Here is a 115343-nt window from a genome sequence, read left to right on the forward strand (position 1 = left end):
CGTAAAGGTCTAGAGATGATTGGGATTATTGATAGTCACTCACCTGGCGTACTGCGTGACATTCAACGTTCCTTGGAATCTGGAGAGATGACGTTAGCTGAAGGTGGAGGGATAGCTTATCGGGGGACTACGATCATCCTAGGTGCGGAGATTGAAATCCGTGAGCCTGAGCGAAAAGAATGTCACGTACTCGCCTTCATGCCCGACGTGGAGCGTATGATAGACTTCAGTGCTTGGATGAGTCGCCATATGCGCAATGTGAACCTTAGTTCTCAGCGCCTGTATGCTCCGGCTAGGGAGCTTCAGGATGAGATTTACGGGCGGGGAGGCATTCTTATCCCCGCACATATTTTCACGCCTCACAAGGGCTTGTACGGCTGTGCTGCAGAGCGTATGGCGGACATCTTTGATCTGGACCGCATAGCTGCTGTTGAGCTTGGGCTGAGTGCAGATTCCGAAATGGCTGGATATCTCACTGAACTGGATAATTTCACGTTTCTAACCAACTCAGATGCGCATTCACTGGGTAAGTTAGGGCGCGAATATAATGTGATGGAGCTGGCACGACCTTCGTTCGCTGAACTGCGGCTCGCACTGGAACGTAAAGATGGACGGAAGGTAAGTGCTAATTTCGGACTTAATCCTCGGCTTGGCAAATACCACCGGAGCTATTGCGGGGGCTGTGGCAGTATTATTGACGAAGCTTATGTCACATCGGAACGTTGTCAATATTGTGGCAGTCTTAAATTGGTGAGGGGCGTATTCGACCGGATCCTTGATATCGCTGACCGCCAGACACCTGTTGTACCCGCAAACCGTCCACCCTATCACTATCAGGTTCCACTTGAATTTATACCGGGTCTTGGGAAGGCTAAAATGAACGCTTTGCTGCAAGCTTTTGGCACTGAGATGAACATTTTGCATGGTTGTGGTGAAGCGGAAATTGCTAGCGTAGTAGGAGTGGATTTGGCATCTATGATCGTTCAGGCTCGCTCAGGTATATTGGAACTATCAGCAGGCGGTGGGGGAACATACGGTAAAGTCGTACAACCTGGAAAGTAGAGTTTTTTGTACTAAGGACAAGTCATATCACGGGGCGTTTTCTCATATGGTGTAACATGTAACCGGAAAGGGGAACGTCTCGATGCGTAATTTAAGGCTGATGATGAAGGAACAGACGCCTCTGTATATTTTTGTCGGCGTATTATTTCTGGTAGGTGTTGTATTTGGGGCTCTTATCGTTAGTGCGCTTACGATGGATCAGCAACAGGAGTTGGGCGATTATCTGGGGAATTTCTTTGTAACGGTTGATCAGCAGGGTCTACCAGCAGCACCTGATTCGTATTGGAGTATAGCAGCTTTAAACCTAAAATGGATTGGGCTGATCTGGATCCTTGGATTATCAGTCATTGGGTTGCCGGGAATCTTGATTCTTGATTTTCTTAAAGGAGTATTGATCGGCTTTACGGTCGGGTGTCTAGTAAGCCAATATTCATGGCACGGGATGCTGTTCGCACTTGTCTCTGTGGCTCCACATAATTTGGTACTGATTCCTGTGTTGTTAGTAAGCAGTGCAGCGGCGATCGCCTTTTCCTTGCAGATGATTCGTAGCCGAGTATTAGGTCAACGACGGACACCAGTGATTCGCCCGTTTACTATGTACACCATATTGTCACTTGTGATGGCTCTGTTGATTCTGGGCATTTCTAGTTTTGAGACCTATGTTACGCCCATCATGATGCGCTGGGTTACGCCCTCACTTGTACAAGCAGTGACGACCTTGGGCTTGCAGTAAAAGCGTTTGACTTCTCAAAGCGACACCCCCTATAATGGAAGAAGTGGTTTGAAGACCGGTGAGGTAATTTTCCAAGGGGGAGGGAGACAATGGAAGCCCGGATAGACAAAATTAAGCAACAGTTACAATCCCAAGGATACAAGCTTACACCCCAACGGGAAGCGACCTTAAGAGTGCTGCTGGAGAATGAGGAAGATCATCTTAGTGCAGAAGATGTTTTTATGCTTGTGAAAGAGAAAGCTCCCGAGATCGGTCTTGCGACTGTATATCGTACCCTGGAACTTCTTAGCGAGCTTCATGTCGTAGAAAAGATTAACTTCGGTGACGGTGTCGCCCGTTATGATCTGCGAACAGATACTGCGAAGCACCATCATCATCATTTAATTTGTGTGCAATGCGGTAGTATGGATGAGATCCGTGAGGATTGGCTAGGTCCGCTAGAAGAGCGACTGGAGAAAGAATTTAATTTCACAGTGCTTGATCATAGACTTGATTTTCATGGGATATGCTATCGGTGTAGCGATAAGAATAATTCAAACGGAAATCCGTCCTAAGTCATCTTATAATGAAATTCACTTCATAAGCTCTCTCCGGTTTTTTACCGGAGGGAGCTTTTTAATGATTGGTCTATTGGAGATATACATATCAGTCCCTTTTGGTGCATAAGGTGAAGGACGAGCAGATCTTAACTGTATGTTAGAGGGAGGCGTCCATATGATCATTTCTGTGCCCAAAACAGTTCGCAAGCTGTATTTTATGATCATGTTTGTGGCTCTAAGCTATTTGCTCTACAGTGCTATGAGCTGGCTTGGTGAATGGATTAGTCCGATAGAGAATTATGGAATTCCTGAAGGCACCGCTGTTCGGGCATTTGATCATGCCGATCGTGGTGATGATGGTCTGGATACAAGACAGCGCTTGCGCTTCTATTACTGGTACGGAGAATGAAAGCTTCGTGGAAAGCAGGAACAGGCAAGAAGAATGTCGAAGAAAGCTAAGGTGGATTCATGCAGCGTATACTAAATGTACACATCTGCAGAACCCTCATGCTGAATGTGCTGCAGGAAGTCACTATGAGTAGCTGCGCCAGGACAGGAGCGTGAAATAATGAAGTCACACTTGCAGCCTTTTTTACATTATTTGTCTGGAGATAAAGGCTTGTCCCCGAATACACTGGAATCTTACGGTAGGGATGTATCGCAGTTTCTGGAGTTCGCTGAAGAACGGGGGGCAAAGCAGCCTGAGGAGATCCGAAGATCTCATGTGATGTTATATCTTGGCTCTTTACGCGGAGCTGGACGAGCAACTGCAACGTTGAACAGGAATGCAGTGTCCCTCCGTGCTTTTTTTCATTATTTGCTGAAGGAACGTTTGATTGAGCAGGATCCAACACTGGACATGGAGACCCTGAAGCCTGATAAGAAACCTCCTATGGTGCTTACCATTTCGGAAATTGAGCAGTTATTGGCAGCACCGGATGTAAGTACCCCACAAGGGATGCGTGATAGGGCTATGCTGGAATTGCTCTATGCAACAGGCATTAAGGTCTCTGAATTAATCTCACTCAACGTGGATGATGTGCATACGGATATGAAATTTGCACGCTGTACAGGAACTTCAGGCAAGGAACGGGTGGTTCCCATTGGGACCATTGCTGCAGAGAGTGTAGCGGCTTACACTTCACTTATGCGGGACAAGCTGATTCGTGATCATCAGGAGGAACAAGCCATGTTCCTGAATAGTCTGGGTGGGAGATTAACCCGGCAAGGCTTTTGGAAAATCATAAAAAAATATGCGCGGGAAGCAAACATTGAGCAGGATATTACTCCGCATACGCTTAGGCATTCCTTTGCAGCCCATTTACTGGAAGGTGGAGCAGATTTACGTTCCGTACAACAAATGCTGGGCCATGCCGATATTTCGACGACTCAGATTTATAACGGTATAGCCCGTAAGAATATGAAGGAAGTATATGAGAGCCACCATCCTAGAGCTCGTTAATTCTGCTTCAAAGATGCTTTTTGTGAGTAAGATGGTTATGATGGAATCATACTGAAAGGATAGACTGGGGAATGATCCGCAGGTTATCTTTTAGCAGAAACGGATACCTTATATGCGGTACATTGTATCGCTAGCTTCGGAAGCGTATGTCTTCTGGAAGACGGTACAGCCGTTTCTTCTTGTTGGTACGAAAGTATATCTATATTAAAGAAGGAGTGAAGACAACAATGTCCTCATTTAAACGAATTGGTTTTATTGTTCTAGATAGTGTTGGTATCGGTGAAGCACCAGATGCTGCGAATTTCGGTGATGCTGGGTCGCATACGCTTGGTCATATATTGGATCGTGTTCCTGGTTTGAAGCTTCCTAATCTCCAGAAGCTCGGGTTAGCTAATATTGCTCCGCTGCCGCCGTTAGAGCCTGTAGCTTCTCCAACAGGATACTACGGCAAAATGCAGGAAGTATCTGTAGGCAAGGATACGATGACCGGACATTGGGAGCTAATGGGGTTGAAGATTGAGGTTCCTTTTAATACGTACCCTGACGGTTTTCCGGCAGAATTGATTGAAAAGTTCGAAGCGGCAACTGGGCGTAAGGTGATCGGAAATAAACCGGCTTCCGGTACGGAAATTCTAGTTGAATATGGCGAAGAGCAGATGAAGACCGGAGCTTGGATTGTCTATACCTCAGCGGACAGTGTGTTCCAGCTTGCAGCACATGAAGATATCATTCCACTCGAAGAGCTGTACAGCGCTTGTAAAATAGCCCGTGAGCTGACGATGGCTCCAGAATTCTCGGTTGGTCGCGTGATTGCTCGTCCATATGTTGGCGAGCCAGGGAATTTCGTTCGGACGCCAAACCGGCATGACTATGCTGTGAAGCCGCCAGAACCAACGGTAATGAACGCGCTGGCTGATATCGGTAAGGATGTTATCGCGGTTGGTAAGATCAACGATATCTTTACAGGAGAAGGGGTTACGGCTTCTTATCCAACGAAGAGCAATGAACATGGAATCGAAGTTACTATTGAGCAGCTTCGTCAACCGTTTGACGGTTTCCTGTTTACGAATCTGGTGGATTTTGATTCTTTATATGGACATCGCCGTGATCCAGAAGGATACGGCCGTGCACTGGAAGTGTTCGATCAGGCGCTGCCTGAAATTCTATCTACGCTCGGTGAAGATGATCTATTGATTATTTCTGCAGACCATGGTAACGATCCGATCCATAGCGGAACTGACCATACCCGTGAATATGTGCCGCTCTTAATCTATAGCCCACGGTTTAAACATCCAGAAAGTTTGGGCATTCGTGAAACCTTCTCTGATGTAGCAGCAACCATCGCTGATAACTTTGGTGCGAAGGCGCCGCAGTATGGGACAAGCTTTTTAGCGAAACTGAAATAAAAGGATTGTGGGTTGCTCCACAACATCAATGAAGGAGGATCGTCCATGAGCACGTTAACTCAAAAAGAAATTCAAGAAGCAGCCATTTATATAAAAGATAAATGTCCGGTGGCTCCGGAAATTGGATTGATCCTTGGTTCCGGCCTCGGTGTGCTGGCAGACCTTATTACCGATGGAGTAAGCATTCCATATGATGAGATTCCTCACTTTCCTATGTCTACTGTAGAAGGACATGAGGGCGAGCTGTTGATTGGTATGATCGAAGGGCGCCGTGTAGTGATGATGAAGGGCCGCTTTCATATGTATGAAGGTTATGGACCGGAGGTAACGGCATTCCCTGTACGGGTTATGAAAGAGCTTGGCATAGCCAGTTTACTAGTAACAAATGCTGCTGGTGGAGTGAACACAGATTTCAAGCCAGGCGACCTTATGCTTCTTACAGATCATCTTAATATGACTGGACGGAATCCTTTAATAGGACCAAATGATCCTGCACTTGGTGTGCGCTTCCCGGATATGTCGACTGCCTACAGTCGCCGCCTGATCCAGGTAGCGAAGGAAACGGCAGCTCAGCAGAATTTCGAGTTCAAAGAAGGCGTATATGCAGGTCTGCTGGGACCTTGCTACGAAACGCCTGCTGAAATCGTAATGCTTCGTACGCTTGGCGCCGACGCTGTGGGCATGTCAACTGTATCGGAGACCATTGTTGCCCGTCACGCGGGTATCGAGGTATTGGGCATCTCCTGTATTACTAACATGGCTGCGGGAATCCTGGATCAACCTCTTAATCATGAAGAGGTGATGGAAACTGCAGAACGTGTGCGTGAGCGTTTCCTGAAGCTGGTCTTAGGCTTTATACCGCAAATGTAATTTCGGGTACTGTATTTTGAATTACTGGGAGGTCATATCTATGACACAAGTGATTAAACTTAAGCCATTGACGCATGATCAGGTAGTGAAGGTAGTTAATTTGACTAAACCAAAATATATCGGACTTGCTCGCGCAAATGTCCGTGAATGGCAGGTGTAAGATGAGAGCTGTCGATATTATTCAGAAAAAAAGAGATGGTGGAGAGCTGAGTCGTGAGGAAATTTCTTTTCTAATTCAGGGCTATAGTAAAGGTGAAGTTCCTGATTATCAACTTTCCGCTTGGGCCATGGCAGTTTATTTTCAAGGTATGAACGCACGGGAGACCGGTGATCTAACGATGGAAATGGCGATGTCCGGTGATCAAGTGGATCTGAGCCCAATCGCAGGCATTAAGGTTGATAAGCACTCCACAGGTGGAGTGGGCGATAAAACAACCGTAGTACTGGCACCGTTGGTAGCTTCTGCTGGAGTACCGGTAGCGAAGATGTCCGGCCGCGGACTTGGGCACACTGGAGGCACGCTCGATAAGCTGGAGTCAATCAGCGGTTTCTCTATCGAGATGGCTCGTGAGCGTTTCTTTGACCAAGTAGGGGAAATCGGAGCTGCCGTGATCGGCCAGTCGGGCAACATTACACCCGCAGACAAAAAGCTGTATGCTCTTCGGGATGTAACCGCAACTGTTGAATCCATCCCTCTTATCGCAAGCTCAGTGATGAGCAAGAAGATTGCAGCAGGTGCAGACGCCATTGTGCTGGATGTCAAAACCGGCAGCGGTGCTTTTATGAAGACGCTTGATGATTCTATTGCGCTTGCTCAAGCCATGGTTGACATCGGCACACATCTGGGTCGCAACACAGTCGCTATCATCAGCGACATGGATCAACCACTCGGATACGGAATTGGCAATGCGCTCGAGATCAAGGAAGGAATCGAGACCTTAAAGGGTCACGGACCGAAGGATCTGCAGGAGGTCTGTCTTATTCTGGGTAGCCAGATGCTTGTACTTGGTGGCAAAGCCAAGGACGAAGCAGAGGCCCGCTCGATTCTTATGACACATATTGAAGATGGCACAGCGCTGGAGAAATTCAAACAGATCGTGAGTGCACAAGGTGGAGATGTTTCGCAAATCGATGATCCGGAGAAACTCCCTGCTGCCAAACGATTCATTGAAGTGAAAGCGAAAACTAAGGGTTTCATTGAGGGGATTCAAGCAGAAGAAATCGGCATTGCTGCTATGCTGCTTGGTGCAGGACGTGAAACTAAGGAATCTGTAATAGATTTGGCTGTAGGTATTCAACTCTCTAAAAAAGTTGGAGATGCTGTAGAGATTGGGGATACACTTGCAGTATTGCATATCAATGATGCCAGTGATAAGAAAGTAGAGGAAGCTGAGGGCAAGGTGCTGGAAGCTTACCGTATTACTTCTGAATCGGTTCCTCCGTTACCACTGGTATTCGCACTTGTTACGAAGGATGGGGTAACACGGTACTAGCCAAGGTAATATAATTATTGTCATGATGAAGGCCGCAAACAGACATCAGAGCAGCGATCTCCCAGTACGGGACGATCGCTGCTCTGCGTTTTTATTCCTTCGCGTAACATTTACAAAAGATTATCGATTTTTTTAAAAATCTGGGAAGCCCCGTTACTTGTATTACTCATTACTACTACAGTCTCACCACTAGCCGGATAAATAGCCGATCGGAAGGAAACACCGGGATCGTAGCCCATAATGTGGAACTTCAACACTTCTCCTTCTCGGAGGCTGATCCATACACCATAACCATAATATCCTTCACCATCCACATGCATGTGGGGAGTAAGCAACAATGATGTGAGTGCTGGACTCAATAGTGTATGGTTCATTAGTCCGTTCCAGAATAGCTGCATGTCGGGAGCGGTTACAAATGCTCCACCATCAGCGCCTCCTTTTACCGGGATTGAATAGATGTTGGTTCTCCAGCTGCCGTTCTCTTCCTCTATGTATCCAAGTGCACAGTTGGCAGGTAGGGCATCTAATGTAAAATAACCGGATTGCTCCATCCCGCAAGGCTTAAAGATGTGAAGCTCCACATAATCGGAAAAGGACATTCCGCTCAATTCCTCCACCAGAAGGCCTAGCACGATATAGCCCGCATTGTTGTAGTGGAAACGTTCGCCAGGGGTCCACATCATGGGGAGGTTTCGGAACATCGATACAAAGTCTTCAAGATGCCGTAAAGTGTACATAGGCTGTGCTTTCCACAGTTCTTCGAAATCATCCATGATTGTCTCATCAAAATAGTCTGGAATACCAGAACTGTGCGTGAGCAGCTGATGTACGGTGATCTCAGGACTAAAGAGAGGGAAATCTACCTTTTGCAGATAATCTAATAGTCTACTTTCGAAAGAAATCAATCCCTGTTGGACAAGTTGGCAGACGGCAATGGCCGTAAAGATTTTACATCCGGAAGCAATCCCGAACCGAGTATGAACATTGTTTTCGCGCTTATCCGATTTATTGGCATAACCGTAACAGCTGCTGGTGATTTCTTTACCATGTTGTTTTACCTGTACGACACCAGAGAAATTATTCTGTTTAGCTTCTGCTTCAATACAATCCGCAAGGTGATTCATCTGTATATACACTCCTCTATAGCAAGTTAGGTTCTTAAATAGCATTCGTTAAAACCTTTCATTTTCCTTTAAAAGGGCTTGAGCGAATACGAAAAAAATGGAAATACTTAAAATTTGAAATAATATTTAATCTCCCCTATAATAAAAATGCTCTGCAACTGCTGCTGGGCTTTTTTTAATTGATAACTTCTTTACTTCTTGTGATAAATAATTGTGGTTATTTGCTTAATAATGGAATAATTTTCACCCTTTCTGACGAAACTGAAACACAGTACCTGTGATATGAAGGTTAACGTTCAGGAGGGGAACCATTGTGAGAAAAATGCGTTTTGCTGTGCTTGTGCTCTGTATCGTTGTGTCGGTTCTAGGGCCGGTGTCAGGTGCTTATGCTGAGGAAAAAAGCAAGGATACTGGCAGTAATACTGCCGCTGTAGATCTTGCGCCTGGTGCGCGTTCCGCGATTTTGATGGATGCAGGCACCGGCACTATTATTTATGAAAAGAACAGCCATGATAAGCTGCCTCCCGCAAGTATTACGAAGATTATGACGATGCTGCTTACGGTGGAAGCGCTGGATGAAGGAAGGCTGCAACTGACGGACAAGGTGCGCACGAGTGAATATGCCGCATCGATGGGCGGATCGCAAATTTTCCTGGAGCCTGGTGAAGAAATGACGGTGGACGAGATGCTGAAAGGCATCGCTATGGCCTCCGGTAATGATGCATCTGTGGCGATGGCAGAGAAAATAGCTGGTTCGGAGAGTGCTTTTGTCGATCTGATGAATAAACGTGCAGAGGAGCTGGGTCTAAAAGATACCCATTTTGCCAATTGCAACGGTCTTCCAGCCGCCAATCACTATTCCTCAGCTTACGATATTGCGGTCATCAGTCGGGAACTTTTGAAGCATGATCAAATTATCAAATATACCGGTTCCTATCAGGATTACTTACGTAAGGATTCAACCAAACCGTTCTGGTTGGTGAACACGAACAAGCTGGTGCGTTTCTACACTGGCGCTGATGGACTGAAGACAGGGTATACAGCTGAGGCTAAATTCTGTCTGTCCGCTACAGCAGCAAGAGATGGATTACGTGCTGTCGCTGTTGTGCTAGGCGAGCCGAACACGAAGACACGCAATAGTGAAGTGTCTGGCATGTTCGATTACCTGTTCTCGCAGTATAAAGTACACACGATCCACAAAGAAGGGGATGCTATTGGCACCCTGAAGATTGAAAAGGGTGTAAAATCCGAGCTGCCGATAACGGCGAAAGAGACTTACAGTGTTCTTTTGAAAAAAGGTGTGGCTCAAGAAGGCATTCGCCACGAACTAGTATTGCCGGAAAGCGTGAAGGCTCCAGTGGCTGAAGGTCAATCTGTGGGCAAGCTGGTTGTGTACCAAGGAACCCAAGTGATAAAGGAATATGAATTAAAAGCAGGGGAAGCTGTGCCGAAAGCAGGCTGGTGGAAGCTCTTTAAGCGCACAACTGGCTCGATGTTCGGCGTAGATTAAAAACAGTTTTTTTGTAGATTACCCCCATGTACTCTGTAGATTCATAGGGGTTTTCTTCTAGTTTTGTCGTGAGGCAGGATTCCTGATTTGCCGCGTAGAAAACCTTGTCCTGAAGGGAATAGGTACTGTCTTTCAAGGTCAGTTTTCAAAGCAACGAAGAGGAGAGTGGCAAACATGAATTCTCATGTGGAGATGGAGCATCACAGGGGTGTGTTGATTGTCCGATTATCAGGGGAGCTGGATCATCACGCAGCCGATTTTGTAAGAATGGATCTGGATGAAGCGATTATGCGTGGTCAGGTGTCGCATTTGGTTCTTAGTCTTAAGCATCTGCAGTTTATGGACAGTTCAGGCCTAGGCGTGATTCTGGGAAGGTATAAACTGATCCACAGTAAAGGTGGAAAAATGGTTGTGTGTGATGCAACGGCACCTGTGAAGCGGCTGCTGGAAATGTCAGGCCTGTTCAAAATCATGCCCCTATATGACGACGAGAGTACTGCACTCTCGGATTTGGAGGTTGCGTTATGACAAATAGTAAGGCTGGTAACTTCATGAATGTGCAGTTCGCTGCACGCTCGGAGAACGAATCGTTCGCACGTGTAGTCGTAGCGGCGTTCGTTTCCCGGCTTGATCCTACGATGGACGAGCTGAATGATCTGAAGACAGTCGTGTCGGAAGCGGTCACCAACTGTATTATTCATGGGTATGATAGTGATCCGGAAGGTATTGTGACCATTTCGGCATCACTGGACAACGAAACGGTACATCTAACCATTGAGGATCAAGGACGGGGCATTGAGGACTTGGAGCTGGCGCAACAGCCGCTGTATACCTCTAAGCCAGAGCTGGAGCGGTCGGGCATGGGCTTTACTATTATGGAGAATTTCATGGATGAATTTGAAGTCACTAGTGAACCGGGACACGGTACTTCTATCTCAATGAAGAAAACCATCGTCTCGAAAAAAGCTTTATACAATTAGGGGTTGGAGCCATGGATGCAGAGTCAAAAAAAGCTCCGCCGACCTATTTGGACGATGCGGAGGTCAAACGTCTTATCGCGCTCAGTCAGGCCGGAGATAGTCTTGCCCGCGACACGCTTGTAAGCTGTAATATCCGACTGGTCTGGTCGGTAGTGCAACGGTTTATGAACCGCGGGTATGAGCCTGACGATTTGTTCCAGATCGGTTGCATTGGACTCCTGAAGTCCGTTGATAAATTTGACCTCAGCTATGAGGTCAAGTTCTCCACTTATGCGGTGCCGATGATTATCGGTGAGATTCAGCGTTTCCTTCGTGACGATGGCACCTTAAAGGTCAGTCGTTCCCTTAAGGAAATGGCGAATAAAGTTCGTAAGATGAAGGATGAAATGTCTAAGACGCTTGATCGTCTGCCTACGATTGGTGAAGTTGCAGAAGCTCTAGGGGTTACGCCCGAAGAAGTGGTATTCGCGCAAGAAGCCAATAAGCCACCGACCTCAATCCATGAGACGGTGTTCGAGAATGATGGAGATCCGATCACGCTGATTGATCAAATTGCTGACGAATCACAGGAGCGTTGGTTCGACAAGCTGGCATTAAATGAAGCTATCGGAGGCCTCAGTGAACGTGAGCGTCTAATTGTCTATCTTCGCTACTATCGTGATCAAACGCAGTCGGAGGTTGCCAGTCGTCTAGGGATCTCTCAAGTACAGGTATCCCGGCTGGAGAAGAAAATATTGCAGAATATCCGTGAGCAGATTGCTCAGTAGGATAAAGATATTTATGTAAAGACGCTTGTAAAATAGCGAACTAGAACAAAAAGCCGCCCCGAAAAGGGGGGGCTTTTTATGTGGAGGTGATCTCAATATGCATTCACTCGGGGACGAGAATGTGATCACATGGTCTATGGATATGGAAGAGAATCTGCTGACGATGTCGAATATTTTAGAGGAATGGGTTGGTTGCACAAGTAAGACTGTACCGCTCAGCCCTATTTTTTTGCGGGAACTTGTGTATGTAGTGGATCTTGATCGATATGATGCCTACATGGAAAGATTAACTGCTGGTCATATCAGTAGTCTTGAATATCGGATGCAGCTACCTGCTGCTGGACTGAAGTGGGTTCAAAGTATCGGCACTCCAATTCTAAATAAGGAGAACAAGGTCTGCCGAATAGATGGAGTTATGCTGGACATTACTGATCAAAAAACAGCGCAAATTCAATTACTAAGCACCTTTTCCTTATATCAACAGATGTTCTCTAACCTTGATGTGGCGATTTGGTCATACGATTATGTAGCAAAGAAAGTGTTGTTTATATCGGATGCTGTTCTCAATATTACCGGTTATTCCGTTGAACAGGCGAAAGAGGATGATTTTTGGTTCCGTATTGCTCATAAGGAAGAAAACCCTTTGATTCAAGAGATCATATCTTCGGTTGGACAAGGGATTCCGCAACTAAGTGAGTATCGAATCATCCACGCAAGTGGTGAGCCTCGATGGTTACAGGTCAGAATTATACCCAGTCTGGATGAATCCCAAGCGGTGGTTCGGCTTGACGGGATCTTGGCAGATATCACGGAAAGAAAGTTAATGAAGGAGGCTTTACTCAAAAGTGAACAACGCTATAAATCCTTATTCGAATATAACTCAGATGTCGTATGCGAGGTGAATTTGCAAGGTAATATTTTGTCTATCAACTCTGCGGCAGAGCAAATTACTGGAGAAGCTCTAAGTATGCTCGGAGATAACTTGTCGATCAGGAATCTGTTTGGTGTAGAGAATATATCAAAGATGTCGGATTCTTTTGAAAAAACAATACTGGGATCTGCTCAGCACTATGTTGTAACATCTTCCCGTGAGGATGGATCAGAGAGTCACTGGATTATGAAGAATATCCCGATTTATGTGAATAGTCGTATTGTGGGTGCTTTTGTGGTTGCTAAAGATATAACATCAACAGTAGAAGTAGAACATAGGCTGGCACAGCGTGAAGCAGAGTACAGACTTATTATTAATAACATGAAGGATATGATGGGGGTTCTGGATCAGAAAGGGAATTTTATTGTAGCCTCTCCCTCCTGTGAGACCCTAATCGGCATTCCTGTAGGTTTAATCAAGGACACTACCATCCTAGAGTATATCGATCCAGATGAGCAAGATAGCTTGCGTGAACAAATATCAAATATTTTTCGGACAAAAGCAAGTAAGATGTTTTACAATCGTTTTATTCACACAAAAGGTTATATCTTAAATTTAGAATGTCTTGCTACTCCCGTTCTAGGTGAGGATGGAGAGGTAATGAGTATCGTAATTGTAGCAAGAGACATTACTAAGAGAGTCCAAATGGAAAAAGAATTAAGGGAGAGCGAGGAATTCAATCAGCAGCTGATCAAGATGTCGCCTGAAGCGGTCGTTCTGCATAGCGATTATAAGTTTGTTTATGTAAACTTCTCCTGTCTTGGATTATTTGGAGTTAGCGATGAGAGTCAATTGATCGGTAAAAATATTTTCAATTGGGCGCATCCGAAGTATCTGCCGCTGGCGAAAGAACGCATGCGCGAGATCTATAAAGAACCCTATAAGATCTTAGCTCCTATTGAACAAAAGGTCGTACGTTCAGATGGAACGATTATCGATGTAGAGGTAACAGCTAGCTCCATTTTGTACAAGGGAAGAGTCGCATGTATCTCTATATTTAGGGATATAAGTGATCGAAAAAAAGCAGATGCGGACAGAGAACATACAGAGCAGATTATTCGAGAGAGTGAGGAACGGTATTTTCGCCTGCAAACGAGTCTCGATCAGTTCTCCCAAGATCTTTTTGGTGTGATGAAGATTAGTCATATGGAACAGCGGTTACTTAGAGAAGTCAGAGAAACTCTGCAGATAACAAATATAAAATTTATCGCAGTTGAATCTAACCATGATAAATTATGTGAAATTATCGAGACGGAGCAAGGGTATTCACTCAAGATCGGGGAGTCCAGAGGAAAAAGCTACTTGCTATCGATTAACGAGAAGACGCTTTTACTAGAAATCGGTTCTATTCGAGTGTGGCTGGAGACGATTACCCGGTATGTCAGTGTTCTCTTTGATCACTTTTTGCTTATCGAAGATTTAACGAAGGATCTTGAGCTGGCTGCTTCTATGCAGGTGGCCCCTACATGGCTTCTCCGCTTTATGTTTAATTTATCCGAGAATGAGCGAAAAAGACTTGCTCAGGACTTACACGACTCAGCGCTTCAAGAACAGATTATCTGGTATCGTAAGCTGGATCTTCTTTTAGGTGAAAAGTCCATCAATAGGGAACTTAGAGAACAGCTAGAACAGATTGCAGAAGGATTACTGGATGTCATCTATCAGCTGCGGATTATTTGTAACGAGCTTAGACCTCCTGCATTAATCAATGAGGGTCTTATCTCCTCACTGGAGACGTTGTTTGAATTTACGCAACTACGTACCAACTATCAGATTTATTTCGAATCTGAAGCATTTACACATAAGTTAGATGATGAAGTGCTTATAGGACTTTACCGTATTGTGCAAGAGCTTCTAGCTAATGCAGCAAAGCATTCTTTTGCGACAGAAGTCTACATCACCTTAGCCAGTGAAGGGGGGCATATTCATTTGGATTATGAAGATAACGGAATTGGAATGAGCCTTTTTGGAGAGGATTCTCTTACAAGTATGGGGATTTACGGGATGAAAGAAAGGGTTCGAAGTATGGATGGGACGATAGTATTCCACTCGCCAGAGAAAAAGGGATTATCGGTCAATATATCTATACCTGCAGAGTAATCATGCGGCATAACAATTGGATAGAGGGGTAATCAGAGGCATGATTCGAATATTGTTAGTGGATGATCATCCATCTGTTATGGAAGGGACTAGAATGATATTAGAGCAAGAGGGGGATATGAAGGTTACTCTAGCTAATTCAGCGTCTGAGGTGCTTGAAATGATGAGTAGTCATTCCTTTGACGTAATGTTATTTGATCTTCATATCGCGGATGTGAATGGGATTGATTTGGCGAAGCAAGTATTAACAATGAACGCAGATGCGATTATCATAATTTATACCGGATATGAATTTACCAACAAATTTAACCTGATGATCGAATCGGGGATATTTGGGTTTATCTCCAAAACGACCAATAGAGAGCAGTTGATTACAGCGGTACGCTGTGCATTAAGAGGAGAAGTCATTCTACCGCGGACCTTAGTCAAGCAGTTAAGAAAAGTACCGCCTAAAGGATTAGAAATCAATGATGAACAAGCGGTCTCCATGATTAGCAAAAGGGAACATGAAATGCTAACGGAAATCGCAAAAGGAAAAAGTAATAAAGAAATAGCGGAGATTGTGCTGATGAGTCAGCGATCTCTCGAATATAGTTTAACGAATTTGTTCCAAAAGCTAGATGTGAAGTCTAGAATTGAAGCAGCTATAAAAGCTAAACGCCTCGGAATATTGAAGGAATCAGATTTTACTAATTCATTGTGAAAATACGTTACAACCCTATAGATTTAAATCCCGTTCACTGGATGGTGAGACGGGATTTTTTGTTTTGCGCTTCTTTGCGGGGATGCGCAATAATTTTGCGTGATCACGCCATTTTTTTTCGGTTACCATATTCTGCTTACAGTTTATGATGAAATAGTTCCTAAGAATTACTAAAAATTGACTAACGTAATGAGGTGCAGAAGGGTGAAATGGTTTTATAATTTGAGAACAGCAGTGAAGCTAATCTCAGCATTTGTGTTAGTATCAGTCATATTATGCTTTGTAGGATTCTACGGAATAAGCAATTTGAGTAAGATGAATGAGTCCATCGAGGATATGTATAATAATCGCTTAACACCGATTGCCTATCTCGGTGAAGCAAATGAACTATTTTTAACGAATAGAATAAACATTCGAGATATTAATACGATGGCCAAAACCGAGGTGGAGAAAAAAGAGTATCGAGATAAAATACATAAGAATGTCCAAAGCATTGAAGATATCATGAATAAATATAGTAAGACAAAGTTGAGAGAAGAAGAATTAAAGAAGATGAAGACTTATCCTGAGATCTGGCAAAGCTATATCACCAGCGTGGATCATGCGATTGAAGTGGATAAAAAAAATATTAGTAATGAAGAGTATACGAATTATTTGCTAACAGGAGATTTACAGCTGGCTACTACGGAGGTGACGGATTTCCTGCAAGGTTTAATTGATATCAATATGAAGCAGGCTCAGGGATCCAGTGATAGCGCTAATAAACTATATCAATCCTCTCGGTTGATTACCTTTAGTGTTACGATTATTGCACTTCTGATCAGCGTGGGTTTTGGTTATTTAATCTCTCAAATTATCGCACGGCCTCTAAATCAAGTGATGCGCCTGTTAGGTAAAGTAGCCAATGGAGACTTAAGCGAAACATCGAATTTGAATTCCAAGGATGAGATCGGAAAACTCGCAAATTCAGTGAATGAAATGGTTTTGAACTTAAGGCGCACTGTAGGGGGGATTTTGTCCTCTGCGGAAAGTGTCTCGGCTGCTGCGCAACAGATATCAGCCAGTACAGAGGAAGTGGCTAGCAGCAGTATGAGTCAAGCCACTGCAGCACAAACGATGAATGAGCTGTTTCGGGAATTGTCTGAAGCGATTAATTCAGTAGCCCAGAGTGCAGAGCATGCTTCAGAGCTGTCAGATCAAACCATGCGTATCGCTCAGGACGGTGGTACAGTGGTTACCGACTCCATACAAGGGATGACGTTACTTAATAACCAAATGTCCAGACTAGAAGAAGGCTCTGATAAAATTGGAGAGATTATAGCAGTCATTGATGATATTGCAAAACAGACAAATTTACTGTCCTTAAACGCAGCTATAGAAGCGGCTCGTGCAGGTGAACAAGGCCGAGGTTTTGCCGTTGTTGCAGATGAGGTAAGGAAGTTAGCAGAGCGGAGCAGTGAGGCTACGAAACAAGTCACGAACATAATTAAAGAAATGCAGAAAAATACACACCAAAGTGTGAATGCGGTAGTCGAAGGCGTAGCTTTTTCACAAAAAAATGGGGAAGCCTTTGATCATATTCTCTCTATGGTGAACGATACCGCTCATAAAGTAACAGAAATCGCTGCTGCTAGTGAAGAACAGGCCGCGCAATCATCAGAGGTGTTGTACTCGATCGAGAGTATATCGGCAGCAACGGAAGAAATGGCGGCAAGTAGTAGTGAAACGGCAACAACGGCTAATGCATTAGCACAGCTTGCTGAGGAACTGAATGCTCTAGTATCTATTTTTAAAGTTAAATAAACCGTGTCATGGGGATCATCATTGATAGGAGAGGAGAAGTAGTGCAAAAGTTAAAGGTGCTCGTTGTAGCTACTTCAGTAATGATGCGTAGACAGATCTCGAACCTTATTGCCGAGGATTCAATTATCGAGGTCATTGGAGCAGCTCGAAATGCATCCGAAGCGGTTAGCATGGTTCAAGAACTCAGGCCTGATGTCGTGACGATTGATATAGAAGTGCCGGAATTGAATAGTTTAGTAGTACTTTCTAGCATTATGTCACAGCGCCCAACGCCTATCCTTATCCTGAGCTCAGGGACGAAGGATGGTATAACAGCAACAATCACAGGTCTACAGAACGGAGCAGTGGATTTCATATCCAAGCCTACTCAGTCCCATGGACCTGATTTATCCCAAATAAGAGACGAGCTAATATTCAAAATTAAACAAGTTGCCCAAATCCCATTGAGAACCCTCATCCTTAACAATATAACGGTCTCCAAAGTGATTGCAGGACAACAGGTAGATGATAGCTCTAATACAGGATGTATGGAAGAAGTGGATCAAATCGTGGCTATAGGATGTGGAGTAGGTGGCCCGAAGGCGCTTGAAATCGTAATTAGCTCGCTTCCGGCGAACTTCCCATACCCCTTGCTAATCGTTCAGCATATGCCGTCCAAGTACACGAAAGTATTGGCGGAACGATTGAATCGGTTCTCAAGTGTAAGGGTGCTTGAGGCGAAAGATGATCAGTTAGTACTCGGCGGAACAGCATATATCGCACCAGGTAATTGTCATATGACTGTAGTTCAGCAAGGGCAAGCATGTAAAATCAAACTTCACAGGAAAGCTCTAGTAAACGGGAACCGTCCATCCATTGATGTATTGTTCAAATCGATCTCTGGATTAAAAAGCTTGAAGCAGCACTTGATCCTGATGACCGGAATGGGAAACGATGGGGCGAGAGGGATGTTCTACGCCAGACAAGCTGGCGCTCGATCTACTCTTGTAGAATCACAAGAGACTTCGATTGTAAATGAAATGCCTGAAGCGGCGTTGGCGCTAGGGTGTGTGGATCATGTGGTTCCTTCGCATTTGTTAGCCTCGAAGATTATGGAGGTTACAGGGGAGCTAGCAAACAAATTCGATAAATAAATCATTCCAGTAGGCGTTGGTAGGGGGAAACTCCACCAACGCTTTTTTTATATAAACCTAGGTATCATCCCGAGTGAAGACAAATTCTATGGATCTATTTCATGTTGACACTATCAAATGATAACGATTATCATTTGAGTTGTGAACGGCTTTATTTGTATTGGATGAAATCACTGCCTTCGAAGATCCATAGAAAGAGGAGAAATTAGATACTTCATCTTATACAAAGGGCGAAGAAGGAGAGGCTTCCGATGACTTTAAATATATTGAATATGGAGATCCATGATCTTTTTGATCAATTTACAGAACAGATAGAAGGGCGTGTTGTACAGAACCAATGGGAACAACGGCTTACTATACCTTCACATATTGGTAAGGGAAGCGTCACTCGTACGCGTATTCGTCCAGGTATGGAGATCATGTATACGGACATAACGTACGAACAAGATATGAAGCTCCACATTCAAGAAGCTTGTCCGTTATTCGAACTAAGCTATAACATAAGCGGAGAAATCTATTGCGAATGGAACGGTAAGGAAAGTCATACGGATAAACAAACGGGCAATGTCCTTTTTCTAGAAGATGTTCAGGTGTATGAAGAGAAAAAGGCAGGTGTCCCCAATCAATTGTTAGAAATACGGCTAGCTCCTAGCGAACTGCTATATTATGCCGGAGATCTATCGGAGAGACACCAAATGGAGACATGGCTTACACATCATCGAGGAAATATTGATCGTTTTCCTGATACTGCAGCGATCCGAAAATGTGTCTCTGAAATGATACATTGTACTTATCATGGAACATTGAGACGATTATATATGGAGAGTAAAGCGCTTGAATTTATCGCTATGTTTGGCGAGTCTGATAGTTACGGTTCTTTGAGCGGAAACATGACGCTCCGGCTTGATGATATTACAAATCTGAAGCGGGTACATGAGTTGGTGCAAATCCATTTCGAACAACCGCTATCTATACGTGAGTTGGCTAAACGGGTAGGCATTAACGAATTCAAGCTAAAAAAGGGCTTCCGTGAGTTATTTGGCATGACGATCTTCGAGCTTGTACGTATAAAGCGGATGGAGAAAGCGCTTTGGTATATGGAGGTAGAAGGTTTGAATATAGGAAAAACAGCCGTTTCGGTCGGATATAGTAATGTCAGCAATTTCACGACAACCTTTCGTAAGCATTATGGCTGCAATCCAAGCGAATACTTAAAACGTATCGAACAACAGACTTTGGAGCGAAATAGGATCTAGAAGGATTTGTACTTACAGATGGCTTCAAGCAGTAGAACATAGGGTTCGGAACCGAACGCTATATTCTGCCTGCTTGAGGTTTTTTTGTTTGCTCCCTTATCAAGGAGTAAACCTCCCTTAACAGGTAGAGAAAAAGACCGTACTAAATGATAATCATTACCATAGATTTCATGAAGAGGTGGTAATACAATGCAACAAGTTGATTCGCGCCGATGGTATGCACTAGGAGTTATTTTACTTCCAACATTACTTATTTCATTAAATACTTACATGATTCAAGTCGCCCTTCCATTAATGCAAAATGACTTGAATGCAAGCTTCTCTGAAGCACAGCTTATCGTCACCGGATTTTCGCTAGGATTAGCTGTGGCGTTGATTATTAGTGGAAAGCTTGGGGATATATACGGCAGAAGACGAATGCTGATTATCGGAGTGAGTGGATTTACGATTATGGCAGTGTTGGGTGGTTTGACCTCAGATCCGGCGCTTCTGATTGTTATTCGCATCGTGCAAGGTATGGCAGCTGCGCTTATCCAGCCTCAGGTCTTGTCTACACTTCAGGTCAGCTATCTGCCCAAGGAAAAGGGGCTTGTTTTCGGTATTTATGGTGCAATGATTGGCATTGGATTCGCTTTCGGATTCATTCTCGGAGGAACTATTGTGAATTGGAATCCGTTCGATCTCGGTTGGCGAACGGTATTTTTTTTCAATGTGCCATTCGGACTTCTCGTCCTGCTGTTAATGCCGATTGTTCCTGAAACACGGGCCGAGCAGACGCACAGTATTGATTGGACGGGAAGCATCCTACTGCTGACCGGTTTGTTCCTGCTGATCTATCCGTTATCAGAGGGACAAAAACAAGGGTGGCCATTGTGGATCTCAGGCTGTCTAATTATAGCTTTATTCATGTTGTTTACTTTTATCTGGGTTGAAAATCGGAAAGGAAAGCAGGGGAATTGTCCATTAGTCGATTTGTATATTTTCAGACATCGAACATTTAGTGTAGGTCTGGCGACCGTGCTTGTCCTTTACCTAGGCATGTTCTCCTTCTTTTTTGTTTTAAGCTACTATATGCAATTTGGCGTGCACTATAATGTTCAAGATACGAGTTTGGTTTTTTTGGCTATAGGTATAGGCTTTTTTCTGACTTCCCTGATATCGTCTCGAATGGTCAGAAGATGGAGGATGAGTGTACTCAAAATAGGTGCACTGATGATGGGATGCTCTAGTTTATTGCTTATATGGGAGCTAAATGTGGATGCGACGCATCTGCTGGGCGTACGAAATATTTTAATATTATTGATATATGGCTTCGGTCTCGGCATGGCAACTACACCACTAGTCAACGTCACGCTTAGTTCAGTACCTGCAAGGATTACGGGCACAGGATCAGGTTTGATCACTACATTTATGTATTTAGCAAATTCGTTAGGGGTGGCTCTAATCGGTATTTTGTTCTCCTCTTCACTAAAGCATTCTCTTTTGGAAGCAGATTTAGCGGATTATGTAAGGGCGTTTTCGATCTCCTTAACGGCTATTGGAGGACTTGCTTTTACTGGTTTCGTTTGTCTTTGTTTCATGCGAGAGAGGAAATGATAGAAGAGGTATCCTATTTTTTGTGCTGTGAGCAATCTAACAAACGAACTCCATTCTTAGCTTTATAGTAATAGCGAGTGATTGAATTCCATTTAATGTTAATCCACTCCAAGCTATGAAGAGGAAGGTGCGAGCATGCCCATTCTAGAGGTAGAGAGTCTCTCTAAAGAATATAAAGGCAAGGGCAAAATGAATGTATTTCAGGCGCTAAACGGGATAAACCTGAGTGTGGATAGCGGTGAGCTTGTAGCGATTATGGGACCTTCGGGGAGCGGTAAAACGACGCTGTTAAACATCCTTAGCGGGATCGACACGGAATATAGTGGGGTAGTCCGGATTGCAGGGACTAGTATAAGCGAGATGTCTAAGAATGAGCTTGCACTGTTTCGCCGGCAGAGAATGGGGTTCGTTTTTCAAGATTACAATCTGCTGGATAGCCTGACCCTACGGGAAAATATAATGGTGCCCATGGTGCTGGATGACCAAGAGGTGGAAGACATCAATAGCAGGACGGATGAGACGTTGTCTCTATTTGATCTGGGTGAGGTGAAGGACAAATATCCGTATATGGTTTCAGGAGGACAGCAACAACGAGCCGCGATTAGCAGAGCGATCATTAATGGTCCGGAGGTGATTTTTGCTGATGAGCCAACTGGGAATTTGGATTCCAAATCCTCAAGTACAGTGATGAAGACCTTCGCTAAGCTGAATGCTTTGAAAGGAGCAACGATTGTGATGGTCACACATGATCCTTTTGCGGCCAGCTATTGTAATCGCGTGCTTTTTATCAAGGATGGGAAGATGCTATTAGAGATTACTAGGGAAAATAAAGAGCGGAGAGCATTTTTTGATAGGATTCTGGAGAATCTGGCCTTCATTGGAGGGGGAGAAGATGACCTTTAGGAGAATGGCTTTTCAGATTTTCAAGGCGAACCTTAGAAGGTATTTGTTATTTTTCCTATGCAGCAGCTTTACGATTATGGTCTTTTTCGCCTTTTACTCCCTGTATACGAACCCTGATTTTAATGACCCCTATCAAGTGAACGGGATGGTGTCCGGTAATTTATATGCTCCTTTCTTGGTTATGAGAGTGTTTGCTGTTCTATTTATTGTATATGCTCAAATGGCCTTTTTGAAATTTAGAAAAAGCGACTTCGGTCTATTAATGGTTCTTGGAATGACGAGTCACAATATCCGTAAAATCATTTTGTTAGAAAATAGCATGATTGCATTAGCTTCGATTCTCACGGGTTTAGGTGCAGGGACGGTTTTCTCAGGTCTTTTTTTCTTCATCATCTCGTTGTTTGTTGATATTGGGAACAGTGCTTTTTCACTTACGCTGGATAGTTATCTGTATACAATTAAATTCTTTGGGGTTATTTACATAGCTGTGATTGGAATCCATTTATTATTAACGCTAAGATACAACATTGTACGCCTTCTACAAGAATCCAGAACCGCAGAGCGTAGCTTTCTTCATGGGAAGTTCACTGGGGTCTTCGGAGTCATCCTACTAGGGATCTCCGTTTTTGATATGATCATTCATTACAACCCTGATGATGCCCGTATGATGTTAATCAATCTTGGAGTAAGTATGGTGGGTGTCTATTTGCTGCTGTCAGGTCTTTGTGACTGGATGAAGCTCATTTTTTTGAGATCAACGAAAGCTTATCATAAGCATTTAATGTTTAGCTCTGATTTGAACTATACTCTTGGGCGCTCCAAAATAGTGCTTTCTCTCATCACCTTCCTCGTCTTCATCACGGTTTTTCTAAGTGGCATTATCTTTTATATTACCTGGAATGCTGAGGCTATTCCTGTTAAAAACAATCCATATGATATTGCCTATTCAGAAGTATTCGGGAAAAATAGCATCTCACCAAAGACATTAAGCGAGATCACGGATCATGGCGCCACACCGCTGCTTTCACACCAAAAGCTGGAGTATATCGACTTGTTCAATTTCAAAGTATTTTTGGACCAGAATATAAACACATTGATCGGCAGTGATTATCATGTGGAGAAAGATCACTTTCTTAATCTGGCTATAGTTGCACAAGGAGAAGAGTGGAAGAATCAAAGACCGGAAATGCCCACCTTTGATCTGAAGCTTTCTTCCGGGAAGCATACGCTGTACTCACAAGGTATCCTATTTAACATGGTATTTAATCCTGTGCCAAATCTCATGAATGGTCTTCATGTCATTGTAAACGAAGAGGATTATATGGCGCTGAAAGCGGAAAATAAAAATGCGATCGGTAATCTTCAGCTCCTGAATTTTAAGGATTGGAAAAAAACTGCGGATATAGATGCTAAGCTTAATTCCGCTTTAGCCAAATATAACAAAGACAATACAGAGTCCTGGTATGGCAATGAGCGGCAAGAGGCCCTCGTATTCTCCACGAAATCTAGAATAAGTGAGTATTTACAGTTGAAGGAGTCTGGTAGATTTGGAATCTTCGTCATTACCTTCGTGGGTCTAATATTTTTTGGTGCCTCTTGTATAGTGCTGCATTTCAGTATCCAGACCGATTTAGAGCGAGAGAAGATCAAATTCGGGAAGTTGAATAAGATTGGAATTACTTCTAAGGAAGTAGCGCAAATGATAGGCGGTCCTTTTAAAGTGTTGTTTTTTCTCCCTTATATACTAGGAATTGCGCTGGCTACTGTGTATATTATTAGTTCTTCACGATTTGAAATGTCCGTAGCTCTGGGGCCGTTTTGGTTTTGTTTGTTAGTAGGAGGGGCCTATCTTTTATTTCAAGTGCTCTTTTATTATCTATATACCAGAATATACACTCGCAAGATGCTGGCTCATATCCAACTACTCAAAATTCCCTTAACAGAACAAGATTCGACACCCATTTACATTGAAATATGATAGTGTATATTATACAAAACTGTAGGGGGATTCCGTTTGAAGAATATTTTATCCAGAATTGCAGTGGCATTGTTGATCTTGACCCTAATTGCTATTGTCACTTGCTTTTATATTGGTGAATTCACCTATGCGTATTTATTGATTTTGGTACTGTTTTTCGTCTTTGCGGGTATGGGCCAGCTCTACAAGCTTAAGAATGATGAGTATATGTACAAAAAATTAAACAAAAGCGATCAGTACGAGAATTACACTAGATGATATTCATTGCATAACCCAAACACCCCACTTTAGGCGATATCTAATAAGTGGGGTGTTTCTTTGTGTCTCTACTCTTATTTCTTACCGTTGGCTCAAATTATCTATTGATGGATCGGGCCATTCTAATATAAGTGTGCCTTTTTCCTCTAATAGCAATGCTATAATCCATAATATTCTCAGGATTAGCCGTTTTATAACCTGCATCGCCAATATGATGCATGTCTGTTCCAGTCATTTTGCACATGAGGGCGATTTGTTTTATCGTGTCAGAGTCAGCATCTTCTTGAGAGGTGCCTATGGCCGTCAGGGTTAAAGCTCCAAGACTATGTGCATATGTAACTAACTCTTTAATGTATTCCATGGTAATACCTGGAACTGTTCCTGGTGCAGGCATTAATATAATATTGGCACCTGCTTCAACAAATTCCTTGATATCAGCTTTGGTGATTATATTTTCACCCGCTTCCTTGAGTGATCCAGATGCATGCATTTTGCCAGCAACTAGAATTATTTCATTTCCCAAAATAGCATTTATCCCTTTCAAGGAACTTGTAATTGCCTTATTAGAAACTCCCGTACCAGGATTACCCGTTAAAATAATCATATCTGCTCCTAGTTCATAAGCAGTTTTAGCCGTATCCGTAGTAGCAAGTCTCCCTTGTGATATCGCTGTGAATCCACCTATAATTTCTTGATCATGATCTACCGGCTCTAAATTAATCCCGATCAACCTTCCAGTCAATCTTTTAATCTCTTTAATTATATTTTGTTTTTCAACATTTGGGATTCCATTAAATATAGGCTCATAAACGTCGAACATATTTAACAGTAAAATATCTGCACCAAAGGCTGAAGCAAGTTCCGCATTACTAACCGCATGCAGTGTAGGATTATACAATCCAATGATTTCAGATACTAAGACTCTACCTTCACTAGCAACAATAGAATCTAATATATCTATTTTTTTCATTTCTACAAAATCTGAAGCGTTACAATCTAATATACGTTTTGTCATAATATTCCCTCCAATAATTAATAATAAAATAGGCAATAGCAGAAAAGGATATCCTTCTCAGCTATTGCCCATGGAATGGTAACACGCTGTATACTTAAATATGTAGTTGAACTGAATTATAATTTCACTTGTTAAAATTGTCAATTATAGATATATGCCTCAATATAGATGAAACGAATATTCTGATAAAAACACAAAAGACCCACAAGAAGATCACTTTTTTCAAAGTGTCTTTCTTGTGAGTCACAGTTCAGGGAGCTAAGTGGTGTTTCTTTGTGTCCTATTCTTATTTCTTACCTTTACGCTCAAGAATCATATTAACGAACAGATCGATTTGCGCAGTAATGGCAATAGGATCATAGCGATAGTAGGTATCGAAATCGTTGTAGAATAGATGACCGTTCTTCGCAGCAGCGAGTCCGTTCCAGACTGGCGATTCTTTTAACTCCTTCAACTTATCGCCTTTTTTATCAGGATCATAAGTAGTTAGGAACATGTAGTCAGCAGCATATTCTGGCAATAGCTCTATGGATAGCTGCAGTGTTTGGTTGTCGTTGCTGTTCTTAGCAGGCATTTTCAGCTTAAGTGCATTATAAAGGGCTTGTCCACCACGGCCCGCATTGTTACCGAAGGTCCATAGCTCACCTTTATCTGTCAGCTCATAGATTCCGAATGTATCATTTTCATTCACGACATCTTTAAGCTTTTCGCGGCCTTCAGCAGCCTTTTTCTCAAAGTCAGCAATGAATTGTTCAGCTTTGTCAGGTGCTCCTACAATATCTCCGAATAGTTTTACGGTTTCATAGATGTTCGTAGCAGTTCCGTAAGGGATATGAATGGTTGGCGCAATTTTGGATAAAGCATCGTAGTTGTCATCGTACATAACGACAATTAGATCAGGTGCAAGCTCTAAAGCTTTCTCAGCGTTGACTGGAGCACCGACATCTTGTGTATTTTTGAGTAAATCTTTTAAGAAGGGGTTGTCAAAAGTACTAGGTTCGACACCTATAACGTTAGCTCCAACAGAAAGCAATTCCCCGCCATAATAATCTGTAACGATACGCTGAGGTTTAACTGGGATTTGCACAGTACCTTTAGTAGTTTCATAGCTACGCGTTTCAGCAGCAGAAGCATCAGGAGCAGCCGTTGCCTCTGCACTCGGAGCTGTTGTTGCTTCGGTTGTAGCTGTTGGGGTATTAGATGAAGCATTATTCGTTCCCCCGCAGGCGGTCACAAATACGGCCAATAACATTGTGAGTGCCAGGATGGGGAAGAGGGTCTTTCTTTTAAACATGGTAAACCTCCCTATATATACGTGCTAACTAATAATAATGAGAATCATTATCATTATTATTTTCAATTTGAACTTTATCAAATCCAAGAATTCCTGTCAATGCAATAAATTAAATAGCATCAATTAAATCTATCTATTGCCAAACCTAGGAAATGTAATTTACAATAGGCTAATGATAATGAGAATCAATTTCACAGAAATAGGGTGGCATTCATGAATCAACAGATAACTACCAGGATAGGAGCCGATAAAGGAGTAGTTAAACGAGAATTTCGTTCACGTCCTTGGGCGGCAACATTAATCTTGGTTGGCGGTCTGGCGTTATTATTATTAGGTATCGCTGTTTCCGTCTCCTTCGGCGCAGCGGATATTAAGCTGTCTGTAGTATGGTCAGCTGTGTTTCACTTTGATCCGGAGATCATGGATCATCAGATTATTAGAGAATTAAGATTACCACGTGTACTTGGCGGGGCAATGATAGGGGCCAGCTTTGCAGTTGCAGGTGCCATTATGCAAGGGATGACGCGAAATCCATTAGCGGATTCAGGTCTGATGGGTATCAACTCAGGCGCAGGATTTGCGCTCGCACTGTGTTTTGCTTTTTTTCCAAATTTATCGTTTATGTATTTGATTCTATATTCATTCGTGGGTGCCGGAGTAGGTGCTGGCGTAGTATACGGAATTGGATCACTTGCTAAGGGAGGATTAACTCCTGCTCGTTTGGTGCTGGCGGGTGCTGCTTTTAGTGCACTTTTGTCGGCGCTGAGTGAAGGGGTAGCTTTATATTTTCACATTGGTCAAGATTTAGCTTTCTGGTACGCGGGAGGCGTGGCTGGAACGAAATGGATCCAACTCAAAATCATGTTCCCTTGGATAGGGGCGGCTTTAATTGGTGCAATGGTAATCTCTCGATCGATCACGATGCTTAGTTTAGGTGACGATGTTGCGAAAGGTCTAGGTCAGCGTACAGGGCTTGTGAAGTTGGCAGGTGCATTAATTGTTTTGATTTTGGCCGGATCATCGGTTGCCGTAGTTGGTGCAGTAGGTTTCATTGGACTTATTATTCCGCATCTGACACGATTTTTTGTGGGTGTCGATTACAGATGGATCATTCCTTGTTCAGCGATCCTTGGCAGTTTACTTGCTGTATTTGCAGATTTAACGGCGCGGATGATTAATCCACCTAATGAAACGCCACTTGGCGCTATTATTGCACTAATCGGTGTTCCTTTCTTCCTTTATCTTGCACGTAAAGAAAGGAGGGAGCTGTAATGATGGAAAAGACTACATTCGGTACCGTCGAAGCCGCCAAAAACAAACGGGGCTTAATTATAATGATTTCGTTGGCTGTTCTAATTGTGATTGCTTTTATTATTAGTATGAATACAGGTTACATACGTTTGACTCCTATGGAGTTGATTAATACATTGTTCGGTAAAGGAACCGCTAAGCAGGAGTTAATCTTGTTTCAATTTCGGCTGCCACGTATTGTGATCTCCGTTCTAATTGGGGCAGGTCTGGCTGTATCCGGTGCTGTGATGCAGGGCGTCTTTCGTAATGCTTTGGCGGACCCTGGTATCTTAGGGATTAATGCTGGTGCAGGAATCATGGTTATGCTGTTAATTTCTTTTTACCCTACGGCAACCGCGGCTCCAGTGTATCTGCTGCCAATGGTAGCGTTCGTCGGTGCGGGGGTAACAGCGGCCTTAATCTATGCTCTAGCTTATAAGCGCCACCAAGGAATATCGCCTATGCGCCTACTGTTGACTGGTGTCGCTGTGGCAGCTGGGATGAGTGCAGCTATGATCGTGCTTACGCTAAGGCTTGATCCAGAAAAATACCAATTCGTCGCTACTTGGCTGGCAGGCAGCATTTGGGGAACAAGCTGGAAGTTTGTACTGTCTCTCCTACCGTGGATTCTTATCCTGGTGCCTTATGTCATCTATAAGGCAAGGGTGATGAACGTACTGAATCTAGGGGAGCAGACCGCTGTGGGACTTGGTGCTGCAGTAACGAAGGAACAATTTCGGCTTCTTGCGGCTGCGGTAGGGTTAGCAGCGGCGAGTGTCGCTGTCAGCGGTGGGATTGGTTTTGTGGGATTGGTTGGACCCCATTTGGCGAGACGGCTAGTTGGACCGAAACATCAGCTTATGCTACCAACCTCGGCACTGCTTGGGTCACTGCTCGTTATTACAGCGGATACCATTGGACGCTGGATCCTTCAGCCGTCTGAGATTCCTACGGGTATCGTTGTAGCTGTCATTGGAGCACCATACTTTTTGTATTTGTTAGCCCGTACGAAATCTTGATGAAAGTAGGCTGATCTCTCACCAGAAGGAGCGAGTTATTAATATGTTGCGTCGTTTTTTTGCTTACTATAGGCCCTATAAGGGATTGTTTATTCTTGATTTTTCTTGTGCTATTGCTGCTGCACTACTAGAACTAGTCTTTCCATTAGCCGTTAACCGGGTAGTAGATGACCTGCTGCCAACAGGCAATTGGAAATGGATACTCTATTCCTGCCTCGGCTTGCTGGGGATCTATATTGTCAGCGCCTTTATGCATTTTGTCGTCACTTATTGGGGGCATAAGCTGGGGATTAATATCGAGTCGGATATGAGAAAAAAACTGTTTGACCGAGTTCAAAAGTTATCTTTCAATTTCTTTGACAACAATAAGACCGGCCATCTAGTGTCCCGGATGACAAATGATTTGATGGACATCGGTGAGATTGCCCACCACGGGCCAGAGGATCTCTTTATAGCAGTAATGACGCTGCTCGGTGTGTTCGGCATTATGCTCAGTATCAATTGGCAATTAGCTATCCTGACGTTTGTGATCGTTCCGCTTATGATTTATTTATCTATGTACTTCAGCCGGAAAATGTCTAAAGCCTTTCACATCATGTTCGCGGACATTGCCGATTATAACGCACGTGTGGAGAATAATGTGAGCGGGATCCGCGTTGTGCAAGCTTTTGCTAACGAGAACCATGAAATCTCCCGCTTTGCGGTGAATAATGAGCGCTTCCGTATTACGAAGCTGATGACCTATCGGATTATGGCATGGAACTCATCTTTTAGTTTTGTTTTAATGAAACTAGTCTCTTTATTCGTTCTACTGTGTGGAACATATTTTGTGATTCAGAAGCAAATGACTTACGGTGAATTCATTGCCTTCGTGATGTTGTCCAATGTGTTCTTAGGACCATTGCAACAGATCAACTCGGTCATTGAGACGTATCCAAAAGGTATTGCAGGCTTCAAGCGTTATCTCGAACTGCTGGAGATGGAGCCGGATGTCGCTGATGCTAAAGACGCCAAGCCAGTTCATGATCTTACGGGGAATATAACCTTTCATGATGTGGCTTTCGCCTACAGCGATAAAGAAAAGGTTCTCCGCAATGTGAATCTATCGATTCCAGCAGGAGAGACTGTTGCTCTGGTCGGTCCATCTGGTGCGGGTAAGACAACGCTTTGTAGTCTACTGCCTCGTTTCTATGATGTAACTGGAGGTAGCATTACCATTGATGGAATGGATATTCGCTCCATGACACTGGAGTCTCTTCGTTCCCATATCGGGATTGTACAGCAAGATGTATTTCTGTTTGACGGAACCATCCGTGAGAATATCGCTTACGGGCGGTTGGGAGCCTCCGATGAAGAAATCTGGGAGGCAGCACGGCGCGCTCAACTGGAAGAGCTGATCAAATCCCAGCCTGCTGGGTTAGACACTATGATCGGGGAGCGGGGCGTTAAGCTCTCCGGAGGTCAGAAGCAGCGGCTATCCATTGCCCGGATGTTCCTGAAGAATCCAACGATTCTCATTCTGGACGAAGCCACATCGGCGCTGGATACCGAGACGGAGTCCGCTATTCAGGAGGCACTTGCAGAGTTGTCACAAGGGCGTACAACGCTTGTCATTGCTCATCGATTGGCAACGATCAAGAATGCCGACCGTATCGTTGTCGTTGCGGAAGGCGGTATCGCTGAACAAGGTAGACATGAAGAACTGCTACAGACAACCGGAATTTACAGTCGACTGCATGAAGCTCAGTTTGGGGCGTAAGAAGCTCAGGACATAAATAGAATATACCTTTGGAGGGACATAATGAACAATCAACTGGAATTATACGATGTAACTATTATTGGCGGCGGACCTGCTGGGATGTATACAGCTTTTTATAGTGGAATGAGAGACCTCAAGACGAAGTTGATCGAAGCGAAGGATGAGCTCGGAGGAAGAATGCTTATTTATCCTGAAAAAATGATCTGGGACGTAGGCGGCGTAACGCCGACTCTCTGTCATCAGCTGATCGGTCAGCTCAAGGAGCAGGCGCAGACCTTTGAACCAACCATTGTGCTGGGACAGCAAATCATGAATCAAGAGAGACAGGAAGATGGGACGTATATCTTAACCTCGTCAACTGGGGAACAACACTGGACACGAACCGTCATTTTGGCAATTGGCTACGGAATTCTACAGATGGCTAAGCTCGAAATTGAAGGTGCGGATCGCTATGAGGTGACGAATCTTCATTATACCGTTCAGGAGCTGGAGCCATTCCGGGGCAAAAGAGTACTAATCTCCGGTGGAGGCGACTCCGCAGTAGATTGGGCGAATGAACTGGAGTCCATCGCAGCAAGTGTAACGATTGTACATCGCCGTGAAAAGTTTGGTGGTCATGAGAAAAATATTGTGCGGATGAAGGAATCCTCAGTCAATGTCCGCGTGCCCTATGCAGTAAGCCAATTACACAGCAGTAATGGGGAAACGATAGATCAGGTGACGATTAACCACATAGAAACAGGTGAAACAGAGCAATTTGAAGTGGATGCAGTTATCGTAAACCATGGTCTTAAGAGCGATTTTGGACCGTTAAAAGAGTGGGGCATAGATATGGGCGATTGGTGTGCGAATGTATCTGATAAGCTGGAGACCAATCTTCCAGGCATATTTGCAGCTGGTGACTTTGTGGATTATACGAGTAAGGTACGTTTAATTGCTGGTGCTTTCACGGATGCAGTTCTAGCGCTTAATAGCGCTAAGCTGTACATAGACCCAACCGCGACAAAAGTCGCTTATGTATCTTCTCATAATGAACGGTTCAAGGAGAAGAATAAAGCACTTGGAGTCGTTGACGACCATTAAGGATAAAGGTTTCTCAAACCATAGAATCTGAATTTTTATATTAAGCGTGTAAGGTATCTTATCCATTTCGAGCGGAGAGAAACCTTATGCGCTTGTTTTATATTTCATAGGTTTTAGAGCCTAGCAGTCTGGAAGGGAGCAGGAATGAAGCTATCTAATAATAATAGTAGCTCTTAAAACAGGTGAAATTCTTTTTCTAGTTGCAGGTACGACTTATCAAATTGATGCGCCACACAGGCAGATAGAATTCAATCCTTGCTGTACCAGCTACATTTGCGGGTTGTAGAGGCTGAAAAAGCAGACATTATGGATAGTTCATATTTCAGAAACACCTTTACATGCTTATAAGTTATCTTTGTAGTAGGATTGATGCACAGCAATAAAGGGATGTCCGCTGAGCCTCTATGGCTTTGGACATCCCTTTTTATTTATGCATTATTTATTATTTATTAGCCAATCGGCAAGCTCTTCGGTCTGGGTTAATACCGCGATAGGGTCATAGTACCAGGAACGTTCTTCTTTCCATACATAGAGGTGTCCATCTTTGACAGCAGGAAGGTTACCCCAGAATGAATCTGCGTTGTAATCCGCTTCTGTAAGGTTATTGGAGGTTAAGATAATATAATCTCCGGCATACTTAGCGAGCGCTTCTTTAGAAATTTCCGCCCATTGCTTCTCCATAATCTCAGCTGCTACAGCTGTAGGAGGCTTACGACCTAGTGCCTGATAGATGGGTTGTCCACCTCTGCCAAAGTTATCGCCATAGACCCAGATGGATTTACCACCATCTTCCATGATGGAGAAGGTTGCATCTGTCGGCAGGACCTTGTCTACTTTTGCTTTAGCTTCGGCTATCCGTTTATCATAATCTGCAAGCCAATTCTTTGCTTCTTGTTCCTTTCCAAGGAGTTCTCCGAAATAGGTTAATTCTGCATGAGCATCTTTTAGATCCCCGTAAGGGACAATGATGGTAGGAGCAATTTTGCTAAGTGTTTCGTAGCTTTCTGCTTGTCCCGAAATAATCAAGTCAGGATTTAATGCGATGATTTTTTCAGGTGACATTTTACCGTACGCTCCTGTGTCTGTAACACCGGTAAGAGCCTCCTTATAATACATATTTTCTAGGGTCAAACCTGGAGCTCCGACCGGGATGGTATCAAGTGCTATTAGACTTCCCAAGTATTCCTCAGCGACAATTCGTTTAGGATGAACAGGGATTTCAACATCACCTTTTACGGTACTTACTGTCTTGACAGTAGGGGTTTCAGCACTTTCTGCTTCTTGACTAGTTTCGCTTGGTGTTTGGGTTGCTGCTGTTGTATTGTTGGTACTGGTACTACCTGTATTCTCCACCGTAGTATTGGAATTTCCACAAGCTGAAATGATTAGAATTAACGTCAGCATGAGGGGAAATAGAAGCCAATGTTTCTGTTTCGAAGTATTCTTGTGTAGATTATGCAATTTGTTGTTCCTCCTATGGTAATTGATTATCATTCTCAATAAGAACTTTACAATCTTCTATGGTTATTTACTATGGACGAATATGATCTTTGCTTGTGCATATTTATGATGTCATCACACGAAGCAATTCTTGAAGCTGTGCTTGAGAAGACAATGGATCAAATCCATAGAACATGTCACCCTTGTTCAGGACATACACCCGGTTGTTACGGACTGCATCTAACTGCTTCCAATCACGAGAACGCAGAAGGCGAGAGAGGCGTTGTCTTCCCTCAGAAGATGATGGGATGCTAGTGATAATAATATAGTCTGCAGGATAGGATCCGATTTCCTCAATAGATGAGACTAGATACCCGGAATCCATTATTCCGTTCTCCATAATGATAGATGGTGGCTTGAATCCAAGATCTCCGTACAAAATCTGGCAACCCCTACCGTAACTGCTACTGAAGCAATACGCTGCTCGGGAACTAAGCTCCCAAACGATAGCCGTTCCTCTTTCTGAACCTATCGAATGATTCAATTGCTTGTTGGCAACATGGCAGAGCCTATCATAATGACTTAACCATTCTTCTGCTCGCTGTCGCCGATTGACTACATGAGCGATCAAACCAAATTGCTCTCGCCAGCTCATTTGCATAAAGGGGAGTTCAATGACCGGAGCAACTGGAGTCAGGATTTTATTCTCAGGAATATTGTAGCCGATAATGACATCTGGCTCTGCTGAAGCTATCGAATCAAATAGGAGGGAAGAGTTACCTTCGCTCATCGTTAGTACTTTGGAGGCTGGCACTTGCTCCAAGCTCCGCTGCCAATCGGAATAAACGCCGAGTTGAGGCATAATTTCCAGTACCCGTAGGATAGCCGTATGATTGTAGTTCAAGGCTACAATTTTTTTGTTCTTGTTCTGATAGGCCGTGGGTGAAAGACCGACAAGCTGTTTGAATTTACGGCTCAGATAAGTCCCTTCTTCATAACCAACCTCGTGCGCCAGAGTTGTTAGATTGGGCGAACTGGTGAGGATTCGTTGCTGTGCTCTGCGGATTCTTAATAATGTAATATAAGCGCTGAAAGTTTGACCCATGATTTTACGGAAGGTACGTGAGAAGTGTTCAGGGCTTACCCTAGCTAACTTAGCCATCTGCTCCCGAGTGATATCTTCGTTGTAATGAGCTTCTATGTATTCAAACACATATTCAAGCCAGCTTCCTGATGTCTCCTTAGCTGTTGCCAGTTCATGATGAAGATCCACGATGAATTGAGCGAATAGTTGCTGGACCTTAAAAGGTTTCCGATTATCTGGATTTATCCAAGCACTGTAAAGCTCACCGGACAGTGTCATCAATTGTGTGGTAGCGTGGTGTAAAGAGGAGCTGCCATTTAGAAAAAAGTCCTCTTGTTTTCTTTTGGACATAGTGGCGTATTCTATCCATACCCCCTGTAACTGTAGCTCAGTTTCCAGCTTTAAATCCGAAGCTACGTCAAAGGTAATGATACTTCCGGATTTAAGGCTATAAAGCTCGCCATCTATCGTAAGCTGACCTTTACCTTCCCAGACAATCATAATACTGGAATTCGTTGCTGGGATGCTATCGGTTGCGTAGTGGGAAAGACTTGTTAGGCTACTGATCATAACAGGCATATAAAAAGGATGGGAATGATGTGGCATCCCGCCGGATTGGATGGGCATGTTAAAAATCGCTCCCTTTTTCAGTGATAATCATTCTCAATTATATTATACCAGTCTTTCTTTCTATTGACTATAATGGCGCTTATGATAGTGTTTAGAATAATCCGCTAACCGAATATTGCTAACGAATTAGAAAGTATATATTGGGGGCCCCCGCAAAGTACCTGAGTACGGATCGAAGCAAAGCCCCACTTTGTGGGGATATTTTAGGCATGAAAGGAATGGGGATTACATGACAACTTGGAATTTACAAGGAACCGTAAGTCATTTGTTGATATGTAATGGAAGCAGCTGCAAGAAACACAAAGGTGAAGAGGTAGCTGAAGCGATAGAAGATGAGATTGAGAAGCAAGGTGCACAGAGTCTTATTCATACGACTGTAACCCGTTGCAATGGTAGATGTTCAGATTCCTGCGTCGTGATCGCATACCCTGAAGGCGTGTGGTATAAAGAGATCACACCTAAATTAGCAAAATCGCTAGTACGGAAGCATTTACAAGGCGAGAAACTTGAAGATCATCTGCTGTATACATATGATGGTCAGTTGATTGCTGCAGATGACAAAGGAGCTAAAGGGAAGAAGAAAAAATAGCTTTCCACTAACGAAGCTTCACAGCAAGGGGAATTCATAGTGGAATAGATTGAAATACCGTCAAAGGTGGCGGTATTTTTTTGTCTTTTCAAGATGGCAACGTCGTTTCTTTTTGTTGAGCAGAGGATTATGATTGAATGAAAGGAAGATTTAGGGGAAGTAGTTGTTTGCGGAATCTTTTTGTGAATTTCATGAGAAAATTTCTCATACATATATGATGCTTGAGGCTTATCACTGTCCAGTGGTAAAGAAGCCCGTAAATGTTGGAGGATACTTAAGGCTTGCGACTGAAGATTATATTACTATAATTGCAGAATTCATGGCAGGCTTCTCAGAGGATGCTTTTGGCAGACCTGTTCAACCTGAAACGATGCTGCCAGTGGCCAAAGAAGCTGCTAGCTCAGGCAGGTTTGCGGATGCCAAAAACCCGGTTTCCAACAAAGTATATCAATCGATTGGTTTTCTGGATGCGGGCAGAATTGCGGATATCAAATTTGACTTGCGCCCCTAACGTTGACTATGCTATTAAAAAGTGAATAAAATAACACTTCATATAAGGTGGCGCATGGGGGAGAGGGTTCAATGGAGAGGCTACAGGTGTGGCCGGGGAAGTTTAAAAAGTTTTTTCTGAACAATAAATTTGTGGTAACCTTACTTATTTTATTGTTAACTGGGGTAACTATCCTGGTGTTCTCAAAGATACCGTTTATTTTTACGCCTTTATCTGTATTGCTGCACACAATAGCTGCACCATTGTTACTGTCGGGTATCGCTTATTACTTGCTGAATCCGCTAGTAGACCTAATGGGAAAAAGATTCAGGATGAAACGTGTGTATGCAATCATCATTCTTTATCTGTTAATTGCGGGTATTATTACGTTGATTCTGGTGATGGTGATTCCGATTCTTCGAACGCAATTATCTGGTTTGATTGACGAATTTCCAAGGTATAGTGACTTGATCCAGGAACGATTTATGAATCTGACGGGTAGTGAATTCTTTGGTCAAGTTCAAGATAGTATAGGAACCAACCTAAGTGAAATTACCAGTAAAATTACGGCTTGGGGCACTTCTTTTCTGAATAATGCGCTAACAGGCGTAGGGAGCTTCGTCGGAGCCGTTACGGAGATTGTGCTGGCGGTGGTGACGACACCGTTTATTCTATTCTACTTGCTTCGTGATGGAAAAAGATTGCCAGATTACATTTTGAAATTTGTACCTACCGCGCTGCAGCCGCAGACTCGGATGGTAATGTCGGAAATGAACGCCCAGGTATCTTCCTATATTCGAGGACAAATTATAGTAAGCTGCTGCATTGGTGCGCTGCTCTATATTGGCTATTTGATTATTGGTCTAGAGTATTCACTTGTCCTTGCCATTGCCGCTGCTTGTACAGCAGTTGTTCCCTATTTGGGTCCGGCAATTGCTATTACACCAGCCTTAATTGTGGCCATGGTCACTTCACCATTTATGCTGCTAAAGATGATCATCGTCTGGACGGCTGTACAGCTGATTGAAGGGAAGTTTATCTCTCCACAGATTATGGGCAAGTCGCTGAAGATTCATCCGATCACTATCATTTTTGTGATTATTTTTGCAGGTAAAATGTTCGGCGTTCTTGGTATTATTCTTGCAGTTCCTGGTTACGCGGTACTCAAGGTCGTATTTACACATATTTTTCAATGGTTCCGGTTCCAGTCCGGATTGTATAAGCAGATTGAAGAGAATAAGGAATAGTGTGGAAGGGTGAAATGTAATGGTAGGACCGATAGCGGTTACCTCTTACGGTAAGCTTCAAGGACGAGGGGAGGGTCGCGTGAACGTTTGGCGTGGAATCCCTTTTGCCGCTCCGCCAGTTGGAGAGCTTCGATTTCGTGCGCCGCAGCCACCAGAAGCTTGGAGCGGAATTAGAGATGCTTTTGAATTTGGTCCAGTTAGCCATCAGCCAGCGGATACGAGAGGGACTCGATTTGGTGTCAAGACACCGCTTCATTCAGAGGATTGCTTGTATCTAAATATTTGGACACCAGCGGCTTATGATGAGCCGCTGCCTGTTATGGTCTGGATTCACGGTGGTACGTTTGTGACCGGGGCTGGAAGTCAGCCGCAATTTGACGGCACAAGCTTTGCTGAGCACGGCAAAGTTATCTTAGTGACAATCAACTATCGGCTGGGTCCGTTTGGATTCATGCATATGTCTCCTTTTGGTCAAGAATTTGCTTCTAACCAGGGTTTATTGGACCAAATCGCTGCATTAGAATGGGTAAAGCTGAATATTGCTGCTTTTGGAGGGGACCCGCAGCGAGTAACCGTATTAGGAGAGTCCGCAGGGAGTATGAGTATCGCAGCTCTTTTGGCGATGCCAGCAGCAAAGGGATTGTTCGCACGTGCGATCATGCAAAGTGGGGCGGCTCAGACGCTTCCCTCAGAGCAGGGAAAGTACATTGCGGCAGCTCTGCTAGCTGAATTAGGGATTGCTCCAGATGGAGATACCAGCCTTCTTCATACCTTTTCCTCTGAACAAATTATTGAAGCAGCCGCACGAATGACAAAGAAATTAACTGGAGGTTCAATCGGCATGTTATTTCAGCCGGTCGTTGACGGGAATACGATTCCCGTAGAACCAGCACAGGCTGTGAAAGATGGAGTGGCATGTGATATTCCATTGCTGATTGGAACCAATCGTGATGAAGGCAACTTGTTCTTCAGGGCAGAAGCACCAGAGGCAGATTTTGACGAATCCCTTAAGGCGCTGGAGCAGATGATGGGGACAGGAAGTCTGAAGGAGATTGCCAGCCACTATTCTTCCACCTGGGAGGGGCAAGCCGAGATTCTAACAGATCTATATTTCTGGGGAACGTCGGTCACCTTGGCGGAAAGTCAATTGAATTATGCACCTGTATGGATGTACCGTTTTGACGGGACGATCCCAGGTCATCCGATGTTAAACAAAGCTGTGCATAGTGCTGAGATTGTCTATGTTTTTAATAATCTCTCTCATCTAACACATCTTAGGGCAGATATTCATCCGGATATGCAGAAGCTGGCAGAAGTTATGCATGATGCCTGGATTGCTTTTGCTCATCGAGGAAATCCAGCTACTACTGAAGTGTTATGGCCAAGATACAACTTGGAAGAACGTGCTACGTTGATCTTTGATGAAGATACGCAAGTAGTTTATGATCCTGAGTCAGAGAAACGCAAAAGAATTGCCACTATGCTAGCTTAAAAAGCTTGAGAGGCTGAACGTTGATGCGGGTAGAAGGGTTTAATCATGTAACTGTGAATGTTAGTAATCTAGCGAATTCTTTAGATTTCTATATAGGAATTCTGGGTCTTCAGCTAATCCACAAAGGGAATACAGATGCCTATCTGGAATGGGGAAGCGCATGGATTTGCCTTATTGAAAAGCCTGAATTTACTGAATCTATAGGTAGTGTAATTGGGATAGATCACATTGCCTTCAGCATAGCGGAAGAACATTTCGAGGAAGCTGTTCAGGTAATGCAAGCCCACGAAGTACGATTGATTAGAGGCCCTGTTAAACGGGGACTAGGCTGGACGGTTAACTTTCTAGACCCAGACGGGATACAGCTAGAGCTGCATACCTCCAATCTAAGAGAACGAATGAGCGTTTGGAATAACAAACAAGAATAAACAGAAAGGGGAGCTTCTCAGCCAATATGGCTAATGAGCTCCCCTTTTTTCTATCGACCTAAATACTCCTTAATCCCTAGAACTACTGCTTCGGCTATTCTATTCTGTACATCCACCGTAAAGAGTAATGCTTCGTCTTTGGTATTACTTAAGTAACCACATTCTAATAAAATGGCTGGCATTTTAGTTTCTCTTGTTACATGATAATTCGCTTGACGAACCCCTCGATCCTGAAGACCTGTAGCAACAGTAAGATATTTATGAACGGTTTGCGCGAATAATAAACTATCTTTACGTGTGTAATAGGTCTCTGTACCACTAGGATTGCTCTTACTGCCCACCGGGATACTATTGGCATGAACAGAGATGAACAAATCTGCGTTTACCTTATTGGCGAGGTTAGATCTGTCCTGTAGGGTCGGGTATGTATCATCACTTCGAGTGAGCACAACCTCGATATTTGGCTCTTTCTTTAGTAATTCTGCAATTTTCAGTGCTATTGGCAAGGTGAAATCCTTCTCTTTGCGGTTACTACCAGTTCCAGGATCTTTCCCACCATGCCCTGCATCAATAACGATTATCTTCTTATCTGTGTTGCCGGTAGAAGGTGGAGGAGTGGTGACCGGTACTTCCGGTACAGTGGTTGCAGGAGGCGTGGTGCTTGTCCCATTTAGATCCACTATAATAAGTCCATCGTTAGCATTCGTTACACTGTAGTTATTCGCGCTGTTCAGATCAATAACGATCCGGATCGTAGATGGTGAACTACTGAATAATGAATAACGAATTGTGGAGACGTTAGGATATTCGGTAATCGTCAACTGTCCACTTTGGTTCTTTCCGACAGAAAGGTTCTGATGAAAGCTGTCTCCAAAGCTGGTGTTCGGTAAATCTACGACAATTCGGTCTTTATCTGTCATGGTGAATACATTAGGTGTTACACTACCGTTCACCGCAACGATTAGTTTGTTATCAACAAAGCTAAGATTTGTAACTGCAGCCGTTGAGGAATTTCCATCGGTTGCTGTGTTACCATTAGATCCATTATCAGAGGGTGCGGTTATAGATGTGTCTGGAACTGTAATTTCTGGATCACTTCCGCCAATCTCTGGTACTGGAGAAGTTAAGTATACCGTTTTCGTCACATTATCCCAACCGACAGTAGTTCCTGTCTGTTCTCCAACGAATCTTAAAGGGACGAGGGTCGTGTTGCCACTGAGAAAAGGAGGGTTGTCCAGTTTTACCTGTTTCCCCGAAGCCTCTGCCATCGCATTATTCACGATAAGCTTTAATGTCGTTCCTTTTTGCTCAATGGTTGCAGTCTTAGTCACATTATCCCATTTCACAGTGTAACCAAGCTGTTCCGTAATGAGGCGAAGTGGAACCATCACGCTTCCATTTACAATTTGAACCTGTGCTTCTTTTGAAATCTTAAGATCATTGCCGTCTAGATTGATGTGTGTCTCTGCAGAGCCGGCATAACCAGTTCCTGGATGAACTAGCACCAACAAAAGCAGCAGTAACGCCAAAAAACCAAACTTCTTCATCTGCAATCCCTACCATCCCCGTTTCTTGGTTTCTAGCAATTCTTACTTTTTCTTCCTTTAATGCAGATTCAGCGTATATAAATCTTAAACGACAATAGTTTCCAAAAGTTGCGCTCCTTTAGAATGAAAAAGGAAAAAATTCGGTAGAAAAAGCGAAAAAGAGCTTTCCCAAACATTTGGGTTAGCTCTCTTTCCCTAGGATTATTTTATTTCAAAGAAGTATAACCCGTTTTTTCTACCAATTCCTGACCCTGAGCAGATTGCATCCAATCTAGAAAGGGCTGAATATTGGGGTTGTTACTTCCAGCAGTCACAGCATAAAATTCTGTAGCCAAAGGGTACTGTCCACTGCGAATACTCTCCTTGTCCGGTTTTACACCATCGATGGCCAGCAAGGCAATTTCCCCACTTTGATTCATTTCTGAGGCGTAAAATAAGAAGCTGTAACCGAGTGCATTTTTATAATTGCGATAGCTGGAGGTTTGTTTAATGATTCCGCTCATAATATCCGCCACGTCTTCCTTAGGTGGGGTCATGAGTCTAGTGTCTCCCATAAACTTTTGCAGCATCGTCTGGCTCCCACTATCCTCTGGCCGTTGAAAAGCGCGAATACGGTTATTAGCTCCGCCTACATCTTTCCAATTGGTGATCTTGCCTGCGTAGATCTCTTTAAGCTGGGGGTGGATAGTCCAGTTACTTCGTTTCGTTTATTCACAAAAAATACGAAAGCCTCGCGGCCGATGGGGGTGAGCTTCAGATCCACACCTTTTCGCTTCGCATGTTTCTGTTGGGCAAGAGAAGGAGCAGCGACAAAAATAATATCCGTCTCGCCTTCAATTAGTCTTTTGTAAGCTTCCGGTGTGCTACTGCAAATTACTTGACTTGTTTGAAAATCATATGGATTATAACTGCCCGCAGGATAAGCAGATTGCACGAAAGCTGAATACAGTGGGTAAAGTGCAGTTGCGCCATCCAATTTTGGTAAGTCGTTATCGATACGATATGTAGAAGGTTTATCCAAATTCACCGCTTTGGTATTCTCAGCAAAAGGTTCGTATTGTACCAGATTAACTTCTCGATCATCGACTATGGCAATGCTGTTGATATATGCTTGCTTGATCTCATATCCTGCGGTTACGAACACACTAAGTCCGAGGATGGATAACAATACAATATTGCTTGTTCTTCGGGACAACAGATTAAATATAAGGAGTACAACATAAATGGCTATCACAACAGATAAAATCGCCAGAAGTGGAGTATAAAACATTAGGCCTCCGTAAAGCGCAGTAATTATCGAACCTATGAATCCTAAAAAAGCTATTACTCCGACAGCAAAAAAGGAGAACAATAACTTCGTCCAGAATGACTCCTTCATCCAAAATGATTCTTTCATAACAACCTCCTCAGAAAAATTCCTAAACTATGGAAAAATGAACATAATTTCATTATACAGATTTTTTTGGATGAGACAGTAGAACAATAACGAAAAAAATATGTAATAAAAAGCTGTAATACATGAAAAATTTATGTATATTTTCATAAAGTACTGGACGAATGGCAAGAAGAGGTTTATTCTGAGATTGTGAAAAAAACAACGGAATACAAGATTCTCGGGGTAGGGTGAAATTCCCAACCGGCGGTAATGTTCAAAGCGAACTGAGCCCGCGACTCACTTGTTCTGCTTGCAGAGAAGTGACTGATCTGGTGTGAATCCAGAGCCGACGGTAAAGTCCGGATGGGAGAGGATCATAAGATAAAGACGCTAGGAGTCTATCCTGTACGTCTTTATTGATAATGCCCCCGAGTCGACCTTTTATGGTGATTCGGGGGTTTTTGGTCTCTTATCGAGGGTTTGTATCGACAAGGAGAATGGAATTATGAGTAATGTAACAGCTTCATCATCAGCAAATAAGGTAAGCAGCACGTCGCCGTTACGAAGTGGGTTTTGGCTCGTTGTGTTCGGTGCAGCACTATGGGGCGTTGATCCGCTCTTTCGTATTATCCTCTTAAAATCTTTGACCTCATCGCAAATTGTTCTTTTGGAGCATGTGGTGCTTTTCTTGGCTGCTTCACCTGTTCTTTGGCGTCATCGTGCCGAGCTTAAAGGCGTTGGTCTAAGACAAATTGGTGCCCTCTTGATTGTGTCATGGGGCGGTTCTGCGGGAGCGACCATCCTATTTACAATGGCTCTTTCCAGCGGGGATTTAAATGCTGTGCTGTTGCTGCAAAAGCTTCAGCCGATATTCGCTATCGGTCTAGCAGCCTTAATTCTTAAAGAACGTCTGCCTAAAAATTTCGGAATCCTCATTATTGTGGCACTGGTAGGAACCTATCTGCTGACCTTTGGATGGAGTATTCCATTCGGACATGTGAACAACTTTATCGGCGTTAGCAGTCTGATGGCTTTAGGAGCGGCCGCATTGTGGGGTGGCTCGACAGTAATGGGGCGTTATCTGCTTGGGTCTATGAAATATGAGACAGTGACTTCCCTAAGATTTATATTGGCGCTGCCGTTGCTTTTCGTTATCACCACACTAGAGGGTGCTCCTTGGCAGATTAATGGTGGATTTGGTGCATCTGCTGCCATAGCCATTAATTTGTTGTTGCAGGCTTTGCTGCCCGGACTACTCAGTATGCTAATGTATTACAAAGGACTCAGCACTACCAAAGCTTCCTTCGCTACATTGGCTGAACTAAGCTTTCCAATGACGGGAGTAATCATTAACTGGATCGTATTCCAGCAGCTCGTCACTCTACCGCAAATTATCGGGTTCGCTTTGATCTGGACCGCTCTATTCTTCATATCGAGTCAACAATCCAAAGCACAAACGCTCTGAACAGACTTTGATTGTATAGATTGAACTAAATAAAGTATAAAGGGATGACTGGAATGAACTGCACCCCGTCAAGTAGACAATACAATAAATAAAAGTAGTTTAAGCGGCCTTAGTCCTAAATTCAATGGGGCTGAGGCCATTTAGTTTTGCCTGTAACCGTTCGTTATTGTAAAAGTGAATGGGAAACCCAGCTCCATGAAGGTTATCCAGCCACAATAGAGGGTCAGACTAAGTATATGAAGGATTTCATAAACGTAATTGAGAATACACCTAATGGAAAAGGAATCGGCTTCTATTACTGGCAACCTGCCTGGATTCCTTCACAAAAGGAATGGTCTGTTGGTCATGAAAATGGATGGCCCAATTTAACTCTGTTTGATTTTGAAGGTAAGAAACTGGATTCGCTCCATTTTTAAGAATCTCTGGGATAGAACAAGAAGACAGCCTATGGTTTAGCCATGGCCGTCTTCTTTTTTTTATGTTTTTTATAACTTAATTGTAAGGTGAGGTAAGCGCTCTTGATCCCAATAAACAATCAACATCACAGCGTCTTTGGAAATTGATTCAGAGCTTCAAGAGTAAAAATAAGGCTTTCCTCCCATACTACCGTTATCTTGCACCGGAGTTACTTCACCAAAACCTTTAGGAGGACTGCGGATGAAACAACATTCTGCTCCCGCCATCTATATACAGCTTAAGAACCGTGTGTCGGTGCCCAAAGGTAAAGATATCACACTGGGTGATATTGCTTTTTTGATTGCTGAGCCTGAGCTGAAGAAGTCGTTGGAATCTATTCTGCTAAAAGAGCCGGAGCAAAGTGACGGTAACTTGATTTTGATCGATCTGCTGATGGTTATTCCGCTCATTCATGAGCTTCTGCCGGATGCAGTGATTGAGCCGATCGGTGAAGGAAGGACGATTGTGCAGATTGAGGGTCCGATGGAGAGAAGGAAGCCTTCAGTAGCGATGTTTGTATTAGTGTGGCTGCTGTTATTCTTTGGATCCGCGCTGACAATCATGAATTTCCATGCAGATGTAAACATGCTGGAGGTACAAATCCGAATTGTGGAGATGATCACCGGACATCGTGATGAGCACCCGATTGTATTTCAGATTGCTTATTCTATTGGAATCGGTTTTGGAATGGTCATTTTTTTCAACCATCTATTTAAAAAGAAGTGGAATGAGGAGCCTACACCGCTAGAAGTGGAAATGTACCTGTATCAGAAAAATATCGATCATTACGTCGTCAATGAGGAGTACAGCAAAATGAGGCGCCGTGGAGAAAAACAACCGGAGAACATGGAGGACTGAAGATGACAGCACCTTTATCTCTGGGACTGAATTTACTGCTGGGTATTGCGGGAGGGATCGCAGTTGGCGGCGGTGTGATCGCTTTATTTGTGGTGCTCGACATGGTGCCCCGTCTGGCTCAATTAACCTCTTCTTACGATAAAGTACATTGGTACGAGGGTGCGATGGTAGTCGGATCATTGCTAGGAACCGTAAGTGATTTTTGGAACTGGAAAATATCCTTAGGTCCTTTAGTTGAACTTGGTATAGGACTATTTGACGGGATTTTTGTCGGGATGCTCGCAGCAGCATTGACCGAGGTATTAAATGTGCTGCCGATACTCGCTAAACGCTTGAATATGACGCATTATCTGTTCGGGTTGTTAATGGCGATGGTAAGCGGGAAGGTCGCGGGTTCTTTGTTCGACTGGTTTGTATACCGACAGTAAATAGGAGGTCATGGTATGAGCAAATTTATTCACAGCGGTGATTCTGTGCCAGAAGAGGATCATCAGGAAGAAAATGCTGCTGCTGCCGCAGCAATGAAAAATACTGCAACAGATCTAGTTGCTGATCACACTGAGGCTAACGGAGCTTCTGTGACCAGTGAAGACGCAGATTCAGCGGAAAATACTACTGCAGCTGACCCGAGTCAAGGACAGCAGGATGCCGAAGCGTCAGATGAGCTCGGGACAGAAGAGCAAAGTGCCGAAGCGTCAGATGAGCTCGGGACAGAAGAGCAAAGCGCCGAAGCGTCTGCTCAGCCGGACTCCGGGCAGCAGGATGCCGAAGCGTCAGATGAGCTCGGTAATCAGGGGCAGAATGAGCCTAGCAAAGGATTTTTTGCCAGGTTATTCGGCTTAGATTCAGACTCGGAATCCGAAGATGAGGCGCAAGATCAGAATGCCCAACAAACAGGCGGATCTGGGGCGGCAACAGAGTCCGGGGAAGAATCTCAAGCCCTAGTGACGCCAAAGTCCAAACCATCTGAGAAGCAAGCCCAGCAAGAGTCACAAGACATCAGTAATCAAAAGGGAAGCAGTAAGCTACAGAAGAAACGGGATAGAGAGCACTCCAACTCGTTAAAAGAATCCGTCATTTACTGGCAAGGCAATGATGAAATCTCTACTTCCCTGCAAGTTACGAAACAAACACTTACTGAGGTAATGGGGCTAGGAACAAGCTTTGATGTAACATTTAGACAGATGTCCTTTGGCGGACATAAGACAGCTCTACTCTGTTTAAGTGGATTTACTAATACAGATGTAACTGATGATATTCTAAAACGTCTGACCTATCTCACATCTGAGAATCTGTCTACGGGTGTGCTGTCTAGCTTTATGAATGAATATGTCCCTCACATCCAAGTGGAAGAGGGTAATTCATTAAGTGAAAGTATCAAGAAGGTACTTGAAGGTCTGAGCGTTCTGTTCATTGAAGGTGAGAATAAAGTTATCATCATGGATACCCGTTCTTATCCTAGTCGCAGTCCTGCCGAGCCCTCGATTGATCGGGTGGTGCGCGGTGCACGCGACGGTTTTACAGAGACTCTGCTGAGTAATATCTCGCTTGTCAGAAGACGGGTTCGTGATCCCGGGCTGAAATATGAGCTATTTCAGGTTGGACGACGGACACAGACGGATGTCTGCGTGGCTTACATTGATGATATCGTTGATAAAACACAGGTTAAGTCTGTTATCGATAAAATCAATAGCATTGATATTGATGGTATTCCTTTGGCAGATAAACAGTTGGAGGAGGCGATTGTTGGCGGTGGGTGGAATCCATATCCAATGGTGCGTTATTCTGAACGCCCTGACGTTGTTGCTTCCAATTTATTAGAAGGACGGGTAATAGTATTTGTAGATACCTCGCCTATTGTTATAGTTCTTCCGACTACATTTTTTGATCTATGTCAGCATGCAGAGGAGAATCGCCAGACTCCTTTTATGGGTACGTATTTGCGGTGGGTCCGTTTCATCGGTATATTTGCGTCTTTGTTCCTCCTGCCGCTGTGGATGTTGCTTGTCATTCATCCTGAACTAAAGCCAGCTGTACTGGATTTTATTGGACCACAGAAGACTGCCAGAATTCCAATACTCGCCCAATTTCTTATTGTGGAACTTGGGGTTGATCTGCTGCGAATGGCCGCAGTGCACACACCTACCCCCTTAGGCTCAGCGATGGGTCTGATTGCAGCCATATTGATTGGTGATATAGCGGTAAAGAGCGGTTTGTTTGTAAATGAGGTTGTTCTGTATATGGCTGTAGCCGCTATCGGTATGTTTGCAACCCCAAGTTATGAGCTGGGTCTGGCGAATCGAATAGTCAGGCTTGTGTTATTAGTAGCCGTTGCGGCATTCCAAGTGCCAGGTTTCATGGTTGGCACGACGCTACTTACGATTTTCCTGACGACGCATCGCTCCTATAACTCGTCATATATGTGGCCGTTTATACCTTTTAATGCAAAGGCAATGAGTGAAATTCTATTGCGTAAGCCTGTTCTAAGCTCGAAGACAAGGCCGTCTTTCAACAAAACAAGAGACAATACAAGAATGCCACCTAATCAAAAGAATGATTAACAATCGTAGGAAAATACAAAACTACTGCAAATTAGTCCATTCAATGGAGTTCCCACTGTCTGTTATACTGAATACACTAAGACAGGGTGGAACCTTGATATTCCACAGAAATTGGAGGACTAAAGAATGTTTCTACACGGTACTAGCCGAATTAATGATGCTGGGCATCTGGAGATCGGCGGATGTGATGTAACTGAATTGAAAGCGGAATATGGAACCCCGCTATATATATTGGACGAGCAATTGGTTAGACAACGTTGCCGGGAATATATGGATGCTTTTAAAGCCTCTGGACTTGGGTTCCAAGTAGCTTACGCAAGCAAGGCGTTCTCGGTGATGGCTATGGTACGTTTGGCTGATGAAGAAGGCTTGTCACTTGATGTTGTATCTGATGGCGAACTTTATACAGCCTTGCAAGCTGGCTTTCCTGCAGAACGCATTCATTTTCATGGCAACAATAAGACGTCTGAAGAAATCGAAATGGCGATTGATGCTGGCATCGGCTGCTTTGTAGTCGATAATCTGGTAGAACTTAACCTTTTGCAGTCGATTGCATCACGTAAAGAAGTTAAAGTTAACATCTTGTTACGTGTGACACCAGGTGTCGAAGCACATACGCATGAGTACATTACAACAGGTCAGACCGATTCCAAATTCGGTTTTGATATCGGTAATGGATCCGCCTATGAAGCAGTCAAAGTGGCAGTTAGCAAAGAGAATTTAACGCTGCTTGGCGTGCATTCCCATATTGGTTCTCAAATTTTTGAAACGGATGGATTCCAGCTTGCTGTTGAACGTGTAGCGAGTTTTGCTCGTAGTGTTAAAGAAGGTTTGGATGTGGACTTCCGTGTAGTAAATCTAGGTGGAGGTTTCGGTATTCGTTATGTTGAGGGTGATACCCCGCTACATGTTTCTGAATATGTAACAGCGATTACGGATGCTGTGAAGACTCATTTTGCTGGGATTTATAGTGCTTTGCCAGAAATTTGGGTGGAGCCGGGTCGCAGCATTGTTGGAGATGCAGGAACTACATTGTACACTGTAGGATCTAATAAGGATATCCCTGGCGTGCGTAAGTACGTTGCTGTTGATGGCGGAATGACCGACAATCCACGCCCTGCATTGTATCAGTCTAAATACGAGGCATTGCTTGCTAACCGTGCAAACGAAGACGCAACTGAGACTGTATCCATCGCTGGTAAATGCTGCGAGAGTGGAGATATGCTGATCTGGGATGTAGAACTGCCTCAGGCTGAAAGCGGCGATTTGTTGGCTGTAGCCTGCACAGGCGCTTACAATTACTCCATGGCTAGCAACTACAATCGGCTTCGTCGCCCGGCTTTAGTGTTCGTTCAGAACGGACACAGCGATCTTGTAGTGCGTCGTGAAAGCTATAATGATCTTATTGCCAACGATATTGTTCCTGAGCGTATCGCTAAACAAGCCGCTGTTGCTAAGTAACAGTCCTAATGTTAGATAGGGAAAATTGGAATGGTAATAATGAGCAAGCAGGAATTACTCCTGCTTGCTTTGCTTTGTGTGTGGTTTCATAGTAATATAATTGAGGTATTCTAATTTTGTTATTTTTGAAAGGGGTCATTTACATATGGCAAAGCAAGCGAAAATCACTCTAGAAAATGGCGGCGTAGTGCTGATCGACTTGTTCGATCAAGATGCACCAAACACTGTAGCTAATTTTGAAAAGCTAGCAAAAGATGGTTTCTACAATGGATTGACATTCCACCGTGTTATCCCTGGTTTTGTAGCTCAAGGCGGATGTCCTAACGGATCTGGATCTGGTGGTCCAGGATACACAATCAACTGCGAAATCAACCCAAACAAACACGAGCGCGGAACACTTGCTATGGCACATGCGGGTAAGAACACAGGTGGAAGCCAGTTCTACATCTGCTACGCACCGCAACCTCACTTGGATGGAGTTCATACTGTATTCGGTAAAGTAGTTGAAGGTATGGATCTTGTTGATACTTTTAAAGGATGCGACAAAATGACTTCGGTAGAAATTATCGAAGCTTAAGAATTTTGAATTTAAAAAGGCTAGTCTCCGGATTTATAGGAGGCTAGCCTTTTTTTTATTTTAATAAGGAATCCGGCGTATTCGTTTACGTCTCGATTTATGCTGCTCTGGCACCCAGAAGAATACCAAATACATGAGCAGAAACACAATGAAGGCAAACAACTCTTCAACAAGCAGGTAATAAGGATAAGGCCCGAAATAATCCAATACAGAATAAGTACTGGGCTTATGAGATAGGAACATGTAGTTAGATCCTAGAATGTAATTAGCGACCCACACACAAGCGGCCACAATGTTTAGTCCAAGCATGGTGAACAAGAGTGATTTCCAAGTGGGCTTATAGCCCTCAATCCAGGTCATATAAAGAGAAGCGAGAACAATACCTCCATGTGCTATAAAGAACAGTAGAAATCGGAAATGAGGGAACGGATAGACCAGATTTGGTGTGAGTAAAGCAATGAATGCTCCACCAATCCCAGCAAAATACAGAAAGGAGTAAAGTGTTCGGCTGCGAGTAATCAGCATGATAACGGATAGGAGTAAAGTAATTCCACATAGTTCGAGTGGGAGTGAGCTGTTGGATTGCCATACACCTTGAGAGAGGTACCATATTTGAAGTCCTGTTTCTGAGAACATCAGAATAATAATCAGCAGCAAACGCACACTTTGCCGAAGCCTCACATCAGTCCGGATTTCGAATCTAAAACAGTAAAACAGTATACAAACCAATGTAATGATAGACAGAGCAATCCAATGTGAAGGGGAGAACATAAGGAAATCCTCCGTACGCTGTCGATCAAAATAAGATGAAAGATGCATGAACCAACCTCCTTCGTACATGAAAAGTACTTCAAAAATAACTTTGTAAAATTTTGAGATTTTCTGTTTCTAGACATCTATAAAATGGTTATATATGTATAAATTCTGTCAACTAAGCCACAACAGAAAGGCTTTTCATTATTTTAACATAAGATGGGGCGATGGCGCGGAATTACATAAGAAGCATTCGAGCATGAGGAGTGGCAGAGCTTAAGCTTCAAGAGGGGATGCAAACAGAGAAAAATCAAATTGGAAAAGGAATTGGAGGCTTTAGGGTTATGTTAAAGAAAAGAATAAGTGTGATGATCGTTATTCTGATGCTTGTCGCGCAATATGCCTATGGCATCGGGTTCGCTCCACAAGTAAAAGCAGCAGCAATCGATCTAGAGCGAAATATCATCACCAGTGTCTCAATGGCTGTATATGGTGCAGACGGGCAGACGGTCACGGATAGCGTCTATGAGCAAGATGCTAATGTAACATTAGATTATACGTGGTCACTTCCTAAAGCTCATCAGTACAAGCAAGGTGACACCTTTACCTTTCAGCTTCCAGAGCAGTTTCAGCTGTTTAATGATATTAACGGCTCGTTGGTCTCAGAGGATGGAGATGTAGGAACTTTTGCAGTGGAGCAGCTATCACACCAAGTAAAGATGACCTTTAATGACTACATAGAAACGCATGATGACGTGCGAGGAACGCTTCGGATCAATACTAAGTTTGACAAACAAACAATCTCAGGAAGTACTGTTCAGCAAATTTTATTTCCGTTGAGCGGTGGCGTTCAGACGGTTACGGTGAATTTTAAGCCGAGTGTAGGATCAACCATTGAGAAAAGGGGGATCCCTCAAGGCTTCAATGCAGACCATATTTTGTGGTCTGTTGATGTTAACAAATCATTAAAAACTGTTGGTAATGCAGTTGTAACGGACCCTATACCAGCAGGCTTGTCACTTAGTACTCCGGTCACTGTGAGTGTGTATCAACTGAGTATCCGGTTGGACGGTTCGGTAACGCAGGGTGTACTACTTGATAACAGCAAATATTCTACAGACTTCAATGGGGGATCGTTAATTGTTCGTTTCACCGATCCTGCGATTTCGAGTGCTTACCGTATTGAATATTCCACGGCTATTACTAACGAGCATCAGCTGAGCTTCACGAATACAGCGACTTTTACAGGTGATGGGCAAGTTCCTGCTAGTTCCTCTGCTACTGTTCAAGTAGAACGAGGAGGAAGCTTGAACAAGTACTCTAGCGGATATGATTGGAGCAACCAAATCATTTCCTGGGCAATCGAATATAACTATAATAAAAAAACGATTCCACAAGGAAATGCTGTAGTAAAGGATTTGTTTAATGATTCTCAAGCGTTAGTAGCCGATTCGATAAAAGTATACACGGTGCAACTGGATTCAGCAGGTACGGCAACTTTAGGCAATCTGTTGACAAAGGATCTTGATTACACTGTAGTTGCGGCGTCAGACGTGAGTAAGTCAGGGTTCATCTTGCAATTTAAACAAGATGTAACATCCTCTTATCGAATCGAATATAAGACCAAAGCTGTAAAGCGTGTGTTTGAAGATACTATAATCACTAATACAGTTACGGACAGTACCTATACTGGAGAAGCTACTCGCTTAATACGGTCAGCCATTTTGTATAAGAACTTATCAGGCGTAGATTATCAGAATAAAACGGTTGGATGGAAAGTCACATTAAACAGTGATAACTATCCAATGGGTCAGGTTGAGATTACGGAATCGTTCCCATTTGGAGGATTGAAGTTCATTCCAGAATCGCTTGTAATTAGAAATTCTAATGGGAATGTATTGAATCCTTCCAAATATAGTTTGGTTTACAATGCTCCTGTTCAGGCTAATAAAGGATTCAAGGTTGTCTTCGATTCGCAGATTACTGGTCTTTATACGATTAGCTATACAACGGAATTTAATAAGGACTGGATTTGGTCTAATACTGAAAATTTCAATAACAAGGTTAGGATGGACTGGTTAGACACGTCCGAAATTCCTCGCACAACAGAAGCAGAAGGGCTATTTATTCCAAGAACTGAAGCGAAAAGTAATGGTTTGAAGTTTGGTTCCTATAATGCTTCAACTAAAGAATTAGCTTGGACATTAGGTGTCAATTATAATAGCAAAACGGTTACAGAGCCAGAAGTCGTGGATATTTTGAAATCGGATCAAACCCTGGTTCCTGGATCGCTGAAAGTGTACACCATGAATGTTGCTAAGAATGGAGACCCAACGAAGGGTGTTGAAGTGAACAGTAGCAAATACACATACAGTGTTAATGGTAATAATGAGCTGCAGGTCACTTTTACAGACGCTATTCAATCCGCCTATTATATAGAATTTCATACAAGTCTTGAAGGCAAAGTCATCGGCACTGTTGTTGATAATAAAGCCAATCTCTATGATGGGACAAAAAAGGTATCCAAGGATTTGAACGCTTCCGTAAAGATTCCTTATGGAGACGAATATCTCTTGAAAAATGGTGTTCAGAATGGCGGAAAAATCGATTGGAGCATTCAAATTAATCGTAGTCAGTCTACTGTGAAGAATGCGTCAATCAAAGATACTCCTAGCGCTAATCAGATTTTGCTGCAGGATTCATTCCATCTGTATCCTACAATCGTAGCTGAGAGCGGGGATGTAACAAAAAGCGGACCTGAATTGATTCAGGGTATCGATTACAGCCTAGACATAAAAACGGATGTAGACGGCAAGCAGTCGTTTGATTTAAGCTTCGCCAAGGAGATTAGTAAACCTTATTTTCTCGAATATCAATCCCTGATTATGGCGAATACAGGAGACAAAGTTATAAATACTGTTCGTTTCAGTGGCTATAATGTTATTGAAATAAGCAAAGATTCTTCTAAAGAAATTATCGTCGGTGTCTCGAGTGGATCAGGATCTGGCAGCGGGGTTAGAGGCTCCTTGACGATCAAGAAGCTGGATGCTGAGGATAACTTGAAAACGCTGAGGGATGCGACTTTTGCACTTTATCGTCTAAACGGTTCAGACCAGATATTTATTGCCAGCGTAACTACAGATTCCGCTGGTACAGCCACATTCAACAAATTATGGCTAGGGAACTACGTATTGATTGAGACAACAGCTCCAAGTGGCTATGTACTTGATTCTACAGAACATCCAGTGTCTATTCATTCTTCGTCAACGAAGCAACTCGTAATTACGAATCAAAAAGCAGTGGAGCCTACGCCTACTGCAACGCCAGAGCCAACTATAGCTCCAACTACACCACCATCAGCATCGTCGGAACCAACTGCTACTCCATCAATAGAGCCAACAGCTACAACTACCCCAGAATCGACGATAGCACCTACTTCCACACCAACATCAGGAACCCTAGGAGGCTCGGTGGCACCTACACCTACGAGTTCGATGGTGCCGGGAGTAATCATCAATGATCCAGCAGTACCTGCTGGCCCTGGAAATACGACTGGTCAAGAATCCATGACATCAGAAGAGGAAGGAAATCCGGATTTAGTAATTACAGATGAGAATGTTCCGTCGGGAGATGTGGACATTGTTGATGAGGAAGTACCGAAAGGAACAGTGAATAACAGCACTTCAAGTGCTTCTCAGCTTCCTAAGACGGGTGAGAGTAGCCCTGCACCGCTCTACATGACAGGTATAGGATTAATAGCCATAGGCTTTATTCTAAACCGTGTATTTAGACGGAGGGGAAACAGAAGTTAAAGTCAACTTCGTATTCTCTTGTGATAATCCAAGAAGGAGGAAAGAGCATCCGGCATAAAATGTCGGGTGCTTTTTACCTGTGGCATATGATTCTATGAATTTAGATTGTAGCGTAGCCATTCACCCTGCTTCTCACAAGAAACGTTCCATCTAAGCTGTTCTGCAACAAAAGCTATAAATGAAAAAATCCCCACAAGCATCATTCGCTCGCAGGGAAGGAAGTCTCAAATTCAGTTTGTTTGCGTGAGCTTTTGGCTGAAATCATTCCACCGTGGAGCTCTGTGATGCTCTTTGCAATCGCGAGTCCTAAGCCGCTCCCGCCAGTCTCTCGAGAACGTGATTTATCTACGCGATAAAATCGCTTGAATAAGTGGGGGAGGTCCGTGGCAGGGATTGGGTTTCCGTAATTCGTGCATGTAGCAATTACTCTATCGTCTGTTCTATAAACTGAAATATCTAGAATTTTACCTTCTTTACCGTATCTAACCGCATTGGTAAATAGGTTCTCGTATAATCGTACTAATTCGTCCGCATCGCCATGGATAATCAAAGGGTCCTTATCCGTATGAATACGGTAGCTCATATCTGCTTGCTTCAGTACGGGAGCGAATTCCTCGACAAGCTGTTCGAGCAGCTTTCCGAGATCTACTGGTTTTAAATTAAGAGGGAGCCCGCTGCTGCTAACGCGTGTATATTCGAATAAATCGTCGATTAACTTTTTAAGAGCCAGGGATTTCTCATAGGCGATATTCACATAATAACGCAGTTCGACCTCGTTCTTATAACGATCGTTCTCCACATACTCCAGAAATCCGAGTACAGAAGTGAGAGGGGTTCGGAGATCATGGGAGACATCTGTGATTAGGTCGTTTTTTGCTTTCGCTGCTGCTCGTTCTTCTTCTATAGCGGATTTTAGCTTGCCAGCCATGAGGTTCATATTTTCGGCGAGTTTACCGAGTTCATCCGTACCTGTTACCGGTACCTTGAAAGATAAGTTGCCGTCTGCAATCGCTTGAACCCCGCTTGAAATGTTATGAAGATTGCTTGTTGTATTTCTGGATAGCTTCAGAATGAAAAAAATAAACAAAGGGATCCCCATAAGAATCACTATAGGCGTAGACCCGATGTTATTGATCACCCAGCGGAGGAGTTTAACGCCCCAGAAGGAACGAGAAGGATTGAGCCATATTAAAAGGGATGTTCCATAATAGCCGACCAATAAAATTGCTGCTGTAAGTGCTAGACTTGTTAAGCTGAAGCCGACTATTTTCCAAGATAGGGTATCGAATCGTTTAAAGTTCAATTAGAAGAACCTCCTATTTTCCAGTTTGTAGCCAACGCCCCATACCGTCTTTAAATATTCCATACTTTGGCATAGATTTGTTCCATACTTAGTACTTGTCCCTTGTTTCGGGCGAGCAACTCCGAGCAATGTTGCGTTGTGCATGATTCAACGTCCTTTCTGGCATGTAAAGCAATTGTACTACAAGAAGTATTGATTGTTGGAGGAAGTCGTCGGTATAGCATGCGCCTTGAAAATGGGGTTTATTGGAAAAGAAAAGTAAAGGTAAACTTAATAGTTTCTTAACAAGCCTTAAGATTTGGGAAGCGGCTATGCTATAATAATTTCAAATTCAATAGGTTGGAGGAGAATTGGAAGATGTGGAAAGAGTTTAAAGCTTTTGCCCTGAAAGGAAATGTACTAGATTTAGCCATTGCTGTCGTTATCGGAGCAGCTTTTGGTAAGATAGTGACTTCATTAGTATCTGACATCATTATGCCAATTGTTGGCTTGATAACAGGTGGTATAGATCTGAAGGATCGGGCTCTAAGTGTCATGGTTATGCATAATGAACTACTTATCCCTTATGGGCAATTTTTGCAGGCGGTAGTTGATTTCTTTATTATTTCCTTCTCAATCTTTATGGTGATTAAACTGGCTAATAAATTCCAGCGCAAAGAAGCCGTTAAAGTTGAAGTGGTGGAGACGCCAGTACCCGCAGAAGATATTGTGTTGCTAACGGAAATTCGTGATTTGTTGAAACAACAAGAACGTGGATTGTAATAGAAAAAAGAAAACTAAGAAGCGCCTGGAGATTCAATCCTGGCGCTTCTTAGTTTTCTTCTTTTTACGTAATGTATGGAATGGGCTATAACTGTACATTTGCAGGCTTTCTATAGCCCAACGAAAGGGATAGATGTATAAGAGAGAGAGCCGAATCCTCATGAAAATTTGTTAATATAAAACCATGTCATTTCTTCTTGTAATCACCATACCTCTTAGAATCAAGTTACAAATTTTAAGTAAATATATAAAACGCACTTGCATTTCGAAGGTGTAAGTGATAATTTTGTAAGTAAGGAAAACTTGAACCTCAATTAAATAAAGGATCAATCCTTCAGGGCAGGGTGTAATTCCCTACCGGCGGTGATGCTGTTGTAGAGTGCTTATTTATTAAGTTTATCTACCACACTTAGTCCGCTACCCGGCTCGCGTTGTTGACGCGAACGGTGGACCCGGTGAAATTCCGGGACCGACAGTATAGTCTGGATGGAAGAAGGAGAGGTTAACCGCTTGTCTGTAATAGACAGGTGGACTGCAGTGTTTTCATTTATTATGTGCGATATTTCACAATTACCGTCGTTTGACGGTTATTTACGCACACTTTTATTTGGACTGCCGATAAACTCTCGCATAACCCATCTTACTCCTCCTGGAGAATGAGATGGGTTTTTCTGTTTTTATGCATCAGATAGACAGTAAGTGGATAGGAGGAACGAGATGGATAATATGAATGACGAGTTTTATATGTCGCTAGCGCTGGATATGGCAGAACGGGCCCAAGGACAGACGGGAATTAACCCTGTTGTTGGCTGTGTTGTTGTAAAGAATGGAGCGATGATTGGACTTGGAACTCATTTGCAGCGAGGAACGGGTCATGCTGAGGTACATGCCTTAAATATGGCAGCCGGTCAAGCACAGGGAAGCACTGCCTACGTAACATTGGAACCGTGCAGTCATTATGGCAAGACTCCACCCTGCAGTCAAAGGTTAATCGACGAGGGAGTAGCCAGAGTGGTAGTCGCTTGTGAAGACCCTAACCCTCAGGTGGCAGGTCGCGGGGTACAAATGCTGCGTGAGCATGGCATTGAAGTGGAAGTAGGGTTATTGCGTGATCGTGCGCTGCGGCTAAATGAGCGGTTTATCAAATATATTTTGACAAAACAACCTTTCGTGACGCTCAAGAGTGCCAGCACGCTGGATGGTAACCTAGCTACTAAATCTGGTGACAGTAAATGGATTTCGAATGGAGAAGCGCGGGAGATCGTACATACACTGCGGCATCGGCATCAGGGAATTATGGTCGGTGTGAACACAGTGATTGCAGATAATCCTTCACTGACGACAAGAACGGAAGTGCCGGGTACTAATCCGATCCGGATTGTGATTGATTCTGGGCTACGTATTCCTTTGGATTCAGCAGTTGTAAGTGACGGTCTAGCGCCTACTATCATCGTGACAACAGAAGCCGCAGATGCTGCTAAGAAAGCAACACTTCTTGAGGCAGGTGTGCAAATCATTGTTAGCGGAGCAGGACCACGGGTGGATTTGAAAGCCGCTATGGTAACGCTCGGGGAAATGGAAATTGGATCGATTTTACTTGAAGGTGGAGGCACGCTAAATGGTGCGATGCTGGAGAGTGGGCTGGTTGATCGAGTGATTCTCTTTTTCGCTCCAAAGATTGTTGGCGGTGGTGCTGATGCGAAAGGAACCTTCGTTTTTCCTGGTGTAGAGCTGATGAAGGATGCCATTTCTCTGGAGGGATTGGAAGTAAAGGTGCTCGGAGATAATGTATGTATTAGCGGTACTCCGGTACGATAAAGCGAATGGTTACAAAATTTAAGCGTATACTTCCGGAGCAAGTTTTGTTCGGAGAGATAGCGGAGAAGTGTTACTCACACAAAACTCCTAGGAGGGAAAGCATGTTCACTGGACTAGTCGAAGAAGTTGGCACTTTGAGAAGTGTCTCCACCGGTGGAGAAATGATGGTGCTGAACATTGCCGCTTCGGCCATCATGGATGATCTGAAGATTGGTGATAGCGTGTCGGTTAATGGTGTCTGTCTTACAGCGACAACTTTAGGCGAGAACTATTTTACAGTGGATGTCATGCCTCAGACCTATCGAAACAGTAACCTGAAGGAGCTCCGTCCTGGCAGTCGGATGAATCTGGAGCGAGCAATGGCAGCCGGAGGTCGATTTGGAGGTCATATTGTTCAGGGACATGTAGACGGCACAGCTGTCATCAAAAGCGTAAAGCGTGATCAGAATGCTGTGGTATATGAGATTGCGCCAGATCGTAAATCGCTGTTCAAATACATCATTCCTAAAGGATCGATCACAATCGATGGAATTAGCTTAACCGTAGTAAAGACGACGGCTTCATCGCTTGTTGTATCCATTATCCCGCATACGTTAGGGGAAACTGTGCTAACTTATAAGCGGGCAGGAGATAGTGTAAATATAGAGTGTGATGTCCTTGGCAAATATGTTGATCATCTTCTGCATTATGGCTCAGCTGCACAAGAGGAAGAAAGTGATAGCAGTTCCGGGATTAGCCGTGATTTCTTGGCGGCGAACGGATTTGTTTAAATAAAGAGTAAGCTTACGAAGAAGGAAACAATTCTTCGTAAAGCTATTAGGAGGATAGAATCGATGAGCGAACAATCGAAGAAGGAAAGTGTCTTGGACCCGATTGAAGAAGCTATTTATGATTTAATGCGCGGCAAAGTCATCATCGTGGTAGATGATGAAGATCGTGAGAATGAAGGGGATTTTATAGCTCTTGCTGAAAGGGCGACGCCAGAAGTCATCAATTTTATGATCACTGAGGGACGTGGCTTAGTCTGTATGCCAATTACCGCTGAGCGTGCGGAAGAGCTTGAACTACAAGCTATGGTAAGCCACAATACAGATAATCACGGCACAGCCTTTACTGTATCTGTTGACCATATAGATACAACTACTGGTATATCTGCGGGTGAGAGATCCTTGACTGTAAAAGCAATGATTGACCCAAAAGCGAAGCCATCTGATTTCCTTAGACCTGGCCATATGTTCCCGCTGATTGCGAAAAAAGGCGGTGTACTGCGCCGTTCCGGACATACAGAGGCTGCTGTTGATTTAGCCCGTATGTGTGGCGCATATCCAGCCAGTGTGATTTGTGAAATCATCAAAGAAGATGGCTCGATGGCCCGGTTACCTGATCTGGTTGAGATTGCTAAGAAGCATAATCTTAAGTTGATCAGCATCAAAGATCTCATTCACTATCGGAACGAGAAAGAACAGCTCGTCAATCGCGAGGTGTCTGTACGTCTGCCTACGGATTTCGGTGAGTTTCAGACCATTGCCTATACGAATGAAGTGGATGATAAAGAACATGTAGCATTGGTGAAGGGCGATATCTCCGGTGATGAGCCAGTGTTAGTACGTGTACACTCCGAATGCTTGACGGGTGACGTATTTCACTCCCATCGCTGTGATTGCGGTCCACAATTTGAAGCGGCGCTGCGGCAGATTGAAGCTGCTGGTAGAGGCGTGTTACTCTATATGCGCCAAGAAGGAAGAGGCATTGGTCTTATTAATAAGCTTAAAGCCTACAAGCTTCAAGAAGAAGGACTCGATACTGTAGATGCGAATCTAAAGCTTGGTTTTCCAGCAGATTTGCGTGATTACGGGATCGGTGCGCAGATTCTGAAGGATCTAGGTGTAAGTCAAATTCGTCTCTTAACGAACAACCCGCGTAAGATCAAAGGGTTGGAAGGTTATGGATTGGCAGTTGTTGAGCGCGTGCCAATACAAATGCCAGAGAATAAGGATAATACCAATTATCTCCATACGAAGCAGGCGAAGCTTGGGCATTTGCTGTCTTTTGACGACATTGAACAAAATGAGGATTCGAAAGTATAATCACACACAATAAAAAACGAAGGGTAGATGAATGATATGCCGAAATATTTAGAAGGACATTTAGTTTCCGAGGGGTTAAAATACGGAGTCGTAGTAGGACGTTTCAATGAATTTATTACTAGCAAGCTTTTGTCAGGTGCCCTTGATGCATTTAAACGTCATGGTGCTAACGATGAGGAAGTAGATGTTGCTTGGGTTCCAGGCGTGTTTGAAATTCCGTTGATCGCTCAAAAAATGGCGGAAAGCGGTAAATACGACGCTGTAATCACTTTAGGAACCGTTATCCGTGGCTCTACAACGCACTATGATTATGTATGTAATGAAGTTGCTAAAGGGGTAGCTGCGATCAATCTTAAAACCGGCGTGCCGACAATTTTTGGGGTAGTTACTACTGAGAATATTGAACAAGCCATTGAGCGTTCAGGAACCAAAGCAGGGAATAAAGGCTGGGATGCTGCGACTGCTGCGATTGAAATGGCGAATCTTAACAAACTGTTTAAGTAAGACAGCTATTGACGAATCAGTTGAATTCGTGCTTATTTATAGTATAAGAAGAAAGCATGGATTATAGAGCCCTTTCTACTTGTGTAGCGTCCTTTAGGGCGCTGCACTTTACTTTTTTAGGCGGGAGGATGCTTCGTGACTGTATTGTACAAGCTGGAAACGTTTGAAGGTCCGCTGGATCTGCTCTTGCATTTAATTGATAAGGCGGAAATCGACATCCAGGACATTCCGGTCGCCGAGATCACCGAACAGTATATGGAATACCTGCGAAGTATGCAGGAGCTTGAACTGGATATTACGAGTGAATTTCTCGTGATGGCCGCAACCCTATTATCTATAAAGAGCAAGCTATTGCTGCCCAAACCACCGGTCATTGAGATCGATGATTTTGAATATTACGAAGAAGATGAATTTGATCCACGAGCTGAACTTGTTCAGCGACTGATTGAGTATCGTAAATTCAAGAGTATTGCTGTTCATTTAATGGATATGGAGAGCGAGCGGAGCTTGATTTTTACGAAGGAGCCGGAGGATCTGGGTCCATTCGTGCCTGAAGAGATTGATCATACGCTAAAAGGACTACATACTTCCGACCTTATAGCTGCTTTCCGTAAAGCACTTAGTAAGGCGGCAAGAAGGTCATCTTACCAGCGGATCACCCGGGACGAAATATCGGTAAAAGATCGTATACGTGATGTATCGGACGCGCTGCAGCGCAGAGGAAAGGGCGGAAGGCTCCATTTCTCAGCACTGCTTCACGATGAAATGGCGCGACACGAAATCGTAGTTACTTTTCTTGCGATTCTGGAACTAATGAAAATGAAGGCGATTTTTTGCTACCAAGAGAAATTGTTTGAAGACATCGTAATGGAGTGGAGAGGAGGAGAACACTTCAATGGATTACAAAACGCTGAAATCGATTATTGAGGGCCTGTTGTTTCTATCAGGCGATGAAGGGATCTCCGTACGGCAAGTCGCCGAGATTACGGAGCAGCGACCAGAGCTTGCGGCTGGAGCATTAGAAGAACTAAAAGAGGATTATGTAACACAGGAACGGGGGTTGCAGGTAGTCCAAATTGCTGGGAATTATCGGCTGGCTACATTGCCGGATCATGCCCATTATTTTGAGCGCTTGGCTTACTCCCCATCCAGATCAACCTTGTCTCAGGCCGCATTAGAAACATTAGCGATCGTGGCATACCGTCAGCCGATTACACGCGTGGAGATCGAAGAGATTCGAGGCGTGAAATCCGAACGTGCAATTCATACGCTGAATAACAAGGATTTGATCCATGAGGTAGGTCGTGCAGAGACTGTAGGGCGTCCAATTTTGTATGGGACGACTAAATCATTCTTGGAGAGCTTTGGCCTCGCAAGTCTGAATGAGCTGCCTGAACCGTCAAACTTCGAATCCACTGATAATTTGGAAGAGGAGACACAGCTACTGTTCAATAAGCTGGATACTCAAATGACGTTCGAGGACATAGAGCAGCCTTAGTTTTTTTGGTTATTACGCAATGATTTGTATTGCTGGGACTGCCCATAAACCATTCATATGGTTTATGGGCAGTCCCTATTTTTTTGAAGAACCATATTTTTTAACCTAACCCCGAATTTTTTCCAGCTTAAAATGCCATACTAAACCAAAGGTTCCCATTATTAAGGTTTCTTGGAGGTAAATACGTGACGTTATGGCTTGTAATTCCCCTCGGTTTGTTAGTGCTGGCAATGGTCTTGGTTCTGTCTTCATCTATTGATTTCCGTATTCGGTGCTATAAACATGGAAAAAATGACCTGTTGGAGTTAGATGTTACCACTCTTTTTGGTCTAATTAAACTCCACTATGAACTGCCCCGATTGGTCTTTAAGGGATTGGAGCAAGGGGTAATTGGGAAGTTCAAAGAGACAGGCACTGCAATAAAAGGTGTAGATACTGTAAAGGAAGAGCAATTCGATAAAGAAAGAATTGAGCACTGGCGAGACAATATACAGCTAGCTGTGAAATCCACACGAGGCTTGAAGAAATGGTTCAAGGAAACCGTATCGCATGTCAAAATATCAAAGCTCGACTGGTCCACGGACTTCTCATTAGGTGATGCGGCAGACACTGCCATAGCATCAGGGGCCGTCTGGGGATTGAAATGGAGCATTGTTGGATTTATTTCGCAGTGGGTCAAATTGAAACACAATCCACGAGTGTTTGTGAAGCCTGTTTTTCAAGATGAGCATTCTTTTTCAATGGAGTTCGTATGTGAGGGTAAAATGTCCGTTTCCTATGCCGTATACGCATCATTGCAGCTTCTTCTACGTGTCTTGAGAGAGACAGGGGGAATCAGTAATTGGAGAAAGTTACTAAAACGGATGCGCAGGGAGCCTCATGAGCAAAGTTTAGAATGAAAGTTACATACAAATGTGTGGAAGTGGGGATGATAAGCGCTGTAGAAGCAAGAGAATTCGTACTCAATCAAAGGAGGAAACAATATGAGCGACCATCCTATTCAAGGCCTAATGCAAACAGCGATGGAAAATATCAAGGGTATGGTAGATGTTAATACGATTGTTGGAGATCCAGTACAAACCCCTGACGGTAGTATTATTCTGCCGATTAGTAAAGTGGCCTTTGGGTTTGCTGCAGGGGGTAGTGATTATCGGGTAGAAGATTCTATAAGTGGATCCAACTCCCAAGGCGGTGTCAAAATGCTTCCTTTTGGTGGCGGTAGCGGGGGCGGTGTCTCCATCAGACCGATCGCTTTTCTAGTGGTTCGTAAGGATGGAGTGAACATTGTGCCACTCGACAATCAAACGCATTTGTTCGAGAAAATCATCGATGCCACACCTGGGCTCATCGACAAAATCCAGACCATGTTCCAAAGCAGTAGTTCTTCAGGTCAAGCTGGGTCATCTGCTACACAAGCACAAGCAGCACAGGCACCACAAGCACAGGCACCACAAGCACAAGCACCACAAGCACAAGCGCCACAAGCACAAGCACCACAAGTACCTGCTAAACCCGATCCAAGTGCATCAACACATTAGATACACATAATTCTACAAATAGCGTCGGGGATATCGCCTTACATTAGGCGATGTCCCTTTTTGTGTGGATAGGACATACCCTAAGGCTGGTCCGCATACACTTGTACAACATAAGCATGAAATGAACGACTTTACTTAAGAACCGATAAGAATCCGGAGGATAAATATGAAGACAATAACCCGCAAATTTCCAATTGCCTTAATATTGAGTATTTTGCTGTTTCTTCTGACACCGCTAACTTTAATTCACGCGGAGAACATCTCCATATCTACGCATGCAAGGGCAGCGGCACTGATTGATGTGGAGTCCGGGCGTATTTTGTATAGCAGTCGAGGAGATGAGCCTATGCTTATTGCCAGCCTGACTAAAATAATGACCGCCCTCGTCGCTATTGAGAATGGCGATTTAGCATCTAAAGTCAAAGTTGGCAAAAATGCCTTCGCCAAAGAAGGCTCCTCTATTTATTTACAACAAGGTGAAGAGATGACGCTGGAAAATATGCTGTATGGACTAATGCTGCGATCAGGGAATGATGCGGCAACAGCGATCGCTGAACATATCGGCGGATCTGAAGAAGGGTTTGTATACCTGATGAACAATAAGGCGGAAGGGCTTGGATTGAAGAATACCCATTTTGCTAATCCGCATGGTCTAGATGCTGAAGGCCATTATTCGAGTGCTAACGACTTAGCTGTACTGACGGCTTATGCACTTCATAATCCTGTATTTAAGCAAATTGTGAAGACGCAGGAGAAAACTGCGGACAATCCAAATGAGAAATGGGATTACAAGTGGAGAAACAAGAATAAAATGCTGTACTTGTACGAGGGCGCGGACGGTGTGAAGACAGGGTATACCAAAAAAGCCCTACGCTGCCTAGTCAGCTCTGCGACCAGAAATGGCCAGCAGCTTGTCGCAGTGACTATAAATGATGGTGATGACTGGAATGATCATGCTTCACTACTAAACTTCGGGTTTAATCACTATCCGCTAAAGACTTTAATCGAACGTGGGGACCCCGTGAGCGGTTATGACTTCGTGACAGTCAAAAAATTTGCCTACCCTTTTGGACAAGGCGAGCAGGATCGAGTGACCACTAAACTTGTCCTGAATCAGATGCCTGCGGTGTCATCCAAAGCTGCAAGATCAAACTTTGGACTGCAAGGGTTTCTCGTTCTTGATCTAGGTGGCAAAGAGATTGGCCGGGTTCCGGTGTATACACGAGAGTCCTTGCCTCCTGAGGAATCGGCATATACTAAAAAATATAGTACAACGCAAGCACACTCATATCCTGCCGATAATTGGATTCAGGCTTTAGGAAGTGCACTGAAGGCGTTATTTAAATTGGGCGAAAGCTCCAAGTAAGCAGATAGGCTGAATAATGAAGAGGGAGGCGTATCCATGATTAACGGGATCTGGCTAGGAATGATCATCATCGGTTTTCTGTTCGCCGCCGTTAACGGCAGAATAGATGAATTTACAGCCGCCGTATTTGACGGAGCCAAGAGTGGGGTTACAGTAAGTTTCGGCTTAATAAGTGTGCTTGTATTCTGGCTAGGAATCATGCGGATCGCTGAGGATGCTGGTTTGCTAAAAAAAATAGCCAAGATACTTGGTCCAATCGTATCCTTTCTATTTCCAGATGTGCCGAAGGGTCATCCTGCGATCGGTTATATCCTCTCCAACATGAGCGCTAATTTGCTTGGACTCGGAAATGCGGCTACGCCTATGGGCATCAAGGCGATGCAGGAGTTGCAGAAGCTCAACCCGGATAAAGAAACAGCCACACCTGCAATGTGTACCTTGCTAGCGCTTAATACAGCAAGCATTACTCTAATTCCCGCAACACTAATTGCGATCCGATTGAATTACAATTCGGCAGATCCCGCGGGAATAGTAGGCACAACCCTCGCTGCAACGGCTGTGGCGACCCTTGCGGCGATTGCGGCTGACCGATTCTTCCGAAGGCTGACATTGCTGCGCAAACCTCCAAAGCCGCCGTCAGCAAAGTCTGGATCTGCCCCATTATCGAAGACGCCGCTGCCTAATTCTTCATTGAAAGGGTGAGCATGACTTGTACCAGTTAATCAGTCTCATATCGGCATGGGCGATTCCGGTCATGATTACGTTCATCCCGCTCTATGCATTTACGCGTAAAGTCCCAGTGTATGAGTCATTTGTTGAAGGGGCGAAGGATGGATTTGGTACGGCAATCGCGATTATTCCTCATCTTGTGGGAATGCTTGTAGCGATTAGCGTCTTTCGCGCATCGGGCGCACTCGACTTCCTTATGGGATTCATATCTCCTGCACTGCGGGGGTTTGGCGTACCTCCAGAAGTACTACCACTTGGCCTTCTGCGGCCCCTCACAGGGACAGGCTCGCTTGCTTATACCACAGATCTGATTCGCGTTCATGGCCCAGATTCTTTAATCGGCATGATTGCCTCCACCATACAGGGCAGCACGGACACAACTCTCTATGTATTAACGGTTTATTTTGGAGCTGTAGGTGTGCGTAACGGCCGTTATGCACTTAAGGTAGGTCTCTTCTCCGATGTTATTGGCTTCGTCGCTGCGATCGCGGTCTGCCTCTTACTTTTTGGATAGAGGCGTCACGCCCTATCCTTCCTCGACATATGCTATTGCAGCAATGTGGAGGGAGGGATTCCGCTATGAACTATAAAGGTTTTATTCTACATCAGTCTCGTTGTACTTCCATTAATGGCAAAGGTTTTGATTTCTGGGTTGGTGTGGACGGAGCTATATATGCGGCACCACTGCTGACTGATCCGGAGTATATTCACATTTGCTTGGAGGGTGATTTCAGCAGGGAAGACGGCATTCCTCCAGTATCTGGAAAGAAAGAGCAGCAATTTGCAACGGGTAGACTCATTCTCGAACTGGTAGAGCGCTACCAAATCTCCCCTTTAATCATCGAACCCCACAATAATTACTGCCCAGGAGCATTTTTTCCTTGGAATGAACTTGTGATTTATCCCTCTGATGGTTATCATTAATCTGAGGTGACTAGTCGAAAATGGAAAGATTACAGAAAATTTTGGCGCAGGCCGGTGTGGCGTCCAGACGTAAGTGTGAAGAAATGATTTTGGCCGGTAAAGTGGAAGTCAACGGGGAACTCGTAACTACGCTTGGCACGAAGGTGGACCCCGCAACAGATATTATTAAAGTCTCCGGTAGACTGATCCGGGGCGAGAACAAAATCTACATTATGTTCAACAAACCTAAAGGAGTAATTACAAGTGCTTCCGATCCAAAGGGTCGTAAGGTTGTAACAGACTACCTTAAAGGAATTACAGAACGGGTTTACCCTGTAGGCCGTCTGGATTACGATACGGAAGGATTGCTGCTGTTAACGAATGATGGGGATTTCGCTAACTTGCTTACCCATCCTAAGCATCATGTGCCTAAGACGTATCATGCTACGGTTAAGGGTATCCCGCACGGTACTGCACTGGACAAGCTAAAAGCCGGGATTAAGCTGGAAGATGGTATGACAGCGCCTGCCGAAGTGGAGTACAAAGATATTGATGAAGTGAATAAAGAAGCGGTAATCAGCATTACGATTCATGAGGGACGTAACCGTCAGGTACGACGCATGTTTGATGCAATTTCACACCCCGTCATCCGTCTGAAGCGGATTTCTTTCGGGGATATTATGCTGCAAAATCTTAAACGTGGATCCTACCGTCATTTGACCAAAGATGAAATTAACCATCTGCAGCAAATTGCCAAAGCAGGATTGCTCAAAGAAAGAACTCCACGTAAAGAGTCATAAAGACACACAATATTCACAATTAAACCCCCTAATGCTGTGACTAAATTCGCTATAATGTTCATAGGATGTTCACACCTTACAACATAAGTATGAGTTGCGTCACAGAAGGGGGCTTTACATGTGGGTAAAGCGAGAAAACCAATTCAAATCGTAATTCTGTTTCTAATCGTTCTAGTAGGTGGTTATGCAATTGGTTCCTCTGTATTTGGTGGAAGCGGTAAACCAGAGGAAGGTAGTAAAGCGCCTGCCATTGATTTGCTGGGGCTTGATGGCCTTGGGCATACGTTAGACGAGTATAAGGGTAAGGCTATTGTGCTGAATTTCTGGGGCTCATGGTGCACACCTTGTGTAAAAGAAATGCCGGCTCTCCAAGCACAATGGGAGAAATGGAAGGACAAAGATGTAATCGTGATTGGAATCAACGTAGGCGAAGATCAGATGACTGTCGAGAATTTTGTGAAGCAGGTCGACATTGATTTTCCGATTTTGATGGACACGGGACGAGACGCTGTGCGAAGCTATGGTATTTCTCCACTCCCAACTACTTTTTTTATTAATGCAAAGGGTAAAATTGACAGCATTCATATTGGCCAGCTTGATTTAGATTCACTAGATGATCAAATTGGGAAGCTGGTGGATTGATGAGTGAACGCGAGGCTTTTATAACCAATACCAAATGTGAATGCGGCCACCAGAACCCTGTAGGCACTGTTCTATGTGAAGCATGCGGAAAGCCGCTTGGCAAAGAATCGGACTGGGGCGAGAATCTGGAGATGCGTTATGATGGTGTAGCCCGTCGTTCGCAGCGCGTTAATCCAAGCATTATTGATCGCGTATGGAACTTTTTTTCATCCGTCAAAATAGCGATTTATCTAATCGTATTGACACTGTTAGGCTCTATGCTGGGAACAATATTCCCTCAGGAGAGTACTTTTCTTAATATTGATGCATCAAGTTATTATAAGCAGGAGTATGGAACAGCTGGGGACATCTACTATAGGCTTGGACTTTCACATACATACGAATCCTGGTGGTTTGTGACTCTACTCGTAATGATTGGCGCTTCATTAGTCATTTGTAGTTTGGACAGAGTACTTCCGCTATATAAGGCATTAACTAGACAGAAGATTCGGAAACATCGTCAGTTCTTAACTCGGCAAAAGGCCGTGCTAGTCACTGAAGTGCAAGAAGAACCAGAAGCTTGGGTTGCTCGAGTGATTCAGCCTATGCGTAAAAAGGGCTATCGAGTCAAGAAGGATGGAGGAGCTCTGCTAGCAGAGAAACACCGCTTCAGCCGCTGGGGACCTTACGTAATACATATTGGTTTGATTATTTTTTTACTAGCTGTACTGGCAAGAGGATTGCCGGGTCTCAACATGGATCAGCATCTTGCTTTCCCACAAGGGGAGATTACACAGATTCCAGATACTACCTACTATTTAAAAAACGAGAAATTCACCGTAGAATTTTATACGGATGAAGAGATGCCTGAGGAGTTTCGTGGCAAAAAAATCCTTCCGAAATTATTCCAAACTAAAGCTGTGCTATATAAATGTACCGCGGATTGCGGAGATCCTACTAAGGAACCGCAGCTTGCCGAGGTGACAACACATGATATCCAAGTAAACTCACCTTTGGATTATAAAGGATTGAAAGCGTATCAGTTTGATTATGATTTAACACCTGTGCTGCGTTCCGTTCAGCCTGGACTTAAGAATTCCACCACAGGGGAGACATATGGTAAATTCAAACTGGACATGAAGAATCCGCAGCGAACGATTACAGCGGGACCCTATACGATGACTTTAAAAGAAAAGTATATGGATTTTGGATTAAATGAGGATGGGCAGCCGATATCTAAATCGCCTTATCCAAATGCACCAGCATTCTTGTTCTTGATTCAAGGACCGAATTTGCCAGCGGAAGGGCAGCAGTACTTCTATTTTCCTAAGCAGGTAGATAAGTCTCAGTTTCAGCAGGTAGCTATTAACGATAAGCTTGCTGGCAGCAATAGATTTCTTGAGCTTGAAGTGGACAACATGAGCGATGTTGATTTTTCGGAATCGACTACATACTTGAATATACGTATTGATCGTGCAATGCCTTTTGTATGGTTAGGTGCAGCAATCGTGATGCTGGGTTTAGTCCTTGGATTTTACTGGCAGCATAGACGCATCTGGCTTACCGTTGTGAACGGAGAGCTAATACTCGGAGGTCATACGAACAAGAACTGGTTCGGTTTCCGTCGTGAGATCGTTTCTATTTTAGAAAAAGTAGATGTGGTAGTCGATGAAAAATCAATAGATAATGGAGGAGGCCTAACATGAGCTTGCTCGATATCAGCAGTGCTGTCTTTATTGCCGCATTCTTATTGTACAGCGGTTCGTTTATGTTATTCACTATCGCTATCATGGGTCGCAAGTGGTCGGGCCGCAAGCCAGAGGAACATACTGCTCGATGGGGGAAAATAGCTTTTATTGTTTCTTCTATAGGTCTTATCTTTCATCTTATTTATTTCTTTACGCGCTGGGCGGGTTCAGGACATATTCCAGTTAGCAATATGTATGAGTTCATGACTTTCTTATCTATGATGGTTATGGTAGCCTTTACAGTGATGTACGCGATCTATCGCAAGGTTATTCTTGGTCTGTTTGCAGTTCCAATTAGCATTATTGTGATGGCATACGCAGCTGTATTTCCACAGGAGGTTCAGCCATTAATTCCATCCCTGCAATCGAACTATCTCAAGATTCACGTAACACTGGCAGCACTAGGTGAATCCTTTTTTGCAGTAGGATTTGCGGCAGGGCTGATGTATCTGCTCCGGACCGTGAATTTTGCTAGTAAAGAGAAGGCGGATCGTAAGCAACAGAGGCTTATTGAATTTACTCTCTTTTCAATCATTGTTATAATTGGGTTTCTGGGTTCAGTTTTTGCTTTCCGCGGAGCAGGTTATGAGACTGTTTTTGTCCGTCCCAACGTTACGATTGACAGCGCAGGGCAGGAAAATAGTACAATAGAGAAAGTGAGTTATCGAATGCCGCCGATTGTGGCTCCTCACAATAGCGAAATTGAAAGCTTCCAGTCGTTTCTTGGCATGAAAGAACCTCTCTTTGAAGCTCCTTCATGGATGAATGGTGTGAATGCTGGTCGGAAGTTTAATACTGTAATCTGGTCGATTCTTTCCGGATTACTCCTTTACGGAATTCTTCGCTTGATCGTTCGCAAGCCGCTAGGCGCAGCGATTCACCCAGTTATGGACGGAATTGATGAAGGCGATCTAGATGAGATTACGTATAGGGCGATAGCCATTGGCTTCCCTATTTTCACATTAGGCGCTTTGATTTTTGCAATGATATGGGCGCAAATAGCTTGGGGAAGATTCTGGGGATGGGACCCCAAAGAAGTCTGGGCACTCGTTACTTGGCTCTTCTATAGTGCTTATCTTCATTTACGATTGGCTCGTGGATGGCAAGGGCGAAAATCTGCCTGGCTTGCTGTTCTAGGCTTTTTGGTCGTAATGTTTACCTTAGTTGGCGTTAATCTAGTCATCGCCGGTCTTCATTCTTATGCGGGGACGGACTGAGCATAGTTAACCTGCTAACACAGCACAATGGATTTAAGGTTACGTTCTACTGTATTTGATGAAGGGGTTGTTGTGAAATGGCAGATCATTTAAACAGAATTCTGGTAGTGGATGATGAGGAACGCATTCGCCGCCTGCTTAAGATGTATCTTGAAAAAGAAGGCTATGAAATCGATGAAGCAGAAGATGGAGAAATCGCTCTTCGTAAAGCAACAGCAAATGACTACGGTCTAATTTTGCTGGATGTTATGCTGCCTGGTATTGATGGAATGGAAGTGCTGACCCGACTCAGAGGGGTTAAGTCAACGCCAGTCTTAATGCTTACAGCTAAAGGCGAAGAGATTAATCGTGTACAGGGCTTTGAGATGGGCGCTGATGATTATGTCGTGAAGCCATTTAGCCCTCGCGAAGTGATTTATCGCGTGAAGGCCATTATGCGCCGTTCTTCGGCAACAGCATTTTTGTCCAAAGAGAGTAACTCCAGTAATAACATCGTATTTACTCATCTTATTATTGAGCATGACGCGCACCGTGTTACTGCTGGCGGTGAAGAAGTGAGTCTGACACCGAAAGAATACGAACTTCTGCATTATTTGGCGATTTCGCCGGATAAAGTGTTCTCTCGTGAAGAACTGCTTAAGGATGTTTGGAATTATGAGTTTTTTGGAGATTTGCGTACAGTCGATACCCATGTTAAACGTCTTCGTGAAAAGCTGAATAAGGTATCACCGGAATCCGCGGCGATGATTACAACCGTATGGGGTGTAGGCTACAAACTTGAGGTACCTAAATAAGTGAACTTCTGGAGAAGTCTTGTCGGCAAACTGTGGGTCACGATCATCTGCCTGGTCGCTGTCGTGCTTATAACACTCGGGTTGTTTCTGCTTCCCTATATCGACAGTAACTTTGCCAATTCCGGCGATATCAAACGTTTATTTATGTATACTTGCATGATCGGATTTTCTTTGACGACATTCTTCGCGTTGTTCTTGTTTACCAAGATCACTCAACCGATGCAACGTGTCATCGAGGCTGCAAACAACATTCGACGTGGTGAATACGGAACAAGGCTGACGCTTGTCACAAGCGACGAAATCGGTCAATTGGCGACTTCCTTTAACCATATGGCTGAGGAGTTAGAAGAGAATATCCGCAGTCTGCACCATGAGAAGGGTCATCTATCCAGTGTATTACGTAGCATGAGTGATGCTGTAATCACCTTTGACATCGAAGGTCAGATTATTCTGACCAATCCGCATGGTCAATCGCTACTTGAGAGCTGGAGCGATTTGGAGTGGGAACAAGAGAGTGACATTGAACCTCATTCGGAAACGGCTGAGAGTAATGTTCCACCTCCCCTGCGTCCTTTATTTTTGAGCACGTTGAAACAAGGCGGCGATGAGCGTTCTAATGTACATGTCCGGCAGGGCGTGTGGTCCGTCCATATGGCACCTTTATATTCTGAGGGCAGCATTCGTGGAGTAGTTGCTGTTCTACGTGATGTGACTGAAGAAGTACGACTCGAAAAAATGCGCCGTGACTTCGTGGCAAACGTTTCTCATGAGATTCGGACGCCATTATCGATGATGCAAGGTTATAGTGAGGCTTTACTTGACGGCATGGCTTCTTCACCAGAAGAAAGCAGTGAACTGATTCAGGTCATTCATGATGAATCCCTCCGTATGGGACGTCTTGTAAAGGATCTGCTCGACCTTGCGCGAATGGAAGCTGGACATACGGATATGTTGAAGGCAGAAGTAGGTGTGAATGAACTGCTGGAACGAGTGTATCGTAAATTTTCCGTACGTGCGAAAGAGCGTGATATTCATCTGCAGCTAAACAAAGAGAGCGATGTCCTTGTTCTTAAGGCGGCTGATGAAGATAAGCTAGAGCAGGTCTTAACCAATTTGCTCGATAATGCTTTTCGTCATACTCAGGATGGCAAGAAGATCACGGTTTATACAGGAACTTGTGTCTTAGAAGGGCGTCGCTATCTTGAAATTAAAATTCAGGATGAAGGCGTAGGTATTCCGCAGGAAGATCTGCCGTATATATTTGATCGTTTCTACAAAGCCGATAAGGCACGCGTACGGGGAGAATCAGGTGGAACAGGACTTGGGCTTGCGATTGTTAAAAATATTGTTGAGTCGCATCACGGAACCATTTCAGCTTCCAGTAAATTGGGTGAAAGTACAACCTTTACCTTAAGACTTCCTGTCGAAAAACAGTAATTCCAAACACAATGTGTGATAGCGCCTCTGACAGCAGAGGTGCTTTTTGTTGAAACAAATACATTAATCTTGTTCATCGTGGAACATATCTCATTGTTTATGCTTGGGAGGCCATCAAATGATTTTATCTTTAGACCAAGGGACTACCAGTTCACGAGCCATAGTGTTCAATGAGGACGCTAGAATCGTCTCACAAGGGCAATATGAGGTTGAACAATCTTTCCCACACCCTGGCTGGGTGGAGCATGACCCAGAGCAAATCTGGGCGTCACAGCTTGCAGCTGCAAGAGATGCGATTACTCAGGGCGGGATAATGCCTCAGGAAATATATTCCATTGGAATTACAAATCAGAGGGAAACGGCCCTGATCTGGGATAGAGCAACAGGCAATCCGATTTATCCTGCGATTGTGTGGCAGGACAGACGCACTGCAGAGCTGTGTGAAGAGATCAAGAGTAAGGGGTTAGAGGGACTCATTGCTAGCAAGACGGGACTCGTTGTGGATGCTTATTTTTCTGCAACAAAATTCTCCTGGATTCTTGATCATGTTGACGGCGCACGAGAGCGGGCGAATAATGGTGAGCTACTAGCTGGGACAGTAGACAGCTGGCTAATCTGGAAGCTTACTGGCGGGGCTGTACATGCTACTGATGTAACTAATGCATCGCGTACGATGCTATTTAATTTACATGAGCGCTGCTGGGACGAAGAGCTAATGGAGGAGCTTCGTGTACCACGCTCCATCCTGCCAGAAGTGAGGATGTCCGGTAGTAAATTTGGAGCAGCAGACGCGCAGTGGTTCGGGACAGAAATACCTATTCACTCTGTATTGGGGGATCAACAAGCTGCTTTGTTTGGACATACTTGTCTTGAACCCGGCAGTGCCAAAAACACATATGGAACTGGATGCTTTATTCTAATGAATACAGGTACAGAAGCTGTAGTCTCCAGTCATGGGTTGTTGACCACTGTGGCTTGGGGAATGGGAGATGAACTCTATTATGCGCTCGAGGGTAGTGTATTTGTAGCCGGAGCGGCTGTACAATGGCTTCAGGAAGGACTAGGGCTCATAACCGGGCCAGCAGGCTCAGAAGATAAAGCGCGGGAAGTAGAGGACAGTGAAGGGGTTATCGTCGTACCAGCTTTCACTGGACTGGGTGCGCCTTATTGGGATATGTACGCACGTGGAGCCGTATTCGGTCTGACGAGAGGTACGACTTCGGGGCATTTGGTACGAGCAACGTTAGAATCATTAGCCTTTCAGTCTAGAGACGTAATAGGGGCTATGGAAAAAGACGCAGGAATGCCATTGACCGGTCTTCGTGTAGATGGGGGAGCTGTTCGTAATGATTTGCTGATGCAGTTCCAGTCTGATATCCTCGGAAGTGAAGTTACTCGGACTACATATGCGGAGACGACTGCGCTGGGTGCAGCGCTCCTTGCTGGATTAACCTCTGGGGTCTGGACAAGAGAACAGCTAGAAAGCTTCAACAAAGCGGAGAGAGTCTTTTCGCCTGTCATGGGTATGGATGAGCGCGAACGACGTTACAACGCCTGGAAAGACGCTGTAGCGCGTACTATGGGCTGGGAGAAACATGAAAGATATCAGTAGAAGGAGACTGGGGACATGTCTATGGTTAACGGAACAGAATCTGATCTACCTAGCGGGCTATCTAAGCCAGCGCTTCGAGCGCTTCATGGTGCTGGTTATGTACAGCTTGATCAATTCACCAAGCTCACTGAGTCAGAGCTTCTGAAACTACATGGACTGGGTCCAAAGACGATCGTTCAATTACGGAGTGCGCTCGCGGAGAAGGGTCTAACCTTCGCAGGTAAGTCCTGATCTGGCGTTCATATCTATACTAAAAGGCGGCAAGCTAAGGATCTATCCTTGGCTTGCCGCTTTTTGTGTTGCAACAATTAATATTCAATAACAAACGCTACATTTTGCCATCCGGCACCCACTGTCCAAAACAGAACTTTATCACCACGTTCGATCTTTCCTGTAGTAATTGCTTTGTGTAGAGCAATAAACGGGCTACTGGTGGAGGTGTATCCGAATTCATCACCTATGTAAACCGCTGCATCACGATCAATACCTACTTTTTCACAAACACCAACGATATTAGGCAGTGAAAGCTGTGAGAAACAGGCCGCTTTAATAGATTCAGGCGCTATGTTGTTATCAGATAGAAGCGTGCGAATCGATTCAGAAGCAGCATCTACGCAAATGGAATCATCAAATGGAATGAACTTCACATTGAATTCTCCAGCCGCGACGCCTTTTCTACCCAGATTAGCCAAGCCTTCAGCCGGGAACATGGAGTTGCCGTAAACGCATGTGTCTGTTTGATAGACAGAATCAATGAAGCCTACCGCATTATCATCGCGCACAAGAAGGACTGCCGCAGCTGCATCACCGAAGTTAGCATAATAGACTGGATCATTCTTATCTGCATGAGGTGCTAAATAATCGGATCCAATGACCAAAGCACGCTTAATTCTAGGATTGGCTTGCATTTGACGGCTCACCTGTTCTACGGAAGCAGTCATACCTGCACAGTTAGCGTTGCTATCTATACAAATTGTATGAGATGCGCCGTTAATTAAACGGTGAATCATTAAAGAGTTAGTAGGAAAGATATATTCAGGAGTTTGACTTGCATAGGCAATAAGATCGATATCAGCGCCAGTGAGACCATTTTTATCCAACACATTACTGGCAGCCTCGAAAGCCATCGTAAGAGAATTTTCTTCCTCATTCTTAATGCTATAGCGCGTATCACGACCTAAAGTGGTCAGTAGACCTCGGATATCAATACCCTTTTCGTCAAAATGCTTAATAAAAAAGTCGTTACCAACTTTATTACTAGGATGATAGATATCAATGTCTTGAATACGAATTCCGGTCATATGAATGAATCCTCCTGAAAAACTCTATGGTTTTTTTATTTATATGAAGAATTAAGCTGTAACGGTGGAAATGATCTCGATGTTATCTAGTCCTGCTTTACGACCCAGACGAGCAAGCTGCATTTTAAGAATTGGGTTATTTTCAAGGGTTAGATTTACTTTTACAAATCCATCATTCTTAAACATTACGAAGCAACCTTCTAAAAGAGGTACAACATCAGGTGCAGTTACGTTTAGCTTTCTGCAGTCGATTTGTAATTCATAGTCTGCTGGAGTGAGAGGATTAATAGTTTGTTGATAAGCTTGGATGGATTTCAGACCATCTTCTTCAGAAAATGTTCCTTCCAGCTCAATATTGATCACTTTTTTAGTAGTGTCTGTCTTTAAAATAAACTGTCCCACGTTAACATCTCTCCCAATATTTTAATTTTACTGAAAATAGTTACTTTATTTCTTCAATCGTTTCGAGAAGAATATTAAAAGCGGTGATGATTCTAGGTGCCCCTATAGCGGGTACTAAGTGTAATAGAATACCTTTGAGTTGTTCTACAGTAACTCCCACACGAAGAGCCATGACATAATGAACACCTAATTGATCGAACTGACCCATAGCAATCAGAGCAGAGATAACTGCGATTTCTTTCCAGTCCGCTTCAATTGTGTTGCGTTGGAAAATATCGCCGTAGGCATTCCCCATAATAAATTCAGCCAAGTCAGGGAAATGTTCTTTAATCGGAGCCAGTGCTTTAGCGCCGTAGTCTCCTGAGAGATTCGTGAAGTGGTTAAGACCACTGTTTACATTGTCTTTCATAGTAACCTCCTAATTTAGGTTTAAAGTACGGTGAGCAGTCGGAGGGACCTCATCACGGTCTGTTAACAGTTCAATGACAGCAACACGGTTGATTGCAACAGCGTCCTTAATGGCTGTTTCGAATTCCTCCGCTGTCTCACATTTATACCCTGTAGCGCCTAGTGATTCTGCGAATTTTACAGCGTCCATAGGGACTTCGTAGATAGTTCCGTCAATACGTCCTGTAGTCTTTTCCATACCTTTTAGAGCCATATCTAGCTGTTTATTGTTTACAACAATGAATATGACAGGAATATCCTTGCAGACAGCAGCGTTGATCTCTGCCCCTAGCATCATAAAGCAGCCATCTCCTGTAATGCAGAAGATCGTTTCTTCTGGAGCCGCAACCTTTGCACCAATCGCCATCCCGATGGAATTACCCATACAAGCAAAGTAAGCATCGAAAACAAAACTGCCCGGTTTCTTAACCTTGTACCATTTCGCAGCATGGAAACCGTGACTTCCATCATCAACAAAGACTGTGCTGTTATAAGGAATCAAATCACTCATCGTACTCAAGACCGATGCAAGTGAAAGGTTTGGTAAAATCGGAAGCTCTTCGGTATAATCGGAATTTGTCGGTGCTTCGCGTTTTGTGATGTTGTTCGTGTCAATATGATTGAGATAGCAAACTAGATTGTCGCGTAGATCTCCAGTCACTGGAATTGTTTTAGAGAACAATATTTTTCCGACAAAAGTCGGATCGCTATCAAACTGAATTAATGTTGTAGGATGATTTTCTCGTTTAAGATTACAAATAGTCATATCACTTAAACGTGAGCCGAGAACGATAAATAGATCACTTTGATTCAGCAAGTCATCCCCATGGGTACAGCCGCCTACTCCAATTGGACCGTGATAGAGTGGATGATCCCAAGCTATAGCCCCTTTACCACCTGGAGATGTAACTACAGGAATAGTAAATGTTTCCGCTAATTGAATTAGCTCACTATGTGCTCCTGAGCGGTTAACGCCTTTACCAGCGATAATTATGGGATTCTTTGAGTTATTAATAGCATCAAGTACGCGGTCAATATTAGCATGGCTAACCAGTGATTCACGTTCAGGGATTACAATATTACATTCCTCCAGCAATTCCGTTTGTACATCAAAGGGAATACAAAGGTGAACTGGGCCGCGGTTACCGCTCAAAGCAATGGATATGGCATGATTAAAGATCGTGCTAAAGTGATCTCCACGTTCAATAAGCTTGCTATATAAGGTAGCAGGTCTAAACATATCAGCTAAATCAGCTAGAAAAGAGGTAGAGTCCTGACATTGGGGAATTCCAAGCTCTTTAATAGATTGATGGCCAGTAATAAATAGGACAGGTAGGTTGTTAGCCTTAGCATGTGCTGCTGCAGTTAAAAGGTTTGTTCCACCAGGACCTGAAGTACCAAAAGCTACACCTAGTTTTCCAGTTTTCAGCGCATACCCAGCTGCTTCGAAGCCGGAACTGGACTCATGTCTCCCAGGAATAAATTCAATACCGTAATCTACCATTTTAAGAACGATAGGACAAATGGATTTGCCAATAATGCCAAAGGAATGGGTAACACCTAGGTTCCGTAGTGCTTCCGACATGTAATCTGCGACTGTCTTCAAAAAAATACACCTCACAAGTTGATTGTTATTTTGAAATCAAACATTAGAAAACCTGTGCTCTAAAATAGGGCACAGGTTGGTGGCATAAATCGCCATAGAGACTGAACAATAGTTCAGTCGTCTTGGTTTCTGCAACCTGGCTGTCATGGCCTCAGATTAAACATGAGGCTGTAGATCCATGGTTTTGCGTCATCCTCTTTCGAAGATTTTGCCAATATAATTTTTAAATTTATAAGAAGAATTTTCCTTTACAATATATTCCTAGAGGCCCTTTGTCAATATATTATCGCAAATTAACTCGAATTTTGACGAAAGTCTTGTCTAACATATGAAATAATGGACGTAAAAAAACCGCCACCTAAGTCAAACTTAGGGGCAGTTTATGTTTGCTTGTACGATTAGTCAGTTACTTAAAATTTGAAGATATGGATTGTCTTCTGTAAATTAAATACAGCCTGCGTCATTTTTTCAGTTTCTTCTGCGACGGACTGCAGGGCATTAATTTGTTCGTTCATAGCTGCCGAAACTTCTTCGGTACCGGCAGCGGTTTGCTGCGTGATCGCAGAGATATTCTCGATTGCACTTGAGATTTTTAAGGCACTTTCCAACATAAGGTCACTTTCAGCAGAGAAGGAAGAAATCTGCTCAGTAATATACTGCACACTTTGCACAATTTGAGCAAAGATATGAGCAGATTGAGTGATCATCTCATTCTGTACCTGTACAACCTCTTCGTTGATAGCAATATTGTCAATCGCTTGTTTAATATCAGTTTCGATGCTCCGAACCAAACCGAAAACTTCCTTCGTTGAAGCCGTTGATTCTTCAGCTAGTTTACGAACCTCCTGTGCGACAACAGCAAATCCCCGACCATGCTCTCCGGCACGTGCTGCTTCAATAGAGGCATTTAGCGATAAGAGATTGGTCTGCTCAGCGATCTCTGTAATGGTCTTTGTGATCATCGTAATTCCGCGAGCATTATGAGAAAGGGCTTCGATAGTATCAGCTACTTTTTGAGTAGCTTGGATGTTTTTACGCATGCCTTCAGCTTGAGTATCAACGGATTGGCGTCCTTGCTCAACTAGTTCTAAGGTATGTATTGAACGTCTGTTCATTTCTTTTGTAGAGTTCGTATAATTGGATACTTTATTCTCAATATCTTTAATGGATTCTGTCATTTCAGCGATATCCGTAGATATTTCATTTGCACCAAGAGCTAGTTCGTTGGACGAAGAGGCTACTTGAGCCATGACAATTTTTAAGTTCTGATTCTTATCTTCGATTCCGCGGCTTGCATCCATCACTTGGCGAGTAATCTGCGAAGCTTCTGTCAGAATCTTCTTGAGCTTGTCAATCATAGTATTAAAGGAACGACTTACGTCCCCCATAGACCCGTTCTCGTCGGCCCTACTAGTAAAATCCCCTTTTGAAATACTATGAGATACATTCGCGATGTCATCGAAAGAAGATGTAAGCGTTCTCTCGACAAAGCGGGCAACGGGTAAAGTTAATGCAGCAAGAACAACGATTAGAACAATACCCAAAATAATGTTGCCTAAGATCATAAAAGTAACTAAAACAGGAATGGCAAATAGTGCGGCAACGAGGTAACATCCGGCAACAATTCTTTGTTTTAACGGAAGTTTATGCATCCAGTTCATTGGTATAATGTCCTCCTTATTAATATTATGTATTAGTGTTATTATATGGGATTTAAAGGTGTTTGGTCTATAGTAAGAACTGACATAAATCTTCTTTTAGAAGTAGATCTTGAGATTTCGTGTCAAAAATCCTCATATATAGCGGAAATTGTTGCGATAGCAGACTTTACCATCTCTAAAAGCTCTTGTGGAGAAAATACCATAACGGAGGGAATGAAGGATAGGATTATCCGGCAGGCAGACTCGATCGTATTAAATTCGGCATCAACGTTCACCCACTCTGCATCGCTTGAAGTCTCTATCAAATGGATAGAGACAAATCTTTCACGCTGCAATTCTTTTAAGACAGATGCTCTAACCCTTAGTTTTGCCGGATACTTTGGCAGCGCTGCTTTAAAGGCTGAGGTGGATTCTTCCCAGTAACGCTTTAAATCAAAATCGTCAGGCCTGTTAAACCACTCATGAGTCTCCTCAACGTTAACTAATCTGGATACTCGAAAGGTTCGTAGTTCATTCTTGCTTTTGGCTACGACATACCATACGCCGCGTTTTGCAACTAACCCAAGAGGTTCAATCAAACGAACCGTTGTCTCGTCGTTTCGGAGATAAGTGATTTTTACTTTACGGTCTTCCCAAAGAGCCCTCTGTAGTACAGAAAGGAAAGGGTAAGTCTCATCCGAAGGATGCCAACTGGCACCATCAATATGAATGCGCTCGCTTAGGTAATTTGCTGGGTTACTAGTTCGATGTGAAGAGGCAACCTCTAGTTTGAGAACAGCGGAAGAGTAGTCGTCTTGTATCCCCAGATCCTTCATTATAGATGCGTCAGTGGACAGAAGCAGTGAACCAATCTCTTGTGGCTTCATTCCCGTTAGGGAGGTCCGGTACCCTTCTGTAAGCATCCAACCCCCTTCACGTCCTCGCTCAGCTATAATCGGGATTCCTGAAGTACTTAATGCTTCCATATCACGAAACACAGTTCGTTCTGATACCTCGAGTGTTTGGGCCAGTTCTTTAGAAGTCATTTTTCCACGGTTTTGCAACAGAAGCAATATAGATAACAAACGGTCGGCTCTCATTAGGCTATTCCTCCTCGTATTAATTATTGGACGATCCCATTAATCATTTCTAAATCATGATTATATTATATATGTCAGTGGATGTCATATATTAGCGCTATACTTATAAAACGTAGGGGATGATCACAGAATATTGAAATCTAAATTTATGTGGAAAGGGTTGAGGACTATGACATTGAAAGGTAAAGTCGCATTAGTTACCGGGAGCAGTAGAGGTGCTGGCAGGGGGATCGCTTTAGAATTAGCAAGAAGAGGCGCTTTTGTTTATATCACAGGGAGAACCACAGATGTATCCGCCACAGAACATATTAAGGGGAGCATAAATAGCGTGCTTAGGGAGATAAAAGAGAGTGGAGGATCTGGTGCGGTAATACGATGTGACCATACGAAGGATCAGGAAACAGAAGCAGTGATCCGTCAGATCGCTGAAGAGCAGGGGCGACTTGATATACTAGTTAACAACGTATGGGGAGGCAATGATTTAGCTATCGAGCAGAAGCCTTTTTGGGAGTTACCTACAGCGCATTGGGACAATATGTTTAATGCTGGTGTGCGAGCACAGATGATCACGAATTATTACGCAATTCCCTTCATGCGCAAGGCAAAAACTGGCGGTCTTATTATCCATACAACCTTCTGGGATCATTATAAATATTTAGGCAACTTTTATTATGATCTTTCTAAAAATGCACTTTTACGTATGGCTTTCGGTCTGTCGAAGGAGTTAAAAGATGACGGTATTGCGGTTATTCCACTTTCACCCGGATGGATGAGAACAGAAGCGGTTCTAGAAGCCATGAATACAGATGAGGAACATTGGCAAGAAGTCGGGGAACTGAAAATGAGTGAATCGACGACATATATTGGTCGAGCTGTGACTGCACTAGCAGCTGATCCGGAGGTTATGTCTATGTCCGGTGAGCCGCAGCAGGTTGGAAAGCTTGCTGAAAAGTATGGTTTTACTGATATTGATGGAAGGATAATCCCTTCATTCATAATGTAAGAAGAAAAAGATTCGTTAAATAAAAGAAAGGCCACTCCAGTGCATTCTGGAATGGCCTTTCATGTTTTAGATTAAAGAAGGATGATTTCTTCGGCAGTGTTAATCTCTGGTAAACCAGCAAGTTTCACAAGGACATGCTTAGGAACAGCTTTGTCAACGGTCAGCAGCATGATTGCAGCGCCCCCAACAATTTTACGTCCCACTTGCATGGAGGCGATATTTACATCGTTCTCGCCAAGCAATGTGCCCACGAGTCCGATAATCCCTACTTTGTCGTTATGGGATACAAAGATTTGATGACCTTCAGGAGCAATATCAACTGGGAACTTATTTACTTGAACAATCCGTTCTCCATAGCCTTGCAGCAAGGTGCCTGCAACAAGATACTCTTGGTCACGATCAGCTTTTAGAGTAACAGTAATCAGATTGGTAAAGCCTTTAGTTTTAGAAGCTTTAGTTATTACAACGTTCACGTCGCGTGTTTTTGCTAAATGCATGGAGTTTACGATATTAACGTCCTCTGCAAAGTGGCGGGAGAGCACACCCTTTACAATGTAGCGGGTTAGTGGTTGGGTATCTACATCCGAGAGATCACCAGCGTATTCAACATGGATCTCACGGATAGCAGCAGCTGCAATTTGGGTAACAAAGCTGCCCAATTTTTCTCCAAGAGTGAAGTAAGGTTGAAGCTTATTCATTACACTTGGAGCCACTGGAGGAATGTTGACCGCGTTAATGAACGGTTCATTACGCAGAATATGCAACACTTGCTCCGAAACATCGATCGCCACGTTCTCCTGAGCTTCAATCGTAGAAGCACCAAGGTGAGGAGTCACGATGATTTTTGGATGAGACAGGAAAGGATGATCTGCTTGCGGCGGCTCTTTCTCGAATACGTCGAACGCAGCGCCAGCAACAATACCGCTATCTATAGCTTCTACTAATGCCATTTCATCAATTACACCACCACGGGCACAGTTGATGATGCGCATTCCCTTTTTCATCACCTCGAATTGCGGGCGAGAAATCATATGGCGTGTTTCCGGAGTAAGTGGAGTGTGCACAGTTATGAAGTCTGCTCCGCGAACAACCTCGTCTACGGAAGCCAATTTAACTTCCATCTTTTCAGCACGTTCAGCTGTTAGGAAAGGATCAAAAGCAAGAATTTCCATACCGAAAGCTTTGGCACGTTTAGCCACTTCGCTACCGATTCTGCCCATTCCGAGTACACCTAAAGTTTTGCCACGAAGCTCTACACCTACGAATGTTTTTCTATCCCAGGTTCCACCAATTGTTTTTGCATAAGCTTGTGGAATGTGACGGGCCAGTGCCATCATCATTGCGAAAGCATGCTCACAAGTCGTAATTGTATTTCCATCAGGAGCATTGATTACAACAATACCACGCTTTGTTGCAGCATCCAGTTTGATATTATCTACACCAACACCTGCACGACCAATTACTTTTAGATTTTTACCTGCTTCGATGATTTTGTCTGTTACAGTAGTTTGACTGCGGACAAGGAGACCATCGTATTCACCGATAATTGCAATGAGTTCGTCTTCGCTGAGTCCTGTTTTTTTGTCAACAACTACATCTTCTGCGTCCATCAATTGCTGAATGCCCAAATCACTGATTGGATCCGATACTAATACTTTAAACATGGTTTCTTATCCCCCTTAAAGTTGAAAAGCTTTATATGTCGAGGACGCCTTTTTTGGGCAATCCACAATACCTGAAGATTCACGAACTAGTAGAGAAAAAACATGTGATAATAGTAGATCAACGCGGTGTCGCATAAAAGAAGTTGCGTGCAGAAGTGCCGCGGAATCGGTAACTTTGGGCAAAAGGATAGTATAGATTGGGTAATTAGAAATTAAAAAAACTCCCGACCCCCATACTACTGCCGTAGTAAGGGACGAGAGTTATCTTCGTGGTACCACCCTAATTCACTGCAACTTGGAAGAAGCAGCCTCATTGGCCTGCAAAGGCCACACTGGTAACGGAGTTGATCCGATTGCACCTACTTTAAGGTTCGATACAATATCTCAGGAGCGCTAAAGACATCTGTTCGTCACCGGTTTGCACCAACCACCGGCTCTCTGAAGACTTCCAGAATCTTTGTTCCATCATCGTTTTTGATTGATTAATTTTTTCATAATGTAACACGGTAATGTAGATGTGTCAATAGGCTTTGAAAGTAGGCTTTCTTGAAGTGAACCTCTTTTTTCGTTATGATTCAATAACTGGTTCTATTCATAAAAAACGGGAGTTGTGGAATCGTCTCCTTGCTATAGTACTGCTCTCGCCACTTCATAAAATCCTCTACCTGTATAGCACCTGTGGAAATAAGCAGGGTTACTGAGGACTGGACATCCGTAAGATTCAATGAACTGGCAGTACCAGAATGTATTAAATCGTCTATTTTTGCGGTAATGTCCTGAGGATCGTAGGCTGCAAAAATTCCGCGATTTAACATCATATCAGCAATGGATGCGTTCTTTTGAAGAAGAGGCATTTTTTTCCACTGTATAAAGGACATGGTCTTTAGCTCACCAGCATCAGAAGGGATTTTCTGGTTTGTCTTAGAGCCCCACTTTAGCATAGAATCATAAAAGTTCTTTTGTGCGAGCAATCCGAATTTAACCGCGCCGGCAGTATAGGGATCATTTTTCAGCAATTTTGCCGTCTCTGCACCAGATGCACTTGCACTTATTTCACCAGAAGCTTTTGAGAATAAGGTTAAGCTTTTAAGGATATTTAGCTGTGATTGATGTAATAAGGGTGAGTCGGAAAAGATAGAGTCCTGGTTAACTCTTTCATATTGTTTATCTGCTAGAAGGCTAAGATTCTTCATAGCCGCTGCGTTCACACGGGCATCAGTACTACGTGCCAGCTTGTCCACTTGCGTGTTCCAATTCTGCTTGAATTCCCGATAAGGCAAAAATACGTTATGATAGAAAGTAACAAGATCCTTCTGTTGGTAAGAGCCCGTGAATTCTTCTAATCCATATCCATTACTGCTCTTTTGTTGCTCATATTTAGCTTCCGTTTTGTCTGCGCCAACCTTGACGCCTGTGAAAAATGCGGCGAAGGCGCAAATAAGGAAAAACAAAAAAAATAGAGTGTACAACATTTGTGTACGGGAGTTACGTTGGCTCATAATAAGTGCTCCTTTTTCTGGGGGAATTATCCTATGTATTATGTATTGATAGCAACATTATGGACGGTTTCTCTTTCGGAGCTGCCCCAAAAAATTAAAGAACAGGCAGGTCACGATGAAAAAATTCAAATTTGGCGAGATTAAGATAAAAAAAGTAGAGCCAGGTCAGTTAACAGACCGTCTTCTGCTCCTCAATCTCTATATTACTCAGGGGCTTACATTAATTATCGGTTTGATATGGATATTATTTCAGAAAAGAAATCCTTTTGAGCTATTAATTTTTCCAGAAAGCGTACATTTTGTGGCATGGGGTCTTGGACTTGCCGCTGTAATGCTGGTAGTTGATTATTTATTGACTCATATTGTACCTGAAGAAAGCATGGATGACGGGGGAATAAACGACCTTTTATTTCGAAATCGGCCCGTATGGCACATTGTTGTAATTGCAGCTATGGTATCGATCTGTGAAGAGCTTCTGTTCAGAGGAGCTATTCAATATTCCATTGGTCCTTATTGGACCAGTATTCTATTTGCTCTTATTCATGTTCGTTATTTGCGTCACTTTGTACCTACCGGATGGGTATTTTTAAGCAGCTATGGTCTTGGATATATATACATTCAATCAGGAAGCCTTTGGGCACCTATACTATGTCATTTCTTCATCGACCTATTCTCTGGTCTGGTGATCCGCTACAGGAGGGAATCATGAGTGAGGAATTGAGCCGGTTGAAGTCTCGTCAGAAAAAGCGTGGTGGCGAAGGCAAAACTTCTGGCAAAAGTAAAAAAACGAATCCGCGATCGGAGGAAGCTCCTAAAAAGAGCAATCATTCCCGGACAACAACGGCAACTTTATCAAGGAAAGCGCGCCGTCCGGCAGCTTCTGCGAAGGGATCAAACGCTGGAAACAAAGAGCAGGAAGAATCTGTTCCATCACGTTCGGATACGTATTCATCAGAACGTGTTCGGCTTAGTAAAATGTTCGTTAACTCTTTGATCTTCACTTTTGTAATATTGCTGGTGGCACTCCTCTGGTGGGGAATTGAAGGGGCGCCGCCTTTGAGAACTTTATGGTGATGGTTTGGATATGGGGATTGATCGTGACTGTGCTTTTGATCGCGGTAATTATTGCAGTGATTATGGTAAGGAACGCCTTTAAAAACAGAATTATTACCGAGGAAATAATTTTGAAGTCGCTCCCAGACGTATTTGATGGATTTCGTATTTTATTTATAACCGACACCCATCGCCGTCGCCTTCCATCAGCGCTATTGACTCCATTAAAGGGAAAAGTAGATGCTGTTTTATTAGGTGGTGATCTAACGGAAAAAAACAGCCCTTTGAATCGACTGGCCGATAATATGAATCTAGTTACATCTATTGCTCCCACCTATGTAGTGCATGGAAATCATGATTATCGAGCTAATATTTCATTGGTTGATCAGATTATCCGTGGCAGTGGTGCAAAGCTGTTAATGGATGAGAATGTGAGTATTGAACGTGAGGGAGTTTCTCTTTGGTTAACTGGAGTGGATTTCCCGAAAAAGGGTGGTAACACTTCCTATCGTCCATTACCGCGATTAAAGACACATACTTCTTCTATAGATGACATGTGCCGTATCATTCTTGTTCATGATCCGTTGTGGTTGTCTAAACGCCAAAGTGTACCAGCTGATCTGATATTGGCAGGTCATACGCATGGAGGACAGGTTATTCTTCCTTTTTTGGGTCAAAGACATGTAGAAAATTTCTATCATAAATATGATGCGGGAATGTTTCAATGGCCAAGAAGGGATGGGACAGGAAGGGATGCGAAGCTGTTGATCAGCAGAGGGTTTGGAACCTCTCACTTGCCGATCCGCTGGGGAAGTCCATCTGAGATGCATGTGCTCACCCTCCGTAAAGAGCAGCATTAGGAAGTAGTCATTGTGCAACTAAATTAATTAATAACACAAAACAGGTAATCGCCTCTCCATAGAGGTGATTACCTGTTTTATTTATGCTATTTCGGAATTTAGCGCATCTTAAGCTCAATGCTGCGAGGATCTACGAAGCTATAACCTTTACCTTCTAAAGTAGTGAGCAGCTTATCCAATGCCTCGACTGTCCAAGGCAGCTCATGCATCAGAATATTACTACCTGAATGAAGCTGGTCCGTCACATTTTTGATCAATTTATCCGTTTTTCCAGTTTCTTTCTCTTTCATCTCCCAGTCCAGAGATCCGTTGGACCAGGTCATATATAACATTCCATTTTCAGCGGCTATCTTCTTTCCAACATCTCCGCCAGCACCATGTGGGGGGCGGAAAAATTGAGGGGCTTCACCTATGATCTCCTTGACCGCAGCTTGAACGTCTTCGATTTGTTTTTTAACTTCTGTGTAAGACTTGTCCTTGAGAATAATATGATCCCAGCTATGGTTGCCAATAATTCCTCCACGTTTATGAATTAACTCTAGAAGCTCGGGATGCGCTTTAACACGGTACCCGTTCACGAAGAAAATGGCTTTGGCTTGGTGCTTGTCCAAAATATCCATTAATGGATTAATCATATTCGCATCTTTGGGCCCGTCGTCGAACGTTAGCAAAACGACCTTTTTATTTGTTGTTTCTTCATTGGGGACGATATCATAATTTTTGTTCATATGGTACAGAAGTGGAACTTCAGCGGAGGCTTCATCCCCAGTAGCGGTGTTACTTCCTGCAGCTTCTCCTTCCGTAGTTGCTTGTGGTGTAGGGGTGACTGCAATTTCGGTTGTTGGTCCCTCAGTTTCTACGCTCTGTGTAGCTGCCGCTGTGGGCTGATTATTTGGTGTGGTTGTTTCCTTAGCAATGTTGCCGTTTCCCCCGTTGTTGCTACAGGAAGTCAGCAGCAAAGTAGCCAGTAGCAGCGCTGATGTCAATTTACCCACTTTTTTCAACTCGCTTTCTTGTGATTAGGTTGTATGAGTCGGAATCTTTCCGCGAACACTAAACATGATTTTACCATACAAGGAGGCTGGGATTATGAATACTTCGTCATTTTTATGCGGGGTGCTGATGGGCGCCGCAGCTAGTATGATTATGTCCAAAAAGCGGAATTCTTTAATGTCTTCGCTGGGACAATCAGGCGGTTCCATGAGCGGAGCCGCAGATAAAGCAAAAGAAAAAATAATTGGTATGGCTACGACAGGGTTTGGAAACACTGCTGCTTCAAGCAGCAATGCTCAAAGTAATGGCGCGAACAGCGGAACCTCTGAGCATAAAACGGAATCACCGGTAAAATCAAAAGAATCCAATCTCAAATTACTGAAGGATTTCATTCGCAACAATCCTGAAGTGAAGAGCGAAGTGGAGCAGATTCTAAAAGAAACGCATACAGCCATACCGGGATTGTAACCGTAAAGGACTCCTTCAGAATCATTTTGGGGATGAAATATTCCGCAGAATGATTCTTTTTTATATTCAAGGTCTTGAAAATGGTTTATGAAGTAGAATAAGCTCTTCAGTAGTGGCAACGCTTTAAGAGGATTTTATATATTTATTTTCGTGCATTTATCTCTGCAAAATGATAACATACATACATAGTAACCATTTTTGGCTCATTACTCGGGACTCATCATACATTATAATAAATGAGCTTGCAAAAGGAGGATCCTGTCATGAGAATAGAGCGATTAAGTCAAGATAAGATACGGATTTTCCTCACTTTTGACGACCTGAGCGAGCGGGGCATCCAGAAGGAAGATATGTGGCAGGAAGTTCCCAAGGTTCATGACCTGTTTACGGAGATGATGGACCAAGCATATAGTGAACTAGGTTTTGATGCTACCGGTCCGCTTGCCGTAGAAGTTTTCGCATTGCCCGCCCAAGGCATGGTCGTTATAGTGACCCGAGGAAAATATGATCACCATCAGTACGGTGCGTCCGGGGAAGAAGAATTGCCAGAAGAGATTTACGAAATGGAAGTTACTCTTGAACAAAGCGACTCCATTGTATATGCATTCCGCGATTTCGAGGTTCTTGTTGAAGCGGCCCATGTGCTCATTGGTAATATTACTTCCCAGGGGAAACTGTATTCTTATAACAATAAATGGTATCTGTACTTCGATCCTAAGGAATTTGAAGAGACGGCGTTGTCAGGTCTTGTTGGCGTACTAGCTGAGTTTGGAGATTCCTCACCGGTTACTGAAGCTGTTCTCGATGAATATGGGAAGACAGTAATGCCGGAGAATGCAGTTCAGTTATTGTGCACTCATTTTAAGCGTCAGGATTAAATAGCATGATAGGGCTGATAAGCATCATTTTGATAGACCACAACGTCGTTTCTTCTTAGCTGATTAGCCCTATTCTTGTTCTTGATGGTATGGCGGTCATTCTTGAATTAAAGCTGTTATCTGCCTTGCTGTAATCAGCAGTATAAGGCGCTAGGGATATAGGGAGGTTATTCGGTGCTCGTGTTATCGGTTATTTCGTCGGCAGTAGCGCCGGGTCTTGCTCTGCTGACCTTTTTCTACCTGAAAGATAAGTATGATCAAGAACCGCTTCATATCGTCATTAAGGTGTTCCTGCTAGGCCTTCTGATTGTATTCCCTGTTATGATCATTCAGAGAGGACTAATGCTGGGGCTGAATGGCGGTCCTTATGTGGAGTCGTTTCTTATATCCGCTGGCGTGGAAGAATGTCTAAAGTGGTTTGTGCTTTACCATATGATTTACAATCACACCGAATTTGACGAGCCATATGATGGGATACTATATGCCGTAGCGATTTCGCTCGGCTTCGCAACAATAGAAAATGTAATGTACGCTTGGTATAGCAATGCTTCAATTGGTTCCATGTTTCTGAGAGCACTACTTCCGGTTTCTGGACACGCTATGTTTGGTGTGATCATGGGTTATCACTTAGGGAGAGCCAAGTTCTCAAAAGGGGCTAAAACAAAAGGAATTCTGTTGATCTCTATCTTGTTGCCATGGCTATGGCATGGGATTTATGACTTTATTTTGAGTACGACAGCTAACTACTGGATATGGTTTATTGTTCCTCTGATGGCTATTCTATGGTACGGAGGGATGGGGAAAGTGGATAGGGCTAATAGCCGATCCCCATTCCGCTTTCTGAAACGAGAAGAAGAGGTTAACCTATAATCGAGATGGACACACTTATATTCAAAGGATTGTTCCTTAACGGGGGATTCCAGAGAGGAGAGAGGTGTCTTTTTTTGCGTATAAAAGTCCGTATACTTTGCAAACGATGCGGTGAGACCTACATATTAAGAGGGATAAAAGAGCAGGGTATTATTCAGACCGGCTTTAAGCAATGCCTTTGCAGTAATAGCATTGGCTTTGAGATTGAAGAGAGAGCCTAAGCACTCTGCTATGTGAATCTGTAGTGGAATCCCTCTATTCAAAAGCTTTAGTCACATTGTGTTACAGACGGTGCATAAGACTCCTAGTTTATTGTCAAACTAACGCCAATAAGCTATCGAAAGGAGTCTTGTAGCCCTATGTACAAAAGATTAAGTGCTGTAATGTTCCCGCTGACTGCGCTGCTGTTAATTGGAGCGCTCGTGTGGGGTTATCAGGAGAATCAGGAGAAAAATGCGATTCTAATTAAGGCGGAGAACCAATATCAACGTGCCTTTCATGATTTATCTCACCATGTGGAACGTCTTCATGGAGAGCTTGGAAACACACTAGCTGTTAACTCCGCTTCTAATGGGATGCACCGCAAAGGACTTGTTAATGTGTGGCGGATGACCAGTGAGGCACAAAATGAAATTAATCAGTTGCCTCTCACATTACTGCCATTTAGCAAAACGGAAGAGTTTCTGTCCAAAATCTCTAACTTTTCTTATAAAGCTGGGATTCGTGATTTCACTAAGAAGCCTTTAACAGATGGTGAATTGAGCAATTTAAAAGCATTGTATAAGAGCTCTGGAGAAATCTCTAAAGATTTGCAGGATGTTCAGAATAAAGTGATCGGTAGCCGTCTGCGCTGGATGGATGTTGAAACCGCACTGGCTACAGAGAATAAGGCAGAAGATAATTCGATTATTGACGGCTTCAAGTCTGTGGACAAACGTGTCGAAGGTTACCCTGAACTGGATTGGGGCCCTTCAGTTGCAAGCATTTATGATAAACGCTCTGTAAAAATGCTCGGGGGTACCCCTGTTTCAGTTGAAGATATTAAACGTAAAGCCATTAAGTTTGCTAATGCAGGTTCAAGTGCTAAGGTAGACGTTAAAGAAAACGGCAAAAATACGAAGTGGCCTTCTTATACGGCTACAGTCAGCGGTTCGAATAATAATCAGATTATCAGTATGGATTTCACCAAAAATGGTGGCTTACTGATCTCTTATTATGATAACCGTGAGATTGGTCCTGCTAAGGTATCTTTAGAAGAAGCAGTTGTTAAGGCGGAGCAGTTTCTTAATAAAAAGGGGTATCCTCATATGACTGCGGTGAATGCTGACCGTTATGATAATATCGGGAATTTAACCTTTGTAACTAACCAGAATGATGTGTTGATTTATCCTGAGAAAATGACGATCCGTATTGGACTTGATACTGGTACAGCGGTTGGATTTGAGGCTAGCGAATATGTCAATGAACATAAGGACAATCGCAAAATTCCAAAGCCAAAGCTTACCCTTGCGGAAGCGAAGAAATTTCTGAACTCAGATTTCAAAGAGAATTACCATCGTATGGCTTGGATTAAAAATGATGACTCAGTAGAAGTCTTGACTTACGAATTTGGCGGAGAGGTAAATGGTACCCAGTATCGTATTTATCTTAATGCGGATGATGGCATCGAAGAGTCTGTGGAAGAAATCAGGGCTTCTTCGGGAGTAGATCAAAAGTAAAGGAAAAGGGCGTATCCATTTATTTGGATGCGCCCTTTTATATTTTTAAAATTGAAATAATATTTATCTCATTGGGTGATATTCCCATGCTATAATCATTGTTAACTAAACTGATTTGGCGGTGACATCTTTGTATCCCAAAATTAATGAATATCTATACCTACAGGTTGCTTCCAGTGACGCTGCTGAAGCAGAAGTTGAATATAGATCGAGAATTGCAGAGACAGAGGACGACGCGTTCCTGATTGAAATTCCTATGCAGGAGAGCAATGGTCATCTGAAACGACTTTTTATGGGGGACGAGCTTTCGGTTTATTTTATAACTGAGGGTGGCATTAAAAATTACTTTAATACTCATGTTCTCGGATTTAAAGAAGATGTAATTCGTATGGTACGTATACAAAAACCAGAGGCAGATTCGATTTTCAAAATTCAGAGACGAAGCTTTTTTCGAGTGAATGCAGATCTTGAATTAGCTGTGAAGGATAGCTTTGGTAAAAGATTCCTTGTACGTACAGATGATATCGGTGGTGGAGGAACGTCTTTCTTGGTGGATAACCAAGTGAAGCTCGAAGTCGGAACGAAATTATCCTGCTGGGTTCTAGTGCCATATCGAAATGGTAGTATTGAGCATGTGGACTTTGAAGGTGAAGTGGTTCGGATTAAAAAGCTTGAGAATGGGCGTCAATTGGCCATGTTGAAATTTGTGGCTATTACGGATAATGAACGTCAGAAAATAATACGTTACTGCTTTGAACGTCAGTTTGATTTCCGCAACCGATAGGCATTTTTCTAAGCTCTATTAAGCCTTCTGATTTTGCACTGAAGTATAAACTGTGGTATAATTTTATAAGTCGCAGGCAATGCCTGCTTTTTTCTTGATATCATCAAGCATATCTATTCGTATGTGCTTATTGATATTGCAACGAACTTGACATCGCTAGATGCTTTTCTTATGAAAGAGTGTTTGAGGAGGAATGCCCCGTTGGATAGGCAGGGTACACATACTTACGACAGAATTAACGTCGCCATCGACGGACCTGCCGGGGCAGGCAAGAGTACTGTAGCCCGATTGGTAGCCCAGAAGCTGTCTTATATTTATGTCGATACAGGCGCAATGTACCGGGCAATCACCTGGTATATGATCCGAGAAGGCATAGAACCGGAAGATCAGAATCAAGTGAACCAGAACGTTCGCGACATGGTTATTGAGCTTATTCCGGAAAAAGACATTCAGAAGGTGCTGATTAATGGGGAAGACGTAACGCCGCATATTCGGAGTCTTCAGGTTAGCGGCCTTGTGTCGCAGTATTCGAAGATCGAAGGTGTAAGGTCCAGACTTAGTCATTTGCAGCGTCAGATGGCGCTTCGCAAAGGCGTTGTAATGGATGGCCGCGATATCGGTACGACCGTGCTGCCCGATGCCGAAGTAAAGATTTTTATGACGGCAAGTGTGGAAGAAAGAGCTCTCCGTCGTTATAAGGAATTGAGAGACGCGGAATCGGTGACACTTCAGCAGCTTGAACATGATATTGCACAGCGAGATCGTCTGGATGAAGGACGGGAGATTTCACCGCTGCGCCGTGCGGAAGATGCAATTCTTCTGGACACGACCTTTATGGATATCGATCAAGTCGTTGAGACCATTGTATCCCATTGCAGATCTCATGTTGACGGGGAGAGAAATCATTTATGATTTATGTATTTTGCCGAGGATTGCTTCGCTTGATTTACGCAATTGTTTTCCCGCTTAAGATTGTGGGGGAAGAGAATGTGCCAAAGGAGGGCGGGGTGCTGCTCTGTGCCAACCATATTAGTTTGCTAGATCCGATGACTATTGGGATTAAGCTAGACCGTCAGGTAAAGTATATGGCTAAGGCAGAACTTTTTGAGGTTCCTGTGCTTGGCTGGCTCATTAACAAATTGGGTGCTTTCCCGGTCAAACGTGGTGGCGTAAGCAAAGAATCCATTAAAACGGCCCTTAACACACTTCGTAGTGGTAATGTCATGGGTATCTTCCCGGAGGGTACGCGTAACTCAGACGCCGGAGTTGCCAAGAAAGGTGCTGCAAGCTTCGCACTTCGAAGTGGTGCTGCAGTTGTTCCAGCCGCTATTGTCGGTGAGTACAAACCCTTTCGACGGATGGTTGTTGTCTATGGGGCTCCTATAGATCTCAGTCAATTTGCCGGTGCAGGAAGTGAGTCTCTCGAGGCTGTTACCGATGTCATTATGGAACGCATCAACGAGATGAAGAAGTCGGGTATACCAACTGTTAGTTAAGGGATAAACGAAATGCAAATTTCGTCTGGTGCTACGATTAAATAACGGCATAGTCGCTATTTTTTGGAACATACTATCATCAAGTGTAATTTGTAATACCAAGCAGTGCTTGTTTTGAACTCTGCTATACGCAGGTTTAAATAAATGGGGTTTTGAATCGAGGAGGCTAATCACATGTCTGAAGAAATTAAGAATCAGGAAGCTACGGAGAGTAATGAAACCGTAGAAGCGGTGGAATCCGCTGTGACAGAAAATAACGGAGCTGTAGAAGAAGTTGCTGCCGTTAACGAAGAAGAAGTGACTAACCAAGCTGACTTGGAAATCATTTCTTTGAAAAAAGGCGATACCGTGAAAGGAACAATCGTCAAAATCGAAGATAACCAAGCTTATGTAAGCATTGGATATAAATACGACGGCGTGATTCCGATTCGCGAATTGTCCGCAGTACAACTGGACAACGCTGCTGCAGCGGTAGAAGTTGGACAGGAAGTAGAATGTAAAGTGGTTAGCATCAACGACAACAAGGAAAGCCTTGTTCTTTCCAAACGTGCTGTTGATAGCGAAAAATCATGGGAAGATCTTGAGAAGTACTTTGCTTCCCAAGAAGCTTTCGAAGTTACTGTTGCTGACGTTGTTAAAGGCGGTCTAGTAGCTGATGTTGGAGCGCGTGGATTTATTCCAGCTTCCATGGTTGAGCGTCACTTCGTTGAAGATTTCAGCGATTACAAAGGCCGTACCCTGCGTGTTAAAGTGAAAGAACTTGACCGCGAAAATAGCAAAGTAATCCTCTCTGCGAAAGAAGTCCTTGAAGAAGAGTTCGAAGCCAACAAGCTCAAAATTATGGCTGAACTGTCTGAAGGTCAAATCATTGAAGGTACTGTACAACGTCTAACCCAATTCGGCGCATTTGTTGATGTTGGCGGAGTTGATGGTCTTGTACACGTATCCGAAATCGCATGGAATCACGTAGAGAAACCTTCTGATGTAGTTTCCGAAGGTGATAAAGTACGTGTTAAAGTACTTAAGGTTGATCCTGAAAAAGGAAAAATCAGCTTGAGTATCAAAGCTGCTGCTCCAGGTCCTTGGGACTCTGCTGCTGGCGAAATCAATATCGGTGATGTTGTAACAGGCGTTGTAAAACGTCTTGTAAACTTCGGAGCATTCGTTGAATTGCTTCCAGGAGTGGAAGGCCTTGTGCACATTTCGCAAATCTCCCACAAACACATTGCTACTCCACACGAAGTATTGAAAGAAGGACAAGAAGTTCAAGTGAAAGTATTGGACTTCAATCCATCCGAGAAACGTGTTAGCCTGAGTATCAAAGAAACAGAAGAAGCTCCAGCACCTACTGCTAGACCTGAACGCAGCAACAGCAGAGACAGAGCTCCTAAAGAAGTATTGAACAACCCTAACGTTTCTCTGAGCAACGAAGGCCTTAGCTTTACACTTGCTGAACGTTTTGGTGACAAGTTGGACAAATTCAAAGGTAATAACTAATTCTGCTTTTTGAATATACGGGTAAAGTAATCGGCGAGCCCTCGATACGGGGGGTCGCCGATTCTCTTTTTCCGGTAACAGAAAGATTTATTGGAGCTAACATGAGTGTTAGCCAATTTTAATGTTTTTTGCTATGATGAGTATCGTAAGGATGACAGGAGGAATGAATATGGCAAGACCCGTTGTGGCAATCGTTGGGAGGCCTAACGTCGGGAAATCGACGATTTTTAATCGGCTGATTGGCGATAGATTAGCCATTGTAGAAGATAAACCGGGGATTACACGTGACCGGATTTATGGTATTTCAGATTGGAATGGTAAGTCGTTCAGTGTGATTGATACCGGAGGTATTGAAATTGATGGAGATGACTCGATTCTGAAATCAATCCGCGTTCAAGCGGAGCTGGCGATTGAAGAAGCAGATGTTATTGTATTTATGTGTGAGGCGAAGAGTGGTGTGACGAATTCAGATGAAGAGGTAGCTCAGATTCTATTCCGTTCAGGTAAACCGATCGTTCTTGCCATCAATAAAGTGGATAATATGAAGCGTGCAGATGATATTTATGAGTTCTATAGCCTTGGCTTTGGAGATCCAATTGGTATTTCCGGTAGTCACGGTACAGGACTCGGCGACTTATTGGACGCTGTAGTAGAACGTCTGCCAGAGAAAATAGATGATGAATATGATGACGATGTCATTCGTGTAGCTTTGATTGGCCGGCCGAATGTAGGTAAATCATCTCTGGTCAATGCAATTCTGGGTGAAGAACGTGTTATCGTTAGTGATATTGCAGGCACTACTCGGGATGCTATTGATACACCGTTTGAACGTGATGGGCAACGTTATGTGCTTATCGATACTGCAGGTATGCGCAAAAAAGGTAAAGTATATGAGAACATTGAGAAATACAGTGTTATGCGTGCTATGCGTGCGATTGAACGGGCTGATGTGGTCCTCGTTGTAATTAACGGCGAAGAGGGCATCATCGATCAGGACAAGCATATTGCTGGTTATGCACATGAAGCTGGTAAGGCATCTATTTTTGTTGTTAACAAATGGGATGCTATTGAGAAAGACGACAAGACTATGCAAAACTTCGAGACTAAGATTCGTGACCATTTCTTGTTTATGAGTTACGCACCTGTGGTCTTCTTGTCGGCTTTAACTAAACAACGCCTACAAAAACTGCTTCCTGTGGTGCAACACGTATCTCAACAGCATGCACTGCGCATTACTACGCATCTGGTGAACGATGTTGTATCGGATGCCATTGCGATTAACCCTCCTCCAACTGACAAAGGCCGTCGCTTACGTATTAACTACGTAACGCAGGTTGCGGTGAAGCCGCCGACGATCGTGGTGTTCGTGAATGACCCATCGCTGATGCACTTCTCCTATGAACGTTACTTGGAGAATAAAATCCGTGCGGCGTTTAATTTCGAGGGAACGCCAATCCGTCTCTTTACACGGCGTAAATCCGAAAACGAAGGTTAGGGGAGAAGAAGTGTGGCGCTTGAACTTCTGGTTATCGTTGTAAGCTATTTGCTTGGTTCTGTCAGCTTTAGTGTGCTGTTCGCCAAGCTACTAAAGGGAATTGATATCCGTCAATATGGAAGCGGCAATGCAGGGGCTACCAATACATTACGTGTACTGGGGAAAGGCCCTGCGATATCCGTGCTAGTGCTGGATGTACTGAAGGGTGTTGCCGCTGTTTGGTTAGGAACTTGGGTAGGTGGCTGGGGAACCTGGGTTGCTGCTCTATGCGGAATCGCTGCCATTGTCGGACACAACTGGCCGCTTTACTTTCGTTTCCGTGGGGGAAAGGGCATCGCTACTACGATCGGCGTTATGGCCACATTGTGTTTATGGCCAGCGCTGCTCGCCGGTGTCATCGCCATAGGATCTATCTTTATCACTCGTTACGTGTCACTTGGCTCGTTAATATTTGTCGCGCTGACACCGGTCTTTCTATTGTTGACAGGATTTACTCAGCCTGTGCTCTGGACCAGTATTATCATCGCGGTTTTTGCCTTCTGGCGACACCGGACGAATATTGTTAAGATTGTAGAGGGCCGTGAGAACAAGATAGGCTCAAAAGTAAAAGGAGGGAATCGTGTTGTCTGATAAAGTAACCGTACTAGTAGCGGGGAGCTGGGGAACTGCGCTAGCGAGTGTGCTGGCTGCTAATCACTCGGAAGTTTATCTGTGGACACGTAACTCTGATCAAGCTGCCGAGATCAATGGTTCTCATATCAATAATAAGTATTTACCGGGGATTTCTCTGCCCGCAAACATCATTGCAACCACCGATATGGAGACCGCAGTTTCCGGTTCCAAAGCGGTTGTTATTGTGGCCCCATCTTCAGGTATGCGGCAGGTTGCTCGCAGTCTGAAGCCGTTCTGGAAGGATGAAATGCTGTGCGTTCATGCTACGAAGGGCTTTGAGACTGAAAGCAAGAAACGGATGTCCATCGTTATTGCTGAGGAGCTCGGCTGTGACGAAGGGCAGATCGTTGTTCTCTCCGGACCGAGTCATGCGGAGGAAGTAGTGCGTCTGTGTCCTACTACGGTTGTTGTGGCTTCACCTGATGATAAGCGTACCGCTGAAGCACAGGAATTGTTCATTAACAACGATTTTCGTGTGTATACGAACCGCGATCAGGTAGGGGTAGAGCTCGCTGGTGCACTAAAGAATATTATTGCACTCGGTGCAGGTCTATCCGATGGTCTTGGATTTGGGGATAATGCTAAAGCAGCGCTTCTGACACGTGGACTGGCCGAGATTTCTCGGGTGGGAGTCGAGCTTGGAGCGAATCCTTTGACCTTTGCAGGGCTTGCAGGTATTGGTGATCTTGTAGTGACTGCTACGAGCCAGCATAGCCGTAACTGGCGCGCAGGCTTTATGCTCGGGCAAGGGAAACCATTGGATGAGGTGCTGGAGTCGATGGGAATGGTTGTCGAAGGTATTCGTACCACAGAGGCAGCTTATGCCATTTCCATTAAGCTAGGTGTCCAGATGCCTATTACAGATCAAATTTATCATGTGCTTTTTAAAGGTAGAAGTCCTCGTAGTGCTGTCGAAGCTCTGATGGGCCGTGATCGTAAACCTGAGCTTGAGGCAATATCTCAGGAAACTTGGGAGCAATGGCATTCCTGATCCTGTTCACCTTTTTCCGCAAATTCTCATATGTTGTATTGGGGATTGACGGAGGAGGGATGAAAAGTGAGCAGAGATTTTTCCAAGGATGCATTGAACGCCATTAACAAAAAGGCGGGCAAGAACATTACGGAAAGTGCCGTCAAAAAGCTAGCCAGTACGGTCAAGCCAGGAACTACGCAGAATGAAGCCCAGCTCCGCCAGTTAATTAAGCAGGTGTCATCGATGGCGAAAGTGCCGGTCAGTGAAGCTACTGTGCAGGAAATTATCAATGCCGTTAAAAAAGGCGGCGCAGGTTCCAGCACAATGGAGTCTTTAATGAAAATGATGCTTAAAAAATAGCTTTATGTTGGGTGAGCAAAAGAAAACGGATCAATTATAGATTCCGTCGTCTTTTGCTTTTTTTTATATTCATGATAATTCTGAAGAAGCGTAATTTACTTAAAATAATACATAAAAAATGATGTTTTTTTACAGAAAAGGATAAGGTCATGATATAATAGACCCTAATAAATTACAGGCGAATGGGGGCTTTGACCATGGATCCGATGACAAAAATGTGGTTATCCCTGATTGCGATGCTGATTATGGGATTATCAGTATTTCTTATAACTTTTGCTCGGAGCAAAACGAAGGGATTGCTTAAGGCTTTACTGTCTATACTTGCTTTTGTCATCATGTTAGTGGGCCTATTGGGCGGAGTTGTTTCAATTATGTAAGCAGTTACATAGGGTTGAGAAAGGAAGTAACATCATGAAATCGCAAAATGGAGTTACCGTTGTATTTCAACCAGGAGGTCGTAAAGCTGTGGTGAATCGTGGTATCTCGTTACTGGAGGCAGCTCGTAAAGCCGGAGTAACGATAACCACTCGCTGTGGAGGAAAAGCAGGCTGTCTGATGTGCAAGGTTAAAATTGCGAATGATGAGGCCTCAGCTGTGAGACCTCCTGGGGATATTGAACGGCGTAAGCTTGGAACTGCACTTGAAGAAGGAGTGCGTCTGGCCTGTCAGGCAGCCGTATGGAGCGATGTGACCGTACAAGTACCAGAAGATCCACTTAAGGCTGCTGTACGCCGTAAGCTTGAAGCTGCGCGGCGTGGGGAAGAAGATGAGCTGTGGTAGAGGTAGAATGTCACCGTGGGAGGGACTCGGTTGGAGTTTAATCGAAGAAAGAAGAAACTAAAGGCAGGAGCAAGACTTTTTCTAGTAGTGGTGTCGATCGCTCTTACGCTTTCGGGTTGTCTATATCCTGGAGAAGAGAAGCGAGCTAGCGTTAATTATCGAGAAAGTGTTAAGCGGATACAATCAGCCGTTGATGATTTTCAACAGGAGGAAGGTGTGCTTCCGATCCTTAACGCGGATGAAACTACTCCAAGATATGAGAAGTTCCGTATAGACCTGGGCAAGCTGAACAATAAGGGATATTTGGATGATATTCCGGCTACGGCTTTTGAACAAGGCGGAAGCGCTTATTTTCTTATTTTGAATGAGGAAAGCGATCCAGTTGTTAAGGTAATGGACCTTGTTACTGTTCAAAAGGTAAATAATGTGCAGCGTCAGATTAATCGTTATAAATCAGCTCATGAGGGCTCTTTGCCCGTGCTTGATGAGCTATATCCTGGACTTTACACCATTGACCATAAGAAGGCAGGAACAAGCTCCATATCATTAACTAGCGTTTATTCCGGTCAGGTTCTTGATTTCATTATGGATAAGGCTGGAACGGTCTACGTAGATTATGTCTTTGATATTATGGCTGCCATCGATAAGAATGGTGGAGAACATGACGAGAAAAAAGATTTGCGACTAGATCTGGAGGAAGCTTCATATTACGTTCCCGTGAAGTCTTTGCCGTATCTATGGATTAACAACCAGCCGATTCCGCAGCCCCCAAGTTAAAGTTTAAGTTTAAGAGCGTCTAAGCTTCGGTTTTATCCGAGGAATTAGGCGTTTTTTTGTTGTTTTAATAGAAAATTATGGAGCAGGGCTTAACAAAAAGCTTAATTGTCTTATATAAAACGCAGATGGAATTAAGGTTGAGTTTCATAGCACTGAAATAGCTTTTGGTAAGATAATGGTAGTCATGATGCCAGCAAAAGGTGCTTTCATGGTATACGATGAAACGGGAGCCCTAGTGAAATAGTGAATAGAATGAAAGCACTCTAAGCTCCCAAATATTCTTAAATTTCCTCATACAAATCCACTAAAATAGTTCTATCAATGAATCCTACCTCATAAGATGGATGAGTAAGCTTCCGGGCGTCAGACGCCTTGCGGCGCGCACACTTAAGTTTTTTGAAATAACATTGCAAAATGCGCGATTACGGGTCATAAATTCGTTCCGGATACATATGATGATACTAGTCCAAATGCATGTCCGAGCATTCGGAGTTTAGCGCGGGGCAAGTACGTCCCGGTCGAAAGCAGCTAGGCTTCGGGCGGGCATACGATAAGTCCGGTTGATGTCCTGCAAGGGTCAGATTACCGGCGGAACGCGAAGTCGATGCTCTTCAGGCATTTTTTCTTCGGAGTAATATGAGGAGGGGATCTCTTTTGGAAAAAGTGGATATTTTCAAGGACATTGCCGAGCGTACCGGCGGAGACATTTATCTTGGCGTCGTCGGCGCGGTTCGCACGGGGAAATCGACATTTATCAAGCGCTTCATGGAAACAATTGTACTGCCTAACATCACGAATGAGGCAGATCGGGTAAGAGCTGTGGATGAGCTTCCGCAAAGCGCAGCAGGCAAAACAATTATGACCACTGAACCTAAGTTCGTGCCTAACAACGCAGTCCAAATCAAGGTTGCGGAAGGGCTTGAGGTTAACGTTCGACTGGTAGACTGTGTGGGTTACGCTGTAGAAGGCGCTAAAGGCTACGAGGATGAGAATGGACCGCGAATGATCTCTACACCTTGGTTTGAGGAGCCAATTCCTTTTCAGGAAGCGGCAGAGATCGGGACCCGTAAGGTCATCCAGGAGCATTCAACGCTTGGTGTTGTAGTAACAACAGATGGTACGATTGCAGAAATTCCGCGGAACTCGTACGTGGACTCTGAAGAGCGCGTCATTGCGGAGCTGAAGGAAGTGGGTAAGCCATTTGTGCTGGTCATTAACTCGACTCGGCCACGCAGTGAGGAAGCACAGCAGCTCCGCAACGAGCTAGCCATCAAATACGATATCCCTGTCATGACGCTCAGCGCGGCAAACATGACTGAAGAGGATGTAACCGGTGTACTGCGTGAGGTATTGTACGAATTCCCTGTTCATGAAGTGAATGTGAACTTGCCAAGCTGGGTCATGGTGCTTGGAGAGAATCACTGGCTGCGTAGTAGCTATGAGAACTCCGTTCGCGATACGGTAAAAGACATTCGCCGCTTGCGGGATGTCGACCGCCTCGTATCTCAGTTCACAGAGTATGATTTTATCGATAAAGCTGGCCTAAGTGGTATGAACATGGGTCAGGGTGTAGCAGAGATCGATCTGTATGCCCCAGAAGAGCTGTATGATCAAGTTCTGATGGAGGTAGTAGGGGTTGAGATCCGAGGTAAGGATCACTTGCTACAGCTGATGCAGGAATTCTCACATGCGAAAAGGGAGTATGACCGTTTCTCGGAAGCTTTAGAAATGGTCAAGACTACCGGTTACGGTATTGCTGCTCCTTCGTTAGCTGAAATGGCTCTAGATGAACCAGAGCTGATTCGTCAAGGCTCTCGCTTCGGGGTTCGCTTAAAGGCCACCGCACCATCTATTCACATGATTCGTGTTGATGTTGAATCTGAGTTCTCACCTATCATTGGTACAGAGAAACAAAGCGAAGAGTTGGTTCGTTATCTGATGCAGGATTTCGAGAACGACCCGATCAAGATTTGGGAATCCGATATTTTTGGGCGCTCCTTGCACTCCATTGTGAGGGAAGGTATTCAAGGCAAGATCGCGATGATGCCGGATAATGCGCGCTACAAATTGCAAGAAACGCTTGGTCGGATCATCAATGAAGGCTCAGGCGGACTTATTGCAATTATTCTCTAACATAATTTAAGCGGATTGGAAGAGTGGGAGAGATCCCACTCTTTTTATGCGTAAAAATAACGAAACTTGATTCCTAGTTCCTATAATAACGGTGAATATGACTCAATTTTTCTTCTGAAAAGAAGAATTACCCTGGTCTTATAGGTCTATAAAATTAGATGGGAGTTGGATGTTTATGCAAGCGTAGATGATAATTTCTACTCCTTTTTTGTCTAACTGCTTGAATTTATGGATGGGCTGTATTACTATAAGTTTGTTGCGCTTCAAGGTCTATGGGCGCCAGTGTTCAGTAATAAACGGGATTATCACGTATATTTTACGTTTAAACGGAAACAGTGTATGATACCGGAAATTTACTCAGGGAGGTGAGAAAACATGAATAAATCTGATTTGATCAATGTAGTTACAGAAGCAACTGAACTTCCCAAGAAGGATGCTACTAAAGCTGTAGATGCGGTTTTCGAAGCAATTACAGAAGCGCTGCAAAGCGGTGACAAAGTACAACTGGTTGGATTCGGAAACTTTGAAGTGCGCGAACGTTCCGCACGTAAAGGCCGTAACCCACAAACTGGTGAAGAAATCGAAATTCCTGCAAGCAAGGTACCGGCATTTAAACCTGGTAAGGCGCTGAAAGACGGAATCAAATAAAGATTTCTACATATCAATCCCATAGTCTTTTTAAGTAACAACTATGCCGCCCTCCAAGGCGGCATTTGTTTTTTGGAATAGCATGGGCTGTACATTAGGTTTAGAGGAGGATCAGCGATGACGGATAAAAATACGAGCGAAAATCCGCTTCCAACAGGTAGCGACTATATTGTGGTTAAGGCCAAAGAGAATGGCGTTCAAGTCATTGGGCTAACTAGAGGTACGGATACACGCTTTCATCATACAGAGAAGCTAGACAAGGGTGAGGTGTTGATTGCCCAATTTACTGATCATACCTCAGCTATGAAAATCCGCGGTAAAGCTGAAATTTTAACGAAACATGGACAATTGGAAAGTGAAAGCTGAAAAGCAGGCATAGCCTGCTTTTTTTCAAAATATAGTAAGGGTGAATGATCATATCCACAAAAAAAGTGGGTACTATGGATAGGGGGCGTGTCCATGAACAAAGCCTGGTTGGTCGGTGCCGTATTACTCTTGACTGCGACCTCTGCTATTATTTTGCCGAAATTGGCAGACTTAGACTCATCCGTACAGCAGAGAAATGGGACAGTAGAGACTTTTACTGGTAGCCGTAACACAGTGCTTGACAATGACAATCTTGTTGATGTTCTGGGCGTACTTCCGTTGACCTTATCCATAGATAGCGTAGGCTGGGAAGATCATGTTCTGTCACTAGACCTGAAATTAAGCGGGAACGATCATGAACCTGAGGAACTCTATCAAAATATGGCTCAGGCCATTTCCTTTGCTATTCAAGAAACCTCGAATGTGGATCAGCTTCTACTTCGCATTGTGGTAGAAGATAAATGGCTTGGTAGCCGCCGACTGCTGTTAGCTGGGGATATCAGACGTTCTGAGTGGTCTTATGCACTGCAAGATGAACTTCAGTCTGCTGGTAATTTCCCTATATCGGATCGTCTCAAAACGGGCTTCCGCATTAGTGAAACCGAGCTCTGGAAGAAACAGTTCATTTATCCTTGAATGGATTAAAAGAAACTCAGGCGTACCACAGTGCGTGACAAAAAAACATGTGATATAATAGACAAGATTGTGAACAAACGAATTATTATTATGTCAATGGCTTCGGAGGCTGAAATGAAACCGTACTGCATACCGCAACTGGCTAAACCCTACACAGACTACGACATGATTCAGAAGCATACGGAATTGCCACCGTTTTCTGATGGCCGGGGTCATTTGTTATATATTTTTCTAAATCACGCTTCTTCTGCAAAAGGAAGTGCCGGAGAGTTGTACACGCTTGTGACAGCGCTTGTTCAACTAGGTCTGGACACGCATGAGGTCATTGACCGTTCGAATGATAGACGGGGTGGAGACCCAATGCGTTCCCGTCAATTGAAGGTACTAGCTGGTGATTACTTCAGTAGCTGGTTTTACCATTTGCTTGCAAAGAGTGATCAGATCGAGATGATTGGAATCTTGAGTAAAGCGATTGCAGATTTCAATGTCTTGAAAGCGAATCTCTACGTGAAGATGAGAGGCATACGCCTTTCCGCTGAACAATACTTGCGGCACATGGTACAGCTGAATATGCGGCTGTTCCTTTCTTTTACGCCTATGATTGAGAACTCCTTAGTGGAGCTGTGGGAGAAACTGCTGGCAGAATTCAGTCAGTGTGAGACCGTTGCTCTTGAGCTTCTCCGTAGTGATGATCCTGCAAATGCAGGGAACGGCTATTGCTACTGGAAGATGATGGAGACTGCGACGGAGGAAGAACGCAAGCAGCTTCAAGACCTGAACCTTGATCAGAAGGAATGGAAGATGCTGAAAATGAAATATAAATGTGATTCGCAACTGACGGACAAGCTACATCAATCGCTTCAGTCTATTCAGGGACTATTGCAAAGCGTTAAAGACGAGAGTTTGCTTAGAGAGCTAGAGATCGCGCTGGATCGTTTTCTCCTGCAGATGAAGGTCTCAGGACAAGCAGCCGTGGAGGGTTAATGGATGACTATGGAAAAAACGACAACTGCTGTGGGTGACAACAGCAAACCAAAAGAGCAGTTTGTGCATTCCGTATTTGAGAGTATTGCTGGAAAATACGATTTGATGAATGACATCCTAAGCTTTCGCCGCCACAAGGCATGGCGTAAATTCACGATGAAGAAGATGGGCATGAAGCGCGGGGATTCAGCCGTTGACCTGTGTTGTGGAACCTGTGATTGGAGCATCGCTTTGGCGGAAGCCTCGCAGACTGGCAATGTGATCGGACTGGATTTTAGCGCAGGTATGCTTGAAGTAGGACGCCGTAAGGTTGAAGACCGCAAGCTTCAGAACCGTATTTCGCTGGTGCAAGGCAATGCTATGGAGCTGCCTTTTGAAGACAATGCATTTGATTATGCAACGATTGGATTTGGACTACGCAATGTGCCAGATCCTGTTCAAGTGCTTAACGAAATGAAGCGGGTAGTAAAACCTGGTGGAATGATTGTATGTTTGGAGCTATCCAAGCCGATGAAACAGCCGTTTAAAGGTGTATATTTCTTTTATTTCCAGCGTGTACTTCCACTTCTTGGTAAGTTATTCGCGAAAAGGTACGAGCAATACAAATGGCTGCCAGAATCACTGGCCATGTTCCCTGACCGGGAGCAGCTAGCTACTATTTTCCGTGAAACCGGACTTCAAAAAGTGGAATCCTTCCCCTTGACCGGAGGCATCGCGGCATTACATATTGGGCTCAAGGAGAACGGGAATGTTTAAGAAAATCGGTATCTTTTTACAAATGATTAAGTTTGAACATACGGTATTTGCTTTACCCTTTGCCTTTATGGGTGCTTTACTGGGATCCGTTGTCATGAATGATAGTCTCCCATCCTGGAGCCAAATTGGCTGGATTGTAATCGCCATGTTTGGAGCACGCAGTGCAGCTATGGGATTGAACCGATTGATAGACCGAATTAGTGATGCAAAGAATCCACGCACAGCCGGAAGGGCGATTCCTGCAGGGTTACTTAAGATCGGTGAAGTTGTCATTTTTATAGGCATTTCGTTTTTCTTGCTCTTTTGGGCAGCCTTTAAATTGAATTCTTTGTCAGCTAAGCTGTTACCTATCGCTGTATTCCTTCTTGTTATTTATTCATTCACTAAGCGCTTTACATGGGCATGCCATCTTATCCTCGGCCTCACCATTGCGCTTGCACCGCTAGGCGGCTGGGTAGCTGTGACCGGAAGTGTGAATTGGACTTCAATGGTATTTTACTTCACAATAGTATTTTGGACTGCTGGTTTTGATGTTATATACTCTTGTCAGGATGTTGAATTTGATCTTAAAGAAGGCTTAAAGTCCATTCCAGTGCGGTTTGGGGTCCAGGGCGCTCTCGTTATTGCCCGTGTGTTTCACATTCTTACGGCAATTGGATTCGTATCGCTGCTGTTTTTGACGGATTTAAGCTGGTGGTATGTGGCAGGTATGATTCTCGCATATATTATTCTCTTTTATGAGCATTATATTGTATCTCCGAGTGATCTCAGTCGTTTGCAGACCGCTTTTTTCACTATGAACGGCGTGCTAAGCATCGTAGTGTTCTCTTTCACTTTGATTGACTTGGTGGTGCACTTCAAAAAATGACGCTTACGAAACCGAAAAACTTCGTGGTTGGAATTACAGGGGCAAGCGGTGCTATTTATGGTATTCGTCTGATCGAAACGTTACTATCGCTGGGCTACTCCGTACATTTGGTAGTAAGTAATGCGGGCTGGCGCGTTTTTAAAGAAGAACTAGGTTATATCGCATCAGACCGGGAAGGCTTTTTGAACGAAAAGTTCAAGGGCTATCCCGGTTCTCTACTTTATCATCCTGTCGCTGATATCGGCGCATCTATCGCAAGTGGTTCCTTTCGCGTGGAAGGTATGATTATTATGCCTTGTTCCATGGGAACATTGTCTGCGGTTGCTAATGGAACCTCCGACAATCTGATGACTCGTGCTGCTGATGTTATGCTTAAGGAAGGACGTCCACTGGTCCTTGTTCCTCGTGAGACACCTCTGCACGCTATTCATCTTGAGAATATGTTGAAGCTGTCCCGTCTGGGGGTTCGGATCATTCCGGCAATGCCGGCGTTTTACTTTGGGCCGCAAAGTATGGATGATCTGATTAATTTCATGGTGGGTAAAGTGCTTGACAGCTTTAATATTGAACATCAATTATTTCGCAGATGGGGGGATTGAAAAGATGGAAAATAACAGCCACACCATCATAGGCAAAATCAGCTATACCAACTCATGGCCGGTATTTCACAATTTTCATCCCTCTGCACTGAAATATCCTGCAGAGATGGTGAGTGAAGTACCTGCCATTCTTAATCAGGGGATGAGTCGTGGAACGATTCATGTAGGTGCGTTATCCTCTTTTGCGTATGCTGAAGCAAGTGATAAGTTATTGCTGTTACCTGATTTATCGGTAAGTGCGGACGGTCCTGTGAGATCAATATTTCTTTTTTCTCGGGTACCTCTTGCACAAATAGGTACCGGTACGATTGCTGTTACGAACACTTCTGCAACATCGGTTAACTTGCTGAAAATTTTAATGGAAAAAGCTTTTGGCAATAAACCAGAATATATTAGCGCTAATCCTGATTTGGATGCCATGATGCATCAAGCAGATGCCTGTTTATTAATTGGTGATCATGCTATTAAGGCCTCATGGCAGGACCAAGGTTATATCGTTACGGATCTGGCGGAGCTTTGGAAAGAATGGACGGGCTTAGGGATGACCTTTGCGGTCTGGGCAGTGAATCGAAAGGCTGCGAAGGACAAACCGGAAGCCATTGCGGAGATTGCAGAAGCTTTTGCTGAGAGTAAACTGCGGGGAGTAAGTGATTTAGATCCTATAGTACTTGCAGCCTGTTCGACAATTGGAGGAACTAAGTCTTATTGGGAAGGGTACTTTCGCAATTTAAGCTATGATTTTGGAGAAAGGCAGCAGAAAGGTCTGAACCTCTATTTCCGCTATGCCTATGAGATGGGCCTGCTGCCGCAGGCAGTGAAGATGGAGATTTGGAGTCATAAACTGTTGACACGGGTGAAGGAATGAAACGACTGCAAATATTCGGATTACTGAACAGAGACATGGATCAGATTGAAAAAGAGTTGTACCGTAGCGTACAGGGTGATGACGACCTACTAACCGAAACTTCTCTGCATCTATTAAAAGCTGGCGGTAAAAGATTGCGCCCCGTATTTGTCTTGATGGGTGGAAAATTTGGTAAGTATGATCTTGAGAAGCTGAAGCGTGTGGCGATACCGCTAGAACTGATTCATAGCGCTTCACTAGTTCACGATGATGTCATCGACGATGCAGAACTGCGCCGAGGTGAACTCACTGTTAAGGCTAAATGGGGCGATAAAATTGCCATGTACACCGGTGACTACATATATGCGAAAGCACTGGTGATGACGACGGAGCTGAAGAATCCGCGAATTCATCAGATTTTATCCAAGGCTATGATTGAAATGTCGATAGGTGAGATGGAGCAGATTCGTGACTTCTTCAACAGTGAGCAGAGTGTACGTCATTACCTGCGCCGGATCCGCCGTAAAACAGCGCTGTTGATTGCAGTCAGTTGTGAGCTGGGTGCACTTGCTGCTGAAGCTGAACCTGAGGTGGCTCGTCTACTTTATAATTATGGTTATAATGTAGGCATGGCTTTTCAGATTCGAGATGATTTACTTGACCTCTCAGGTACCGAAAAGCAAATCGGTAAACCTCCGGGTAGTGATATGCGGCAGGGGAACATTACACTTCCTGTCATTTATAGTTTGGAGGATGAAAGATTGCGAGCTCCACTCCTTGAGGAGTTGAAGTCTATTCGCGAAGGACACAGCACAGTAGGACGTGCTATTGATCTCATTCTTTCTGGAGACGGAATTGCTCGTTCTGAGGAGCTGGCTTCGCGTTATATCGCGAAGGCACTTGCAGCACTAGAGCAGTTGCCTAACAACAAGACTAAGCGTAACCTGCGCGATATTGCCTTTTTTGTTACAGGAAGAGCTTATTAATGATTGAGTGATCTTAAAATTAAACGTTTCCAGAAAGCGCAGTTTCTGTTAAGATAGCGTCAAAACAACCCAACTAATGGGAAATTGGAGAGTGCCTCTATGGAAAAGACGTATCTGATGGTCAAACCGGATGGAGTACAACGTGGATTAATTGGGCGTATTGTTTCACGATTTGAAGATAAGGGCTTTAAGCTGGTCGCTGCAAAGCTGATTACAGTAAGTGAAGACCAAGCTAAAAGACATTATGCGGAGCATGCTGGTAAGGACTTTTTTTCAGAGCTGGTCTCTTTCATAACTTCAGGTCCAGTGTTTGCAATGGTATGGGAAGGTGATGATGTTGTAGCATTATCCCGTACGCTCATTGGTAAGACGAAGGTAGGAGAAGCCTTGCCAGGTACGATTCGAGGCGACTTTGCCAGCCATACACCGCTTAATTTAATTCATGGATCAGACTCGCCTGAAAGTGCAGAACGAGAAATTGCTAATTTCTTTACTCCAGATGAACTGAATCTGTATAACAAAGAGATCGCAGTTTGGATGTAGGAGCCAAGCGGGAGGCGGGGGATTGACATGTCTGATCGTAATGTTGCAGCATTAACAGCAGATTCAGATTACATCGGATTTATTCATCATGTTAAGCAAAGCACCGGAATAGATCTGGCTCAGTATAAAGAAGCGCAGATGAAGCGGCGTTTAACGACACTTCGTGTGAAGAATGGATATGATACCTTTAGTGATTTTTTTGCCGCAATGATGAAGGACAAGGAATTATTTTATGAATTTTTGGACCGAATGACGATTAATGTCTCCGAGTTTTGGCGGAATCCGAATCGGTGGGAAGTATTACGAGATATCATTCTACCTGACTTACAACAATCTGGTCGCAGATTGAAACTGTGGAGCGCTGCATGTTCCACTGGAGAAGAACCCTATACGCTGGCTATGATTTTATCGGATAAGAATGTATTAGGACAGACTGGCATTCTGGCTACGGATATTGACGACGGTGCGCTTTCCAAAGCAAAGCAAGGTCTGTATCTGGAACGTTCTTTAAAAGATGTGCCAAAGGATGTTGCCGCTCGTTATTTTAAACCCGAAGGTCATTTATTAAAAGTTAGTGACACGCTTAAGAAAAACATAGATTTCCGCAAACAGAACCTACTGCTGGACAAGTTCGACGAGGGTTTTGATCTTATTATTTGTCGCAATGTAATGATCTATTTTACTGAAGAGGCGAAGAATAAGCTCTATCATAAGTTCTCGGCTAGTTTACGTCCCGGTGGATATTTGTTTGTAGGTAGTACAGAGCAAATCTTCACGCCAGCGCAGTATGGTTTTGAATCGACGGAAACCTTTTTCTATCGAAAAAAATAAATACTTCTTGCTCCTTCGTCCGTAGACGGTTTGACGTATACTTTCGCTATAGTTCAGTGATACTGGTAGTAGAATCTGTAAGCTAAGTGAAAGGATCGTTAAACCGATGGACAAAAGCAAGGTCATTGCCGCGTATAAACGAGGCTTTATTACCGTTCGTGAGTGCTAGCAAATTCTCGGTGTGGAAGAAATGCAATTGAAGCGCCTTCTACAGCTTGAAGAGCGTAAGTCTACATTTCCTTCAACGAGTCAGCGGATCGGCAGCTAACAAGTGCTGGACCGAGCCGAGGAGCGCCATTTATACTCTTTAGAGTATGAATGGCGCTTTTTCTTTACACAAAAGCCAATTCATTTTGTCGCGAAGGGAGCCATTTTAGGAAGATCCCTTTCTTGTCAAAGAGGATTGCCTATACTATAATGAGCAAAGATCATTAGGATTTTAGCGGTTTACAGTTTAAAAGTATAAAAGGGGGAACGCAGCATGAGTTTGCGCTATTTAACAGCGGGGGAAACGCACGGCCCCCAGCTTACGGCCATTATTGAAGGATTGCCAAGTAATTTGACATTGGATTTTGAAGAGCTTAATTTTCAATTGCAGCGTCGGCAAAAGGGGTATGGACGCGGGCGTCGCATGCAGATTGAGAAAGATACGGCACAAATTGTAGGTGGAGTGCGTCATGGCTATACTACTGGTGCTCCCGTAGCATTGGTAGTAGAGAATAAAGACTGGACCCACTGGAAGAACATTATGAATATTGAGCCTATTCCTGGCAGTGACGAAGAAAAACGCCGTGTAAATCGGCCGCGTCCTGGCCATGCAGACCTGAATGGCGGATTGAAGTACAACCATACGGATCTTCGTAACGTTCTAGAACGCTCCAGTGCTCGCGAAACAGCAGCCAGAGTCGCATGTGGCGCTGTAGCCAGACAGCTGTTGGCAGCTTTTGGCGTGAAAGTAGCAGGTCAAGTTATACGCATCGGTGAAATTGAAGCGCCTGCTAACGATCTGCCAATTGAAGAGCTGATTGAGCGGACGGAACAGTCCTCTGTCAGAGTTGTCGATAAAGAAACGGAACAGAAGATGGAGGCTTACATAGATCAGATTAAGGAAGAGGGCGATTCCATCGGTGGAATCGTTGAATGTATCGTCGAAGGACTTCCTATCGGACTTGGTAGTTATGTACAGTCAGACCGGAAGCTTGACGGAGCAATCGCTGGGGCGGTAATGTCGATTAATGCATTCAAAGGCGTAGAAATTGGCATCGGGTTTGAAGCCGGAAAATTGCGTGGATCGCAAGTCCATGATGAAATTATGTATGAAGCTTCAAAAGGATACTACCGTGCAAGCAATCGCTTAGGTGGTTTTGAAGGCGGTATGACTAACGGAATGCCAGTTGTAGTTCGCGGTGTCATGAAGCCGATCCCTACCCTCTATAAACCGCTTCAAAGTGTGGATATCGACACGAAAGAACCGTTTACAGCGCAAGTTGAACGCTCCGACGCTTGTGCAGTTCCAGCGGCATGTGTTGTTCTGGAAAACGTAGTGGCATGGGAAATCGCAAAAGCTTTTCTTGATAAATTCGGTGGCGACTCACTGGAAGAAATTAAAGCGAACTATGAGAATTACCTATCACAGCTGGAGAGCTACTAATTATGCGTACAATTAATGTAGATTTAGGCGACCGCTCGTATCCTATTCTTATCGGTAGTGGATTACTAAAGGACATCGCCCATTATTGTGCTGAGGCTGGATTTTCGGAGCGTAGTCCACTGTTAGTAGTGAGTGATACTGAAGTAGCACCAAGGTATTTGCCGGCTCTTGAAGAAGCTCTGCGTTCTCATGGCTATACTGTAGTAAGTCACATTATGACGGCAGGTGAAGCCTCTAAATCATTAGCCGTGTATGAAGAAGTCATGACAACCGCAATTCAAGCAGGGCTAGATCGCAATTCAGCGGTTTTAGCTTTAGGCGGCGGCGTGGTTGGCGATTTAGCTGGATTTGTAGCGGCAACCTATATGCGTGGGATCGGATTTCTACAAATTCCGACGACGATCCTAGCTCATGATAGTAGTGTGGGTGGTAAGGTGGCAGTCAATCATCCATTAGCCAAAAATATGATTGGGGCTTTTTATCAGCCCTCAATGGTACTCTACGATTTGGATACACTACGTACTCTTCCAGCACGACAAGTTGCATCGGGTTTAGCTGAAGTGGTAAAGCACGGTCTCCTCGTGGACAAAGAATTCGCATATTGGTGTCGTGATCATGCCGAAGAGCTGCTAGATCTGAATGTCGAAGCCTTAGGTTATGCTTTAGAGAGAGGCTGTGCCATCAAGGCAGATGTAGTGGGGAATGATGAGCGTGAACATGGACTTCGAGCGATATTGAACCTTGGACATACGATCGGACATGCCATTGAAGCAGTTGGCGGGTATGGTGTGTTTCTGCACGGAGAAGCGATTGCGATTGGCATGGCGGGTTCAGCGCTATTGGCTGCGAAGCTTGGGCGGGATACTTCCATTTATGAGGATACTGTATCCATGCTGTCTGCGCTATCGCTGCCGGTACGCCTTCCTTCCGAGTATGATGAAGATGAACTGATGGACGCTATGATGCATGATAAGAAATTCAAGGAAGGCAAGATGACCTTTATCGTGCCTGATTCCATAGGCTCTGTAAGCATTGTTAACGATGTGCAGGAGTCGCTAGTGCGAGAAGTTCTCGCAGAGCTTAAGAAGGAGGAAAGACCGTGGTAAATCGAGGGATTCGCGGAGCAACAACCGTGACTAAGAACGAAGAGGCAGAGATTTTACGAGAGACCGTTATATTGCTGCGAGAAATCGTAGAACGCAATGATGTTATAGCTGAGAATATAAGCAATGTATGGATTACGATGACAAACGATCTGGATGCTACTTTTCCTGCAAGAGCTATTCGTGAGATTGAGGGCTGGGAAATGGTTCCACTCATGTGTTCAACGGAAATACCGGTTAAAGGAAGCTTACCTAAGTGTATCCGGTTGATGGTACAGATTAATACGGATAAATCGCAGCGTGAGATTCGCCACGTTTATCTGAATGAGGCTCAAAAGCTACGTCCTGATTTATCAGAGAGCAAGCCTTAAATTATAGTTGTGGGTTGTCAATGACCCTTGTCATCATGTATAGTGTAGTTAGCCGAGTATAGAAGAGTTTAGTTGAGTTGAGATGAGTATAGTTGAGCAGAGTGCAAGAAGTTTTTAGATTAGCATGTATTGTGTGAGCAGAGTCTTTATTTTGATATGCACTGAAGTCAGTTATTATCAGTGATGTATCTTATTTAGGGATAAGTCTGCAAACACTACATAAAGATGCTGATCCATGCTCAAAAACATATACTTACTAACACAAACCCTCTACTTTGGTAGGGGGTTTTTTTGTATTTCGGAACCATTCATATATCTAAGGGGGCATCTAACAATGACGAATCCAAGTGTTCAAGAGGTGGTAAAGCTGTCGCGGGATTATAATCTGATTCCTGTTGTAAAGCGACTGCTCGCGGATATGGAAACGCCTATCCGGTTATTCCAACGTTTCGCTGAACGTGATCGCGCGTTCTTACTTGAAAGTGTAGAGGGTGGCAAACAATGGGCACGGTATTCGTTCATCGGTAGCGATCCCTTCTTGATGATATCCGGGAAAAAGGGTGCTATTAACGTAGAAGTCGGCGGAGAGAAGAAGGAACTATACGGAAAGCCGATAGAA

General features: G+C 43.8%; 113 protein-coding genes, 1 pseudogene, 3 riboswitches and 1 other annotated feature (2 of these 118 running past the window's edge). Of the genes and pseudogenes, 94 read left to right on the plus strand and 20 right to left on the minus strand.

The window, feature by feature from the left end; translation table 11 throughout:
• The 8 genes from UQ64_RS06250 to UQ64_RS06285 form a co-directional block, all read left to right on the plus strand.
• Positions 1–1062, plus strand: the 3' portion of a protein-coding gene (locus UQ64_RS06250) for an endonuclease Q family protein (RefSeq protein ID WP_060622624.1). 138 nt of this gene lie to the left of the window's left edge; 1062 of the gene's 1200 nt are visible here — the last part of the coding sequence; the start codon falls outside the window, past its left edge; its stop codon occupies positions 1060–1062.
• An 82-nt stretch (positions 1063–1144) separates the two neighbouring features.
• Positions 1145–1795, plus strand: coding sequence for a stage II sporulation protein M (gene spoIIM, locus UQ64_RS06255; RefSeq protein ID WP_060622625.1), 651 nt, complete (start codon positions 1145–1147; stop codon positions 1793–1795).
• Between the two features lie 89 nt (positions 1796–1884).
• Positions 1885–2349 (plus strand): ferric iron uptake transcriptional regulator, encoded by a 465-nt coding sequence (fur, locus tag UQ64_RS06260; RefSeq protein ID WP_042129744.1) that lies wholly within the window; start codon positions 1885–1887, stop codon positions 2347–2349.
• A gap of 160 nt (positions 2350–2509) precedes the next feature.
• Positions 2510–2743 (plus strand): DUF4227 family protein, encoded by a 234-nt coding sequence (locus UQ64_RS06265; RefSeq protein WP_060622626.1) that lies wholly within the window; start codon positions 2510–2512, stop codon positions 2741–2743.
• Positions 2744–2902: 159 nt separating this feature from the next.
• Positions 2903–3796 carry a site-specific tyrosine recombinase XerD gene (gene xerD, locus UQ64_RS06270; protein WP_060622627.1) on the plus strand — a complete coding sequence of 298 codons (894 nt, stop codon included), beginning with the start codon at positions 2903–2905 and terminating at the stop codon, positions 3794–3796.
• Positions 3797–4023: 227 nt separating this feature from the next.
• The gene (gene deoB / locus UQ64_RS06275; RefSeq protein ID WP_060622628.1) at positions 4024–5202 is read left to right on the plus strand and encodes a phosphopentomutase; all 1179 of its coding nucleotides are present in this window, start codon (positions 4024–4026) and stop codon (positions 5200–5202) included.
• Between the two features lie 45 nt (positions 5203–5247).
• The gene (locus tag UQ64_RS06280; protein WP_060622629.1) at positions 5248–6072 is read left to right on the plus strand and encodes a purine-nucleoside phosphorylase; all 825 of its coding nucleotides are present in this window, start codon (positions 5248–5250) and stop codon (positions 6070–6072) included.
• Positions 6073–6233: 161 nt separating this feature from the next.
• Positions 6234–7565, plus strand: coding sequence for a pyrimidine-nucleoside phosphorylase (locus UQ64_RS06285; protein ID WP_060622630.1), 1332 nt, complete (start codon positions 6234–6236; stop codon positions 7563–7565).
• A 110-nt stretch (positions 7566–7675) separates the two neighbouring features.
• Here the strand turns inward: UQ64_RS06285 and UQ64_RS06290 are convergent, their stop codons facing one another.
• Positions 7676–8689: a serine hydrolase domain-containing protein gene (locus tag UQ64_RS06290; RefSeq protein ID WP_060622631.1), complete on the minus strand. Its 1014-nt coding sequence runs from the start codon at positions 8687–8689 to the stop codon at positions 7676–7678.
• 322 nt (positions 8690–9011) lie between these two features.
• Here UQ64_RS06290 and UQ64_RS06295 point away from each other — a divergent pair, with 322 nt between their 5' ends.
• The 13 genes from UQ64_RS06295 (at position 9012) to UQ64_RS06355 (ending at position 24607) form a co-directional block, all read left to right on the plus strand.
• The gene (locus UQ64_RS06295; RefSeq protein ID WP_060623242.1) at positions 9012–10199 is read left to right on the plus strand and encodes a D-alanyl-D-alanine carboxypeptidase family protein; all 1188 of its coding nucleotides are present in this window, start codon (positions 9012–9014) and stop codon (positions 10197–10199) included.
• Positions 10200–10373: 174 nt separating this feature from the next.
• The gene (spoIIAA, locus tag UQ64_RS06300) at positions 10374–10727 is read left to right on the plus strand and encodes an anti-sigma F factor antagonist (RefSeq protein WP_060622632.1); all 354 of its coding nucleotides are present in this window, start codon (positions 10374–10376) and stop codon (positions 10725–10727) included.
• Entirely contained in the window at positions 10724–11179 is a 456-nt protein-coding gene (spoIIAB, locus tag UQ64_RS06305) for an anti-sigma F factor (protein ID WP_042129726.1), read from the plus strand. The genes spoIIAA and spoIIAB overlap by 4 nt, the downstream gene beginning before the upstream one ends.
• 11 nt (positions 11180–11190) lie before the next feature.
• Entirely contained in the window at positions 11191–11946 is a 756-nt protein-coding gene (gene sigF, locus UQ64_RS06310) for an RNA polymerase sporulation sigma factor SigF (RefSeq protein ID WP_042129724.1), read from the plus strand.
• Positions 11947–12043: 97 nt separating this feature from the next.
• Positions 12044–14977 (plus strand): sensor histidine kinase, encoded by a 2934-nt coding sequence (locus UQ64_RS06315; protein WP_060622633.1) that lies wholly within the window; start codon positions 12044–12046, stop codon positions 14975–14977.
• A 40-nt stretch (positions 14978–15017) separates the two neighbouring features.
• On the plus strand, positions 15018–15680 hold the full coding sequence (locus tag UQ64_RS06320) for a response regulator transcription factor (protein WP_060622634.1): 663 nt from the start codon (positions 15018–15020) through the stop codon (positions 15678–15680).
• 204 nt (positions 15681–15884) lie between these two features.
• Complete coding sequence (locus tag UQ64_RS06325) at positions 15885–17483, plus strand: methyl-accepting chemotaxis protein (RefSeq protein WP_060622635.1); 1599 nt, start codon at positions 15885–15887, stop codon at positions 17481–17483.
• Positions 17484–17524: 41 nt separating this feature from the next.
• Positions 17525–18616 carry a chemotaxis-specific protein-glutamate methyltransferase CheB gene (gene cheB, locus UQ64_RS06330; protein ID WP_060622636.1) on the plus strand — a complete coding sequence of 364 codons (1092 nt, stop codon included), beginning with the start codon at positions 17525–17527 and terminating at the stop codon, positions 18614–18616.
• Positions 18617–18867: 251 nt separating this feature from the next.
• Positions 18868–19872, plus strand: a complete 1005-nt coding sequence (locus UQ64_RS06335; RefSeq protein ID WP_060622637.1) for a helix-turn-helix transcriptional regulator — start codon at positions 18868–18870, stop codon at positions 19870–19872.
• A gap of 189 nt (positions 19873–20061) precedes the next feature.
• Positions 20062–21468 carry an MFS transporter gene (locus UQ64_RS06340; protein WP_060622638.1) on the plus strand — a complete coding sequence of 469 codons (1407 nt, stop codon included), beginning with the start codon at positions 20062–20064 and terminating at the stop codon, positions 21466–21468.
• Positions 21469–21603: 135 nt separating this feature from the next.
• Positions 21604–22371, plus strand: coding sequence for an ABC transporter ATP-binding protein (locus tag UQ64_RS06345; protein ID WP_060622639.1), 768 nt, complete (start codon positions 21604–21606; stop codon positions 22369–22371).
• The gene (locus tag UQ64_RS06350; RefSeq protein ID WP_060622640.1) at positions 22361–24349 is read left to right on the plus strand and encodes an FtsX-like permease family protein; all 1989 of its coding nucleotides are present in this window, start codon (positions 22361–22363) and stop codon (positions 24347–24349) included. The genes UQ64_RS06345 and UQ64_RS06350 overlap by 11 nt, the downstream gene beginning before the upstream one ends.
• Positions 24350–24385: 36 nt before the next feature.
• The gene (locus UQ64_RS06355) at positions 24386–24607 is read left to right on the plus strand and encodes a hypothetical protein (protein ID WP_060622641.1); all 222 of its coding nucleotides are present in this window, start codon (positions 24386–24388) and stop codon (positions 24605–24607) included.
• Positions 24608–24704: 97 nt separating this feature from the next.
• Here the strand turns inward: UQ64_RS06355 and UQ64_RS06360 are convergent, their stop codons facing one another.
• Positions 24705–25622: a DUF7916 family protein gene (locus UQ64_RS06360; RefSeq protein ID WP_060622642.1), complete on the minus strand. Its 918-nt coding sequence runs from the start codon at positions 25620–25622 to the stop codon at positions 24705–24707.
• Between the two features lie 286 nt (positions 25623–25908).
• The gene (locus UQ64_RS06365; protein ID WP_060622643.1) at positions 25909–26916 is read right to left on the minus strand and encodes an ABC transporter substrate-binding protein; all 1008 of its coding nucleotides are present in this window, start codon (positions 26914–26916) and stop codon (positions 25909–25911) included.
• Between the two features lie 213 nt (positions 26917–27129).
• On the opposite strand from UQ64_RS06365, the gene UQ64_RS06370 reads away from it, so the two are divergent.
• The 4 genes from UQ64_RS06370 to UQ64_RS06385 are packed head-to-tail and all read left to right on the plus strand — an operon-like array spanning position 27130 to position 32067.
• Positions 27130–28188, plus strand: a complete 1059-nt coding sequence (locus tag UQ64_RS06370) for a FecCD family ABC transporter permease (RefSeq protein WP_042190334.1) — start codon at positions 27130–27132, stop codon at positions 28186–28188.
• Positions 28189–28190: 2 nt separating this feature from the next.
• On the plus strand, positions 28191–29225 hold the full coding sequence (locus tag UQ64_RS06375; RefSeq protein ID WP_060623243.1) for a FecCD family ABC transporter permease: 1035 nt from the start codon (positions 28191–28193) through the stop codon (positions 29223–29225).
• Positions 29226–29268: 43 nt separating this feature from the next.
• The gene (locus UQ64_RS06380) at positions 29269–30984 is read left to right on the plus strand and encodes an ABC transporter ATP-binding protein (protein ID WP_060622644.1); all 1716 of its coding nucleotides are present in this window, start codon (positions 29269–29271) and stop codon (positions 30982–30984) included.
• 42 nt (positions 30985–31026) lie between these two features.
• A complete protein-coding gene (locus tag UQ64_RS06385; protein WP_060622645.1) occupies positions 31027–32067 on the plus strand; it encodes an NAD(P)/FAD-dependent oxidoreductase in 1041 nt (346 codons plus the stop codon).
• Positions 32068–32502: 435 nt separating this feature from the next.
• Here the strand turns inward: UQ64_RS06385 and UQ64_RS06390 are convergent, their stop codons facing one another.
• Both UQ64_RS06390 and UQ64_RS06395 read right to left on the minus strand, forming a co-directional pair.
• Entirely contained in the window at positions 32503–33528 is a 1026-nt protein-coding gene (locus UQ64_RS06390; RefSeq protein ID WP_342447575.1) for an ABC transporter substrate-binding protein, read from the minus strand.
• A gap of 103 nt (positions 33529–33631) precedes the next feature.
• Positions 33632–35218 carry an ABC transporter substrate-binding protein gene (locus UQ64_RS06395; protein WP_060622646.1) on the minus strand — a complete coding sequence of 529 codons (1587 nt, stop codon included), beginning with the start codon at positions 35216–35218 and terminating at the stop codon, positions 33632–33634.
• A gap of 232 nt (positions 35219–35450) precedes the next feature.
• Here UQ64_RS06395 and UQ64_RS06400 point away from each other — a divergent pair, with 232 nt between their 5' ends.
• The 5 genes from UQ64_RS06400 (at position 35451) to UQ64_RS06420 (ending at position 39467) form a co-directional block, all read left to right on the plus strand.
• Positions 35451–35810, plus strand: a complete 360-nt coding sequence (locus UQ64_RS06400) for a (2Fe-2S) ferredoxin domain-containing protein (protein WP_060622647.1) — start codon at positions 35451–35453, stop codon at positions 35808–35810.
• 241 nt (positions 35811–36051) lie between these two features.
• Positions 36052–36321: a GNAT family N-acetyltransferase gene (locus tag UQ64_RS06405; protein ID WP_209445725.1), complete on the plus strand. Its 270-nt coding sequence runs from the start codon at positions 36052–36054 to the stop codon at positions 36319–36321.
• 71 nt (positions 36322–36392) lie between these two features.
• Positions 36393–37547: an AI-2E family transporter gene (locus tag UQ64_RS06410; protein WP_060622649.1), complete on the plus strand. Its 1155-nt coding sequence runs from the start codon at positions 36393–36395 to the stop codon at positions 37545–37547.
• Positions 37548–37566: 19 nt separating this feature from the next.
• Positions 37567–39039 carry a carboxylesterase/lipase family protein gene (locus UQ64_RS06415; protein ID WP_060622650.1) on the plus strand — a complete coding sequence of 491 codons (1473 nt, stop codon included), beginning with the start codon at positions 37567–37569 and terminating at the stop codon, positions 39037–39039.
• 23 nt (positions 39040–39062) lie between these two features.
• Positions 39063–39467 (plus strand): VOC family protein, encoded by a 405-nt coding sequence (locus UQ64_RS06420; RefSeq protein WP_060622651.1) that lies wholly within the window; start codon positions 39063–39065, stop codon positions 39465–39467.
• A gap of 50 nt (positions 39468–39517) precedes the next feature.
• On the opposite strand, the gene UQ64_RS06425 is transcribed toward UQ64_RS06420, so the two are convergent.
• Entirely contained in the window at positions 39518–41014 is a 1497-nt protein-coding gene (locus UQ64_RS06425; protein WP_060623245.1) for an N-acetylmuramoyl-L-alanine amidase family protein, read from the minus strand.
• A gap of 206 nt (positions 41015–41220) precedes the next feature.
• Positions 41221–42410: pseudogene (locus tag UQ64_RS32785) on the minus strand (PstS family phosphate ABC transporter substrate-binding protein).
• Positions 42411–42619: 209 nt separating this feature from the next.
• Positions 42620–42768, plus strand: a riboswitch (FMN riboswitch).
• A gap of 126 nt (positions 42769–42894) precedes the next feature.
• On the opposite strand from UQ64_RS32785, the gene UQ64_RS06435 reads away from it, so the two are divergent.
• Positions 42895–43854 carry a DMT family transporter gene (locus UQ64_RS06435; RefSeq protein ID WP_060622652.1) on the plus strand — a complete coding sequence of 320 codons (960 nt, stop codon included), beginning with the start codon at positions 42895–42897 and terminating at the stop codon, positions 43852–43854.
• Between the two features lie 99 nt (positions 43855–43953).
• On the opposite strand, the gene UQ64_RS32790 is transcribed toward UQ64_RS06435, so the two are convergent.
• Complete coding sequence (locus UQ64_RS32790; RefSeq protein WP_081390661.1) at positions 43954–44034, minus strand: IS3 family transposase; 81 nt, start codon at positions 44032–44034, stop codon at positions 43954–43956.
• Here UQ64_RS32790 and UQ64_RS06440 point away from each other — a divergent pair.
• From UQ64_RS06440 to UQ64_RS06465, 6 genes are all read left to right on the plus strand, one after another.
• The gene (locus tag UQ64_RS06440; RefSeq protein ID WP_060622653.1) at positions 44001–44270 is read left to right on the plus strand and encodes a glycosyl hydrolase 53 family protein; all 270 of its coding nucleotides are present in this window, start codon (positions 44001–44003) and stop codon (positions 44268–44270) included. The genes UQ64_RS32790 and UQ64_RS06440 overlap by 34 nt on opposite strands.
• A 241-nt stretch (positions 44271–44511) precedes the next feature.
• Complete coding sequence (locus UQ64_RS06445) at positions 44512–45168, plus strand: stage V sporulation protein AA (RefSeq protein WP_060622654.1); 657 nt, start codon at positions 44512–44514, stop codon at positions 45166–45168.
• 2 nt (positions 45169–45170) lie between these two features.
• Positions 45171–45596 (plus strand): stage V sporulation protein AB, encoded by a 426-nt coding sequence (locus UQ64_RS06450; RefSeq protein ID WP_060622655.1) that lies wholly within the window; start codon positions 45171–45173, stop codon positions 45594–45596.
• Between the two features lie 516 nt (positions 45597–46112).
• Positions 46113–47729, plus strand: a complete 1617-nt coding sequence (locus UQ64_RS06455; protein WP_060623246.1) for a spore germination protein — start codon at positions 46113–46115, stop codon at positions 47727–47729.
• Positions 47730–47855: 126 nt separating this feature from the next.
• Positions 47856–49190 carry a diaminopimelate decarboxylase gene (lysA, locus tag UQ64_RS06460; protein ID WP_060622656.1) on the plus strand — a complete coding sequence of 445 codons (1335 nt, stop codon included), beginning with the start codon at positions 47856–47858 and terminating at the stop codon, positions 49188–49190.
• Between the two features lie 145 nt (positions 49191–49335).
• A complete protein-coding gene (locus UQ64_RS06465) occupies positions 49336–49767 on the plus strand; it encodes a peptidylprolyl isomerase (RefSeq protein WP_060622657.1) in 432 nt (143 codons plus the stop codon).
• Between the two features lie 60 nt (positions 49768–49827).
• Here UQ64_RS06465 and UQ64_RS06470 read toward each other — a convergent pair whose 3' ends face one another.
• Complete coding sequence (locus UQ64_RS06470) at positions 49828–50586, minus strand: YwaF family protein (RefSeq protein WP_060622658.1); 759 nt, start codon at positions 50584–50586, stop codon at positions 49828–49830.
• Positions 50587–50864: 278 nt separating this feature from the next.
• On the opposite strand from UQ64_RS06470, the gene UQ64_RS06475 reads away from it, so the two are divergent.
• Complete coding sequence (locus UQ64_RS06475) at positions 50865–54332, plus strand: LPXTG cell wall anchor domain-containing protein (RefSeq protein ID WP_167348460.1); 3468 nt, start codon at positions 50865–50867, stop codon at positions 54330–54332.
• 199 nt (positions 54333–54531) lie between these two features.
• Here the strand turns inward: UQ64_RS06475 and UQ64_RS06480 are convergent, their stop codons facing one another.
• Positions 54532–55635 carry a sensor histidine kinase gene (locus UQ64_RS06480; protein ID WP_060622660.1) on the minus strand — a complete coding sequence of 368 codons (1104 nt, stop codon included), beginning with the start codon at positions 55633–55635 and terminating at the stop codon, positions 54532–54534.
• Entirely contained in the window at positions 55636–55779 is a 144-nt protein-coding gene (locus tag UQ64_RS30710; RefSeq protein ID WP_156417470.1) for a hypothetical protein, read from the minus strand. It abuts the gene before it with no gap.
• A 213-nt stretch (positions 55780–55992) separates the two neighbouring features.
• On the opposite strand from UQ64_RS30710, the gene mscL reads away from it, so the two are divergent.
• The 21 genes from mscL to UQ64_RS06585 all read left to right on the plus strand — a co-directional run bounded on the left by mscL (position 55993) and on the right by UQ64_RS06585 (position 75300).
• Positions 55993–56397: a large-conductance mechanosensitive channel protein MscL gene (mscL, locus tag UQ64_RS06485; RefSeq protein ID WP_060622661.1), complete on the plus strand. Its 405-nt coding sequence runs from the start codon at positions 55993–55995 to the stop codon at positions 56395–56397.
• A 326-nt stretch (positions 56398–56723) separates the two neighbouring features.
• A riboswitch (FMN riboswitch) is annotated at positions 56724–56899 on the plus strand.
• Between the two features lie 215 nt (positions 56900–57114).
• Positions 57115–58215: a bifunctional diaminohydroxyphosphoribosylaminopyrimidine deaminase/5-amino-6-(5-phosphoribosylamino)uracil reductase RibD gene (ribD, locus tag UQ64_RS06490; protein WP_060622662.1), complete on the plus strand. Its 1101-nt coding sequence runs from the start codon at positions 57115–57117 to the stop codon at positions 58213–58215.
• Positions 58216–58316: 101 nt separating this feature from the next.
• Positions 58317–58985, plus strand: coding sequence for a riboflavin synthase (ribE, locus tag UQ64_RS06495; protein ID WP_060622663.1), 669 nt, complete (start codon positions 58317–58319; stop codon positions 58983–58985).
• 63 nt (positions 58986–59048) lie between these two features.
• Positions 59049–60302: a bifunctional 3,4-dihydroxy-2-butanone-4-phosphate synthase/GTP cyclohydrolase II gene (locus tag UQ64_RS06500; RefSeq protein WP_060622664.1), complete on the plus strand. Its 1254-nt coding sequence runs from the start codon at positions 59049–59051 to the stop codon at positions 60300–60302.
• Positions 60303–60338: 36 nt separating this feature from the next.
• Positions 60339–60806, plus strand: coding sequence for a 6,7-dimethyl-8-ribityllumazine synthase (gene ribH / locus UQ64_RS06505; protein ID WP_060623247.1), 468 nt, complete (start codon positions 60339–60341; stop codon positions 60804–60806).
• Between the two features lie 135 nt (positions 60807–60941).
• A complete protein-coding gene (locus UQ64_RS06510; protein WP_042129650.1) occupies positions 60942–61733 on the plus strand; it encodes a segregation and condensation protein A in 792 nt (263 codons plus the stop codon).
• Positions 61702–62304 carry an SMC-Scp complex subunit ScpB gene (gene scpB, locus UQ64_RS06515; RefSeq protein WP_060622665.1) on the plus strand — a complete coding sequence of 201 codons (603 nt, stop codon included), beginning with the start codon at positions 61702–61704 and terminating at the stop codon, positions 62302–62304. Before UQ64_RS06510 ends, scpB begins: the two co-directional genes overlap by 32 nt.
• A gap of 185 nt (positions 62305–62489) precedes the next feature.
• The gene (locus tag UQ64_RS06520; RefSeq protein WP_060622666.1) at positions 62490–63203 is read left to right on the plus strand and encodes a DUF2953 domain-containing protein; all 714 of its coding nucleotides are present in this window, start codon (positions 62490–62492) and stop codon (positions 63201–63203) included.
• An 84-nt stretch (positions 63204–63287) separates the two neighbouring features.
• Positions 63288–63842: a GerW family sporulation protein gene (gene ytfJ / locus UQ64_RS06525; protein WP_082651008.1), complete on the plus strand. Its 555-nt coding sequence runs from the start codon at positions 63288–63290 to the stop codon at positions 63840–63842.
• A gap of 166 nt (positions 63843–64008) precedes the next feature.
• Positions 64009–65208: a D-alanyl-D-alanine carboxypeptidase family protein gene (locus UQ64_RS06530; RefSeq protein WP_060622667.1), complete on the plus strand. Its 1200-nt coding sequence runs from the start codon at positions 64009–64011 to the stop codon at positions 65206–65208.
• 36 nt (positions 65209–65244) lie between these two features.
• Positions 65245–65910 (plus strand): nucleoside recognition domain-containing protein, encoded by a 666-nt coding sequence (locus tag UQ64_RS06535; RefSeq protein WP_060622668.1) that lies wholly within the window; start codon positions 65245–65247, stop codon positions 65908–65910.
• A gap of 52 nt (positions 65911–65962) precedes the next feature.
• Positions 65963–66451: a spore maturation protein gene (locus UQ64_RS06540; RefSeq protein WP_060623248.1), complete on the plus strand. Its 489-nt coding sequence runs from the start codon at positions 65963–65965 to the stop codon at positions 66449–66451.
• A gap of 65 nt (positions 66452–66516) precedes the next feature.
• Positions 66517–66861, plus strand: a complete 345-nt coding sequence (locus tag UQ64_RS06545) for a hypothetical protein (RefSeq protein WP_060622669.1) — start codon at positions 66517–66519, stop codon at positions 66859–66861.
• A gap of 20 nt (positions 66862–66881) precedes the next feature.
• Positions 66882–67640 carry a pseudouridine synthase gene (locus tag UQ64_RS06550; protein ID WP_042129634.1) on the plus strand — a complete coding sequence of 253 codons (759 nt, stop codon included), beginning with the start codon at positions 66882–66884 and terminating at the stop codon, positions 67638–67640.
• A gap of 120 nt (positions 67641–67760) precedes the next feature.
• Positions 67761–68282: a redoxin domain-containing protein gene (locus UQ64_RS06555; protein WP_060622670.1), complete on the plus strand. Its 522-nt coding sequence runs from the start codon at positions 67761–67763 to the stop codon at positions 68280–68282.
• The gene (gene resB, locus UQ64_RS06560; protein WP_060622671.1) at positions 68282–69967 is read left to right on the plus strand and encodes a cytochrome c biogenesis protein ResB; all 1686 of its coding nucleotides are present in this window, start codon (positions 68282–68284) and stop codon (positions 69965–69967) included. The genes UQ64_RS06555 and resB overlap by 1 nt, the downstream gene beginning before the upstream one ends.
• Complete coding sequence (gene ccsA / locus UQ64_RS06565) at positions 69964–71226, plus strand: cytochrome c biogenesis protein CcsA (RefSeq protein ID WP_060622672.1); 1263 nt, start codon at positions 69964–69966, stop codon at positions 71224–71226. The genes resB and ccsA overlap by 4 nt, the downstream gene beginning before the upstream one ends.
• A gap of 77 nt (positions 71227–71303) precedes the next feature.
• Positions 71304–72020 carry a response regulator transcription factor gene (locus tag UQ64_RS06570; protein ID WP_036676174.1) on the plus strand — a complete coding sequence of 239 codons (717 nt, stop codon included), beginning with the start codon at positions 71304–71306 and terminating at the stop codon, positions 72018–72020.
• The gene (locus UQ64_RS06575; RefSeq protein ID WP_060622673.1) at positions 72021–73457 is read left to right on the plus strand and encodes an ATP-binding protein; all 1437 of its coding nucleotides are present in this window, start codon (positions 72021–72023) and stop codon (positions 73455–73457) included.
• Between the two features lie 118 nt (positions 73458–73575).
• Positions 73576–75069, plus strand: a complete 1494-nt coding sequence (glpK, locus tag UQ64_RS06580; protein ID WP_209445726.1) for a glycerol kinase GlpK — start codon at positions 73576–73578, stop codon at positions 75067–75069.
• Positions 75070–75084: 15 nt separating this feature from the next.
• Entirely contained in the window at positions 75085–75300 is a 216-nt protein-coding gene (locus UQ64_RS06585) for a helix-hairpin-helix domain-containing protein (RefSeq protein WP_060622675.1), read from the plus strand.
• A 77-nt stretch (positions 75301–75377) separates the two neighbouring features.
• Here the strand turns inward: UQ64_RS06585 and UQ64_RS06590 are convergent, their stop codons facing one another.
• From UQ64_RS06590 to UQ64_RS06615, 6 genes are all read right to left on the minus strand, one after another.
• Positions 75378–76370: a 3-oxoacyl-[acyl-carrier-protein] synthase III C-terminal domain-containing protein gene (locus UQ64_RS06590; RefSeq protein WP_060622676.1), complete on the minus strand. Its 993-nt coding sequence runs from the start codon at positions 76368–76370 to the stop codon at positions 75378–75380.
• Between the two features lie 51 nt (positions 76371–76421).
• Positions 76422–76772: a hypothetical protein gene (locus tag UQ64_RS06595; protein ID WP_060622677.1), complete on the minus strand. Its 351-nt coding sequence runs from the start codon at positions 76770–76772 to the stop codon at positions 76422–76424.
• Between the two features lie 40 nt (positions 76773–76812).
• Entirely contained in the window at positions 76813–77181 is a 369-nt protein-coding gene (locus UQ64_RS06600; protein ID WP_060622678.1) for a carboxymuconolactone decarboxylase family protein, read from the minus strand.
• Between the two features lie 9 nt (positions 77182–77190).
• Positions 77191–78825 carry a thiamine pyrophosphate-binding protein gene (locus UQ64_RS06605; RefSeq protein WP_245237870.1) on the minus strand — a complete coding sequence of 545 codons (1635 nt, stop codon included), beginning with the start codon at positions 78823–78825 and terminating at the stop codon, positions 77191–77193.
• A gap of 127 nt (positions 78826–78952) precedes the next feature.
• Positions 78953–79048: riboswitch (cyclic di-GMP riboswitch) on the minus strand.
• Between the two features lie 187 nt (positions 79049–79235).
• Positions 79236–80486: a methyl-accepting chemotaxis protein gene (locus UQ64_RS06610; protein WP_060622679.1), complete on the minus strand. Its 1251-nt coding sequence runs from the start codon at positions 80484–80486 to the stop codon at positions 79236–79238.
• A gap of 122 nt (positions 80487–80608) precedes the next feature.
• Positions 80609–81565 carry a helix-turn-helix transcriptional regulator gene (locus UQ64_RS06615; RefSeq protein WP_060622680.1) on the minus strand — a complete coding sequence of 319 codons (957 nt, stop codon included), beginning with the start codon at positions 81563–81565 and terminating at the stop codon, positions 80609–80611.
• A 169-nt stretch (positions 81566–81734) separates the two neighbouring features.
• On the opposite strand from UQ64_RS06615, the gene UQ64_RS06620 reads away from it, so the two are divergent.
• The gene (locus UQ64_RS06620) at positions 81735–82568 is read left to right on the plus strand and encodes an SDR family NAD(P)-dependent oxidoreductase (protein WP_060622681.1); all 834 of its coding nucleotides are present in this window, start codon (positions 81735–81737) and stop codon (positions 82566–82568) included.
• Between the two features lie 71 nt (positions 82569–82639).
• Here UQ64_RS06620 and serA read toward each other — a convergent pair whose 3' ends face one another.
• On the minus strand, positions 82640–84232 hold the full coding sequence (gene serA, locus UQ64_RS06625; RefSeq protein WP_060622682.1) for a phosphoglycerate dehydrogenase: 1593 nt from the start codon (positions 84230–84232) through the stop codon (positions 82640–82642).
• Between the two features lie 247 nt (positions 84233–84479).
• Positions 84480–84710 (minus strand) — a binding site (T-box leader).
• A 97-nt stretch (positions 84711–84807) separates the two neighbouring features.
• A complete protein-coding gene (locus UQ64_RS06630; protein ID WP_060622683.1) occupies positions 84808–85731 on the minus strand; it encodes a hypothetical protein in 924 nt (307 codons plus the stop codon).
• Between the two features lie 115 nt (positions 85732–85846).
• On the opposite strand from UQ64_RS06630, the gene UQ64_RS06635 reads away from it, so the two are divergent.
• From UQ64_RS06635 to UQ64_RS06645, 3 genes are read left to right on the plus strand one after another with little or no spacing between them, the layout of a single operon-like run.
• A complete protein-coding gene (locus tag UQ64_RS06635) occupies positions 85847–86440 on the plus strand; it encodes a CPBP family intramembrane glutamic endopeptidase (protein WP_060622684.1) in 594 nt (197 codons plus the stop codon).
• Positions 86437–86805, plus strand: a complete 369-nt coding sequence (locus tag UQ64_RS06640) for a hypothetical protein (RefSeq protein WP_060622685.1) — start codon at positions 86437–86439, stop codon at positions 86803–86805. The genes UQ64_RS06635 and UQ64_RS06640 overlap by 4 nt, the downstream gene beginning before the upstream one ends.
• Positions 86805–87644, plus strand: a complete 840-nt coding sequence (locus tag UQ64_RS06645) for a metallophosphoesterase (protein ID WP_209445727.1) — start codon at positions 86805–86807, stop codon at positions 87642–87644. The genes UQ64_RS06640 and UQ64_RS06645 overlap by 1 nt, the downstream gene beginning before the upstream one ends.
• A 98-nt stretch (positions 87645–87742) precedes the next feature.
• On the opposite strand, the gene UQ64_RS06650 is transcribed toward UQ64_RS06645, so the two are convergent.
• Entirely contained in the window at positions 87743–88639 is an 897-nt protein-coding gene (locus UQ64_RS06650) for a polysaccharide deacetylase family protein (RefSeq protein ID WP_060622687.1), read from the minus strand.
• Positions 88640–88733: 94 nt separating this feature from the next.
• On the opposite strand from UQ64_RS06650, the gene UQ64_RS06655 reads away from it, so the two are divergent.
• The 31 genes from UQ64_RS06655 to trpE all read left to right on the plus strand — a co-directional run.
• Positions 88734–89105 (plus strand): hypothetical protein, encoded by a 372-nt coding sequence (locus tag UQ64_RS06655; protein ID WP_060622688.1) that lies wholly within the window; start codon positions 88734–88736, stop codon positions 89103–89105.
• A gap of 263 nt (positions 89106–89368) precedes the next feature.
• Positions 89369–89983 carry a genetic competence negative regulator gene (locus UQ64_RS06660; RefSeq protein ID WP_042190227.1) on the plus strand — a complete coding sequence of 205 codons (615 nt, stop codon included), beginning with the start codon at positions 89369–89371 and terminating at the stop codon, positions 89981–89983.
• Between the two features lie 174 nt (positions 89984–90157).
• On the plus strand, positions 90158–90853 hold the full coding sequence (gene prsW / locus UQ64_RS06665; RefSeq protein ID WP_060622689.1) for a glutamic-type intramembrane protease PrsW: 696 nt from the start codon (positions 90158–90160) through the stop codon (positions 90851–90853).
• Between the two features lie 359 nt (positions 90854–91212).
• Complete coding sequence (ypeB, locus tag UQ64_RS06675; RefSeq protein ID WP_060622691.1) at positions 91213–92571, plus strand: germination protein YpeB; 1359 nt, start codon at positions 91213–91215, stop codon at positions 92569–92571.
• Positions 92572–92701: 130 nt separating this feature from the next.
• Positions 92702–93355, plus strand: coding sequence for a flagellar brake protein (locus UQ64_RS06680; protein ID WP_060622692.1), 654 nt, complete (start codon positions 92702–92704; stop codon positions 93353–93355).
• Positions 93356–93556: 201 nt separating this feature from the next.
• Positions 93557–94267 carry a (d)CMP kinase gene (gene cmk / locus UQ64_RS06685; RefSeq protein ID WP_425339571.1) on the plus strand — a complete coding sequence of 237 codons (711 nt, stop codon included), beginning with the start codon at positions 93557–93559 and terminating at the stop codon, positions 94265–94267.
• On the plus strand, positions 94264–94851 hold the full coding sequence (locus UQ64_RS06690) for a lysophospholipid acyltransferase family protein (RefSeq protein WP_042129595.1): 588 nt from the start codon (positions 94264–94266) through the stop codon (positions 94849–94851). Before cmk ends, UQ64_RS06690 begins: the two co-directional genes overlap by 4 nt.
• A 174-nt stretch (positions 94852–95025) precedes the next feature.
• On the plus strand, positions 95026–96348 hold the full coding sequence (rpsA, locus tag UQ64_RS06695; RefSeq protein WP_170880310.1) for a 30S ribosomal protein S1: 1323 nt from the start codon (positions 95026–95028) through the stop codon (positions 96346–96348).
• Between the two features lie 169 nt (positions 96349–96517).
• Positions 96518–97843: a ribosome biogenesis GTPase Der gene (gene der / locus UQ64_RS06700; RefSeq protein WP_060622694.1), complete on the plus strand. Its 1326-nt coding sequence runs from the start codon at positions 96518–96520 to the stop codon at positions 97841–97843.
• A 12-nt stretch (positions 97844–97855) separates the two neighbouring features.
• A complete protein-coding gene (gene plsY / locus UQ64_RS06705; protein ID WP_042129592.1) occupies positions 97856–98473 on the plus strand; it encodes a glycerol-3-phosphate 1-O-acyltransferase PlsY in 618 nt (205 codons plus the stop codon).
• Positions 98466–99506 carry an NAD(P)H-dependent glycerol-3-phosphate dehydrogenase gene (locus UQ64_RS06710; protein WP_060622695.1) on the plus strand — a complete coding sequence of 347 codons (1041 nt, stop codon included), beginning with the start codon at positions 98466–98468 and terminating at the stop codon, positions 99504–99506. Before plsY ends, UQ64_RS06710 begins: the two co-directional genes overlap by 8 nt.
• A gap of 66 nt (positions 99507–99572) precedes the next feature.
• The gene (locus tag UQ64_RS06715; RefSeq protein ID WP_038572437.1) at positions 99573–99848 is read left to right on the plus strand and encodes a stage VI sporulation protein F; all 276 of its coding nucleotides are present in this window, start codon (positions 99573–99575) and stop codon (positions 99846–99848) included.
• Between the two features lie 197 nt (positions 99849–100045).
• A complete protein-coding gene (locus tag UQ64_RS06720; protein WP_042129589.1) occupies positions 100046–100225 on the plus strand; it encodes a DUF2768 family protein in 180 nt (59 codons plus the stop codon).
• Between the two features lie 34 nt (positions 100226–100259).
• The gene (locus UQ64_RS06725) at positions 100260–100628 is read left to right on the plus strand and encodes a 2Fe-2S iron-sulfur cluster-binding protein (protein WP_060622696.1); all 369 of its coding nucleotides are present in this window, start codon (positions 100260–100262) and stop codon (positions 100626–100628) included.
• Positions 100629–100658: 30 nt separating this feature from the next.
• The gene (locus UQ64_RS06730) at positions 100659–101405 is read left to right on the plus strand and encodes a hypothetical protein (protein WP_060622697.1); all 747 of its coding nucleotides are present in this window, start codon (positions 100659–100661) and stop codon (positions 101403–101405) included.
• 654 nt (positions 101406–102059) lie between these two features.
• Positions 102060–103538 (plus strand): stage IV sporulation protein A, encoded by a 1479-nt coding sequence (gene spoIVA, locus UQ64_RS06735; protein ID WP_060622698.1) that lies wholly within the window; start codon positions 102060–102062, stop codon positions 103536–103538.
• Between the two features lie 375 nt (positions 103539–103913).
• Positions 103914–104186, plus strand: a complete 273-nt coding sequence (locus UQ64_RS06740; RefSeq protein ID WP_036676223.1) for an HU family DNA-binding protein — start codon at positions 103914–103916, stop codon at positions 104184–104186.
• 117 nt (positions 104187–104303) lie between these two features.
• Positions 104304–104552 carry a trp RNA-binding attenuation protein MtrB gene (mtrB, locus tag UQ64_RS06745; protein ID WP_042190204.1) on the plus strand — a complete coding sequence of 83 codons (249 nt, stop codon included), beginning with the start codon at positions 104304–104306 and terminating at the stop codon, positions 104550–104552.
• A 93-nt stretch (positions 104553–104645) separates the two neighbouring features.
• On the plus strand, positions 104646–105188 hold the full coding sequence (locus UQ64_RS06750) for a hypothetical protein (RefSeq protein ID WP_060622699.1): 543 nt from the start codon (positions 104646–104648) through the stop codon (positions 105186–105188).
• Positions 105189–105257: 69 nt separating this feature from the next.
• Positions 105258–106172: a heptaprenyl diphosphate synthase component 1 gene (locus UQ64_RS06755; protein ID WP_245237871.1), complete on the plus strand. Its 915-nt coding sequence runs from the start codon at positions 105258–105260 to the stop codon at positions 106170–106172.
• 3 nt (positions 106173–106175) lie between these two features.
• The gene (locus UQ64_RS06760) at positions 106176–106928 is read left to right on the plus strand and encodes a demethylmenaquinone methyltransferase (protein ID WP_156417472.1); all 753 of its coding nucleotides are present in this window, start codon (positions 106176–106178) and stop codon (positions 106926–106928) included.
• On the plus strand, positions 106921–107796 hold the full coding sequence (locus UQ64_RS06765) for a UbiA-like polyprenyltransferase (protein WP_060622701.1): 876 nt from the start codon (positions 106921–106923) through the stop codon (positions 107794–107796). Before UQ64_RS06760 ends, UQ64_RS06765 begins: the two co-directional genes overlap by 8 nt.
• Entirely contained in the window at positions 107793–108395 is a 603-nt protein-coding gene (locus tag UQ64_RS06770) for a UbiX family flavin prenyltransferase (protein ID WP_042190195.1), read from the plus strand. Before UQ64_RS06765 ends, UQ64_RS06770 begins: the two co-directional genes overlap by 4 nt.
• Positions 108396–108399: 4 nt before the next feature.
• Positions 108400–109260, plus strand: a complete 861-nt coding sequence (locus UQ64_RS06775) for a menaquinone biosynthetic enzyme MqnA/MqnD family protein (protein WP_060622702.1) — start codon at positions 108400–108402, stop codon at positions 109258–109260.
• Positions 109257–110225 carry a polyprenyl synthetase family protein gene (locus UQ64_RS06780; protein ID WP_060622703.1) on the plus strand — a complete coding sequence of 323 codons (969 nt, stop codon included), beginning with the start codon at positions 109257–109259 and terminating at the stop codon, positions 110223–110225. Before UQ64_RS06775 ends, UQ64_RS06780 begins: the two co-directional genes overlap by 4 nt.
• A 99-nt stretch (positions 110226–110324) precedes the next feature.
• Positions 110325–110768 (plus strand): nucleoside-diphosphate kinase, encoded by a 444-nt coding sequence (gene ndk, locus UQ64_RS06785; protein WP_060622704.1) that lies wholly within the window; start codon positions 110325–110327, stop codon positions 110766–110768.
• A 27-nt stretch (positions 110769–110795) separates the two neighbouring features.
• Complete coding sequence (locus UQ64_RS06790; protein WP_060622705.1) at positions 110796–111599, plus strand: CheR family methyltransferase; 804 nt, start codon at positions 110796–110798, stop codon at positions 111597–111599.
• Positions 111600–112080: 481 nt separating this feature from the next.
• Positions 112081–113250, plus strand: coding sequence for a chorismate synthase (aroC, locus tag UQ64_RS06795; RefSeq protein WP_060622706.1), 1170 nt, complete (start codon positions 112081–112083; stop codon positions 113248–113250).
• Positions 113251–113252: 2 nt separating this feature from the next.
• Positions 113253–114356, plus strand: coding sequence for a 3-dehydroquinate synthase (gene aroB, locus UQ64_RS06800; RefSeq protein WP_060622707.1), 1104 nt, complete (start codon positions 113253–113255; stop codon positions 114354–114356).
• Entirely contained in the window at positions 114350–114724 is a 375-nt protein-coding gene (gene aroH, locus UQ64_RS06805) for a chorismate mutase (RefSeq protein ID WP_060622708.1), read from the plus strand. The genes aroB and aroH overlap by 7 nt, the downstream gene beginning before the upstream one ends.
• A 334-nt stretch (positions 114725–115058) precedes the next feature.
• On the plus strand, positions 115059–115343 hold the start of the coding sequence (trpE, locus tag UQ64_RS06810) for an anthranilate synthase component I (protein ID WP_060622709.1). The gene runs 1281 nt beyond the window's last position; only the first 285 of its 1566 coding nucleotides appear in the window; the start codon lies at positions 115059–115061; its stop codon lies off the right edge, out of view.

The sequence above is a fragment of the Paenibacillus etheri genome (genome assembly GCF_001012825.1).
Taxonomy (GTDB): Bacteria; Bacillota; Bacilli; order Paenibacillales; family Paenibacillaceae; genus Paenibacillus_AQ; species Paenibacillus_AQ etheri.

What these genes read in the sequence shown, in the direction of transcription:
- UQ64_RS06370 (WP_042190334.1), top strand. Translation starts at nt 27,130, where the DNA reads ATGAATCAACAGATAACTACCAGGATAGGAGCCGATAAAGGAGTAGTT.
- UQ64_RS06770 (WP_042190195.1), top strand. Translation starts at nt 107,793, where the DNA reads ATGACGCTTACGAAACCGAAAAACTTCGTGGTTGGAATTACAGGGGCA.
- UQ64_RS06345 (WP_060622639.1), top strand. Translation starts at nt 21,604, where the DNA reads ATGCCCATTCTAGAGGTAGAGAGTCTCTCTAAAGAATATAAAGGCAAG.
- UQ64_RS06600 (WP_060622678.1), bottom strand. Translation starts at nt 77,181, where the DNA reads ATGAAAGACAATGTAAACAGTGGTCTTAACCACTTCACGAATCTCTCA.
- ccsA (WP_060622672.1), top strand. Translation starts at nt 69,964, where the DNA reads ATGAGCTTGCTCGATATCAGCAGTGCTGTCTTTATTGCCGCATTCTTA.
- mtrB (WP_042190204.1), top strand. Translation starts at nt 104,304, where the DNA reads ATGACGGATAAAAATACGAGCGAAAATCCGCTTCCAACAGGTAGCGAC.
- UQ64_RS06360 (WP_060622642.1), bottom strand. Translation starts at nt 25,622, where the DNA reads ATGACAAAACGTATATTAGATTGTAACGCTTCAGATTTTGTAGAAATG.
- UQ64_RS06790 (WP_060622705.1), top strand. Translation starts at nt 110,796, where the DNA reads ATGTCTGATCGTAATGTTGCAGCATTAACAGCAGATTCAGATTACATC.
- UQ64_RS06585 (WP_060622675.1), top strand. Translation starts at nt 75,085, where the DNA reads ATGTCTATGGTTAACGGAACAGAATCTGATCTACCTAGCGGGCTATCT.
- sigF (WP_042129724.1), top strand. Translation starts at nt 11,191, where the DNA reads ATGGATGCAGAGTCAAAAAAAGCTCCGCCGACCTATTTGGACGATGCG.
- UQ64_RS06380 (WP_060622644.1), top strand. Translation starts at nt 29,269, where the DNA reads ATGTTGCGTCGTTTTTTTGCTTACTATAGGCCCTATAAGGGATTGTTT.
- glpK (WP_209445726.1), top strand. Translation starts at nt 73,576, where the DNA reads ATGATTTTATCTTTAGACCAAGGGACTACCAGTTCACGAGCCATAGTG.
- UQ64_RS06780 (WP_060622703.1), top strand. Translation starts at nt 109,257, where the DNA reads ATGAAACGACTGCAAATATTCGGATTACTGAACAGAGACATGGATCAG.
- UQ64_RS06630 (WP_060622683.1), bottom strand. Translation starts at nt 85,731, where the DNA reads ATGAGCCAACGTAACTCCCGTACACAAATGTTGTACACTCTATTTTTT.
- UQ64_RS06615 (WP_060622680.1), bottom strand. Translation starts at nt 81,565, where the DNA reads ATGAGAGCCGACCGTTTGTTATCTATATTGCTTCTGTTGCAAAACCGT.
- spoIIAB (WP_042129726.1), top strand. Translation starts at nt 10,724, where the DNA reads ATGACAAATAGTAAGGCTGGTAACTTCATGAATGTGCAGTTCGCTGCA.
- fur (WP_042129744.1), top strand. Translation starts at nt 1,885, where the DNA reads ATGGAAGCCCGGATAGACAAAATTAAGCAACAGTTACAATCCCAAGGA.
- UQ64_RS06295 (WP_060623242.1), top strand. Translation starts at nt 9,012, where the DNA reads ATGCGTTTTGCTGTGCTTGTGCTCTGTATCGTTGTGTCGGTTCTAGGG.
- UQ64_RS06420 (WP_060622651.1), top strand. Translation starts at nt 39,063, where the DNA reads ATGCGGGTAGAAGGGTTTAATCATGTAACTGTGAATGTTAGTAATCTA.
- UQ64_RS06445 (WP_060622654.1), top strand. Translation starts at nt 44,512, where the DNA reads ATGAAACAACATTCTGCTCCCGCCATCTATATACAGCTTAAGAACCGT.
- UQ64_RS06470 (WP_060622658.1), bottom strand. Translation starts at nt 50,586, where the DNA reads ATGCATCTTTCATCTTATTTTGATCGACAGCGTACGGAGGATTTCCTT.
- ribE (WP_060622663.1), top strand. Translation starts at nt 58,317, where the DNA reads ATGTTCACTGGACTAGTCGAAGAAGTTGGCACTTTGAGAAGTGTCTCC.
- UQ64_RS06435 (WP_060622652.1), top strand. Translation starts at nt 42,895, where the DNA reads ATGAGTAATGTAACAGCTTCATCATCAGCAAATAAGGTAAGCAGCACG.
- UQ64_RS06645 (WP_209445727.1), top strand. Translation starts at nt 86,805, where the DNA reads ATGGTTTGGATATGGGGATTGATCGTGACTGTGCTTTTGATCGCGGTA.
- UQ64_RS06285 (WP_060622630.1), top strand. Translation starts at nt 6,234, where the DNA reads ATGAGAGCTGTCGATATTATTCAGAAAAAAAGAGATGGTGGAGAGCTG.
- ribH (WP_060623247.1), top strand. Translation starts at nt 60,339, where the DNA reads ATGCCGAAATATTTAGAAGGACATTTAGTTTCCGAGGGGTTAAAATAC.
- ypeB (WP_060622691.1), top strand. Translation starts at nt 91,213, where the DNA reads ATGTACAAAAGATTAAGTGCTGTAATGTTCCCGCTGACTGCGCTGCTG.
- UQ64_RS06690 (WP_042129595.1), top strand. Translation starts at nt 94,264, where the DNA reads ATGATTTATGTATTTTGCCGAGGATTGCTTCGCTTGATTTACGCAATT.
- UQ64_RS06545 (WP_060622669.1), top strand. Translation starts at nt 66,517, where the DNA reads ATGAACTATAAAGGTTTTATTCTACATCAGTCTCGTTGTACTTCCATT.
- UQ64_RS06620 (WP_060622681.1), top strand. Translation starts at nt 81,735, where the DNA reads ATGACATTGAAAGGTAAAGTCGCATTAGTTACCGGGAGCAGTAGAGGT.
- rpsA (WP_170880310.1), top strand. Translation starts at nt 95,026, where the DNA reads ATGTCTGAAGAAATTAAGAATCAGGAAGCTACGGAGAGTAATGAAACC.
- ndk (WP_060622704.1), top strand. Translation starts at nt 110,325, where the DNA reads ATGGAAAAGACGTATCTGATGGTCAAACCGGATGGAGTACAACGTGGA.
- UQ64_RS06775 (WP_060622702.1), top strand. Translation starts at nt 108,400, where the DNA reads ATGGAAAATAACAGCCACACCATCATAGGCAAAATCAGCTATACCAAC.
- ribD (WP_060622662.1), top strand. Translation starts at nt 57,115, where the DNA reads ATGGATAATATGAATGACGAGTTTTATATGTCGCTAGCGCTGGATATG.
- UQ64_RS06475 (WP_167348460.1), top strand. Translation starts at nt 50,865, where the DNA reads ATGTTAAAGAAAAGAATAAGTGTGATGATCGTTATTCTGATGCTTGTC.
- UQ64_RS06280 (WP_060622629.1), top strand. Translation starts at nt 5,248, where the DNA reads ATGAGCACGTTAACTCAAAAAGAAATTCAAGAAGCAGCCATTTATATA.
- UQ64_RS06340 (WP_060622638.1), top strand. Translation starts at nt 20,062, where the DNA reads ATGCAACAAGTTGATTCGCGCCGATGGTATGCACTAGGAGTTATTTTA.
- aroC (WP_060622706.1), top strand. Translation starts at nt 112,081, where the DNA reads ATGAGTTTGCGCTATTTAACAGCGGGGGAAACGCACGGCCCCCAGCTT.
- UQ64_RS06640 (WP_060622685.1), top strand. Translation starts at nt 86,437, where the DNA reads ATGAGTGAGGAATTGAGCCGGTTGAAGTCTCGTCAGAAAAAGCGTGGT.
- UQ64_RS06570 (WP_036676174.1), top strand. Translation starts at nt 71,304, where the DNA reads ATGGCAGATCATTTAAACAGAATTCTGGTAGTGGATGATGAGGAACGC.
- der (WP_060622694.1), top strand. Translation starts at nt 96,518, where the DNA reads ATGGCAAGACCCGTTGTGGCAATCGTTGGGAGGCCTAACGTCGGGAAA.
- UQ64_RS06660 (WP_042190227.1), top strand. Translation starts at nt 89,369, where the DNA reads ATGAGAATAGAGCGATTAAGTCAAGATAAGATACGGATTTTCCTCACT.
- UQ64_RS06765 (WP_060622701.1), top strand. Translation starts at nt 106,921, where the DNA reads ATGTTTAAGAAAATCGGTATCTTTTTACAAATGATTAAGTTTGAACAT.
- UQ64_RS06500 (WP_060622664.1), top strand. Translation starts at nt 59,049, where the DNA reads ATGAGCGAACAATCGAAGAAGGAAAGTGTCTTGGACCCGATTGAAGAA.
- lysA (WP_060622656.1), top strand. Translation starts at nt 47,856, where the DNA reads ATGTTTCTACACGGTACTAGCCGAATTAATGATGCTGGGCATCTGGAG.
- UQ64_RS06335 (WP_060622637.1), top strand. Translation starts at nt 18,868, where the DNA reads ATGACTTTAAATATATTGAATATGGAGATCCATGATCTTTTTGATCAA.
- deoB (WP_060622628.1), top strand. Translation starts at nt 4,024, where the DNA reads ATGTCCTCATTTAAACGAATTGGTTTTATTGTTCTAGATAGTGTTGGT.
- mscL (WP_060622661.1), top strand. Translation starts at nt 55,993, where the DNA reads ATGTGGAAAGAGTTTAAAGCTTTTGCCCTGAAAGGAAATGTACTAGAT.
- UQ64_RS06315 (WP_060622633.1), top strand. Translation starts at nt 12,044, where the DNA reads ATGCATTCACTCGGGGACGAGAATGTGATCACATGGTCTATGGATATG.
- UQ64_RS06655 (WP_060622688.1), top strand. Translation starts at nt 88,734, where the DNA reads ATGAATACTTCGTCATTTTTATGCGGGGTGCTGATGGGCGCCGCAGCT.
- UQ64_RS06290 (WP_060622631.1), bottom strand. Translation starts at nt 8,689, where the DNA reads ATGAATCACCTTGCGGATTGTATTGAAGCAGAAGCTAAACAGAATAAT.
- scpB (WP_060622665.1), top strand. Translation starts at nt 61,702, where the DNA reads ATGGATTACAAAACGCTGAAATCGATTATTGAGGGCCTGTTGTTTCTA.
- UQ64_RS06535 (WP_060622668.1), top strand. Translation starts at nt 65,245, where the DNA reads ATGATTAACGGGATCTGGCTAGGAATGATCATCATCGGTTTTCTGTTC.
- UQ64_RS06375 (WP_060623243.1), top strand. Translation starts at nt 28,191, where the DNA reads ATGGAAAAGACTACATTCGGTACCGTCGAAGCCGCCAAAAACAAACGG.
- UQ64_RS06410 (WP_060622649.1), top strand. Translation starts at nt 36,393, where the DNA reads ATGGAGAGGCTACAGGTGTGGCCGGGGAAGTTTAAAAAGTTTTTTCTG.
- ytfJ (WP_082651008.1), top strand. Translation starts at nt 63,288, where the DNA reads ATGAGCGACCATCCTATTCAAGGCCTAATGCAAACAGCGATGGAAAAT.
- UQ64_RS06450 (WP_060622655.1), top strand. Translation starts at nt 45,171, where the DNA reads ATGACAGCACCTTTATCTCTGGGACTGAATTTACTGCTGGGTATTGCG.
- UQ64_RS06635 (WP_060622684.1), top strand. Translation starts at nt 85,847, where the DNA reads ATGAAAAAATTCAAATTTGGCGAGATTAAGATAAAAAAAGTAGAGCCA.
- spoIIAA (WP_060622632.1), top strand. Translation starts at nt 10,374, where the DNA reads ATGAATTCTCATGTGGAGATGGAGCATCACAGGGGTGTGTTGATTGTC.
- UQ64_RS06350 (WP_060622640.1), top strand. Translation starts at nt 22,361, where the DNA reads ATGACCTTTAGGAGAATGGCTTTTCAGATTTTCAAGGCGAACCTTAGA.
- UQ64_RS06320 (WP_060622634.1), top strand. Translation starts at nt 15,018, where the DNA reads ATGATTCGAATATTGTTAGTGGATGATCATCCATCTGTTATGGAAGGG.
- xerD (WP_060622627.1), top strand. Translation starts at nt 2,903, where the DNA reads ATGAAGTCACACTTGCAGCCTTTTTTACATTATTTGTCTGGAGATAAA.
- UQ64_RS06395 (WP_060622646.1), bottom strand. Translation starts at nt 35,218, where the DNA reads ATGCCCATCCAATCCGGCGGGATGCCACATCATTCCCATCCTTTTTAT.
- UQ64_RS06725 (WP_060622696.1), top strand. Translation starts at nt 100,260, where the DNA reads ATGAAATCGCAAAATGGAGTTACCGTTGTATTTCAACCAGGAGGTCGT.
- UQ64_RS06365 (WP_060622643.1), bottom strand. Translation starts at nt 26,916, where the DNA reads ATGTTTAAAAGAAAGACCCTCTTCCCCATCCTGGCACTCACAATGTTA.
- UQ64_RS30710 (WP_156417470.1), bottom strand. Translation starts at nt 55,779, where the DNA reads ATGCACAACGCAACATTGCTCGGAGTTGCTCGCCCGAAACAAGGGACA.
- UQ64_RS06540 (WP_060623248.1), top strand. Translation starts at nt 65,963, where the DNA reads ATGATTACGTTCATCCCGCTCTATGCATTTACGCGTAAAGTCCCAGTG.
- UQ64_RS06720 (WP_042129589.1), top strand. Translation starts at nt 100,046, where the DNA reads ATGGATCCGATGACAAAAATGTGGTTATCCCTGATTGCGATGCTGATT.
- UQ64_RS06530 (WP_060622667.1), top strand. Translation starts at nt 64,009, where the DNA reads ATGAAGACAATAACCCGCAAATTTCCAATTGCCTTAATATTGAGTATT.
- serA (WP_060622682.1), bottom strand. Translation starts at nt 84,232, where the DNA reads ATGTTTAAAGTATTAGTATCGGATCCAATCAGTGATTTGGGCATTCAG.
- UQ64_RS06265 (WP_060622626.1), top strand. Translation starts at nt 2,510, where the DNA reads ATGATCATTTCTGTGCCCAAAACAGTTCGCAAGCTGTATTTTATGATC.
- UQ64_RS06550 (WP_042129634.1), top strand. Translation starts at nt 66,882, where the DNA reads ATGGAAAGATTACAGAAAATTTTGGCGCAGGCCGGTGTGGCGTCCAGA.
- spoIIM (WP_060622625.1), top strand. Translation starts at nt 1,145, where the DNA reads ATGCGTAATTTAAGGCTGATGATGAAGGAACAGACGCCTCTGTATATT.
- UQ64_RS06740 (WP_036676223.1), top strand. Translation starts at nt 103,914, where the DNA reads ATGAATAAATCTGATTTGATCAATGTAGTTACAGAAGCAACTGAACTT.
- UQ64_RS06425 (WP_060623245.1), bottom strand. Translation starts at nt 41,014, where the DNA reads ATGAAGAAGTTTGGTTTTTTGGCGTTACTGCTGCTTTTGTTGGTGCTA.
- UQ64_RS06750 (WP_060622699.1), top strand. Translation starts at nt 104,646, where the DNA reads ATGAACAAAGCCTGGTTGGTCGGTGCCGTATTACTCTTGACTGCGACC.
- UQ64_RS06415 (WP_060622650.1), top strand. Translation starts at nt 37,567, where the DNA reads ATGGTAGGACCGATAGCGGTTACCTCTTACGGTAAGCTTCAAGGACGA.
- UQ64_RS06610 (WP_060622679.1), bottom strand. Translation starts at nt 80,486, where the DNA reads ATGAACTGGATGCATAAACTTCCGTTAAAACAAAGAATTGTTGCCGGA.
- UQ64_RS06465 (WP_060622657.1), top strand. Translation starts at nt 49,336, where the DNA reads ATGGCAAAGCAAGCGAAAATCACTCTAGAAAATGGCGGCGTAGTGCTG.
- UQ64_RS06590 (WP_060622676.1), bottom strand. Translation starts at nt 76,370, where the DNA reads ATGACCGGAATTCGTATTCAAGACATTGATATCTATCATCCTAGTAAT.
- resB (WP_060622671.1), top strand. Translation starts at nt 68,282, where the DNA reads ATGAGTGAACGCGAGGCTTTTATAACCAATACCAAATGTGAATGCGGC.
- aroB (WP_060622707.1), top strand. Translation starts at nt 113,253, where the DNA reads ATGCGTACAATTAATGTAGATTTAGGCGACCGCTCGTATCCTATTCTT.
- UQ64_RS06760 (WP_156417472.1), top strand. Translation starts at nt 106,176, where the DNA reads ATGACTATGGAAAAAACGACAACTGCTGTGGGTGACAACAGCAAACCA.
- UQ64_RS06400 (WP_060622647.1), top strand. Translation starts at nt 35,451, where the DNA reads ATGACAACTTGGAATTTACAAGGAACCGTAAGTCATTTGTTGATATGT.
- UQ64_RS06385 (WP_060622645.1), top strand. Translation starts at nt 31,027, where the DNA reads ATGAACAATCAACTGGAATTATACGATGTAACTATTATTGGCGGCGGA.